Genomic DNA, 115343 nt, shown 5'->3' with positions numbered 1-115343 from the left:
CTCCTCTTCCAGGGCGACGCCCATGCTGCCGCCGCCAATGACGATTATCAGCTCTGGCGCCAGCGCATGACCGACAAGGGCTGGGGCGTTCCCACCTGGGCGCCGCGCTATGGCGGCGCCGGCCTCACCGAAGCGCATGGCAAGATCATCGGCGAAGAACTGGCGGCGATCGGCGGTTTCAACCCGATCCGCAGCTATGGCACGATGATGCTTGGCCCGACCCTGCTGGAATATGGCGACGAAGCACAGAAGCTGGAACATCTGCCCTTCATCGCCAGCCATGAACGGCGCTGGTGCCAGGGCTTTTCCGAACCCGGCGCGGGGTCTGACCTGGCCGCGCTCCAGACCAAATGCATCGACATGGGCGACCACTGGCTGGTCAGCGGCCAGAAGATCTGGACATCGGGCGCCGACCAGGCCGACTGGTGCTTCGTCCTCGTCCGCACCGACACCGAGCGCAAGCAGGGCGGCATCAGCTTCCTGCTGGTCGACATGCAATCCGAAGGGATCGAGGCCCGGCCTATCGTCCTCATCAGCGGATCGACCCATTTCTGCGAGGTCTTCTTCAACGATGTGAAGGTGCCCAAGGGCAATCTGGTGGGCGAGGTCAACCAGGGCTGGACCATCGCCAAGCGGCTGCTGCAATTCGAACGCAACAGCCTGTCGGAGGTAAAGGCCGACATCACCCCCCTCGCCCCGCTCGCCCATGACTATCTGGGCACGGACGCGCTGGGGCGGGTCGACAGTCCGGACCTGCGCGCCCGGATGGTGCGCAATGCGATGCGGCATGAAGCCTATATGGCGACCGTGCGCCGGCTCGCCGCCGAGGGGAAGAATGGCGGCCCCAGCCATGGCGTGTCCGCGCTCAAGAATTTGTGGTCCGGCATCATCCAGGAACGGGCCGAACTGCTGGTCGAGATCATGGGCGCCTATGGTCTGGGCTGGGCCGGCGATCCCTACAGCGCGGCCGAGAAGGAAGCGACGCGCGCCTGGCTGCACAGCAAGGCCTTCTCCATCTACGGCGGCAGCTACGAGGTGCAGAACAATATCACCGCCAAGCGCACGCTCGGCCTGCCGGGCTGAGCATGGGCGAGGACGAGAGAAAAGACAGGATGCGGGAGGACGCGCCGTGGCGGTGCTGAACGAAGAACAGACGATGCTGAAGGACATGGCGTCACAATGGGTGCGCGACCGCCTGCCCGTGACCGCGCTGCGCGGACTCTACGATCATGGCGGCGGTGGTCTCAGCGGATCGGATGGCTATGATGCCGAAGCCTGGGCCGAAATGGCACAGATGGGCTGGTGCGGCATCATCGTGCCAGAAGCCCATGGCGGCGCCGATTTCGGCTATCTCAGCCTTGGCCTGGTGATCGAGGAACTGGGACGCACCCTGGCCGCCTCGCCGCTCATCAGCTCCGCGCTGGTCGCTGCTTCGGCGCTGCGCCTCGCGGGAACGCAGGATCAGCAGGCGCGCTGGCTGCCCGGTATCGCCGACGGATCGCTGATCGGTACGCTCGCACTCGACGAAGGCCCGCATCATGCGCCCGAGCGCACCGCACTCGCCGCCACAGCTTCGGGCGATGGCTGGACATTGTCGGGCACCAAGCGCCCGGTGCAGGACGGCATGATCGCCAATCTCGCTATCGTCGCCGCACGCACCAGCGGCGCGCCGGGCGATCGCGACGGTCTGACCCTGTTCCTGGTGCCGACCGACAGCGCCGGACTGGAACGGCAGCCGCTCGACCAGATCGATGCCCGTCGCCCGGCCCTCTACCGCTTCGAGAGTGTCAACATCGCTGTCAACGACGTGCTGGGCGAAATCGGCAAGGCCGCCGACCTGATCGACGCGATCCGCGACCGGGCCGCGATCGGCATGGCGACCGAAATGCTGGGCAGCGCGACCCAGGCGTTCGACATCACGCTCGATTATCTCAAGACCCGCGTCCAGTTCGGCGCAATCATCGGCTCCTTCCAGGCGCTCCAGCATCGCGCCGCCGAACTGTTCGGAGAATTGCAGCTGACGCGATCGGCGGTCGAAACCGCGCTCGCGGCGATCGATGCCGACGATCCTGCGCTCCCCGCCCTCGCCTCGCTCGCCAAGGCGATCGCCGGCGAGACGCTGCATCGGATTTCGTCGCAGATGGTCCAGTTGCATGGCGGCATCGGCATGACCCATGAACATGATGCCGGCCTCTACCTGAAGCGCGCCCGCGTCGCCGAGCAATGCCATGGCAGCACCGCCTGGCATCGCGAGCGCTGGGCGCGGCTCAATGGCTATTGAGGGGCCGATGACCATGCAATCGCGCGAAATACAGTTGAAGCGCCGGCCGGTCGGCGCCCCCGTGGCGGAGGATTTCGCCACCGTCGAACAGGCCGTGCCACCGCCCGGCCCCGGCGAGGTACAGGTTCGCAACCTCTGGATGGCGGTCGACCCGGCGATGCGCGGCCGGATGAGCGACGCCAAAAGCTATGTCCCGCCCTTCGCCCTTGATACGGCGATGGAGGGGCCGGCGATCGGCGAGGTGATCGTTTCCAACGATCCGGCCTTCGCGCCCGGCGACCTGGTCTTTTCCCGGCTTGGCTGGCGACAGGCGTTCAATGCCCCCGGCACCGCGCTCCAGCATCGCGACCGCCAGGCCTTGCCGCCCCAGGCCTATCTCTGCTTCGCCGGCATGACCGGCCTCACCGCCTATGCCGGCCTTATCCGTATTGCCGAATTGCAGCCGGGCGACACCGTCTTCGTGTCGGCCGCGTCCGGCGCGGTCGGGTCGATCGCCTGCCAGATCGCGCGCAACATGGGGTGCAAGGTGATCGGATCGGCCGGCGGCCCGGACAAGACCGCCTTCCTGCACGATGTGCTCAAGGTCGACGCCGCGATCGATTACAAGGCGGAGCCGAACCTGACCAAGGCCCTCGCCCGCGAAGTCAAGGCGATCGGCGCCAGCGGCATCGACGTCTATTTCGACAATGTCGGCGGCGATCATCTGCAGGCCGCCCTGTCGCTCGCCAATGATTTCGCACGCTTCGCCATCTGCGGCATGATCTCGCAATATAATGTCACCGATGCGCCGACCGTGCCGCGCAACCTCACCATGCTGATGACCAAGCGCATCCGCATGCAGGGCTATATCGCGCTCGACCATATGGATCTGGAGGCGGAGATGCTGGAACGCATGACCGCCTGGAACCAGGCCGGCCAGATGGCCTCGGCCGAAACCGTCTATGACGGCATCGACAAGGCGCTGGACGCCTTCTGGGGCCTGTTCTCAGGCGCCAATATCGGCCGCACCATGGTCAGGCTGGGCTAGGGGGAAATTCCATGTACGACATGCTCAAGGGCCTGCGTGTGGTAGAGGGCGCCGCCTTCATCGCCGGCCCGTCCTGCGGTCTGCATCTGGCGCAGATGGGAGCGGAGGTGATCCGTTTCGACGCGATCGGTGGCGGCCCCGACTATCGTCGCTGGCCGGTCGCGCCATCCGGGGCCAGCCTCTATTGGGAGGGCCTCAACAAGGGCAAGAAATCGATCGCGATCGACCTTGGCCGTCCCGAAGGACGCGAACTGGCGGTCGCCATCGCCACTGCGCCGGGCGACAATGCCGGCCTGTTCCTCACCAATTATCCGGTGAAGGGCTTCCTCAGCCATGACGCGCTGGCCGCGCGCCGTGCCGACATCATCAGCGTCCGGGTGATGGGCTGGGCCGACGGATCGCCGGCCGTCGATTACACCATCAACGCCGCCGCCGGCGTGCCCATGATGACCGGCCCGGCCGACGATGACCGACCGGTCAACCATGTCCTGCCGGCCTGGGATCTGCTCGGCGGTGCCTATGCCGCCTTTGCCATGACGTCCGCCCTGCTGCGCCGGCGCGCGACCGGCCAGGGCGCGGAAATCCGCGTGCCTCTGTCGGACCTCGCGGCCTCCACCCTGTCGCATCTGGGCTCCGTGGCGGAAGTCCTGTCGGCAGGCGACCGCCCGCGCATGGGCAACGACCTGTTCGGCGCCTTCGGCCGGGATTTCCTGACCGCCGACGGCAAGCGACTAATCGTCGTCGCCATCACCCCGCGCCAATGGACCGGCCTGCTCAAGACGCTGGACCTTGGCGAAGCCATTGCCGCGCTGGAAAGCGAAACGGGTGCCAACTTCGCCAAGGATGAAGGCGCGCGCTTCACCCACCGCGCCCGGCTCTTCCCCTTGTTCGAAGCCGCCTTCTCCGCGCGCAGCAGCGATGCCTTGAAACCCGCCTTCGACGCGGGCGGCGTCACCTGGGGCGAATATCAGTCGCTGCATCAGGCCGTGACGCAGGACGAGCGGCTGTTCACCGCCAATCCCCTGTTCGAGACGATCGCCCATCCCAGCGGCCTCACCTACCCGACGTCCGGCCCGGCCGGCACGCTGGCCGGCGAGGCGCGCGGCGGCGTCGGCACGGCCCCGCGCCTTGGCGAGCATAGCGACCAGATATTGAGTGGGCTGCTCGGCCTCGACAGCGGCGCGATCGGCCGCCTCCACGACGAAGGACTGGTCGCATGACCCTTTCCCCATCCGATATCGCCCATTGGCAAACATGGGTCGGCAGGACCGAGAGCCGGACCGAGATGCTCGACCGGGAAGCGCTGCGCCGCTTCGCCGCCGCCATCGGCGAGCCGCTCGATGTCGAGACAGTCCAGCCCTCGCTGGCCCATTGGGCCTTCTTCCTGCCGGTGGCCGCCGCCGACCAGATCGGTCCGGACGGTCATCCCAAACGCGGCGGCTTCCTGCCGCAGATAAGCCTGCCCCGCCGCATGTTCGCTGCCGCCGAGATGCAGTTCCACGCGCCTCTGATGCTCGACTGGGAAGCGACCCGTACCTCGACCGTGCTGGATATCGCCCACAAGAGCGGCCGCAGCGGCGAGCTTGTCCTCGTGAAGGTCGGCCACAGTATCGTCCAGGCCGATCGCGAACGGGTGAGCGAGGTGCAGACCATCGTCTATCGCGACACCGGCGCGCCGACGCCCGCAATCGTCCCCACGACCGTTGATGCCGGCTCCGACGATGTGAACTGGGCGCCAAACAGCGTCGACCTGTTCCGCTTCTCGGCCGTCACCTTCAACAGCCATCGCATCCATTATGACCTGCCCTATGCGACAGGCGAGGAGGGCTATCCCGGCCTGGTGATCCACGGCCCCCTCACTGCCGCCAGAGTGTTCGGCCATGCCCGGCGCGGCGGCCGCAGCCCGACCCGCTTCGCCTTCCGCGCTGTCGCGCCGGCGTTTGCCGGCCAGCCGGTGCTGCTGCGCGAGGATGAAGCCGGCCGCTGCCGCGCGATCCGCTGCGACGGCAGCGACGCGATGGTCGCCGACATCGGATATTGAGAGGAGATTTTTCATGGACGCCGAGACGTTCGACCTGTTCCGCACCACCGTCCGCCGCTTCGTCAGCGAAAAGCTGATCCCGGCCGAGGACGCCGTCGAGGAAGCAGATGCCGTGCCCGAAACCATCATCCAGCAGATGCGCGACATGGGCCTGTTCGGCCTGTCCGTGCCGGAGGAATTTGGCGGCATCGGCTGCACCATGGCGGAGGAAGCGGCGATCATCCGCGAGATCACCCGCGCGTCGGTCGTCTTCCGCTCCGTCATCGGCACCACCGTCGGCATCGGTAGCCAGGGCATCGTCATGGACGGGACCGATGAGCAGAAGCGCGAATGGCTACCCAAATTCGCCACCGGTGAAGCGATCGCCAGCTTCGGCCTGACCGAGCCGGAGGCTGGGTCCGACGCCGGTTCGCTGCGCACCGTCGCTATCCGCGACGGCGACACTTACCGCATCACCGGCACCAAGCGCTATATCACCAACGCCCCGCGTGCCAGCGTCTTCACTTTGATGGCCCGGACCGAACCGGATGTGAAGGGCGCGGCCGGCATCTCCGCCTTCATCCTGCCCGCCGGCACGCCCGGTATCAGCTTCGGCAAGCCCGACAAGAAAATGGGGCAGAAGGGGTCGATCACCACCGACGTGATCCTGGACGATGTCGTCGTGCCGGCCGCCAACATCATCGGCGGCGTGCCCGGCCGTGGCTTCAAGACCGCGATGAAGGTGCTGGATCGCGGCCGCATCCATATCGCGGCGGTCGCGCTCGGCATGTGCCAGCGGCTGATCGACATGGCCCTGCAATATGCGATGGAGCGCAAGCAGTTCGGCCAGCGCATCGCCGATTTCCAGCTGGTCCAGGCGATGCTTGCCGACATGAAGGTCGACATGCTGACGACCGAGGCACTGATGCAGTCGGTCGCTGCCAAGTTCGACGCCGGCGAGCCGGTCAGCCTGGAATGCGCCGCGCTCAAATATTACGCCTCCGAAGCCGTCGGCCGGATCGCCGACCGCGCCGTCCAGATCTATGGCGGCGCCGGCTATATGGCCGAGTATAAGGTCGAGCGCTTCTATCGCGATGTCCGGCTGCTGCGCATCTATGAAGGCACCAGCCAGATCCAGCAGACCATCATCGCCAAGCAGATGATCCGCCAGGCCGAAGCGGCCGCCTGATCCTCCCCATTCCCGCAAAGGACATCGCATGCGCAGAGCCGCCATCGTCGCCCCCATCCGCACCGCCGTCGGCAAATATGGCGGTTCGCTCAAATCCTTCAGCGCCGGCGATCTGGGCGCGGTCATCATCAAGGCGCTGATGGAGCGCACCAGGATCGATCCCGAACGGATCGACGACGTCGTCTTCTCCCAGGGCTATGGCAATGGCGAGGCGCCCTGCATCGGCCGCTGGTCGGCGCTGGCCGCCGGCCTGCCCGAAAGCATTCCCGGTGTTCAGCTCGACCGGCGCTGCGGTTCGGGGCTTCAGGCGGTGATCGACGCGGCCATGCGCATCCAGACAGGCGCCGCCGACATCGTCGTCGCCGGCGGGGTCGAGAGCATGTCCAATGTCGAATATTATTCGATGGACCATCGCTGGGGTGCCCGCTCCGGATCGACCCAGTTCCATGACCGCCTGACCCGCGGCCGCGTCATGTCGCAACCGATCGCCCGCTATGGCATCATCAGCGGCATGATCGAGACGGCGAACAATCTCGCCAAGGATTATGACATCAGCCGCGAGGCGTGCGACGAATATGCCGCGATGAGCCATCAGCGTGCCGCAGCCGCCTGGACCGCCGGCAAGTTCGACGACGAACTGGTCCCGGTCGCCGTGCCGCAGCGCAAGGGCGATCCGCTGATCTTCGCCATGGATGAGGGCATTCGTGCCGACGCCACGCCGGAATCGCTCGCCCTGCTGAAGCCGATCGAGAAGGACGGCGTGGTCACCGCCGGCAATGCCAGCCAGCAGAATGACGCCGCCGCCGCCTGCCTGGTGGTCGCGGAGGACAAGCTGGAAGAACTGGGCCTTGAACCCATGGCCTGGCTGCACAGCTGGGCGGCGGCGGGCTGCGATCCCTCGCGCATGGGCATCGGTCCGGTGCCGGCGGTCGAAAAGCTGTTCGCCCGCAATGGCCTTGGCTGGAACGACATCGATCTGGTCGAACTCAACGAAGCCTTTGCGCCGCAGGTGCTGGCCTGCCTCAAGGGCTGGAACTGGGATGATCGCGACAAGCTCAACGTCAATGGATCGGGCATTTCGCTCGGCCATCCGATCGGCGCGACCGGCGGGCGCATCCTCGCCAATCTGCTGCGCGAGTTGCAGCGGCGCGACGGCCGCTATGGCCTGGAAACCATGTGTATCGGTGGCGGTCAGGGCCTGGCCGCCATCTTCGAACGGGCGGTCTGACCACCGCCCTTCGGTAGCCCCCTGGGCCGGCGTCGAGGCATGCGACGCCGGCCCATTTTTTGATTGTCAGTCGACCGGCCTGCGGTCGGGCGAGAAGGCGATGATCGTCACGCCCAGCAGCGCAACGGTCCCGCCGGAAATCATGCCGGCCGTGATCGGCGTGCAAAAATAGAGCGAGGCAAAGACCGTCGACATCACGGGCGATGCCAGCATCAGCGGCATGATGGTCGAGATCGGATAGCGTTGCAGCAGCCAGGCGAGCGTTCCCTGCCCCAGCACCGTCGCGCCCAGGCAGGAAAAGGCGAACCAGCCGGTCGGCACCCAGCCGACATGGGCCAGCCCCGCGATCGCCGGCCGCTCGAAAATCAGGGCAAAGGGCGCCAGCACCGCCGCGCCCATCAGCCCGTTCCAGGCCTGGCCGTTCATCACGCTCACCCCGGTCAGCTTGCGCTGCACCAGGGTCGCGCCGCCCCACAGCATCGCCGCGCAGGCCATCACCAGCACCGCAGGCACCTCCGCCAATATATGCGGGTCGAACACCAGCGCCACGACCCCCGCAAAGGCCAACAGCACGCCGACAATCTTGCGCCGGTTGAGCCGCTCGCCCAGCAGCAGCGCGCCCAGCAACAGCGAGAAGGGTACGCTCAGTTGCCCGGCGATCGCCAGCGCCCCGACATTGGTGGCCATGAACAAAGCCAGGTTCAGCAGCAGCAGGAACAACCCGCCATTGAGGAAGCCATAGAGCATCAACCAGCCCGTCCGCCCCGGCAGCGGGCGCAGCGCCGGCGCACAGATCAAAAAGACCGTCCCCATGCGCAGCGCCACCGACAGCAGCGGCGCGGTCGCATCCACCACCACCTTCATCGCGATCACATTGAGCGCGAACATGATGTTCACCAGCAAGGCCAGCGCCATGCCGCCCGGCCCGAACCGATGGTTCGCCGTGGGTCCGCCATCGGCCATTTCCGCATCCTTCCCGCTTCAACCGCCGTTCAGACTCAGACGGCTATTGGTTTATTTATGCACACTGGTATAGATTTTAACCAGAGAAGAAGGGAAGAGGAATCAGGATGTCGATGAAGCATGTTTCGCGGGTGATGATGTTCGCTATGGCCGTCGCGACCACCGGCCCGGCGCTGGCCCAGGCGGGCGACGCGACCAAGGGCAAGGCGGTTTTCGCCCGCTGCGCCGTCTGCCATTCGGTCGATCCGGGCGTGAAGAAGCTCGGCCCTTCGCTCTCGGGCGTGTTCGGGCGCACGTCGGGCACGGTGCCGGGCTTTACCTATTCCCCGGCGATGCAGAAGGCCAAGATCCGTTGGGATGCCAAGTCGCTCGACGGCTTCCTCGCCAAGCCCAGCGCCGCCGTCCCCGGCAACCGCATGGTCTTTGCCGGCCTGCCCAACCCGGCCGATCGCGCCAACCTGCTCGCCTATCTCGCCGGCGCCACCAAGAAATAGCACCAAAAGTATCCCATAGTGCAATAATTCTTGCCCTCCATTCCTGCACCCGCTATCAGAATCATCAACCGATGCAGCAGATAGGCGGGGACAGGAGCGGATGGCGATGACACGGGTCATGACGAACAAGGCCGGCAGGCGATGAGCGGCCGCGCGCTTGAAGGGATCAAGGTTCTCGACCTGTCGCGCGTGCTCGCGGGGCCATGGTCGACCCAGATACTCGCCGACTTCGGCGCCGACGTCATCAAGATCGAACTGCCCGGCCATGGCGACGATACCCGCGCCTGGGGGCCGCCCTTCCTGACCGGCGCCGACGGTCAGCCGGAAATCGGCACCAGCGCCTATTACCTGTCCTGCAACCGCAACAAGCGGTCCGCTGCGATCAACCTGGCGACGCCACAGGGCGCCGCGCTGATCCGCCGGCTGGCAGCGGAAGCCGACATATTGGTGGAGAATTTCAAGGTCGGGGGCCTGCGCAAATATGGCCTCGACTATGCCAGCCTGAAGGCGATCAACCCGCGCCTCGTCTATTGCTCGATCACCGGCTTCGGCCAGACCGGCCCCTATGCCGATCGGGGTGGCTATGATTTCGTCGCCCAGGGCATGGGCGGCTTCATGAGCATCACCGGCGAAGAGGATGGCGGCCCGCTGCGCGCTGGCGTCGCCATGGCCGACCTGTCGACCGGCATGTTCGCCACCGTCTCCATCCTCGCCGCCCTGCGCCATGCCGAACGCACGGGCGAGGGCCAGCAGATCGACGTGTCGCTGCTCGATACCCAGATCGCGATGCTCGCCAATCAGGGAATGAACTGGCTGGTCGGCGGCATCGTGCCGGGACGCCTGGGCAATCGCCATCCCACCGTCGTCCCCTACAAGACGTTCGAGGTTGCCGACGGCATGATGATCATCGCGATCGGCAATGACCGCCAGTTCCGCGCCTTCTGCACGGAAATGGGCCATGGCGAACTGGGCACCGATCCGCTCTACGCCACCAGCGCCCAGCGCCTCATCAACCGCGACGCGATCGAGGCGAAGGTGCAGGAGATCGTCCGCCCCTTCGCCCGCGACGATCTGATGGCGCGCTTCGTCGCCGCCGGCGTCCCCGCCGGCCCGGTCAACAGCATCCAGGATGTGTTCGAAGATCCCTTCATCGACGCCCGCCAGACCGTCCATCGCTATCGCCGGGAAGAGGATGGGGTCGATATCCCGACCGTCGCCTATCCCGGCAAGCTGTCGGCGACGCCGGCCGATTATCGTCACTGCCCGCCGCGCGTGGGCGAACATAGCCGCGAAATATTGGGGGAATGGCTCGGCCTCGACGACGGCGCGCTCGACGCGCTGACGAACGACGGCGCGATCGCCCAGCGCCCCGTGAAGGAGAGGACACAGGCATGAAGATCGATCAGGGGGTAGCCGCCATCGTCACCGGCGGGGCATCGGGTCTGGGTGAGGCGACGGCCCGCGCCATCGCGGCGCAGGGCGCCAAGGTGGCGCTGTTCGATTTCAACGAGGAAACCGGGATGAAGGTCGCGGCGGACATCGGCGGCACCTTCTGCAAGGTCGACGTCACCGACGAAGCCTCGGTCGATGCCGGCTTTGCCAGGGCGCGCGCCGCCCATGGCCAGGAGCGTATCCTGGTCAACTGCGCGGGCACCGGCAATGTCATCAAGACCGCCAGCCGCGACCGCGAGACCGGCGAGATCAGGGCCTTCCCGACCGACCAGTTCGAACGGATCATCCAGATCAACCTGATCGGCACCTTCCGCTGCTGCGCCAAGTCGGCCGCCGGCATGCTGAGCCTCGATCCGCTGGACGACAAGGCGCGCGGCGTCATCATCAACACGTCCAGCGCAGCGGCGGTCGACGGCCAGATTGGCCAGGCCGCCTATGCCGCGTCGAAGGGCGGCATCGTCAGCCTGACCCTGCCGATGGCGCGCGACCTGATGGGCGAAGGCATCCGCGTCAACGCGATCCTGCCCGGTATCTTCGACACGCCGCTGATGGCGCGGGCCAGCGACAAGGTGCGCGATGCGCTGTCGGCCACCGTTCCCTTCCCCAAGCGTTTCGGCAAGCCCGAAGAGTTTGCCGCGATGGCGCTGGCGATGATCGAGAATGACTATTGGAACGGCGAATATGTGCGGCTCGACGGTGGCCTGCGCATGCCGCCGCGCTGAGGGAGAGGGACGATGTCCGAAGAAGCGCAGCCCGAATTCGTAACCTATAATGTGGTGGACGGCGTCGCCTGGGTGATGCTGAACCGCCCCCAATATGGCAATGCCCAGAATTACCGGCTGCTCGGCCAGCTCGACGATGCCTTCAAGCGCGCGGTCGAGGATGACGGGGTCAAGGTGATCGTGCTCGGTGGCGAGGGCAAGCATTTCTCCGCCGGCCATGACATCGGCACGCCGGACAAGGACAGCCACATGCCGCGCACCCGCACCAGCATGTGGTGGGACCATCTGAACAAGGGCGGCGCCGAACGCCAATATGTGCTGGAACAGGACGGCTATCTGGGCCTGTGCCGCCGCTGGGCCGACATTCCCAAGCCGATGATCGCCATGGTGCAGGGCGCCTGCATCGCCGGCGGACTGATGCTCGCCTGGGTCTGCGATCTCATCATCGCATCGGAAGACGCCTTCTTCCAGGATCCGGTGCAGCGCATGGCCCAGCCGGGCGTCGAATATTTCGCCCATGCCTTCGAACTGCCGACCCGCGTCGCGCGCGAACTGCTGCTGCTCGGCCGCCGCATGCCGGCCCAGCGCGCCTATAATTTCGGCATGGTGAACGAAATTTTCCCGCGCGAGACGCTGCGCGAGGAAGTGGCCAAGATCGCCGCCGAAATCGCCCAGCATGAACGGTTCGGCCTGGCCCTGACCAAGCAGGCGTTCAACTTCGTCGAGGATGCGCGCGGCAAGCGGCAGGTGATGGATAGCGTGTTCCACATGCACCATCTCGCCCATGCCCATAATCAGCTGATGACCGGCAATCTGGTCGGCGGGCTGGATGCCAAGGCGATGGCATCGGCCAACAAGAAGCAGGCGGGGGAAGGATGAGCGCGACGATGGAGATGGACAAGAATATCCTGGTCCTGCCCGATCTGCCGGCGCTGCTATCTGGCGCGGCCGATGCCGCGCACGCCTTCGTCGCGGCCGCCCGGCCGCATGTGAAGGCGCGGATCAGCAATGACGGCGGCAAGGTCGATCGCGTCCTCGCCGATGTCGAGCAACATATCGTCCATGGTTTTGGCTGGTTCGCCGCCTATGCCGAAATGCTGCGCGAAGTCGCGAGCTGGGCCGCCAGTCTCGACGCCCAGGGCAGCTTTGGCGAGATCGAAGCGCTGCTCGCCCAGTTGCTCTTCGCCGAATATGGCGCGCAGATGCTGGGCGGCATACCGATGAACCAGGGCGAGGTGATCCGCCCCACCGACCTTAGCGACGATCTGTCCGCGCTCGACGCACCGGCCCTGCGCACCCTCATCCGCAGTGGTGGTGGCCAAGCGGTGAAAAGTGCGATTGCCGGCCATCTGGTCGATGCACGCGGCCGGGCGACGCTGGAAAATTGCGGCCTCGACGAGATGTTCGACATGGTGCGCGATCAGTTCTTCGCTTTGTCGAACGAGAAGGTCGCGCCCTTCGCCCATCAATGGCATCTCAAGGATGAACTCATCCCGCTGCCGCTGGTCCAGGAACTGGGCGAGATGGGCGTGTTCGGCATGACCATTCCGGAGGAATTTGGCGGCCTTGGCATGGGCAAGACCGCGATGTGCGTCGTATCCGAGGAGCTTTCGCGCGGCTGGATCGGCGTCGGCAGTCTCGCCACCCGGTCGGAAATCGCGGCAGAACTGATCCTGACCGGCGGCACCCCCGAGCAGAAGGCCCATTGGCTGCCGCAGATCGCCAATGCCGCGATCCTGCCGACTGCCGTCTTCACCGAGCCCGACACCGGCTCCGACCTTGGCGCGCTACGCACCCGCGCGACGCTTGCCGATGGCGAATATCGGGTCAGCGGCAACAAGAGCTGGATCACCCATGCGGCCCGCGCCGACGTGATGACCCTGCTGGTCCGCACCGATCCCGACACCCGCAACTATAGCGGCCTGTCGATGCTGATCGCGCCCAAGCAGCGCGGCACCGTCGACGCCCCCTTCCCCACGCCCGGCATGAGCGGCGGCGAGATCGAGGTGATCGGCTATCGCGGCATGAAGGAATATGAGATCGGCTTCGACGATTTCCGCGTGCCGGCCGCCAATCTGCTCGGCGGGGTCGAGGGCCAGGGCTTCAAGCAGTTGATGGCGACCTTCGAAAGCGCCCGTATCCAGACCGCCGCCCGCGCCATCGGCGTCGCCCAGGCAGCGCTCGACATCGGCCTTTCCTATGCGCTCGATCGCAAGCAGTTCGGCCGGCCGATCTTCGACTTCCCGCGCGTCGCCAACAAGCTGGCGATGATGGCGGCGGAGATCATGGGTGCGCGCCAGCTCACCTATTTCGCCGCCCGGCGCAAGGATGAGGACAAGCGCTGCGATCTGGAAGCCGGCATGGCCAAGCTGATCGGCGCACGGGTCGCCTGGGCGGCCGCCGACAATGCGCTGCAGATCCATGGCGGCAATGGCTTTGCCACCGAATATCAGGTCAGCCGCCTGCTGGCCGACGCGCGCATTCTCAACATCTTTGAGGGTGCCGGCGAAATCCAGGCCCAGGTCATCGCCCGCCGCCTGCTCGACGAAGCCAATTGAGGGATCGGCCCTTCCCCGCCACCGGGGAAGGGCCGATCCATTCCCCTCAGAGCCGTTCCACGATCGTCACATTGGCCATGCCGCCGGCCTCGCACATGGTCTGGAGGCCATAGCGCGCGCCGCGATCATGCAGCGCGCTGACCAGCGTCGCCATCAGCTTGGCGCCCGATCCGCCCAGCGGATGGCCCAGAGAAATCGCCCCGCCATGCACGTTGAGCCGCGCCGGATCGGCGCCCAAGGCCTTCGCCCAGGCCAGCGGCACCGGCGCGAACGCCTCATTCACTTCATACAGGTCGATCTCGCCCAGCGTCATGCCCGCCCGCGTCAGCGCCCGCTCGGTCGCCGGGATCGGCGCTTCCAACATGATGACCGGATCATGGCCCAGCACGGTCATCTCATGCACCCGCGCCAGCGGCGTCAGGCCATGGGTCTTGAGGCCCCGCTCATTGACGATCAGCAACGCCGCGGCGCCATCGCAGATCTGGCTGGCATTGGCGGCGGAAATCACCCCGCCCTCGGTCAACAGCTTGACGCTGGCAATCTTCTCCAGGCTGGCGTCGAAGCGGATGCCCTCATCCACCTTGTGAACCAGCTTTTCGCCCTCGGCAGTCTCGACCTCCAGCGGCACTATCTCCGCGTCGAACTTGCCGGCCTGCGTCGCCGCCGCCGCGCGATGATGGCTCTCCAGCGCATAGGCGTCGAGCGCCGCACGGTCGAAGCCATATTTGCGGGCCATCATCTCGGCCCCGCCAAACTGGCTGAACGGCGTATCGGGATAGCGCGCCTCGATCCCCGGACTGCGATAGGTGCCAAACCCATGCTTGGCCGCCAGCGTCCAGGGCAGGCCCATCGGCACGCGGGTCATGCTCTCGACACCGGCGGCGATCACCACATCCTGCACGCCCGCCATCACCGTCGCGGCGGCGAAATGCAGCGCCTGTTGCGACGAACCGCACTGGCGGTCGACATGGGTGCCGGGCACGGATTGCGGCAAGCCGCTGGCCAGCACGGCGTTGCGGGCGATGTTCGCCCCCTGCTCGCCGCCGGGACAGGCACAGCCCATGATGACATCCTCGATCGCGGCCGGATCGATCCCACTGCGGCCCACCAGTCCCGCCAGCACGCGCCCGGCCAGATCGGCAGGATGCACCCCCGCCAGCCTGCCGCCCCGCTTGCCACCGGCGCTGCGCGCCACGGCCGCAATATATGCCTCCGCCATCCGACTCCTCCAATTATATACCTAGATGCAATTTTATGCCTTACCCCGCCCGTTCGGCAGGACCAAGGCAATTATGCACCAACGGAAAATATTTGGAGATGTTCGGGCAGGTCGACATCGTTCGCCAGGCCGGGCCGCCGGACGATCGACACGCGATATCCGGCCCGTTCCGCTTCCCCGACATGGGCGGCACAGCTGCCCGGCCCGAAACGCAGCGGGATAAGGCCGGGCCGCTTCAGCAACAGCGCGTTGGTCCCCTGCTCCTCACGATCGGTGGCGATCACCACATCGGCAGGTTCCTGCACCATCGCGTGCAGGTCCGCAGCCGCCAGCATCGGCAGGTCCGCACTCAGGATCAGCACCGGCTGATCGATCGGCAACGCCTGCATCGCCGCCGTCAGTGCCGGCACATGGCCCGGCTCGCGCTCGGCCAGAACCCTCGCGCCCCGCTCGGTCGCGAAACCGCGCACCTCCGGGCAGGCGCTGACGACATGCACGGCCGCATCCGGGGTTACATCGCGTGCGACCGCCAGCACATGCCCCAATAATTGCCGGCACAGTGCCGCCCGATCCCGTGGCCCCAGAACCTGCGCCAACCGGCTCTTGCCCTGCGCGAAGCTTCTGGCCGGGATCAGGATCGACAGGGTCACGGGGCCGCGCGCCGCAAGGCTGCTGCAAAATCGATCATCTGAGCGGCCAGTGCCCGCTGCTGATCGACATTGCGCATCAATATGTCGGCACTGCGCACCACCAGTCCATCGTCGGTCCAGCCCTGCGCATCGGCCACGTCCACCATCAGCCCGTCGATCAGCCCGTCATAATGGCGGGCGATCGTCGCCGGCGTCGTCGGCAAACCCAGTTCGGTCATGATCTTGGCGGCCGGCCCCTTGACCGCCTGCCCCGCGATGAAGGGCGACAGCGCCACGCACGGCACGCGCCGCGCCACCAGCCTATCGCGCACACCCGGCACCGCCAAAATCGGGTCGATCGACAGGATCGGGTTGGACGGGCAGAGGATGATCGCCTCCAGCGCCGGATCATCCAGTGCCTCCACCAGACCGGCGCTCGGCCGCGCCGCTGCGGCCCCGTCGAACCGGATAGATTGGAAGCGCGGCCCGCATTGATGGCGCACGAAATAATCCTGGAAGGCCATCTCGCCCTGGTCGGTATCGATCATCGACCGCACCGGATCGTCGCTCATCGGCACGATCGGCTGCCCGATGCCCAGCCGCGCGGCGATGTCGGCCGTTGCCGAAGACAGCGTGCCCTCGCGCAGCAAGGCGGTGCGCAGCACATGGGTCGCCAGGTCACGATCGCCCAGGTTGAACCAGCTTTCGCCGCCCAGCCGCCTTGTGGCATCCATGAAGGCCCAGCTTTCATCGGCCACGCCCCAGCCACGCACGCTATCGTTCATGCCCGCCAGCGCATAGGTGACGCTGTCGATGTCAGGCGAGATGTGCAGACCCATATGGACGAAATCGTCGCCGGTGTTGACGGCGATGGTCAGTGCGCCGGGCGGCACGACGCCGGCCAGGCCATTGGCCAGCTTGGCGCCACCGACGCCCCCGGCAAGGGCAAGCACGCTCATGGGAACAGGTCCAGCGCCGGTTCGCGGATCAGTTCGGCCGCGCTGCCCTCATAGCGGCCCCGCGCAATGCCGCGCGCCACGACGATCGGCCTGCCTTCGCCGGCCTGCCCCATGATCAGCGAGGCGGCCGCTGCTACCTCGTCGGCCAGCCCCAGTTCGCTGGTCTGCAACGGCCGACCATGCAGGTCCGGCTCGCCGCGCAGGTCAAGCAGGCCGCTCATGCCGGCCACACCGATCGCCACGCCGCAGGTGCCCTTGCGCCAGGCCCGGCCCAGACTGTCGATGATGACCACCGCAATGTCGATGCCCAGCGCATCACGCACCGCCTGCCGCAGCGCCGCAGCGCTGCGATCGGGGTCGAGCGGCAGCAGCAGCGCGACGCCATCCCCATCCTGCGCGATGTTGGACTGGTCGATCCCGGCATTGGCCAGCACCAGCCCCAGCCGATGGCGCACGATCAGCACACCCGGCCGGACCCGCATCAGCTTCTCGCTCTCCGACAGGATCAGTTCGACCAGCCGGGGATCCTTGTGGCATTGCGCTGCCAGATCGATCGCCTCGGCCGAGGGCGACACGCCGGCCAGCGGCACCGCGCGTCCCTCCGCCTTGGATATGATCTTCTGCGCCAGCACGACGATATCGCCATCCCGCAGCGACAGGCCATTGGCATGGCAAGCCGACAGCAGCATGGCCGACAGATCGTCGCCCGGCGCAACCATGGGAACCCCGTTCAGGGCCGATAATGTGACGGCGGCCGGTGCGACAGTCATGGATGCAGCTTACACTCCGGTGATGCGAATACCCGATCCGGGCACCTTGTACCGCCGATTGAGCGCAATCAAGACCGACGTAAGTCCTTCTGCGACAACCGAATTGCACAATGGCCCGGCATTCCAGGCGCGCAGGCCGATTTCCTGCGCCAGTGCGACCACCTGCTCCGCCGCGTCGCTGTCGTCGGCGCAGACCAGCACGTCGCACTCGATCTCCTCGTCCAGCTTGGTCAGGTGATGCGCGCTGATATTCTGGAAGGCGGACACGACCCGGACGCCATCGCCCAGCATCTTCTGCACCGCCTCGACCGCCGATCCGCCATCGGGCAACTGCACCCGGCTGACCTTGGGCGGCACCAGCGGCACGGTCACGTCGATCAATATCTTGCCCGCCAGCGCGTCGGCGACATCCTTCACCGTCGATTGCTGCGCAGCATAGGGCACGGCCAGCACAATGATGTCGGCCTGCGCCGCCGCATCGGGATTGGCCGCGCCGACGACCGAACTGCCGCCCAGCGTCGCGTTCATCGCATCGGCCGCTTCCTGCGCCCGCTCGGCGGTGCGGCTGCCGATGATGACCTTGTGCCCCTTGTGCGCCCAGCGCAGCGCCAGGCCGCCACCTTCCTTGCCGGTCCCGCCAAGCACGGCGATCGTCGCCAAAGCCTCATTCTGCATATTCAAACCTCTCCTGGTTCGTATCGGCCTCGCGCCGCCGCTTGCGCGGGGGCGTCAGGACCATGGGTGTCAGTTCCGCCGCGGTCATTCCGCGTGCATGGATATCCTCGCTCACCCCGCCATAGGCGGTGCTGCGCTGCCGGGGCGTGCGGTCGATCGACCGGATCAGCGCCTCCATCGCGGCAGGCGGCATTTCCTGGCCATGCTGGGTGCCGGCCGCGCGCGAGATGCTCTCGTTCATCAGCGTGCCGCCCAGATCATTGGCGCCACCCTCCAGGCAGGCCTTCACCCCTTCCGGCCCCAGCTTGACCCAGCTGGTCTGAATCGACCGGATATGGGGATGCAGCGCCAGCCGCGCGACCGCATGCATCAGCCGCACTTCGCGGAAAGTCGGGCCATGGCGCGACTGGCCGCGCACGCCCATCGGCGCCTCCATATGGACGAAGGGCAAGGGCACGAATTCGGTAAAGCCACCGGTCCGCCGCTGCAGGTCGCGGATGCGGATCAGATGCCTTGCCCAATGGCGCGGCGTGTCGACATGGCCGAACATGATCGTCGCGGTAGTGGTGAAGCCGACGCGATGCGCAGTCTCGATCACCTCCAGCCATTGCGCCGTGTCCAGCTTGTCGGGGCAGATGATCGCGCGCACCTCGTCATCCAGTATCTCGGCCGCCGTGCCGGGCAGCGTGTCGAGGCCCACGGCCTTGAGCCGGCGCAGGAAGTCCTCGACCGGCAGGCCCAGCGTCGCCGCCCCCTGCCACACTTCCAGCGGGGAAAAGGCGTGGATGTGCATCTCGGGCACCGCCGCCTTCACCGCGCGCGCCAGGTTCAGATAGGTGTCGCCGGTATAATGGGGGTGGATGCCACCCTGCAGGCAGACTTCGGTGCCGCCTCGCTCCCATGCCTCGCGGGTGCGGCGGACGACTTCCTCCAGATCCAGGTCATAGGGTTTGCCGCGCAGCGCCTCCGCCTTGTCACCCTTGGAAAAGGCGCAGAAGCTGCACTTATAGGCGCAGATATTGGTGTAGTTGATGTTGCGGTTGACGACATAGCTGATCGTGTCGCCCATCTCCTGCATCCGCAGCGCGTCCGCGCTGGCGCAGACATGCTCCAGGTCGGTCTCGCGCGCGGTGAACAGCGTCTCGATCTCGGCTTCTTCCAGCAGCGCCCCGGCCATCGCCCGGTCGACGATCGCCGCGATCGCGGTATCGACCGGCAGCGCCGACGGGCGCGTGATACGCGACTCCAGCGCGATGCCCGGCGACCAGCTATCCTCCCGGGCAAAGCCCGTGGCATCGGCATGGGCCAGCACATGGCGGACCATCGCCTGATCCTGCCAGCGGTCATTATCCTGCGCATAGGCGGGGTAGACCGGCAGCCGCGCCACCAGCATCCGTCCTTCGCCCTCGGTCGCCGCGCGCAGCCGCTCGACCGCCGGCCAGGGGGCTTCCGGGTTCACATGGTCGGGCGTCACCGGCGACACCCCGCCCCAGTCGTTGATCCCCGCCGCCATCAGCCGAGGGAAGTCCGCCGCCGACAGGTTGGGCGGCGCCTGGATATTCATCTCCGGCCCCAGGATCAGCCGCGCCACCGCGATCGTCCACAGCAGATCGTCCATGTCCGGCTCGGGCGCATCGGCCATCACCGTGCGCGGCTTCGCCCGGAAATTCTGGACGATCACTTCCTGGATATGGCCATAGCCGTCCTGCAGGTCGCGGATCGCCTCCAGCGCCTCGATCCGTTCCTCGCGCGTCTCGCCGATGCCGATCAGGATGCCGGTGGTGAAGGGGATGGCCAGTTCGCCCGCCAGCCGGATCGTCTCCAGCCGTGCCGCCGGCTCCTTGTCGGGCGATCGATAATGGGCGCCGCCCTTGCGGCACAGCCGGTCGGACACCGACTCCAGCATCAGCCCCTGCGACACTGACACCCGGCGCAGCCTGGCCATTTCCTCGCGGCTCATCACCCCGGCATTGATGTGCGGCAGCAGTCCGGTCTCGTCGCGCACCAGCGCCGCCATCTCGGCCAGATAGGACAGGGTGCTGTCATGGCCCAGCCGCGCCAGTTCCTCGCGCGCGGCGGCAAAGCGCAGTTCCGGCTTGTCGCCCAGCGTGAACAGCGCTTCGGTGCAGCCGGCAGCCTTGCCGGCGCGTGCCACCGCCAGCACGTCCTCGCGCGTCATATAGGCATTCTCGCCCGGCCGGGGCGGCTGCGAGAAGGTGCAATAATGGCAGAGATTGCGGCATAGCTGGGTCAGCGGAATGAAGATCTTGCGCGACCAGCTCTGCACCCGGCCATGGCCTTCGTCGCGCAGCGCCGCCGCCTGCGCCATCAGCTCGGCCAGCGGCATCGCCAGCAGCTCTGCCGTGCGCATCCGCTCCGCTTCGCCGATCCCGTCCAATCCTGCCATCATCCCGCTCCGCTTGTTTCGTCTTCTATGTTCTGATTGTGATTGCGCCCCGGTTCAACCGACAGGGCCGGGTCGATCCGCAATAGCGCCGTCGCGTTGCCCCAGCCCCTTGAGCATCGCCGCCGGCAGATCCGCCGGCGCCTCCAGCAACGCCACCAGCGTCTGCAGGAAATGCTCGACACTCGCCTCGCTGCCCCACATCGGATGCGCGCGACTCGCGTCCGCTAAAGCCCGCTGCCGCGCCGACAGCACGGCGCTGAGGTAAGCGCCCATGAATACGAAGCGCTGGTTCTGCAACGCCACCGGCAAGTCCGCCATCATGCCCCGCAAATGGTCCAGGCACCGGCCATAGGCGCTGTTCCAGGCCGGATCGATCGCATCCAGCATCATGTCTCGATGGGTCATGGCAAAGATGACGATGAACTGGACATAATGGCTGTCGGGCAGCGCCAGCACCGGCCGCACCAATATCTCCACCACCTCGCGGATCGTGCGCGGCCCACCCTGCGCCTCCAGCCCGTCGAGCGCCGCATTGCGCTCCCGGTCCAGCGCCATCGCGCCGTCCATCACCAGCGCCCGGACCAGTGCCTCCTTCGATCCGAAATAATAACTGACGGCGCCGTGATTCTTCTGCCCCGCCGCCGCCGCAATCTCGCGCACGGTCACGCCATCGACGCCCTTTTCGGCGAACAGGCGCAACGCCACCTGCTTGATCTGCTCGGCAGCGGATCCGCGGGCGGCATCTTCGGCCTTGGCAAGTTGAAGTCTGACCATGAGTGCAATTTCTCATTGCAATGCTGGTTCGTCAAGTGCATTATCCAATTGACCTAATCGACGGCTAACAGTCGATAAAAGTGAGGGATGCCTAAGTGGAATCAGCGGTCGACATCGAGTCGCTGGCGACGTGGATGACGGATCAGGGGCTTGGCGCCGGTCCGATCGACAACGTGACGCCGCTTGCCGGGGGGACGCAGAATATCCTGCTGCGCCTGACCCGCGACGGCCGCGACTATATCTTCCGTCGCCCGCCGGCGCACCCCCGCCCCAACAGCAATGAAACGATGCGGCGCGAGGCGCGGCTGCTGCGCGCTATCGCCGGAACCAATGTGCCCCATCCCGCACTGATCGCCGATTGCGGCGACGAAAGCGTGCTCGGCGTCGCCTTCTACCTGATGGAGCCGGTCGACGGCTTCAATCCGGTCGGCCAGTTGCCCATGCCCCATGCCGGATCGCCCGCGATGCGCCATGCCATGGGCCTGGCCCTGGTCGACGGCATCGCCGCATTGGGCGCGCTCGATCATCAGGCGCTCGGCCTCGCCGATTTCGGCCGGCCCGACAATTTCCTCGGCCGCCAGGTCGATCGCTGGCGCAGCCAGCTTGCCGGCTATGGCGAATTTGCCGACTGGACCGGACCGCAGGCGCTGCCCAGCGTCGAAGCCATCGCCGCCTGGCTGGAACGGCACCGCCCGGCCGATTTCACCCCCGGCATCATGCATGGCGACTATCATCTCGCCAATGTCATGTACCGCCCCGACAGCGGCGATCTTGCCGCGATCATCGACTGGGAACTGGCAACGATCGGTGATCCGCTGCTGGACCTGGGCTGGGTGCTGGCCACCTGGCCCGACGGCAGCGGCGCCAGCACCGTGTCGGTCACCCCGTGGGAGGGTTTCCCGACGCCCGCCGAGCTGGTCGCGCGCTATGGCGCCGGCTCCGCGCGCGATCTGTCGGCGGTCGACTGGTATCATGTCCTCGCCTGCTACAAGCTCGGCATCCTGCTGGAGGGTACCCATGCCCGCGCCTGCGCCGGCAAGGCGCCACGCGACACCGGCGATCGGCTCCACAGCCGCGCCATCCACCTTTTCGACCGCGCCCAGGCGCTGATCCGCTGACATGCAGGAAGGATGTTCCCCCTTGGGCAATGAACTGGACTTCACCGGAAAGACGGTGCTGGTGGTCGGCGGATCGAGCGGCATCGGCAATGGCATGGCCCAGGCCTTTCTGAAGCGCGGCGCCCGCGTCCATGTCTGGGGCACCCGCGCCAGCGCCGCCGACTATGCCGGCGAGGAGGGATCGGAGCTGGACGGCATCGGCTATACCCAGGTCGATGTCAGCGATCCCGCCGCGATCGCCGCCGCACCCGCCCCCTTCGATGCACTCGATATCCTCATCCATTCGCAGGGCGCCGTCCTCTACCGCCGGCAGGAGTTCGAGGTCGACGGCTGGAACAAGGTGATGGCGGTCAATCTCGACTCCATCCTCCACATCTCCAACCGCTTCAAGGATGCGCTGGCCGCCACAAAGGGCGCCGTCATCGTCGTCAGCTCGATCGGCGGGTTCAAGGCGACCTTCGGCAACCCCGCCTATGCCGCGTCCAAGGCCGGCGCCGTCAATCTGGTCCGCGCGCTCGCGATCGCCTGGGCGGGCGACGGCATCCGCGTCAACGGCATCGCCCCCAGCCTGGTCGATACCAAGATGACCAAGGTGACGATGGACAATGACGAGCGGCGCGACCGCGCGCTGTCGCGCATCCCGCTCGGCCGCTTCGGCTCGGTGGAGGAGATGGCCGGCGTCGCTCTGTTCCTCGCCTCCCCCCTCTCCACTTACATCTGCGGGCAGACGCTGATCGTGGACGGCGGCCTTACGCTGACCTGATCCCCTGCCCGCCTTAGCCCCATTTCCCAAAAGGACCGATCGCATGGATTTCGAATATTCCGACAAGGTGCAGGCGCTGCGGGCGCAACTCACCGATTTCATGGACGCCCATGTCTATCCGATCGAGAAGGAACGGGATCATTTCCACCATGATCCCGCCCATCTGTGGCAGCGCTGGCCGGGCACCGAGACGATCAAGGCGAAGGCGAAGGAAGCGGGCCTGTGGAACCTGTTCCTGCCCCATGAATATGGGGCATGGAGCCCCGGCCTCACCAACCTCGAATATGCGCCGCTGGCCGAACTGATGGGCCGGGTGATCGGATCGTCGGAATATTATAACTGCTCCGCCCCCGACACCGGCAATATGGAAGTGCTCGCCCGCTACGGCACGCCCGAGCAGCAGGAAAAATGGCTCAAGCCCCTGCTCGCCGGCGATATCCGCTCCTGCTATGTCATGACCGAACCGGGCGTCGCCTCGTCCGACGCCACCAATGTCGAAACGACGATCGTCGCCGATGGCGACGACTATGTCATCAACGGCCGCAAATGGTGGATTTCGGGCGCGCTCGATCCGAATACGAAAATCTACATCCTGCTCGGCCGCACCCCCAATGCCGACCGGCCGCGCCACCAGCAGCATTCGCAGATCCTGATCCCGGCCGACACGCCGGGGATAGAGATCGTCCGCCCGCTGGACGTGATGAACGCGGTCCACTCCCCCGGCGGCCATGCCGAAATGGTCTTCAAGGATGTGCGCGTGCCCAGGGAAAATCTGATCCTGGGCGAAGGACGCGGTTTCGAAATCGCGCAGGGTCGGCTCGGGCCGGGCCGCATCCACCACTGCATGCGCCTCATCGGCCAGGCCCAGCGCGCGCTCGAATATATGGCCCGCCGCGTCGACAGCCGCGTCGCCTTCGGCCGCAAGCTCGCCGACCAGGGCAGCATTCGCCAGGATATCGCCCTGTCCTTCTGCGAGATCGAACAGGCCCGGCTGCTGACGCTCAAGGCCGCCGACGCGATGGACCGCCACGGCAACAAGGTCGCCAAGGATCTGATCGCCGCGATCAAGATCGTCGCCCCGCGCATGACCCAGACGGTCGCCGACCGGGCGATGCAGGTGTTCGGCGGCATTGGCATGGCCAGCGATTTTCCGCCTGCCGCCGCCTTCATGAACGCGCGCTATCTGCGTCTCGCCGACGGGCCGGACGAAGTCCACATGGCCCAGCTCGGCAAGCTCAAGATCGCCGAACTCAACGCATTGCCGCAACGCTGAGAGACGCGAAAGGGCGAAGGGAAGGATCATGCTGATGACCAGCCAGGAAACAGGCCGGGACGGCCGCGATACCCGGCATCTGGGCACCGCCTGGTGGATGGTGGCCGTATTGTTCGGCCTCTATGTCCTGTCCTGGGTCGACCGGCTGATCGTGTCGATGCTGGTCACGCCGATCAAGGCACATCTGCTGCTCAGCGATGTCCAGATCAGCATGATAACCTCGACCTCCTTCGCCATCTTCTACGCCATTTTCGGCCTGCCGCTCGGCTGGGCGGCAGACCGCTTCTCGCGCCGCTGGATCATCTTCGGCGGGGTCGCGCTATGGGCCGTCGCCACGACCGCCTGCGGCTTCGCGCAAAGCTATGAGGCGCTGCTGGTCGGCCGCATCTTCGTCGGCGTGGGGGAGGCTGCGCTGCTGCCCGCTGCCTATTCGCTGATCGCCGACGCCTTTCCGCAACGCCTGCTGACCCGTGCCACCTCCACCTTCCAGATGGCGGGCAAGGTCGGCTCGGCGACAGCATTTGCCCTAGGCGGCGTTGCCATCGCCTTCGCCGCCGCGCACAGCGGCATCCATATTCCCTTCCATGGCCCGGCCCAGCCCTGGCAACTGGTGATGATGATGGTCGGCATTCCCGGCCTGCTCATCGCCTTCCTCGTCTTCACCTTTCCCGAGCCTGGCCGTCGCGACGCAAAAACGGGCAACCGCCCGGTCGCGGAAAAGGGCGCGATCGCCGGCTTCGTGCGCCAGAACTGGCGGCTGCTGGCGCTGATGCTCGTCGGCACCTCCTGCCTTGCCATGTGCGGCTATTCGATGACCAACTGGGTGCCCGCCTATATCGAGCGGCATTTCGGCTGGAAGCCGGTGCAATATGGCGTGGCTTTGAGCCTCATGAACATCGTTTCGGCCGTGTCGCTGGTGATCAACGGCTGGATCGTCGACCGCCTGTTCACGCGCGGCATGAAGGACGCGCATCTGCGCTTCTACAGCTGGCTGATCCTCGGCTTCCTGCCGGTGGTCGCCTATATGTTCTTTGCCACCAACGTCTATGTCTTCCTGGTCTGCTACTGCGTGGCGCAGTTCATCACCGTGCCCTTCATGGTCTATGTCTCCTCGATCATGGGGCTGATCGCGCCGGCGACGATCCGTGCGCGGATGCTGGCCTTCTTCCTGTTCGTCTTCACCATATTGGGCCTGGGCGCCGGCCCGGCGATCGTCGCCGCACTCACCCAATATGTCTTCCGGTCGGAAGCCGCGCTGGGCCAGTCGCTGGCGGTGGTCGTCACCGTCTGCTCGGTCATTGCCCTCCTCTCCTTCCGCATGGCCCTGCGCTACCTCGCCCCCACCATCGCCGCGCGTGCCGTCCACGCGCCGGCCGCCTGAAAGGACGCCCGATGTCTCTCACCCTCCAGGCTGTCGCGCCCGACCGGCGCACCGACATGGCGCTGACCGACGAGCGCGTCTCCCTCGACTGGCTGCAACTGGACGATCGGCTCAACCGCGCCGCCAATGCGCTAAACGGCCTCGACCTGCACGAACGCCGGGTCGCCGTCTTCGCGCCCAACAGCGCCGAAACCGTGATCGCCTATGTCGCCTGTCTGGAGGCCGGCATTTCCAGCGTCCCGGTCAGTTTCCATCTCACCCCGTCGGAGGCCGCCTATATCCTGAAGGACAGCGGCGCCGTCGCCCTGCTGGTCGGCCCGGAAACGATGGAGGCGGGCCTCGCCGCCGCGGCCGAGGCGGGCGTCGCCACCGTCATCGGCTGGCGCTGCCCCGACCACGAAGGCGTGATCCATTGGGAAGAGTGGCTCGCCGCCGCCTCCACCGCCGAGCCTGACCCGAATGTCGCTCCGCTGCCCCATCTCCATTACACCTCCGGCACCACCGGCCGGCCCAAGGCGACCGAGACCCCGCCGCAATATTTCCCGCGCGTCGCCACCGTGCAGGCGCTTGCGGAAACGGTGCGCGCCCGCATCACCCCCTCGCCCGGCATCGCCGTCGGCCCGCTCTACCATACCGGCCCGCTCGGCATGGCCCGCAACGTCTTCGGCGGCATGAGCCTCATCACGGTCGAGCATTTCGACGCGGAAAAGGCGCTGGCGCTGATCGAGCAATATCGGGTCGCCGGATCGGTCATGGTCCCCACCCATTTCCAGCGCATGCTCGCTCTGCCGGAGGAGGTGCGCGCGAAATATGACATCTCCAGCATCCAGCGCCTCGCCCATACCGGCGCGGCCTGTCCCCGCGCCGTCAAGCAGGCGATGATCGACTGGTTCGGCCCGGTCCTGGTGGAGGCCTATGGCGGCACCGAAGCCGGCTCCACCACCTTCATCACCTCGCCCGAATGGCTGGAGCGGCCCGGATCGGTCGGCCGCGCCTTGGCCCCGTTCGAAACCGTCATCTATGGCGATGATGGCGCGGTGCTGGGCGCCAACGAGGTTGGCCAGGTCTATTTCCGCGACACCAGCGGCCATGGCATCGTCTATCGCGGCGATCCGGAAAAGACCGCCGCCGCCCATATCGCGCCGGGCATCTTCACCCTGGGCGAAATGGGCTATGTCGATGATGCGGGCTATCTCTTCATCACCGATCGCGTGTCCGACATGATCGTGTCGGGCGGCGTCAACATCTATCCGGCGGAATCCGAACATGTGCTGCTGCGCCATCCCAAGGTGGCCGACATTGCCGTGGTCGCCGCCCCCAATGCGGAAATGGGCGAGGAAGCCCGCGCGCTGGTCATCCCGCGCGATCCGGCCGATCCGCCGAGCGCCGACGAACTCAACGCCTTCTGCCGCGCCAGCCTCGCCGGCTATAAATGCCCGCGCGGTTACGAGATGGTCGACGATATCGGCCGCACCATCATGGGCAAGGTCAACAAGAAGGCACTGCGCCAGCGTTTCTGGCCGTCCGACCGGACGATCGGGGGCTGATCTTCATGCGCGTTGCGTCCCTCACTCTGCCGCTTCTGGCCCTGCTCGCGGCCTGCGCGCCCTCCGGCCAGGCCCGGCGCGACGGCACCGACTGGCCCGGCTATGGCGGCATCGACGAAAATCACTACAGCCCGCTGAAGGACATCAACGACCATAATGTCGGCCGGCTCGGCCTCGCCTGGTATCAGGATATCGACGGCGGCGGCTCCAGCCTGACCGCGCCGATCGCGGTCGACGGCATTCTCTATTATGCTTCGGGCTACAGCGTCGTCCACGCGGTCGACGCCACTACCGGCCATGAATTGTGGACCTATGATCCGCAAAGCTGGAAGGTCGCCGACCAGAAGATGCGCGGCGCCTGGGGCAGTCGCGGCATCGCCTATGACAATGGCGCCGTCTATGTCGGCACGATCGACGGCCGGCTGATCGCCATCAACGCCCGCACCGGGCACAAGCTCTGGTCCACCCAGACCATCGGCAAGGATGACGAACGCTATATCAGCGGCGCGCCCTGGGTGTTCAACGGCAAGGTCTTGATCGGCCATGGCGGCGCCGATTTCGCGCCGATCCGCGGCTATGTCACCGCCTATGACCAGAAGACGGGGAAGCAGCTCTGGCGCTTCCACACCGTGCCCGGCGACCCCAAGCTCGGCTTCGAGAACAAGGCGATGGCGATGGCCGCCAGGACCTGGACCGGCGAGTGGTGGAAATATGGCGGCGGCGGCACCGCCTGGAACGCCATGGCCTATGACCCCAAATATAACCGCATCTATATCGGCGTCGGCAATGGCTCCCCCTGGAACCAGAAGATCCGCAGTCCGGGCGGGGGCGACAATCTCTTCCTCTGCTCGATCGTCGCGCTCGATGCCGACACCGGCGAATATGTCTGGCACTATCAGACCAATCCGGGTGAAACCTGGGACTTCAACTCGGCGATGGACATGGAACTCGCCCGGCTGAAGATCGACGGACAGGACCGCGACGTGCTGATGCACGCGCCCAAGAACGGCTTCTTCTACGTCATCGACCGCGCCACCGGAAAGCTGATCTCCGCCCGCAACATCGTGCCGGTCAGCTGGGCCAGCGGCATCGACGTGAAGAGCGGCCGGCCGATCGAGAACCCCTCTGCCCGCTATCCCGGCGGCAAGGCGGCGATCGTCTACCCCTCGCCCTTCGGCGCCCATAATATCGAGGCGATGTCCTTCAATCCGGGCAGCGGCCTTGTCTATATCCCGACGATGGATCAGGGCCGCGTCTATATCGACCCGGCCGAACCGCTGCAGGGCTGGAAGCATCTCGATGGCCAGCGCATCAGCGTCGGCACCGGTGCGCCGCCGCCCGGCGTCACGCCCGATCGTCCCGCCACCAGCTTCCTGCTCGCCTGGAACCCGGTGACGCAGAGCGAGGCCTGGCGCATCCCGATGCCCGGCCTGCGCGGCGGCGGCGGCACCGCGACCACCGCCGGCAACCTGCTGTTCCAGGGCAATGCCGGCGGCAAGTTCGTCGCCTATACCGCCACCAGCGGCAAGCCGCTCTGGTCGTTCGACGCCCAGACCGCCGTGATGGCCCAGCCGATCAGCTATCGCGCCCGCGGCAAGCAATATGTGACGGTGATCGCCGGCTCCCGTTTCCCCAGCGCGATCGGCCTGCCGCGCGAATGGAATTACCGCACCCAGCAATGGCGCGTCCTGACCTTCGCCCTCGATGGCAAGGCGGCGCTGCCGAAAGTCGATCCCGTCGACATGCCGGTGATCGACGATCCCGCCTTCGCCATCGATCCGGCCAAGGCCGCCATCGGCGCCACCGTCTTTGGCCAGCGCTGCTCCATCTGCCATGGCGCCAACGCCGTGTCGGGCGGCGCCGCGCCGGACCTGCTCCAGTCGGGCGTCCCGCTCGACACCGCCAGCATGAAGGATGTGCTGCACAACGGCATCCTGCGCGAACGGGGCATGCCGCGCTTCCAGGAACTCACCGACGAAGAGATCGCCGGGCTCCAGCATTATTTCCGCCAACGCGCCCGTCAGGTGCTGGCCGCGCAATCCGCCGGCCAGCCGGGCGCCCAAACGCACAGAGGCTTGAATGAAGGTCAATGACGTCGTCACCTATGCGGTGGAAGGCTCCATCGCGGTCATCACGGTCAATTCGCCGCCGGTGAACGCCCTCTCCAACGCCGTGCGCCAGGGCGTCGCCAGCGCGGTCGAAACCGCCATCGGCGATCCGGCGGTCGGCGCGATGGTGCTGATCTGCGAAGGCCGCACCTTCTTCGCCGGCGCCGACATCACCGAATTCGGCAAGCCGCCGGTCGAACCCACGCTGCGCAACCTGCAACTGGTGGTGGAGAATGCCACCAAGCCGGTGATCGCCGCCATCCATGGCACGGCGCTGGGTGGGGGGCTGGAACTCGCGCTGGTCGCCCATTATCGCATCGCCGTCCCCTCGGCCAAATGCGGCCTGCCCGAAGTCAATCTGGGCCTGCTCCCCGGCGCCGGCGGCACCCAGCGCCTGCCCCGCATCGTCGGCGTCGCAAAGGCGCTCGACCTCATGACCGCCGGCAGCCCGGTCTCGGCCAAAGCCGCGAAGGAAATGGGCCTGATCGACGAACTCGCCGCCGAAGGCCAGTTGCGCGCCGACGCCATCGCCCTTGCCCAGCGCGTGCTCGACGAAGACCGCCCGCTGCTCAAGGTCCGCGACCGCACCGAGAAGCTGGACGCGGCACGCGGCAAGCCCGAAATCTTCGACGATTTCCGCAAGGCCAATGCCCGCAAATTCCGTGGTTTCAACGCCCCCGAAGCGATCATCCGCTGCGTCGAGGCGACCCTGGACCTGCCCTTTGACGAGGGCATGACCTTCGAGCGCCAATTGTTCAACGAGCTTCAGGCCGACAGCCAGTCCGCCGCCCAGCGCCATGTGTTCTTCTCCGAGCGGCAGGCCGCCAAGGTCGACAGCCTGCCCGCCGATATCCCGATCCTGCCGATCGCCAAGGTGGGCGTCATCGGCGCCGGCACCATGGGCGGCGGCATCGCGATGAACTTCGCCAATGCCGGCATTCCCGTCACCCTGGTCGAAACCAACGAAGACGCGCTGTTCCGCGGCCTGCGCATCATCCGCGGCAATTATGAGACGACCGCCAGGAAGGGCAAGATGAAGCCCGAGGATGTCGACACGCGCATGGGTCTGCTCACCGGATCGATCGCGATGGAGGATCTGGCCGATTGCGACCTCATCATCGAAGCGGTGTTCGAGCAGATCGACGTCAAGCGCGAGGTCTTCGCCAAGCTCGACAGGATCGCCAAGCCCGGCGCGATCCTCGCCACCAACACCTCCTATCTCGACATTGACGACATCGCCGCCGCCACCAGCCGGCCCGACAGCGTCGTCGGCCTCCATTTCTTCTCGCCGGCCAATGTCATGAAACTGCTGGAGGTGGTCCGCACGAAGGACACGAAACCGGAAATCATCGCCACCGCCATGAAGCTCGCCAAGACGATCGGCAAGATCGGCGTGCTGGTCGGCAATGGCTATGGTTTCGTCGGCAACCGCATCCTCGCCGCCCGCAATGGGCAGGCGGACCAGTTGATCCTCGAAGGGGCCACGCCCTGGGCGGTGGACAAGGTGCTTTACGACTTCGGCTTTGCCATGGGCCATTTCCAGATGCGCGATCTGGTCGGGCTCGATGTCGGCTGGAACCCCAAGACGACCAGCTCCGCCAATGTCCGCGAGATCCTCAACGAAATGGGCCGGCACGGACAGAAGACGAAGGGCGGCTTCTACGATTATGACGAGAACCGCAAGCAGACCCCCTCACCAGTCGCGATGCAGGTGATCGAGGATTTCGCCGCGAAGCAGGGCATCGTTCGCCGCGATGTCAGCGACGCGGAAATCCAGGACCGCATCCTCTTCGCCATGGTGAATGAGGGTGCCCGCATCCTCGACGAAGGCATCGCCTCGCGCGCGTCCGACGTCGATATCGTCTGGATCACCGGCTATGGCTGGCCGAAATATCGCGGCGGCCCGATGTTCTGGGCCGATCTCCAGGGGCTGCCCACCGTGCTCGATCGGCTGAAGGCCTTGGAGGCCGCGCACGGCGCCGCCTTCGCCCCCTCGCCGCTGATCGAACGACTGGTGGCACAGGGCAAGGGGTTCAAGGACGCATGATGAAGGGCAACAAGATCGCCATCACCGGCATTGGCGAAACCGCTTTCCTGCGCAAGGGCGAGGAAACGGTGATGCAGATGATGACGCGCGCCAGCCTGGCCGCGATCGCCGATGCGGGCCTTACCCCCGCCGATATCGACGGCCATGTCAGCAACAAATATGTCGGCCACCCGTCGGAGGAGGTCGCCCATGCGATCGGCGCCGCCACCCGGCGCTTCACCGCCGTCGCCGACACGGCGGGCGGCACCGCCACCACCGGCGACGCGCTGCGGCTGGCGCAGTTGGCGATCGAGGCCGGGCTCGCCCGCCATGTCCTCGTCCCCTACGCCATCCGCTCGACCAAGCCGGGCGGCGTCTATGGCTTCCACGCGCGCGAGCCGCAGAAGGCCGGGCTGGAAATGCCCGCCGGCTTCTTCGGCCAACCCACCTATTTCGCCACCATGGCCAATCGCTACGCCCATGAATTCGGCATGACCGAGGAGGAACTCGCGTCCGTGTCGATGACATACCGCGCCTGGGCAGCGCTGACGCCGAGCGCGCAGAAGCGTGACCCGATGGACCTCGAAACCTATCGCCAGACGCCGATGATCGCGACCCCGCTGCGCGTCGCCGACTGCTGCCTCACCACCGATGGCGGCGGCGCCTATGTGGTGAGCGCGGTGGAAGCCGCCCGCGACCTGCCCCATCCGGTGATATCGGTGCAGGGCGTCGGCATAGGCTACAACAACTATCCCCATGGTGTGCTGTTCACGCAGAAACCCTGCACCTTCGACTATCCCGGCTGGGACTCGGCGGCGCAGGCCTATGCCATGGCCGGCGTCGATCCCAAGGATCTGAACCTTGCCCAGGTCTATGATGGCTTCTCCATCTCGGCGATCGTCCAGACCGAGATGCTCGGCCTGTGCGATCGCGGCGAAGGCGCGCGCTTCTACGCCGCCGGCCATGCCAAACCGGGCGGGCGGATGCCGATCAACACCAGCGGCGGCCATATGTCGGGCGGCTATGTCCCCGGCATCAACCTGCTGATCGAGGCGGTGCGCCAGTTGCGCGGGCAGGAGGGCGACCGCCAGGTGCCCGACGCCCGCCTCTGCGCGGTCGCGGGCCTGGGCGGCAATAATCATTCCACCACCATCCTTGCGAGGGACTGACCATGGGCATTCCCATCTATCCCGTCCATCTGGAAGACCCGTTGTTCCAGGGCTTCTATGACGGTCTCGATGCCGGCGAACTGCGCATCACCGCCGACGCCGAAACCGGCGAATGGGTCTGGTATCCGCCCGAAGTCGTCCCCGGAAGGCCCGATGCCGTGCTGGAATGGCGCCCGGTCTCGGCCGAGGGCAAGGCCTATAGCTTCACCACCGTGATCCGCAGCCTACTGCCTGGCGACCACAAGGCTGAAGTCCCTTACACCGTCATCCTGTTCGAGCCGGACGATGCGCCGGGCGTGCGGATCGCTGGCATATTGGTCGATGACGACGGCGTGGAGCCGGCCTGCGACATGCGCCTGCACTTCCGCCCGGTCGAGGCGGGCGATCACCGCATCGCCGGCTTCGCGCCGGTCCGCAGATGATGGCCGCTAACAGGGCGGTCGACCGGCGCACGGCCATGCTGGGCGGCGCGGCGCTGGCGCTCGCCGGCTGCACCCGCGCCGGTACGCCGCGTGCCTCCACGGTCCCGGCACCCCTGACCCCGGCCGATTTCAGCCTGGTCATCGACGGTCTCGACCATGCCGAGGGTGTCGCCAGCGCCCCCGACGGCCGCCTGTTCCTGTCCAACAGCGGCGGCGCGATCGGCGTGCTGGCGCCCGGCCAGCCGCTGCGGCAGGTCGGCGCGCCGCTCGCCGCCAATGGCGTCGCCGTCGATGCGCGGGGCCGCGTCATCGTCGCGAATATGGGCCTGCTCCAGCAGCAGCCCGGCCCGCTACAGCGCATCAGCCTCGAAACCGGCACGGTCGAAACGCTCGTCTCGGAACTGGAGGGGCGCCAACTTGTCGCCTCCAACGGCCCCACCACCGCGCGTGATGGCTGCATCTATTGCACCCACAGCAGTTGGGGTCCGGTCGCCAATATCGGCACCACCACGCCGGCCGGTTTCATCTACATGGTCCGGCCCGACGGCAGCGCCGCGATCGTCGCGCGCGACCTGCGCGGGGTCAACGGCCTCTGCCTCGACCGGGACGAACGCCATCTCTATGCCTCGCTGACCGCCGAAGGCCGCATCCGCCGCTGGCGCCGCAACGCCGACGGCACCCTTGCCGACCCGCAGGATTTCGGCCCGCAACTGGGCAGCGTTTTCCCCGACCAGACGGTCAAGGCGATCCTCGCTCTGCCCCCGCAGGAAAAGGCAGCACTCGGCTATTGCGACGGCATCGCCTTCGACATGGCCGGCAATCTCTGGATCACCCTGCCCTTTTCCAACCGGCTGGTCGCGCTGACGCCACAAGGTCGCCAGATCGACATCCTGCATGATCCCGCCGGCGAAAAGATCGCGATGCCGACCAATCTCTGCTGGGGCGGACCGGATCGTCGCACCCTCTATGTCGTCTCGCGCGGCAAGGGCATGATCGTCCAGGCCCGCACCGCCATCGCCGGCGCCCCGCTCGCCAACTGGCCGACCGACTGACGCACCGCTTTCCTACTGCGCACTTTTCTGCTCCATATTCTGCGATGGACCAGCCGATCTGCTTCAATACATGCGTGACCCAACAGGCGCGTTCGTGTCGCGTCACAGGCGCGCGGGCGTGACCCCAATGTCGCGTGACTGTCGCGTCGGCGTGACTTTGGCGGCGCGTTTGCGCTTCAAACCGCCCAAATTTTCGATAATCAACGGTGTGAACTTCGCGGCCATGACCTGAGCCTGACCCTGTAATGACCCAATCAGGCCATCTCGATCACCACCTTGCCCTGCGCCTTGCGGTCCATGATCCAGCGGATCGCTTCCCGGCTCTCGTCAAAGCCGAAGCGCGCGCCGATCGCCGGCCGCAATCCGCCCTGTTCATACCAGTCATAAAGCTGCGCCATATTGGCGGCATGGATGTCCGGCTCGCGCCGGCTATGCATCCCCCATGTCACGCCGACGATCGACGCCGTCTTCACCAGTGGCAGGTTCAATGGGATCGCCGGAATTGTCCCGGCGGCAAAGCCGACCACCAGATAGCGCCCGTCCCAGCCCATGGTGCGGAAGGCCGGCTCGGCCAGATCGCCACCGACCGGATCGAAGATCACATCGACGCCGCGCTCCCCGGCCAGCGCCTTCACCGCCTGTTTGATGTCGACCTCCGCATAATTCACTGTCTCGTCCGCGCCATGCGCCCGCGCCAGATCCAGCTTCTCCGCGCTGGACGCCGCCGCGATCACCCGCGCACCCATGCGCTTGCCGATCTCCACCGCCGCCAGTCCCACGCCGCCCGCAGCGCCCAGCACCAGCAGCGTCTCGCCCGCCTGCAACCGCCCGCGCTGGCGCAGCCCGTGCAGCGCCGTCGCATAGACCATGGTGAAACCGGCCGCGACGTCGAAGCCCATCGCGTCGGGAATGATGCTGGTGCGGAAGGCCGGCGCCACCGCCTGCTCGGCAAAGGCGCCCTGGAACGGGATCGCCGCCACCCGGTCGCCGATGCGAAAGCCGCTGACGCCTTCGCCGATCGCATCGACCACGCCTGCCGCCTCGCCGCCGGGGATGAAGGGCAAGGGCGGCTTGGTCTGGTAGAGATTCCGGATCATCAGCGCGTCGGGGAAATTGACGCTCGCCGCCCGCACCGCCAGCCTGATCTCGCCCGGCCCCGGCTGGGGCACGGGCACATCACGGAACGCCAGTTGCTCGGGCGCGCCATGCGCCTCGCACATCAGCGCCCGCACGGATTAGCTGCCCTGAAACTGCTGGCGCATCTTGTAATAATCGTCGCTCGGATATTTCTCGCTATGCTGCCCCGCCGGCCAGTCGGCATAGGGCGTCTGCGCCGGTTCGGGCGGCGAGGTATAGTCGGACAGGCCCCGGCGACGGATGATCTTCCACACCCCGTTTCGCCGCTCCAGATCGTCGAGATAGCGGCCCTGGAAGAAGACATCCTCCTCGCCCCCGCCGTCCTTGCGGTCGCGCCGATGCTGCGCGAAATAATAGCATTCGGAAAAGGCCTTGTCCCCCTTCACATCGACCGAGACATTGGTGATGTGGTGGCAGGCATATTTCAGCGTCGACACGATCTTGAAGGCGAAGCCGACGAAATCGGAAGACTTGCCCTCGAACTTGCCATGCTTGTGCGTCGATTCCGGCCAGAACAGCGATCGCAGCAGCGCCTCGTCCGCCCGGTCATTGGCCCGCGCATAGGCATAGAGGAGTTCGGTGATCGCCTGCTTGGACTCGATGATGTCAAGCCGCTGGGCCATGTCCATGCCGCTCCCCTTTCCCTTGGGCGCGGCCGACGCTTCGGCAGCCGCAGCCATGCCGATCGGCAGCGCCAGCATGGCGACCAGCGTACCGCGACGATTGTGTTCTTCCATGCTCATTCTCCCGGATTTTCCAGCAGGCCCGGCTCGGCGCGCAGGCGCGGCAGCACTTCCTTCTCGAACAGGCGCAGGCTGCGCCACGACACTTCCGGGTCCAGCCCGCCCAGCAGCGCGTGGAAGGTGACGGCCGTGCCCCGGCCCAGCCCCTTGAGATATTCGAAACATTCGTCGGGCGTCAGCACCTTGATGTTCGGCATCGCCTTCAGCCCCTCGATCGTTTCGGCGGGCTGGTAGCGTGTCTGGCCGGTGCCGCGCTCCTTGGCCCATTCGGCATAGGCGTTGGTCGCATAGGCGACATGCGGCGCCACCAGCGGCCAGTCGCGGTCCGGATCGTCGGAGACATAGAGGAAGCTCGCCGCCGGCTTGCGCAGTTCCTCCGGCGGCGGGAAGCCGGCCTTTTCCCGCTCCTCCTTGTAGAGGGTGAACAGGTCGGGATGGCCGGGGAAATATTGATAGCCGCCCTTGGCTGCGCGGATCGCCGACTTGTCGGTCGACCCGCCCATGTAGATTTTGGGGCCACCCGGGCTCGCCGGCGCCGGCGTCACCCGCACGGTGCGTTCGCGAAACTCGAACGGTTCGCCGATCCAGGCCTGCTTCAGCGTGGCCATCGCCTCGTTCATGATCGCCAGCCGCTTGGCGATGTCCTTGCCGAACATCTCGAACTCATGCGGGCGATAGCCCATGCCGGCGGTCAGCCACACGCGGCCGGGCGCGATATTGTCCAGCACCGCCAGATCTTCGGCCAGCCGCAGCGGATCATGCATGGTCACGACCAGCGCCGACAGATGCGTAACGATATTCTCCGTCGCGCCCAGAATAGACGCCGCCTGCACCATGGAGGACGGGCAATAGCCGCCCTCCGCGCCATGATGCTCGGCCAGGAACACCTGGGTAAAGCCCAGCTTGTCGGCCCATTGTGCCTGCTCGATCGCAGTGCGGTAGAGCACGGGATGCGGCGCGCCGAAATCCGGCCGGTTCATGTCGTAACGAAGGTTCAACTGCACCCTTTGGGTTCCTCTTCCCGATTATCTGTTGTTGGTTCAGGCCGCCGAGACGCGCGACTGGATACGGCCGGTCACGTCCGCCGCCTGCATCGCCTTGCCGCTGTCGATCAGCGCGTCGATCGCGTCCGGCGCATAGCCGATCTCGGCCAATATCTGCCGCGTATGCTCGCCCAGCCGCGGCGCGGACTTGCGCGCATGGCCCGGCGTGTCGCTCAGATGGATGAAGCTGCCGAACTGGCGGACATGGCCATACATGGAATCGAAATTCTCGATCACCCGGTTGCTGGCCACTGCCCAGTCCTGCCACAGCGCCTCGCGCACCCAGCTTTTCGCCGCCGGTATCTCGCACGGCACGCCTGCCGCATCGAGCAGCGCGAAGGCCTCCACGCTCGTCTTGTCGGCAAACCAGGGCTCCAGCGCCGCCAGCAGCGCCGCGTCATGCAGCGACCGTTCCTTTGGCGAGGCAAAGCGCGGATCGTCGATCAGCCCGGCCTGTCCCACCGCCCGCGCCAGCGCCGCGAAGCGCCCGTCCTGCCTACAGGCAATGCAGATCCAGCCGTCGCTGGTGCGATAGAGCCGGTCGAGCGCATTATAGCCCGCCTGATCCTTGTCGAGGCGAAAGCCGTAGACGACCTGCTTGTCGGCATCCAGGAAATGCTCGGACGTGGTCCACAGGCTCGAATGAAGCTGGGGTATCTCCATATAGTCGCCGACGCCGCTGATCGCGCGCCGCTCCAGCCCCATCAATATGCCCGCCGCGCCCAGGAAGCCGTTATTATAATCCTCATTGCCGAACACCGACCGGGTCGGCGGATTGCCCGCGCCGCCCCCTTCATAGAGCAGGCCGGTCCAGCCCGATACCAAGGGCGCAAAGCTCTTGAGCAGCGACTTCGGCCCCTTGGAGCCATAGCCAGGCAGATAGACATAGAGCAGGCGCGGATTGATCTTCGACAGCGCCCCATAGCCGATGCCCAGCTTGTCGGCCTTGCCGGGGCGCAGATTATGGGTGACGACATCGGCCTGCGCCACCAGCTTCAGCGCCGCCTCCAGCGCCTCGGGCTGCTTCAGGTTCAGCACGATGTCGCGCTTGCCGCGCTGCGCCGCGTCGAAACAGTCGGGCAGCGGCCGCATCTGGTCGCCGTCGGGCGTCTCCACCTTGATGACATCGGCGCCCAGGTCCGACAGCAGCCGCCCGCCAAAGCCCACCGCGAAGAAGGAGGAGAAGTCCACCACCTTGATGCCTTCGAGCGGCCGGTCGAGCGGCTTGCCCGCCGCCGCCAGTTCGCCCCGCTTGCGTGCAATCAGGTCGGCCAGCGCGCCATTGTCGGCGCCGATCGCCGGTGCCGGCTGCGGCGCGGCGCAGGGCGTGCGATCGAACCGCACCGCCGGCGCCGCTTGATAGATGGTGCCGAACTCCGCGTCTGGCAGCGCGATCCGCTGGCCAACAAATTCCACCTGCTCGTCCAGCAGCACTTCGGCCGGTTCCAGCACTGGCAGCGCCGCCACATCGGCGGTCTGGAACAGCGCGATCCATTCGGCGCGCGGGCGCGCCTTGAACGCATCGAAAATCTCGACCCGGGCGATATGATATTCGTCGTCGCTCAATGGCACGGACATTTCCGCCGCGCCCTTCACCACCGACACCCGGTCGCCAAAGCCCAGTTGGTCCATCGCCGCCTTGAAGCCGCCCTGGCCGCCGGTATGGATCTGCAGGAACAGGCCGTCACCGCATTCGAACATGCCGGTCACCAGTCGGGTCCGGCCGAACCGGTCGACCGCCCCGGAATCCCCCGCCTTGATGTAGGAAATGCCGTCTTCCTGCCACCAGTTGTTCATCGGCGACTGGGCCAGCATCGCGTCGAGCAGCGAGGATTCGACCTTCTGTCCCTTGCCGCTCGATCGCCGCGCGCGGATCGCTGTCAGCGCGCCGATCACGCCCAGAAACGCCTGGCCATAATGGAGCGCAGGATGGCCGAGATAGACCGGCCCTTCGCGGAACGGACTGGACTTGTCGATCATCGTGCCAAGCAGCGCCGCCGCCAGCCCCTCGCCGCGCGGCCGATCGGCAAAGGGCGTGTCCGCACCATAAGCGGTCAGCGCCGACACGATCAGTTGCGGATAGTCGCGCGCCAGGCTCTCGCCGTCCAGACCGAGCGCCTTAGCTTCCCTCTCCTCCAGCGCATGGATGAAGATGTCCGCCCCGCTCAGCAGCCCGCGCAGCGCCGCCCGGTCGTCCGCATCGGCCACGTCCAGTTCGACGCTGCGCTTGGACCGGTCCCAGCTCTTGCGGGTCAGTTCATGGGCGAAATAGGCGCCGCCCCATGGCTCGACCTTCAGCACGTCGGCGCCATGGTCGGCGAGCAGCATGCCCGCGATCGCGACCGGCATTTCGGTCGACAGTTCGATAACGACAAGATGGTCCAGAGGGCCGGGCATCACGCACTCCTGTTTGGCGGTCTGCGCCGCCTCTTGTTCGGATCTGGCCGGTAGTGCGCGGAATCGCGCCTCCGACCTTTCCCTTGAAACAGACACGCTTTTTCCCGGCAGTGCAAGTAATATTGCACTATAGGTTCAAATTCACTCCTTGCCCGTCAGCCGTGCCGGATCATAACCCGGCCGGTCCATCTGGAAACTGTCGCCATTGCGCACATACCAGCCGCTACCATGGGTGCGGCCAATCAATTTCATCGCCGGCGTGTCGAAATAGACCCGCTCGCGATCGGTGATAAACTCGTCGCGGATATGCGCCATCACGATCTCGCCGATGATCACCGTCTGCATCGTGCCGATGTCCATCGCCGCGACCTTCCGGCATTCGAAGCTGACCGGGCTGCTGGCGATCAGCGGGGGCGCGATCAGCACCGACGGCGCGGTCTCGATCCCGGCATAGTCGATCTCGCTGACATCGGCCGGCGCATCAACGCTGCAATGGTTCATCTTCTCGGCATCATCCTCGCACACCAGGTTCACGACGAACTCGCCGGTCGCGATGATGTTGCTGGCGGTGTTCTTCAGCCCACGCGATACCGGCTCCTTGAGCAGGCCCAGCGCCACCAGCGGCGGCTCGGTGCCGACGCAGTTGAAGAAGCTGTAGGGCGCGGCATTGACCACGCCCGCTTCGGATTTGGTGGTGATCCACGCGATCGGGCGCGGGGTGATGGTCGAATTGACGATCTTGTAGCGGGTCGCCATCGGCAGGCTGCGCATGTCGAACTGCATGACTTATTCCTTCGCCCCAGTTGCGACCTTCGCGGCAGCCTTCGCCGCTGCGCGTGCCTTGAATGCCGCGCGGGCGCGAGGCACTTCCTCCCCCGCCTGGCAGGTATGGCAATAGACCAGTTCCAGCGCATGATTGGCCGACAGGTCGCCGCTCTCCGCCTGGTCGAGCAGCCGCTTGGTCAGTTCGACCGCATGGGCGTTGCCGCCACCGATCGTCGCGCCCAGCGCCAGCGCCTGCGCGACCGTCTCGCCCGGCGGCACCAGCCGGCTGACCAGCCCCAGGCTCAATGCCTCGGCCGCCTCCAATGTCCGTCCCGAAAAGATGATCTCGGCCGCGCGTGCCCGCCCCAATTGCCGGGTCAGGAACCAGGCTGCCCCGCCATCGGGCACCAGCCCGAAATCCAGGAACGGCGCACCGAACCGCGCATTGTCGCCAGCGAAGATCATGTCGCAGGCCATCGCCAGGCTCCAGGAAACGCCGAATGCCCCGCCTTCCACCGCCGCCACGGTCGGGATCGGCAGCGCGCGCAGCCGGCGGATGATCCGCTGCCCCATCTCCAGCCGAGCGGCAAGCCGCAACGCCCCCTCGCCCCGCGCCGGCGGCAGCTTCACGTCGCCGCCATTGCTGAAATAGCCGTTCGCGCCACACAGGATCAGCATCCGTGCCGGCGTCGCATTTTCCAGCCGGTCGAGCGCAGCGGAAAACTGCTCCCACATGGTGAAGGAAACGGTGTTCTTCGCGTGCGGCCGGTTGAGGGTGATGATGGCCACGCCATCCGCGCGTAGCTCGAACAACAGTTCGGGGTCTTCGCTCGGCGCGCTCATCTCACTCTCCCATGCTGATGCCCATGTCGGGCCTGGGGCATGCCTAGACGAGGCGCGCACCATGATGCAAGAAAATTTGCATCATGGTGCAGATTCAAGCCGCTTTCGTCTTGGTCTTGGGCGACATCGGCAGCGCGTCCATGCCGCGCTCGGCAATATCCTTGATCAGCGCTTCGACTTCCTTGCGCGCCGCGCCCTTCAGCGAACCGAGCAGGCAGGACAGATAACTGCTGACCAGCCGGACGATCACCTCATCATCGGGGATTCGGCCCTGCGCCCAGTCGTTGATGGTCGCATATTCGAAGCGCACCAGATCATCGACCAGCTTGTCGACCTGCACCCAAGGCTGCAACTGCTTCGTGGCGTCGAGCGCCTCGATCCACTGTTTGTTATGATGGATGGCCGGCGAGTGCATCGCGGTCCAGATGTCGCGGTCGACATCCGAACTGAAATAGAGCGCCATGATCGCCTTGATATAGTTGCGGATTTTCCGGTTGCGCTGGACGACCGAGATCATCCGCTCCAGATTATGCTGCATCGTGCCGGGCGGGCTGGAATAGACGATGCGGCTGACATATTCGTCGAAATATTCCTGGATCGCGGTGGCGATCATGCGCTCACGGGTCTGGAAGGCGTTGTAGAGCGTGCGCTTGGCGACGCCAGCGCGCTGGCCGATCTCGTTCATGCTCAGCGCCGCGATCCCCTGCTCGGCGATCACCTTGCGCGTTTCCTCCAATATCCGGCGACGGCGTTCGATGATCGCCGGACTGGAATAGGTCTGCGGCCGATCGCCATTTTCCTTGAGGTCAGCCATGTCCTTGTCCGTCGTCAAATTCGCTCATCCTCCCCGAGGCGCGCCCGGCGGGGGCACGTAACCGACGATCATAACGCAATTGCATGAACGTGCAAATTTGATGCCGCACGGCTGGGCTTTGTGCAAGCCCCCGCTCGGTGCAGACAAGACGCCCCGCCTCCTCATCAAAGGAAGCGGGGCGAAGCGACATCCGCCGCAAGGGGGCGGATGCCATGGGAGGTCAGTTGGCCTTGGGCGCGGTTTCCCGCGCGCGCTGGCGAATATAGTGGCGCAGCCCTTCCAGATCGGCGTCGCTCAACTGCTCGAAGGCGCCCATGCCGCGTGCCATCAGCGCCCCGTCATGCACCACCGCCTTGAACGTCTCCGCGTCCAGCGGCACCGCCGACTTGCGCAGATCGGGCGCGGCGCCGCCCGCCATCATGCCCGCGCCATGACAGATGATACAGCTGCTATTGTAGATGGCGCCACCGACCTTGGCCTTGGCGGCGTCGACGGTAAAGGCCGGATCATCCTGGATCGGCTCGTCCACCAACTCGAACTTGGGCAGCGCCTTGGTGCCGCCGATCGCAAAGGTCAGCACCCGTCGCTGCTGCTGGCGATAATCCCAGTTGGGGACGTTGGGAAAGCTGCTGCGGAAACCGGTAATGACCGACACATATTGCTTGCCGCCGACCGTGTAGCTGATCGGCGCGGACAGGATGCCGTTCTGCGCCGGGAAGGACCAGAGCTTGCGCCCGTCGGTCGCCGAATAGGCGTTGAAATTGCCGTCGTTCGTGCCCTGGAACAGCAACCCGCCACCCGTGGCCATGATGCCGCCATTGAACACGCCGGGCTGCGGCACGGACCAGGCAATCTTGTTGTTGGGCACGTCAAAGGCGACCAGCTTGCTGACGGCCGGTGGCGCCACCATGTCGGACGGCGGCGCGCCCAGACCGGTATTGACCATCATCCCCGGCTTGTAGGTCCAGTCCTTCACATTGGCCGGATCGACGAACACGCGGCCGCCCTCCATCACCGGAATGTAGCTGAGGTTCGTCTTGGGACTGAACGCCATCGCCTGGACGCCATGCGCGCCATTGGGGAAGGGATACATCATGAACGGCTTGCCGTTCGGATATTGCGCCTCGGGATTGATCTCGGGCCGGCCAGTGACCGGATCAATCCGCTTGGCCCAATTCTGCTTGGCGAACTCGCCGGCCGAGATGAACTTCCCGGTTTCGCGGTCCAGCGCGTAGAAGAAGCCATTCTTGGGCGCGTGCATCAGCACCGACCGCATCTTGCCGCCAATCTCGATATCGGCCAGTTCGATATCCATCGCATCGTTGAAATCGTGGCTGTTTTCCGGATTCACCTGATAGTGCCAGGCATATTCGCCGGTCTTCACGTCGATCGCCACGATCGAGGCGAGATAGAGATTGTCGCCACCACCCGGCGAACGGATCTTCTGGTTCCACGGCCAGCCATTGCCGGTGCCAAGGTAGATGCGGTCATATTTGGCGTCATAGGCCATGGCGTGCCACACCGTGCCGCCGCCGCCGAACTTCCACCATTCGCCGGTCCAGGTCTTGGCCGCGGCCTCCATCGCCTTGTTCTCGAAACCCTTGGCCGGATCGCCCGGCACCACGAACCAGCGCCACGCCTTCTTGCCGGTCTTGGCATCATAGGCGGTCACATAGCCACGGGTCGGGCTGTAATCCGCGCCGCCAAAGCCGACCACCACCTTGTCGCCGGCGACCCATGGCGGGCCGGTGATATAGCCATTTTCAGCCTCGTCCAGCGTCTGGACCGACCAGCGCGGCTTGCCGGTCTTGGCGTCGACCGCGATCAGCCGGCCTTCGCGCGTCGCGGTATAGATCAGCCCGTCCTTATAGGCGATGCCGCGCGTGCCCCAGCCAGCGCGCATCCGCCACTTGGACTCCGGCTGGCTCGCCACATCGGGATCATATTGCCACAGCAGCTTGCCGGTCTTGGCGTCGAGCGCATGAACGACCGACAGGCCGACCGCGAAATAGAGGACGCCATCTATCGCCAGCGGCTGGGTATAGCTGTCATAGGTGTCGATGTCATAGGACCAGGCAAGGCCGAGCTTGCCGACATTGTCGGCGCTGATCTGGTCGAGCGCGCTATAATGCTGCTCCTTGTCGTCGCCGCCAAAGCTGGACCAGTTGGCGGTCGTTCCGCCCGGCGCTGCGCTGTCCGCGCCGCAGGCGACCAGCCCGCTCGCCAGGGCCAGGATCGCCACGGCCGTCGACACTCTTCCCTTCATGTTCTCATCCTTCTCCGTGCGCCCCTGTTCGCGCCTCTTTATATTGCACCTTGGTGCAGATTCATAACCCTGTCAACGCGCCTGCGCGCTTGACAGCGATAAACGTCTCCAACATTATTATGCACCATAGAGCAAAATTGATGAGGGGATGATGGAGATGGTGCAGCGTCCTGTCGCCTGCGCGGCCGCAGCCGTCGCTTTATGGGCAAGCCTTGGAAATGCCGCCCCTTCTTCGGCACCACCCCGATTGTCCACCGCGTCCGGCCCGATCCGCGGCGTGGTCCGCGACGATGTCCGCTTCTTCGGCGGCATCCCCTATGCCGCGCCCCCGGTCGGCGCCAATCGCTGGCGCGCACCGCAACCGGTCCGTCCCTGGAAAACCGAGCGTGACGCTACAGGCTTTGCTGCGGATTGCCCCCAGCCACGGCGCAAAGAGGACGCCGCCTTCCCCCAGGATGAAAATTGCCTGACCCTCAACGTCGCCTCGCCCGACCTTGGTGCCCGCAAATTGCCGGTGCTGTTCGTCGTCCATGGCGGCGCCTATTTCGTCGGCTCGGGCCGGGAGCCCTTCCGCAACGGCATGCCGCCGCTGGTCAAGCAGGGTGTCGTCCTTGTCGCCCCCAACTACCGCATCGGGCGGCTCGGCTTCTTCGCCCATCCCGCCCTGACAACCGAAGCGCCCAAGGGGACCGCCAATTTCTGGCTGATGGATCAGGTCGCAGCGCTGCGCTGGGTCAGGCAGAACATCGCCCGCTTCGGCGGCGATCCCGACAATGTGACCATCATCGGCTGTTCGGCGGGCGGCTCCAGCATCAATGCGCTGATGGCGACGCCGATGGCCAGGGGCCTGTTCGCCCGCGCCAGCGCCCATTCGGCCGGCGGCCTGTTCAACGCCAATCGCCCCCTGCCACAGGCGCAGGAGCAAGGGCTGGCCTTTGCCCAGCGCACCGGCGTGACCGGCGATGGCGCGCCATCGCTCGCTGCCCTGCGCAGGCTCAGCGTCGCGCAGGTGCTGGCCGGCGACAGCGGCGCGCCGGACTTTGGCGCAACCGTCGATGGCAGCTGGCTGCCCGCTCCCCTTTCCACCCTGTTCGCAAAAGGCCAGATCGCGCATGTCCCGCTGATCAGCGGATCGACCAGCAACGAAGCCAGCGTCTTTGGCCTGATGGGCTTTGGCCGGGCCGAAATGGCGCGCCGCTTCGGTATCGATCTGTCGGCCGTGTCCGCCAGCTACGGCCTGTCCGATGAGGCCGAATTGCTGCGCCGGGTGCAGACCGACTTCCTGTTCACCTCAGCGGCGCTGGGCATGACCCAACTGGCGGCCCGCGCCGGCCTGCCGACGCGCGCCTATCAGTTCGATTTCGTTGCGCCGAACGAGCGCAGCGCGAAACCCGGCGCGGACCATTGCGCCGACCGCCTGTTCTGGCTCGGCCAGTCCCCCTCGGCCGATGCGGAAAGCCGGGCGCTCGCCAAGACCATGTCGGGCTGGATGCTGAATTATGTGCGGAGCGGCGACCCCAATGGCCCCGGCCTGCCGCCATGGCCCGCCACCCAGGACGGCCGCACCAACCCGCTGGTCATCGGCCAGCATATCGCCGCCACCCCGGACTTCCGCGCCCGCCAGATCGCCCCCTGGTTCGACAAATGGCAGCGGGAAAGCGGTCAGTCCTTCGGCTGGAAGCCCACGCCATGAGCCTGCGACTGGAGCATGACGGCGCGGTCGCGATCGTGACGCTCGATCGCCCCGATCGGCGCAATGCCTTCACCATGGCGATGCGCGGCGAGATCGCCACGCTGTTCGACGATCTGGCGCAGGATGACGGGGTTCGGGCGGTCGTCCTGACCGGCGCAGGCGGTCATTTCTGCTCCGGCGCCGATACCGGCGAAATGGGCGCCGCCGACAGTGCCGCTTTCCTCAAGCGGATGCGCGCGCTCCACCGCATGATCCGCGCCATCATGGCCATGCCCAAGCCGGTCATCGCAGCCGTCGACGGCGTCTGCGTCGGCGCAGGCTGGAGCCTGGCACTCGCCTGCGACCTGATCGTCGCCAGCCCGAACGCCAGCTTTGCCCAACTCTTCGGCAGGATCGGCTATGCGCCCGACGCCGGCGCCATCTGGCAATTGACCCGGTTGGTCGGCCCGATGCGCGCCAAGGAAATCGTCTATAGCGGCCGGACGCTGACCGCCGATGAAGCCTGGCAGCTCGGCCTCATCCTCTCGATCGAGGCGGACCGCCCGGTCCGCGACGCGGCGATCGAACTGGCCACCCGTCTTGCGAAGGGGCCGCCCGTCGCGCAGGCGATGAGCAAGCAGTTGTTCGAGGCGACCACCCTATCCTTCGACCAGTTTCTCGACCGCGAGTTCATGGTCCAGCCCTTGCTCGCCACGACCGCCGATCATCGCGAGGGGCTGGCCGCCGCGCGGGACAAGCGCACCCCGAACTTCACCGGTCAATAATCACCTCATCAGCCTTGCCATCATGATCCCCATGGGGAACGGTGCAGCACGCCCCTGTCAATTTTGCTGTCCATCAGGTTCTTCATGGTCTTCACCGACATCGCCACCCGCACCTACAACCATAATTGGCGGCTCGACCCGATCGTCCGCAGCCTCCTCGACACCGATTTCTACAAGCTGCTGATGCTGCAGATGATCCGGCAGCTTCACCCTGATGTCCGCACGACTTTCAAGCTGATCAACCGCACCCGTCGAGTAAGACTGGCCGACATCATCGATGAAGGCGAACTGCGCGCACAGCTCGATCATGCGCGCTCACTGCGCTTCGGCAAGAAGGAACTGATCTGGCTGGCGGGCAACAGCTTCTATGGCCGGACTCAGATGTTCAGCCCGGATTTCATCGCCTGGCTCGCTGACTTTCGCCTGCCGGACTATGAATTGCGTCAGGTCGACGGCCAATATGAGCTGCGCTTCCATGGGCTCTGGATCGAGACGATGATGTGGGAGATCCCCGCGCTCGCCATCATCAACGAATTGCGATCACGCGCGGCGATGAAGAGCCGTGGCCGCTTCGCACTCGATGTGCTCTACGCCCGTGCCAAGGCGAAACTGTGGGACAAGGTCGAGCGGCTGAGCGTGCTGCCCGATCTCGTCATCTCCGACTTCGGCACGCGCCGTCGCCATGGCTTCCTGTGGCAGCGCTGGTGCGTCGAGGCGCTGAAGGAAGGGCTGGGTGATCGCTTAATCGGCTCGTCCAACGTGCTGCTGGCGATGGATGCCGATCTGGAGGCGATCGGCACCAACGCCCATGAACTGCCCATGGTGCAGGCCGCGCTGGCCCCCGATGACGCAGCACTGGCGCGCGCGCCCTATGCGGTTCTCGAACAATGGCAGGCGCATTATGGCGGCAATCTGCGCATCGCCCTGCCCGATGCGTTCGGCACGGCGGCGTTCCTAAAGGACGCGCCCGACTGGGTCGCCGACTGGACCGGCTTCCGCCCCGACAGCGCGCCACCGATCGAAGCCGGCGAACAGATCATCCGCTGGTGGCAGGAAAAGGGTCGCGACCCGCGCAGCAAGCTGCTGATCTTTTCCGATGGCATGGACGTCGACAGTATCGAGGCGACCTATCGCCATTTCCATGGTCGCGTGCGCATGAGCTTTGGCTGGGGCACCAACCTTACCAATGATTTTCGCGGCTGCGCCCCGTTCGAAACCGATGGACTCGATCCGATTTCACTGGTGTGCAAGGTGGTCGAGGCCAATGGCCACCCGGCGGTCAAACTGTCCGACAATCCCGAAAAGGCGACCGGCGATCCAGCTGAGATCGAACGTTACCTGCGCGTCTTCGGCGGCGACGGACGACAGGCAGTCGCCGTTCAGGTGTAATCGCCTTTCAACGCCGCATGAACCCCATCCAGCGCAGCAGGAAATAGCTGACACCCGCCGCCCCGGCCGCGACCAGCGTCGCCGTCAGCGTGCCGTGCGACGCACCGGCAAAGGGCATGCCCCCGGTGTTCATGCCGAACAGCCCCGTGACCAGGGTCGCCGGCAGCATCAGCGCAGTGATGATCGACAGGATATAGAGATTCTGGTTGGTGCGCTGCGCCGCCTGTATGTCCAGCTCATCACGCAGCAGGCGGAGTTGCGCTTGGCCCTCCAATATGTCGGCGTCCAGCGCCTGCAACCGTTGGGTCAGTTTCTCGACCGTGGGCAGCAGCGCATCGGGCAGTTCTTCGTCCCGCTCCAGCCGCTGGAAGACGCCCCGAGCGCCCGATAGCAGCCGGTGTAGTTGCGCCAGTCGGCGACGAATGCCGACCAGGTCACGCGGCTGGGGCGGACGATGCCCCTCCAGAAACGCATCCTCGGCACGCTGGATATCGGCCAACAGGGTACGGCTGATATCGGCGATATTCTCGGCGATGGCACCGACCAGCAGGTCCAGCGCCTGCGGGCCGCCAATCACCCCTTTCGTCCGTTCCAGCCGGTGGCGCGCGATATCGGCGCAGCGCAGCGGATGCAGCCGGGTTGTCAGCATCATCGTAGGTGTCAGCGCCATGCGCAGTGCCCCTACCCGCGCCGTGTCAGCGACGTCGAAGTCGCGTTCGAAATCATGCAGCACACAGCCGACCGTCTCGCCGTCGACCAGCGCGCGCTGATGCGTATCGGGCGACAGGATCAGTTCGCGCACAGCTTCCGGCAGGAACTGCGCGCCATCGATCCATTGCCGCGTGCCGTGATCGGCAAGGTTGAGGTGCAGCCAGCGAAAGCTGCCAGCCGTGCCCCCGTCGCAATGATCGACCGGCCGGATCGCGTCGGGCGCGAAGTCCAGTCCCCAGATCAGCCCCGGACCTATGCCCGGCACCGGCAGCGTGAAAGGGGTCAGTGGGGCGCCCGGGTCGCCGATATGCCGCTCCTGTCGATCAGAAAATCTGCGCGAAAACCATATATAGCAATCCGGCCAGCAGGATCGAGCAGGGCAAGGTCAGCACCCAGGCCATCAGCAAATTGCGCACGGTCGTCATCTGCAGGCCCGAACCGTTCCCGGCCATGGTGCCGGCGACGCCCGAGGAGAGGACATGAGTGGTCGATACCGGCAGGCCCATATGGTCAGCGCCGAATATGGTCGCCATCGCCACCAGTTCGGCCGATGCGCCCTGCGCGTAGGTGAGATGGGTCTTGCCGATCTTCTCCCCCACGGTGACCACGATCCGTTTCCAGCCGACCATCGTGCCCAGGCCCAGCGCAAAGGCAACGGCAATCTTCACCCAGGTCGGAATGAAGCGAGTGCCGGCATCGAGCGATCCCTTGTAAGTCGTCAGCGCCTTCATCTTCGTCTCGGAAAGACCTGCGTCCTTCTCCTTGCCCAGACGCTTGATCGTCTCCGACGCCAGATACATGTCGTTGCGGATATTGGAGACGGCAGCCGCCGGCACCTGCGCCAGCGAGCCGTAACTCATCACCTGCCGATCGACATCGGCGATCAGCACCGACAACGCCGGCAGCGTCGTGTCTACGAAACGCTTGTCGGCGATATAGCGCGTCACCTGCGCCCGTGCCTCCACCGGCTGCATCAAGGCCGGCGTGCGCTGGCCAAGCGCAGCCGTGGCGGCGATCGAATTGGCATGGAATTCGGTCGTGTAGCGGGCCGGCACGGCGCGGTTGAGCGCATAGGCGGTCGGCACCGTGCCGATCAGGATCAGCATGATAAGGCCCATGCCCTTCTGCCCGTCATTGGAGCCATGGGCAAAACTGACGCCGGTGCAGGTGAAGATCAGCAGCGCGCGGATCCACAGCGGCGGCGGCATGCCGTTCTGTGGCTCGCGATAGAGCGCCTTGTTGCGGACAAGGACTTTCATCGCCACGAACAGCAGCGCCGCCAGACCAAAGCCGATGAGCGGCGACAAGAGCAGCGCCTGGCCGATTTCGGTCGCCTTGCTCCAGTCGACGCCCGACGTGCCGCTCTTGCCGTGCAGCAGCGCATTGGCGACGCCGACGCCGATGATCGATCCGATCAGCGTGTGCGAACTGGACGACGGGATACCCAGCCACCAGGTGGCAAGGTTCCACATGATCGCCGCGATCAGCAGCGCGAACACCATGGCGAAACCGGCGCTGGACCCGACCTGCAGGATCAGTTCGACCGGCAGCAGCGACACGATGCCGAACGCGACTGCACCGGTCGACAGCAGCACACCCAGGAAATTGAAGAAGCCCGACCAGACCACCGCGATATTGGCCGGCATCGCATTGGTGTAGATCACCGTCGCGACTGCATTGGCGGTGTCATGAAAGCCGTTCACAAATTCGAAGCCAAGCGCGATCAGAAGCGCCAGGAACAACAGCAGGAAGGGCAGATAGGCGGTCGGCGCCACGCCCACGGCCGTCGCGTCGCTATACACGCTGTAGACGACATAGATGAGCGCGGCGATGATGGCGGCGCCAAAGCCGATCGAGCCGGCCATGCCCAACCCCTTGTCCATCTCGGGTCGGCGCGCCCCGCCAATCGCCACACTTGCATTCATCGAATCGTCCCCGAACGGCAAATAATGTTAACCCTCTAGGTCCGCTGCATGACAGCCGCGTTGCGGTGCTGAAATTGAAGGAAAATTCGCCCGCAGCGCTTGCCCATCGGCAATCCGTCCGCCTAGGGTCGCCCGACACATAAGTTGGAGCGAAGATTTGGACGTCATTTCGGTCGTATTATTCCTGTTGCTGGCTGTCGTCGTCAGTGGCGCCTTGTCGCGCATGATGCCGATCTCAATCCCGACACCCTTGGTCCAGATCGCCCTTGGCGCGATCATTGGCCTGTCGACCTCGCACAGGGTCGCGCTCGATCCCGAAATATTCCTGCTCTTGTTCCTGCCGCCTTTGCTGTTCCTCGACGGCTGGCGCATTCCCAAGGATGAACTGCTCAAGGACGCCTCGACCGTGGTCGAACTGGCGCTGGGGCTGGTGCTGACCACCGTCATCGGCATGGGCTTCTTCATCCACTGGATGATCCCGGCGATGCCGCTCGCCGTCGCCTTCGCGCTCGCCGCCGTGGTCTCGCCGACCGATCCGATCGCCGTGTCCGCCATCGCCGCGCGCGTCCCCATTCCCAAGCGCATGATGCACATCCTGGAAGGGGAGTCGCTGCTCAACGACGCATCGGGTCTTGTCTGCCTGCGCTTCGCCATTGCGGCCGCGCTGACCGGCAGTTTTTCCGCTGGCGACGCCGCGCTCAATTTCCTCTGGCTCGCCTTCGCCGGCATTGCCATCGGCGTCGGCCTCACCCTGATCGTATCGCGCGCCAAGGCCTGGGTCACGCGCCGCTGGGGCGAGGAAATCGGGTCGCAGATCCTGGTCAGCCTGCTCATCCCCTTCGGCTCCTATATCCTGGCCGAACATGTCCATGCCTCCGGCATCCTCGCCGCCGTCGCGGCCGGCGTGACCATGACCTTCGCCGAAATCTCGCGCGAAGCGATGGCCGAGACCCGGATGCGCCGCAATTCGGTGTGGGACACCATCCAGTTCACCCTGAACGGCATCATCTTCGTGCTGCTGGGCGAACAATTGCCCGGCATCCTCGCAGAAGCGAAGCGCACGGTGGCGCTGACCGGCCATAGCGAGCCCGGCTGGCTGGCGCTCTACACGGTTGCGATCGTCGCCGGCCTGGCCGCGCTGCGCTTCCTGTGGGTGTGGCTGTCGCTGCGCTTCACCATCCTGCGCAACCAGTATCGCGGTGTCGATGGCCCGCGCCGGCCCAATTGGCGACTGGTGGCGGCGACATCCTTCGCCGGCGTGCGCGGCGCGATCACGCTTGCCGGTGTGCTCACCCTGCCGCTCGCGCTCAACGACGGCACGCCCTTCCCGGCGCGCGATCTCGCCATTTTCCTGGCAGCCGGGGTCATCATCCTGTCGCTGATCCTGGCCAGCGTCGCGCTGCCGCTGCTGCTCAAAAATCTCGACATGCCGGCCGAAGCCAACAAGGCCGCGGAGGAGGACGCCGCCCGCATCGTCACGGCCGAGGCAGCGATCCAGGCGATCGAGCGGCATCAGCATGAACTGGCGCAAACCCATGGCCATGCCGAACGCTATGCCGAGGCTGGCGCGCGCGTGATGGACCTGTATCGCGAGCGGATCGAAGCTCTGGGCGCAGCCGAAGCCGACAGCCTGCGCGCGCAGGGCGCCCTGTTCCGCGATTTCCGCATGGTCGGCGTCGCGGCGGAACGCGCCGCCTTGCTCACCCTATTGCGCAGCCGCAAGATCGGCAGCGAGGTCGGGCGCAAGCTCACCCGTGAGCTTGACCTGTCCGAAGCGCGCCTGCGCGCATGAGCGGGAGCGGCCCAGACCAAGCCATCAACAAGCCGGCCCGGCGGCCGCGCCGATCCTCGGCGGAGGTCGCCAGCCGGCTGATCCAGGCGGCGCAGGAGGAATTTCGCCGCCATGGCTATGCCGGGGCGACCACCGCCGCCATCGCCCGCGCCGCCGACACGACCGAGGCGCAATTGTTCCGCAGCTTCGCGTCCAAGGCCGCACTGTTTCAGGAAGCCGTGTTTCGCCCGCTCAGCCAGCATCTCGAACGCTTCAATGCCGATCATCCCGTGCCGCAGGACGATGTCAGCCGCGCGGACACCGCGCGCCTCTACATCGCCGAACTGCAACGCTTCGTCACCGAGCATGAGGCACTGCTGCGGGCGATGATGCTGGCCGGCGGCCCGGCGGGAGAGAATGGCAATCCGATCGAGAGCCTTGCCGCCTATTTCGAGCAGGGGGCGGCCGTCCAGTCGGCCCGGATCGAAGGCAGGCCCCGTGTCGATCCGCGCCTGATGGTCCGCGCCGCCTTTGCCGCCGTGCTCGCCAACCGGCTGTTTCGCGACTGGCTCTATCCGGCGGGTCTGGCGGACGATGCCAGCATCGACGCCGCGATCGCCGATTTCGTGCTGGACGGGATCAACGCCAATCGCGGCTGAGCGGCCCGCCCGCATTTCCCCCTATGTGTCAGCGCCGACAAAATCCCCGGCCCATCCCGTGATAGCAGGCCCTTCTGTCTGCAACGGGAAGGACCGGCGTGCTGGAATATCTGGGAAAGGGCGAGCATCTTCTCTCGCTATGGCTTGGCCTGTTTGTCGCGACCGGGATCGGCGCCGGCATCGTCAGCGGCTATTTCAAGGCGCGCAAGATCCAGCCGCGCGGCTTCAAGTGGAAGATTTTCCGGAACGAGGCTGGCTTTGCCGTCATCAACCTCGCCATTACCGGGCTGCTGCTCGGCACGATCAAGACCAAGCTGGTCGACATCGGCGCGATCAGCTTCAATCCGGCGCCCGCCGCCTGGTGGATGATCGCGCTCGAATATGCGCTCTATTTCTTCCTGTTCGACACCTATTTCTACTGGCTGCACCGCTGGATGCACAAGGAACCGGTCTATAGCTGGGTCCACAAGCTGCATCACAAGTCGACCTCCCCCAACCTGCTCACCACCCTGTCGGTCAGCCCGCTGGAATCGCTGATCAATGGCGGCTTCGTGCCGCTGTTCCTGACCGTCTTCACCGTCCATGACGCGACCGTCGCGCTGATCGTGCCGACCAACATCATCATGGGCCTCTACGTCCATTCCGGCTATGAGCTCCTGCCACGCTGGTGGAACCGCAGCTGGGCGACCAAATGGTTCATCTCCGCCACCTTCCACGATCAGCATCATCGCTATTTCACCGGCAATTTCGGTGGATATACGACGATCTGGGACCGGCTGTGCGGCACCATGCGCCCGAAGTTCGAGGCCGATTTCGACAAGATCAAGCAGCGCCGGAAGACGGACGACGCACCAGTCACCACCGCCAGCGAAAGTGCCTGAACCATGCGCGACATCGCCCTTCTGCTCGCCCTGCTGCCCGTTGGCGCGGCGCCGCTCCGCGCCCAGACGCCACCGCCGGTCGGCGCGACCCTGATGGCGCCCGGCCTGCCGGTGGCCGATCTCGACAAGGCACTGCGCTTCTATCAGGTCGTGCTCGGCCTCGTCCCCGCCACCACGCTGCAACATGGGCCAGTGACCGAAGTGATGCTCTGTGCCGACGGCAAGGGCGGCCGGCTGGCCCTGATCCTGCTGCACGACACGGCTAAGAAGGCCCCGCCCACCGACTCCGGCATCGCCAAGATCGTGCTGCGCGTGCCCGACCTGTCGGGCGTCGCAGCGCGCATGCAGGCGGCGGGCTATCCGGTCGGCGCGATCCGCGCGTCGGGCAAGGGGCCGGCCATATTGATGATCCACGATCCCGACGGCCATGAACTGGAACTGGTCGGCAATCCACCTGCCCCGGCCTAACGCCAAAGCGATATCTCCACCCCCTGCATGGTCAGGCGCGAGCGGCCTGGGCTAGCCCGGTGCCCCAAGGAGAGAATGGATGAGCCAGACACCCAAGGTTGCGGTCGTCACCGGCGCCAGTCGCGGCGCTGGCCAGGGCATAGCGACCGCGCTCGGCCAGCATGGCTGCATCGTCTATGTCACCGGCCGATCGGAAAAGGCCGGCGACGCGCCGCTCCCCGGCACCATCTACGAAACCGCCGCCGCCGTGACGGCCGCTGGCGGCCAGGGCATTGCCGTGCGCGTCGACCATGGCGATGACGACCAGACCCGCGCCCTGTTCGATCGGGTCCGCGCCGAACAGGGCCATATCGACATATTGGTCAATAATGTCGCCGCCATCCATGACGAACTCACTTTGCCCGGCCGCTTCTGGGAAAAGCCGCTGAAGCTGGCCGACATCATCACCGTCGGCATCCGCAGTTCCTATGTCGCCAGCTATCATGCCGCGCCGATGATGGTCGATCGGGGCCAGGGGCTGATCGTCTTCACATCGGGGTCGGGCGCCTCCCATTATGTCTATGGTCCCGGCTATGGCGCGCACAAGGTCAGCCAGGACAAGATGGCGGCCGACATGGCCGTCGACCTGCGCGACACCGGCGTCACCGCCCTGTCGATCTGGATGGGCGCGCTGCGCACCGGCCGCCTGCTGCAACTGATCGCATCAGACCCGGCCAAATATGCCTATCTGGAAAAGATGGTCGAAACGCCCGAGTTCACCGGCCATGTCATCTGGGCGCTGTCGCAGGATCCGGCATTGGCGGACCATGCCGGCCAGACGCTGATCGGCGCGGAACTGGCCGAACATTATGGGCTGCGTGATGTGGGCGATCGCCAGCCGCCTTCCTATCGGCGAAGCTATGGCGTCGCGCCGCTGCCCCAATATGACCGGATCATCCGCTAAACCGATCGGCCAAGCATCGCCATGGCGACGCCCTTTTCAGGTCCGTCCGGCGCCGGTCTGGTTTACACCGAAGTTGACAGAGAGGAGGCCGTCATGAGCGACGACAGTTCCGCCGCCATCCGCGACACGCGCAAGGACTGGATCAGCGAGCATCGCGACATGTATCTGCGATCGGGCGGGGCGCAGGGCCATATCATGGACATCAGCGCCGTCGGCGGTCATGGCTTCACCACCCATTGCATGATCCGCTACACCGGCCGCAAGAGCGGCAAGACCTTCATCACCACGCTTATCTATGGCGATATCGGCGGCGAAGTGGTGATCGTCGCGTCCAAGGGCGGCGCCGACCATCATCCCGCCTGGTATCTCAATATCCGCGACAGCGAGACGATCGACTTCCAGGTCGCGACCCAAGCCTTCCGCGCGACCTGGCGCGAGCCGGAGGGTGAGGAACGCGAGCGGGTCTGGGCCTTCATGTGTCAGGTCTTCCCGGCCTATGCCGGCTATCAGCAGTCGACCGACCGCCTGATCCCGTTGGTGATGATGAAGGCGATCGAACCGATCGACGGCTTCAAGGCGTCGGACGCCACCGGCGAACGGCAATATTGAGCGCGGGAGGAGAGCCATGATCAAGCAGATCGTCTTCCTCAGGAAGCGTGACGACCTCTCCATGGACCAGTTCATGGACTATTATGAGAACCAGCATTCGCGCCTGTCGCAGAAGATGGGCGCCAAACCCGCCTTGCCCAATGCCCAGCGCTATGTCCGCCGCTATGTCACGCCCCAGCCCAACCCGCTGACCGGCGAGGTCATCCATCCCGGCTATGACTGCATCATGGAGATATGGTGGAACAGCCTGGCCGATTATCAGGCGGCGATGAAGGGGCTGTCCGACCCGGCGATGCTCGACGTCCGCAAGGCCGACGAACTGCAACTCTTCGCCAGCAACAACAACCCCGTCTGCCTGGTCGAGGAACATGACAGCCCGATGGGGCCGAATGGCGAGATGATGCAGGTGCAACTGGTGCCGCAGGACTGAAAGGGAAAGCTGGAGATGGACCTCGAACAGGAAGTCGCAGCACTACGCGCCACCGTGCGCGACCTGCAGGACCGGCAGGCGATCCGCGATTGCATCCTGCGCGAATGCCGCGGGCGCGACCGGCAGGATGTCGACATCATCAACAGTTGCTGGTGGGAAGATGGCGTGGACGAACATGGCCCCATCATCACCCGCGCGCCCGACTATGCGGCGCGGGCCAATATGGGCCATGGCAAATTCTTCCTGTCGACCAGCCACAATATCACTAATCATCTGTGCGAGATCGACGGCGATACCGCCTATTGCGAGAGCTACACGGTCGGCGGCCTGTTCTGGCAGGATGGCAAGACCACGACGATCGCGTTCGGCCGCTATATCGACCAGTTGGAACGGCGCGGCGGCGAATGGCGGCTGCTTACCCGTCGCTGCACGATCGAGATGACCGCCGACACCGATGCGAGCTGGGTCTATTCCGCCAATGTGAAGGGCTTCCTCAAGCCCCACTGGAGCAGGGAAGACGCCTCCTACCAGCGCCCCGTCATCGCCTCGACCCAGGGCGAACGCTGGTAGCCCGACATGCCGATTATCGGCGCAAAACCACCGTCGCAGAAAATTTCTGCTTGCTTCACATAAGGTTCATGGACCGAACCTATAGATGTGCCTGTCACTTCTTCCCCCCTTGGAGTGACACCTCCCTGAACCTCGGCCCCGTCGCATCCCTTGTGCGACGGGGTCTCTTTCTGTTCATGCCATGGCACGGGCGACGCCCAGCAGCCCCGCCAGCGTCGCGCCATCATCGTCTCGCCGCCAGGCAAGGCCGGTCTCCAGGATCGGCGCATCCTGCAGGTCGAGATAGCGCACCCCTGTCCGCGCCAGGTTGCGCAGCGATGCGGGCACCAGCGCGATGCCCATGCCCGCCGACACCAGGCTGATGATCGTCTGCATCTGGATCGCTTCCTGCCGGATCAGCAGGGGCTGCCCCCGCCCGGCCAGATAGCCGCTCACCAGATCATGGAAGGCCGGTGCCACCCGGCGCGGGAACAGGATCAGCGGCCGGTCTAGCCAGGGATCGCCCTGCGCCTGGTCGTCCGCTACCCAGCCCTCCGGCACCGCCACCACCAGCGGCTCGCGCAGCAAGGGCATATAGGCGAGCGCGTCAGGAAGCGCGCCATCGGGGGCGATCAATATGCCCGCATCATTCACGCCGTCGATCAGGTCGGCGATCTGCACGTCGCTGGTCGCTTCGGTCAGCGCGATCTCGACCTCCGGGAAGCGGGCGGCATAATCGCGCACCAGCGCCGGCAACAGGCTGTAATCGGCGGTGCTGACGAAGCTGAGGCCGATCTGGCCCGCGCTGCCATCGCGCAGGCGGCGGGCGATGTCCGGCAGCGCGCTCACCGCCTCCACCGCCGGACGAACATGCTCCAGCCATTGCCGACCAAAGGCCGTCAGCGCGACATTGCGCTTCGACCGGATGAAGAGCGGCGCCCCCAATTCCCGCTCCAGCGCCAGGATCGACTGGCTGAGCGGCGGCTGGGTCATGCCCAGGCGCTGCGCCGCCTGGCCGAAATGCAGCGTGTCGGCGACGGCGATGAAATGGCGCAGCGGGCGAAGGTCCATGGCAACAAAGTCTCCTTGCAACCTTATACGGCATCAATAATATATTTCACAACCTTTGCGCAAAGGCGTAGGGGGCTCCCATTGCAGGGAAACAAGATTACAGGAACGGCGCAAAATGCCTCATTATCGTTCACGCACCAGCACCCACGGCCGCAACATGGCGGGCGCGCGCGGCCTCTGGCGCGCCACCGGCATGAAGGACGAGGATTTCGGCAAGCCGATCATCGCCATTTCCAACAGCTTCACCCAGTTCGTGCCCGGCCATGTCCATTTGAAGGATCTGGGCCAGCTGGTCGCGCGCGAGATTGAGGCCGCCGGCGGCGTCGCCAAGGAATTCAACACCATCGCGGTCGATGACGGCATCGCCATGGGCCATGACGGCATGCTCTATTCGCTGCCCAGCCGCGATCTGATCGCCGACAGCGTCGAATATATGGTCAATGCCCATTGCGCCGACGCGCTGCTGTGCATTTCCAACTGCGACAAGATCACGCCGGGCATGCTGATGGCCGCCATGCGCCTCAACATCCCCGTCATCTTCGTGTCGGGCGGGCCGATGGAGGCCGGCAAGGCCGACATTCGCGGCAAGACCGTGGCGCTCGATCTGGTCGATGCGATGGTCGTCGCCGCCGACGAAAATTACACCGACGAGGAAGTCGCCGCGATCGAAAAGGCCGCCTGCCCCACCTGTGGCAGCTGCTCGGGCATGTTCACCGCCAATTCGATGAACTGCCTGACCGAAGCGCTGGGGCTGTCGCTGCCGGGCAATGGCTCGATCCTGGCGACCCATGCCGATCGCGAGAAGCTGTTCCGCGAGGCCGGCCACACCATCGTCGACCTCGCCCGCCGCTGGTATGAGCAGGACGACGCGTCCGCCCTGCCGCGCAACATCGCCTGCCATGCCGCCTTCGAAAATGCGATGAGCCTGGACATCGCGATGGGCGGCTCGACCAATACGGTGCTGCATCTGCTCGCCGCCGCGCATGAAGGCGGCATCGATTTCTCTATGGCCGATATCGACCGGCTGTCGCGCCGCGTGCCTTGCCTGTGCAAGGTCGCGCCGGCCAAGCAGGACGTGCATATGGAGGATGTCCACCGCGCCGGCGGCATCATGGCGATCCTGGGCCAGCTCGAACGCGCCGGCCTGATCGACACCAGTCTGCCGACCGTCCACGCCACCACCATGGGCGAGGCGATCAACCGCTGGGACATCAGCCGCACCAACAGCGAGGCCGTGCAGGATTTCTTCAAGGCAGCGCCCGGCGGCGTGCGCACCACCCAGGCCTTCAGCCAGAATAACCGCTGGAAGGAACTGGACATGGATCGCCAGACCGGCGTCATCCGCAGCGCCGAACATCCCTTCTCGAAGGATGGAGGCCTGGCCGTGCTGTTCGGCAATCTGGCGCCCGAAGGCTGCATCGTGAAGACCGCCGGCGTCGACGACAGCATCCTGACCTTCCACGGCACGGCCCGCGTCTATGAAAGCCAGGACGCGGCGGTCGCGGGCATCCTGGGCAATGAGGTGAAGGCCAACGACGTCGTCGTCATCCGCTATGAAGGGCCAAAGGGTGGCCCCGGCATGCAGGAAATGCTCTATCCGACCAGCTATCTGAAGTCGAAGGGGCTGGGCAAGGCCTGCGCGCTCATCACCGACGGCCGCTTCTCCGGCGGCACATCGGGCCTGTCGATCGGCCATGTCTCGCCCGAGGCAGCCGAGGGCGGCCTGATCGCGCTCGTCGCGACCGGCGACCCGATCCTGATCGACATCCCCAATCGCGGCATCCAGTTGCTGGTCGACGATGCCGAACTGGCCAGGCGCCATGAGGAGATGGTCGCGCGCGGCAAGAAGGCGTGGAAACCCTTCGGTCGCAAGCGCAATGTCTCGCCCGCCCTGCGCGCCTATGCGGCGCTGACCACCAACGCCGCCCGCGGCGCGGTGCGCGACGTCAGCCAGGTCGAAAAGGACTGATCTGAACGCGGTCGGCGGGAGAAGATTGCCTTTCCTCCCGCCGACCTACCGCCCTCCTCATTCCCGTGCTGGATGATGGTATCGTCTGGCCGAAAATGGGCGGATCATCTGGCTCCGGCCGATATTCGCCATGACCGGGTAATCCCGTGCGCGGCACGCGCAGCCGATGCGTCTATCGACCGGGCAATTCCGAAAATTGACCATTTCAATCAATACCTTTGCGACACCCGTGTAATGTCGCGTCGCCATTGAGCGACATCCGGGTTTTGCCCGATACAGATGAAAGAAAATCCATAATATAGCTGCAATACAACGGGTTTTGAAATCTGCATGGATTGAAGGAGTCTGGTTAATGACGATTTTTCGGCATTTCCATATTCTGCTTACCGCAGGCGGGGCCATATTCATATCAGTGCCCGGCCAAGCAGATACTGTTACGGATACGTTCCAGGTTCTGGTGACGATCGAGGCATCCTGCGATGTGACGGCTGGCAGCCCGTCCGATGTCGATCTGGGCACGCATCCATCGACTGATACCAATGTTCAGGGCAACAACAGCCTTACGGTGAACTGCTCCCCGAACACCCCCTATTATATCGGCCTCTTGCCATCGAATAACGACACCAGCGGGGCGGGCGTGATGATTGGCTCGACCACTGATGAAGTCCCCTACCAACTCTATCAGGATGCCGGGACGACGATCTGGGGCAACACCGCCACCGATACCGATGCGGGCAATGGTTATGCGGGAACCGGAACGGGTGCGGATCAATCCATACCTGTCTACGCCATCGCACCCAGTCTCAATTTCACGCCGGGCGACTATGCCGATACCGTAACTGTCAGCGTCAATTTCTGACGGCTTCGTGCGTATGTTCCTATCTCGCCGGACCATGTTGTGCGGCCTGGTGCTTGGCCTGTCCTGCACATGGCCGGCTGCAGGATCAGGGCTTCAGGTATCGCCAGTCCTCCTCAAGATCGTGGAACGCTCGGGTGTGATCTGGCTGATCAATTCGACCAGCCAGCCGATCCGGGCGCAGATACGGGTCTATCGCTGGAGCCAGGCCGAGGCAGCCGACAAGTTGATCGCGACGGAGGATGTGCTGGCAAGCCCGCCCTTCGTGGAAATCGGCGGGCAGCAGCGGCAGGTCGTCCGGCTGGTCCGAAGATCGATGGCGCCAGCAGCCGCAAGCGATTGCGAACAGGCATTCCGACTGAAGATAGACGAACTGCCCGATCCCCGGCAGCCTGCTGACGCGAACGGCTTACGCTATCGGTTGAGCTATTCCGTTCCCGTGTTCCTGACGACCAGGTCCTGCGGACGGACAGCCCCGAACCTGAACTGGAATCTCGCGTCGCGCGACAGGATCACGGTCGAAAATAGCGGCGGGACGCATGCGCAATTATCCGGCGCGGTGGTGGTGCAGCCCGATGGCCGCAGGGATCCGATCGCGCCGGGCCTCATAGGCTATGTCCTACCGGGATCAAGAATGTCCTTCGCCTTGCGCGCTTTTCCGGGGGCGACGCTCAGGGGCGGGAATTTCGAGGTGATGGTGAATGGCAGGAAGGTCACGCGGCCGCTTCCGCGGGCTTCTTCTGGTCAATGAAATAGCTTTTTTCATTGCGATCGGATCAACCGGGAGAGCCATTGCAGGAGATGCGGTCGATACCGGCTTATCTGGCGCACCGGCCAGCGACGATGATCAGGTCTTCGCGCCGGGCGCGATGATGAGCACATATGCGGCAACCGGCTCTACCGTTCAGGGCACGCCACTGATCCTCGCCGTGACCGTCAATGGCGAAGAGCGTGGACTGCACGAATTTGCACTGATAGCGGGCGAAATCTGGACCAGGCGCGAAACATTTGCCCGCCTGGGCCTGGCCGTGACCGATGGCACGGATGATCTACTGTGCCTGAACCGGCTTGCGGGCATCGCCACCACCTATAATGCCGGCGAGCAGCGGCTGAGCATCATGGCGCAGCCGCAGTTGCTGACGCTCCCGGCGGCGACGCGCAACATCTATATTCATGCGTCGGCCCAGGCCGCGCCCGGCGAGGGCCTGATCCTGAACTATGACGCGACCGCCGTCATCGCCCAGAGCCGATCAAGCGCGACCGGCTTTACCGAACTGCGTTATTTCAACCACAATATGGTCCTCAATAACACCGGGATCATAAGAACCTCGAATATCGCGCAAAATCGGGGCTTTACGCGACTCGACTCATCCTTGTCCTGGTCCTGGCCCGACCGGCGCCTGACGCTGCGCCTGGGCGATACACTGACGGTCCCGTCCCGCTGGACCAGGACGATCCGGATGGGCGGCATACAGATCGGCACCAACAACCGCCTTCAGCCCTATCTGGTGACTGCACCGCTTCCCTCCTTCCTTGGCAGCGCCACTCTGCCTTCCAAGGTCGATCTCTTCATCAACGGCGCCCGCCAATATAGCGGCGAATTGCCGGCCGGCCCGTTCGAACTGGGTTCAGGCCATTCCCGCGTCAATGGGGCGGGGAACGCCCAACTCGTCCTGACCGATGTCACCGGGCGGGTGACATCGCTGGATTTCCCGATCTACGATACCCCATTGCTGATCCGTGAGGGGTTGGCCGAATGGTCGGCCGAGGCGGGCGCGATACGACGCGGCTGGGGCCTGACATCATTCGATTATGCCGGCAATCCATTTGGCTCGGCCAATGGGCGATATGGCCTCACCAACTGGCTGACGATCGAAGGCCATGCGGAGGTCGCGAGCCATTATGCCAATGGCGGCACGGGCGCCGTCATCCGCATGGGCATGGCCGGCATCCTGTCGGGATCGCTGGGCGCAAGTCGAATGGATGGCCGCTTTGGTCAGGTAGTGACCCTTGGCTATGGCTGGACCAATCGCCGGTTCCGTATCGGCCTTGAAATGATGCGGGCGTCGCATGATTATGCCGATCTCGCCCGTCGCGGCGGCGCGCCCTATCCCCGTGATCGCGACATCGCCTATGCCGGCTTCAACAGCCGCTCGCTTGGCGCCTTCGGATTGAATTATGTAAGCCAGCGCTATCCTGCCATCGAACGCTATCGTTATGCCGAATTGAGTTGGAACAAGGCCGTATCCCGTCAATGGTGGCTAGGCGTAAGAACCCAGAAGCAACTTTCGGGCGCGCGTAATCACAGCCTGTTTCTGACGCTGACCTGGTCGCCTGACCGCCGCGACGATGTCAGCATGAGCGTCCAGACCCAAAAGGACAGCAGCAGCGCCAATCTCAACGTCCGGCGGGCTGCCCCGCTGGACGGTGGCATCGGCTGGAACCTCAACCTGTGGCGTTCCGACTGGGACGATGATGTCGACCTGGCAGGTTCCGGACGTATCGATTATCGCGGCCGCCATGGCGAGGCATCTGCCGGCCTCGACATCCGCAACCGGACGACCACCGGATTTGTTGGCTACCGCGGATCATTGGTCTTGATGGATGGTAGCCTGTTTGCCGCGCGGACGATCTACGACTCCTTTGCCCTGGTCTCGACCAACGGCATCCCGGACATACCCGTCTCCGTCTATCATCGCCGTTTTGGTGCCACCAATGAGCAAGGCAAGCTGCTGGTCACCGGTCTCAATGCCTATCAGCGCAACCTTGTGAGCATAGATCCGTCCGACCTGCCCGCCACCTTCGACCTTGCAACTCTTGATCGGGAAGCCATTCCCGCCGATCGAGCCGGCGTGCTGGTCAATTTTCCGGTCGCGCCGACCCGTTCCATGCTGATGACCCTGATCGATGACTCCGGACAGATTGTGCCCGAAGGGACAAGGATCAGCTATGCCGATGGCACAGGGCCGGCGATGGCCGTCGGCTTCGACGGTCAGCTTTATGTCGAAGAGGCACGCCCGGGCGCGATGTTGATCGCCGACCGGCCGGCGGGCCGCTGCCATGTCATACTGCCGCCACGTCCTGCTTTCGAGAAGGCGGGACGTGTGGGAAATCAGACATGTTTCGACCGATGAAAGGAATGCCTCCCATGATCCGCCTGACGCTGTGGAGCGGTTTCATCATGTTGGTCGCCACCATGTTCCCAGGCCTTATGGCCCCTGAAAAAGCCGAGGCGAACCTGTTGTGCGGTCCCTCAGGTGCGATGGATCTGAATTTCGGAACGGCCACTACGACCGCCGGCATGGCCGCGTGGACCTGTCAGAACTACAGTGACAGTCCCGTGACCTTCACCTTGTGCGGCGGCATCGGCACGCCCAGCTATCCCGGCGTACCAGGGGCGCCGGTGATGCTGGACAGCACCGGGACGCAGACGCTCGACTTCAACATTTATGAAGATGCAGCGATGACCGAGATATGGACCGAAGCCAACCCTGTCAGCGTGCAGGTCACTGCACCAGCCGGCACCCCAGGGATCGTCAGCGGCAGTTTACCCTATTACGCCAGGATCGAAGGGAATTCGAGCGGCGTATCCGGCACTTTCACAGGCTATTTCTACAATACCATTGTCGGGTTCATCGATACCGGCAATCCCCTCTGCCAAAACTCCCTGCCGCCGGATTTTTCCGGCGCCCAAGGGACGCTGACCGTCACCGCAGAGCGCTCGGCCGCCTGCACGGTGCAGGCCGGCATTCCTGTCGATCTTGGTACGGTTTCGCCCACCGCCACCGCCATCGTCGGATCGACGACCATCAGCATTACCTGTCCGACCGGCATTCCCTATTATATCGGTCTGATGCCATCCAACGGCGATAATGACGGCGCAGGAATATTGTCGGGCAGCAGCGGCAATCCCGATCACCCCCCTATCAACTACGCTCGATCAGCGCCAGCGGCCCGATCTGGGGAAACAGCGCGACGGAGACCAGCGTGGGCAACGGCGTCGGCGGCGCAGGCAGCGGAAATCCCGACAGCCATAGTGTCTTCGTCGTCCTGCCTGACGCCGATTTCCGACCGGACAGTTATGCCGACACGGTCACCGTCAACGTCCATTATTGAAGCCGGCTGCGCCCGGGGATCAACGGGGCGCAGCCGATAGGATCAGTCCTGCTTGGCGCTGATGCCCGGCGCAGCCAACGGACCGCCCTTCACTTCTGGCGCCCCTTTCAGATAATGGGCCAGCCAGCCCTGCACCTCGCGGTAGAATTGGCGGCTGTCCTCCGGCTTGGTGATCCAGTGCCAGGCATCGGGGAAGATCAGCAGGCGGCTGGGCACCTGCATGCGCTGCAAGGTCGACCATGTTTCCAGCGTGTTCGCCAGCGGCACGCGGAAATCGCGCTCGCCCGCCGTCAGCAGCATCGGCGTCTTCCAGTCCTTGCCATAAGTGATCGGGCTCTGGTCGCGCCAGACCGGGCTGTCGCCCCAGGGCGGACCGCCGCTCGCCACTTCGCGGCCATAGTTGAAATCGCTGGTGCCCCACTGGGTCAGCAGGTCGACTTCGCCGGCATGGCTGACGATGCACTTGTAGCGGGTGGTGGTCGCCTCCATCCAGTTGGCGAGATGGCCGCCATAGCTGGCGCCGCCGATGCAGGCATTGGCGGTGTCGATGAAGGCATAGCGCTTGCCCGCCTCATCCACCGCCTGGTTGATCTCGTTCGCCGGGCCACGCAGCGGATCGAGCTTGATCGCCCGCGAGAAAGCCTCCCCATAGCCGGTCGAGCCGGTATAGTCGGTCATCAGCACGACATAACCGGCGCTGGCGAGCAGGTGATAATTCCAGCGCAGGCCGATCTGGTCCATGTTGGACGATGCCGGGCCACCATGCATCAGCACCATCAGCGGATATTTCTTCGCCGGGTCGAACGCCGGGGGCGTGACGATCATGTTGTGGATGCGCCGCCCCTTGTCGGTGGTGAACCAGAAATGGTCCGGGCTGGCCCAATCGATCGTCGCGGCGAGCGCGGTGTTGACGTTGGTCAGGTTCTTGTGCCGCTTGGCCGCCGGGTCGATCCGCACGATTTCCGCAGGGTTTACCGAGCTGCCATAGCTGGCGATGATCTGCGTCGACTTGGTATCCGACGGAATGTCGATCCCGGCATAGCCACCGACCTTGGGCGCGATCACCAGTTCGGGCGTGCCGCCGCTCACCGCGACGCGATAGAGATTTTCCATGCCCGCATCGGGCACGGTCAGATAGAGGGTGCGGCTGTCGGGCGTCACGGCATAGCCGTCCACTTCGCGATCGAACGCCCCGGTCAACGGCATCGCCGCGCCACCCGCAGGCCAGGCGACACGCTGCAGGCGGGCCAGATCATACACCTCCTCGCCCTGGCTATTATATTTGAAGATCAGGCTCTTGCCGTCCGGCGTGAACTTCATGTCGCCATATTCGCCCGGTGTCGGCGTCACCAGCACTGGCTCGCCGCCGTCGGCCGGCATGCGATAGAGGCCGAAATTGACGCGGGCATGGGCGGCATTCCAGCGCTCAGTGGTGGCGGTGAAGATGATCTCCTTGCCGTCCGGGCTCCAGACCGGGGCCAGCGTCATGCCGCCGTCGCTCTGGGCGTTGCCGCCAAAGCCATCGGCCTGCGCCAGCTTGGTCGCGGAAAGGATATCGCGGGCCGGCGCCCCTTCCGCCAGCGGCTGGAGCCACAGGCTCGGCCGCTTGTCGTCCAGCCAGTCATTCCAGTAGCGGATCGGGAAATGCTCATAGACGCGCATATTATACTTGCGCGCCTTGCGCTCCTCGGCCGCCTTCTTGTTGGCGGCGGCATCCATCGCACCGGGATAGACCGCGCTTTCGAACAGGATCGCCTGGCCATCGGGCCGCCAGATCGGCTTGCCCGCCCCGGTCGGGATGCTGGTCACGCGGCGGGCTTCACCACCGGCCAGGTCCAGCACATAGATTTGCGCGACATCGTCACCCTCGCGCTTGGCGGAAAAGGCGATGCGGCGACTGTCAGATGCCCAGGCCGGATCGCCCTCGCCCGCCTTGGTCGCGGTCAGGCGGCGCGGCGCCGCCGATCCGTCGGTCGGCACGATCCACAGGTCGCTGACCGCACCATCCTTCTCATAGGAAGGTTCGCTCAGGGAATAGACCACCCACTTGCCGTCCGGGCTCGCCACCGGCGCGCCGACGCGCTTCATCATCCACAAGCTTTCGTGGGTCAGCACCTGCTTGGGCTGCGCGATTGCCGGCGCGGCACAGGCGCCGGCCACCATTGCCGCCGACAGCAGCAAACGGGATATCATTGTCACGGTATCAAACCCCTGTTCTGACATTGGGCCGAACGGCCAGGCCGCATGGTCAGCACGGGTAACGTGGAATTTCAAGCGCGGGTCATATTTTTACGTGATTTCGCCTCAGCTTGCCGGCGCTTCATTCTCCGCGATGATCGACAGGGCAAAGTCGCGCGACCGTTGCACCAGTGTGCGGACCGTGTCCGGCCCGTCATAGCCTTCATAGGCGGCGACCAGGATCGCCTTGCCCGCCGCCGCCGTCAGGCAACCGCCAACGCCGATCGCCACCTGCGCCTGCTGGGTCTGCATCGTCATCGATCCACCGATGATCGCACAGCTATCGTCCATCCCCATCGGCACCACCTTGCCGCTGGTCTGGGTCTTGGCGCCGAACAGAGTCTCCATCCCCTTGTCGATGGTCCCGTTCACATCACCCTTTTCCAGGAAAGCCTTGAACGCCGGTGTGTCGAACTCCGCTTCCATCAGCGTGAGGAACTGATCCCGCTCCAGCGTTGCCATCAGCGCCGCGACCGGCGCCTTGACGAGGATATAGCGATCCAGCTTCGTCAGCGTCGCATCGCAGGCATAGAGGGTCAGGACCGTGACATTCTGCGTGTCCATGGTCGCCATCATCTGTGCCAGCGACGCCATCGGCCCCTTGGGCGGGCAATAGCCCTCCGGCACGGTCCAGTGCAGTTCCTTGTCGCCGACCTGAAAGCGCACGACCTCTGGTTCGGCGGCCAGCGCGGGGCTGGCCGCCGACAGCAGCAGGGCGACGATCGCGCAGGCACGCCCCGCCATGGCGCCGATCATGCCTTGGCGGTCTCCGCCTTCTTCTTGGCCGGGGCTTTCTTGGCAGCGGGCTTCTTCTCGCCCGCTTCCTTCTTTGCCGCCGGCTTCTTGGCGGCAGGCTTCTTCGCCGGTGCCTTCTTGCCCTTCTTGGCCGGGGCCGCCGCCGCGCGGGCGTCGATCAGCTGGGCCGCCTCCTCCAGCGTCAGCGCATCCTGCTCGATCGTCTTGGGCAGGGTCGCGTTGGTCGTGCCGTCGGTGACATAGGGGCCATAACGGCCCGCCATCAGCTTGATCTCCGCCTCGGTGCGCGGATGCTTGCCCAGCACCTTCAACGGCTCGCGCGACGATCCGCCACGACCACCCTTGTTCGCCGCATCGGCGAGCTTGGCGACGGCCATGTTCATGCCCACCTCGAAAATCTCGGCGGTGGAGGACAGGCGGCCATATTTGCCGTCATGCAGCAGATAGGGACCGAAACGGCCGATATTGGCGACGATCGGCAGGCCCGTTTCCGGGTGCAGGCCGACTTCGCGCGGCAGGCTCAGCAGCTTGATCGCCCAGTCCAGCGTCATCTCGCCATCGGGCAGATCCTTGGGGATCGACCCCCGCTTGGCCTCCTTGCCTTCGCCCATCTCGATATAGGGACCGAAACGGCCGGACTTCTTGACGATGTCCTGTCCGGTTTCGGGATGCTGGCCCAGCACCTCCGGCCCGGTATCAGCGCCATCGCTGCCACCCGGCTGGCCGAACTTGCGGGTATATTTGCACTCGGGATAGTTGGAGCAGGCGATGAACGCGCCAAAGCGGCCGCCGCGCAGCGAAAGCTGGCCGTCAGCACAGAGCGGGCAGGCGCGCGGATTGCTGCCGTCCGCCTTGGGCGGGAACAGCATCGGCTCCAGGAACTTGTCCAGCTCGGCCGTGATGTCGGACGGCTTCTGCTCCATGATCTCGGCGGTCTTGGGCTTGAAGTCCTTCCAGAAGGCTTCGAGCACTTCCTGCCACTGGGCACGGCCGCCACTGATCTCGTCCAGCTCGTCCTCAAGACCCGCAGTGAAGTCATAGGAGACATAGCGCTCGAAGAAGCGCTCCAGGAAAGCCGTGACGAGACGCCCGCTTTCCTCGGCGAAGAAGCGGTTCTTCTCGATCCTCACATAGTCGCGGTCCTTCAGAACCTGCAGCGTCGAGGCATAGGTCGACGGGCGACCGATCCCCAATTCTTCCAGCTTCTTGACCAGCGAGGCTTCGGAGTAACGCGGCGGCGGCTGGGTGAAATGCTGCTCGGCCGTGACCTTCTTCTTGGCCGGCGCATCGCCTTCGCTCAGGCGCGGCAGCAGCTTGCTATCGTCATCCTCGGCATCGTCGCGGCCTTCCTCATAAAGGGCCAGGAAGCCGGGGAAGATCACCACCTGGCCGGTGGCGCGCAGCGTGTGGCTGCCGCTGCCGTCGACCATGTCGATGGTGGTGCGCTCCAGCCGGGCCGAGGCCATCTGGCTCGCCAGCGCCCGCTTGAAGATCAGGTCGTAGAGGCGCGCATGATCGCCGCCGCCAACCTTGTCACGATGGAACTCGGTCGGGCGGATGGCTTCGTGCGCTTCCTGCGCATTCTTCGCCTTGGTCTGATATTGGCGCGGCTTTTCGGGCAGATATCCGCCGTCATAGCGCTCCGCGATCGCCTTGCGCGCGGCCGAGATGGCGCTTCCGTCCATCTGCACGCCGTCGGTACGCATATAGGTGATCGCGCCGTCCTCGTAGAGCTGCTGCGCGATCCGCATCGTGTGGCTGGCGGAAAAGCCCAGCTTTCGCGCAGCTTCCTGCTGCAGGGTCGAGGTGGTGAAGGGCGGCGGCGGATTGCGGGTGAGCGGCTTGGTCTCGACCTTGTCGACGGTGAAGCGCCCGGCCTCCACGTCCGCCTTGGCGGCCATGGCATCGCCTTCCTTGCCGATGGTCAGGCGGTCGATCTTCTCGCCCTTCCAGCGGACGAGGCGCGCGGTAAAGCCCTGCCCGCCCTGCTCCATCTCGGCCGCGACCGACCAATATTCCTGCGGGGTAAAGCTCTCGATCTCGCGCTCGCGCTCCACCACCAGCCGCAACGCGACCGACTGCACGCGGCCGGCCGACTTGGCGCCGGGCAGCTTGCGCCACAGCACCGGCGACAGGGTGAAGCCCACCAGATAGTCGAGCGCGCGGCGCGCCCGATAGGCGTCGATCAGATCCTCGTCCAGCGCGCGCGGCTTGGCCATCGCGTCCAGCACCGCCGCCTTGGTGATCGCGTTGAACGTCACCCGGTCCACGACGGAGGGCAGCGCCTTCTTGGCGCGCAACACTTCCTGCACATGCCAGCTGATCGCTTCCCCTTCGCGATCAGGGTCAGTCGCGAGGATCAGGCGCGTCGCCTTCTTGGCCTCGTCGGCGATGGCTTTCAGCTGCTTGCCCTTGTCGCCATAATTTTCCCAGGACATGGCAAAGCCGTCGTCCGGGTCCACCGACCCGTCCTTGGCGGGCAGATCGCGAATATGGCCGTAGCTGGCGAGGACGTGAAAATCCCCACCCAGATATTTCTCGATGGTCTTCGCCTTGGCCGGCGATTCGACAATGACAAGTTGCATGTGGGTCCAGTAGCTGCTTACGCGTGTGTGTGTAAGGTGGGGAGCAAACACGTAGCGCGTCAAGCCAATCTGACAAATGGCATCAATGACGAATCGCTTACCCCCGACCAACTCGTTCCTAGCGGAGCAGCGAATGATGCGGCGGAATTTTTTGGCCATGTTGATGGCAGCGGCAACGACCTTCCTGAATGGAAGCAGGCAAAATGCACGCGCTGCTTTGAATGATGGCAATGTCAGTCCTGTTGATGCTGCATCCGCTATGCAGCAGAGTATCCGCGCAGCCCTGCCCTATCGATATGTTACAGTGGCTGGAGCGAATGCGCTCACGGAGTGGACACGCCTTCGGAATTCAGGTGAAGGCTGGCCCGTGGTCATCGGCGACGATGAAGCGCTCGACCGTATCGCCGAACAGTTTAGTCTCGAAGTTAATGCGGTCTTCCCGCAACCTGCCAACGCTTCAGCAAGCTCACCGACTACACCTGCTGAAATAATCGCAGCTTCAAACGCCGTCAGAACACCTGAAATATTCGAGCAGCTTTGGCGTGATGAATATGGTAGCGATCCTGAAGACGATGCGATGCCAGACGAAGGGGCATGGCCAACTTCGACGACCGATGCTCAACCGGGCTTCACCATCGCCAGCGATATACTGACCGGCAAGCCGTTAACGCACGTTCACATCCTGATCATACCCACACCCAATTCCTATGAAGTGCCAGCCTATCTGCGATGGGGCAACTGGAACGCCTGCCCTTCTCCCGAAATCCATGTGGCTGCCATGCGATACTGGCATGATCGTTATGGCGCAGAACTGATCGGCATCAACGGCGATACGATCAACATGCGAGTTGCCAGACGTCCGAAGACGCGGGCGGAAGCGCTAACCCTTGCTCGCCACCAGTTTTTCTACTGCGCGGACATCGTCTATCAAGGCACGGACACCTTGGCTCCGTTGGCGGCCGGACTCATGGAGTCAGATTGGTGGTTCTTTTGGTGGGATTGATCACATCCGGGGAGTAATCGTCTACCGCAAGCTGACCCGTCCGCCGGCCTGCCGTTCCAGCCCGCCCGCCAGTTCCAGTTCCAGCAGCACCGTCTGCACCACGGCGGGCGACAGGCCGGACAGGCGGATGATCTCGTCCACCGCCACCGCGACCGGCCCCAGCAGCACGATCACCGCAGCGCGGTCGGCATCGGCGACATCGCTCGACACCGGCTGGCCGATGAAGTCGAAACTGCCCTGCCGCACCATGCGGGGATCAAGCCCGCCGATCGCCTCCAAGATATCGTCGGCATTCTGCACCAATGTCGCGCCCTCCCGGATCAGCAGGTTGCAGCCCTGCGCCCGCGGGTCGAGCGGCGATCCCGGCACCGCCATTACCTCGCGCCCCGCCTCCGTCGCGAGCCTTGCGGTAATCAGCGACCCGGACTTGGGCGCCGCCTCCACCACCACCGTGCCCAGCGCCAGGCCCGCGATGATCCGGTTGCGCGCAGGGAAGTGCCGGGCAAGCGGCTGGGTGCCGGGCGGATGCTCGGTCACCAGCAGGCCGCGCTCCGCCACATCCTCCTGCAAGGCGGCATTTTCGGGCGGGAAAGCGATGTCGATGCCGCTGGCGATCACGCCGATCGTGCCGCTGTCGATCGACCCGCGATGCGCCTCGGTATCGATACCGCGCGCCAGGCCGGATACGACCACCGCGCCCCGATCGCCCAGTTGCTGCGCCAATATGCGGGCAAAGCGGCAGGCCGCAGCCGACGCATTGCGCGCGCCGACCATGGCGATGCAGGGCCGCGCCGTGATCGCCGCGTCGCCCCGCACGATCAGCGCAGGCGGCGCGCCCTCCATCTCGGCCAGCAGGGCAGGATAGTCGGCATCGCCCATCAGCAGATAGCGGGCGCCGGTCGCACGGGTGGCGGCGATCTCGCGCTCGATCGCGGCGGCATCGGCCACCCGCGCCTCGCCCCCACCCCGCGCGGCGAGCATGGGAATGGCACGCAACGCCTCGTCCGCGCTACCGAAGCGAGCGAGCAACTGGCGGTAGCTGACGGGGCCGATCCGGGGGGATCGGATCAGGCGGAGACGGTCGAACCGCTCCTGCCCGCTCACTCGGCGGCGGCTTTCTGCTTGGAACTGCCGACCTTGGGCTCCTCGCCCTTCATCAGCCGGGTGATATTGGCGCGGTGCCGCCACAGCACGATCAGCGCCAGCGCAAGACTGACCGGCAGCAGTTCGATCCGGCCGAACGCAACCATGGCGATCGGCGCGCTGACAGCGGCCGCCATGCCGCCGACCGACGACCATTTGGTGCCGAACAGCGCGCCCAGCCACACGACGGCAAAAACGATGCCGGCCGGCCAATACATGGCCGTCACCACGCCCATCATCGTCGCCACGCCCTTGCCGCCGGCAAAGCGCAGCCAGACCGGGTAGCAATGGCCGATGAACGCCATGGCGCCCGCCATCGGCCCGCCACCATCCACCAGCGCCGCGCCGATCAGCACCGCCGCCGCCCCCTTGAGCAGGTCGAGCAGCAGGGTCGCCGCAGCCAGCCCCTTGCGTCCGGTGCGCAGCACATTGGTCGCGCCGATATTGCCCGACCCGATCTGGCGCAGGTCGCCCGCGCCGGTAAAGCGCGTCAGCAGCAGGCCAAAGGGGATCGAACCGAGCAGATAGCCCAGCACCAGGACGAAAGCGGGAAGCAGCCAGGGAGGTGTCATGAAATTCGCCGATAAAGCGTTTTCGAAGCAGGTGGAACAGCTGCTGACTCGGAAAACGCGGTAAATCAAAAGACCAGAACAGGACAGCCGATGCAATCGGCCGGCCTGTTCTGATTGTTGCGCGCGACCATAGCGTGACAGGCGCACGGGGCAATGGGCAGTATCGGTTTACCGCACCCGCGCCGGATTGCCGACCACGGTCGCGCCGGCCGGCACGTCGCGCGTCACCACGCTGCCCGCGCCGATCAGCGCATCGTCGCCGATCGTGACACCCGGCAGGATGATCGCCCCGCCGCCGATCCACACATTGCGGCCGATGGTGATCGGCACGCCCCATTCGATGCCGGTGGCGCGCTCGGCCGGATCGCGCGGATGGTCGGCGGTCAATATCTGCACCCCGGTGCCGATCTGCGTGCCGTCGCCGATCGTCACCGGCACGACGTCCAGGATGACGCAGTTGAAGTTCAGGAACACGCCCGCGCCCAGGAAGATGTTGAAGCCATAGTCGCAGTGGAAGGGCGGCCGGATCGTCGATCCCGCCCCAAGCGCGCCAAGCCTTTCGCGCAGCAGTTCCTCGCGCTCGGGTGGCAGGGTCGCGTTGAAACGCCGCATCCATTCCGCTGCGGCCAACTGGTCCGCGATGATTTCCGGGTCGCTCGCATGATAGGGTTCGCCCGCGATCATCTTCTGCTTCATGCTGGGCTGCGTCATTCATGCTCTCCTTGGGTCGGCCCGCGAGTTGGCAGCGCGCGGCCCGCTTTGCAAGCGCGGCCCGTTGACACTCCCGCCCCATGCCGCGACACAGGCGCGCATGACGGTCGCACCAGACGCTCCCATCCTTTTCTTCGATTCCGGCGTGGGGGGCCTGTCCATCCTCGCCCCGGCCCGCGCTGCCTTGCCGACCGCGCCAGTCGTCTATGCCGCCGACAGCGCCGGCTTCCCCTATGGCACCAAGAGCGAGGCAGAGATCGCCGCGCGCGTGCCCGCCCTGCTCGGCCGGCTGGTGGAGCGCTACCGCCCGCGCCTCGCGGTCATCGCCTGCAACACCGCCTCGACCATCGCCCTGCCGCATGTGCGCGCAGCGCTCGACATTCCGGTGGTCGGCACCGTCCCCGCGATCAAGCCGGCCGCCCTGCTGTCCAAAAGCCGGGTGTTCGGCGTGCTGGGCACCGATGCGACCGTGCGCCAGCCCTATGTCGACCGGCTCGCCGCCGAACATGGCGCCGACTGCACCGTGCTGCGCCATGGCAGTGCCGCGTTGGTGCAACTGGCCGAAGCGAAACTGCGCGGCGAAACCCTCGACCCCGCTGTCGCGCGCGATGCGCTGGCGGGCCTGCTCGACCAGCCGGGCGGCGACCGGATGGACATGGTCGTGCTTGCCTGCACCCATTTTCCGCTGGTGGAACGGGAGCTTGCCGCCGCCGCGCCGCACCCCATGGGCTTCGTCCATGGCGGCGAAGGGATCGCCCGGCGCATCGCCTTCCTGACGCAGGGCCAGCCCTGGCCGGACGCCCCTTCGCCCGGCATCGCCGTCTTCACCCGCGTCGATGACAAGGTCGATGCGCTACGCGATGCGCTCGCCGGCTATGGCCTTGATCGGATCGACGCGCTCTGAAACAAGGGTAGGCCATTTGTCCAATGGCGAATTCTGTCTTTCACAGTGATAGGGAAATTCGCGTATCGTTGCGAGCGGTTATCGCTGGTAATGGCACGCCCGCGCAGGTAAATGCCAGCCTCAGGAAGAGGATGGCGCGACCATGAAAACCGGCGCGCGAGCAACGGGAAGAACGGCGTAGTGAACTACAAACACATCTTTTCGCAGGCGATCGACCGGCTCCACAGCGAGGGCCGTTATCGCGTGTTCATCGACATCCTGCGCAACAAGGGGGCGTTCCCAAACGCCCGCTGCTTCCATGGTCATAACGGCCCGAAGCCGATCACTGTCTGGTGCTCGAACGACTATCTCGCCATGGGCCAGCATCCCAAGGTGGTCGCCGCCATGGAGGAAGCCCTGCATGATGTCGGCGCCGGATCGGGCGGCACCCGCAATATCGGCGGCAACACCCATTATCATGTCGATCTGGAAGGCGAACTGGCCGATCTGCACGGCAAGGAAGCGGCGCTGCTCTTCACCTCGGGCTATGTCTCGAACGAAGCGACCCTCTCGACCCTCGCCAAGATCCTGCCGGGCTGCATCATCTTTTCGGACGAGCTGAACCACGCCTCGATGATCGCGGGCATCCGCAATTCGGGCTGCGAAAAGCGCGTCTTCCGTCACAATGATCTCGATCATCTGCGCGAACTTCTGGCCGCCGAAGATCCCGAGGCGCCCAAGCTGATCGCCTTCGAAAGTGTCTATTCGATGGACGGCGACGTCGCGCCGATCGCGGAAATCTGCGACCTCGCCGACGAGTATAACGCCCTCACCTATCTCGACGAAGTCCATGCCGTGGGCATGTATGGCGCGCGCGGCGGCGGCATTTCGGAGCGCGACGATGTCGCCGATCGCCTGACCATCATCGAAGGCACGCTGGGCAAGGCGTTCGGCGTGATGGGCGGCTATATTGCGGCCGACCAGATGATCGTCGACGTGATCCGCAGCTACGCGCCCGGCTTCATCTTCACCACCTCGCTCTCGCCCGTGCTGGTCGCCGGCGTGCTGGCGAGCGTTCGGCACTTGAAGGCATCCAGCGCCGAGCGCGAAGGCCAGCAGGCGTCGGCCGCCAAGCTCAAGCAATTGATGCGCGACGCGGGCCTGCCGGTGATGAACTCGGTCACCCATATCGTGCCACTGATGGTGGGCGATCCGGTCAAGGCCAAGCGGATCAGCGATATCTTGCTCGCCGAATATGGCGCCTATGTGCAGCCGATCAACTATCCCACCGTGCCGCGCGGCACGGAGCGGCTGCGCTTCACCCCAGGCCCGGCCCATAATGAAGAGATGATGCGCGACCTGGTGTCGGCACTGGTCGAGATCTGGGACCGGCTGGAACTGGAACTGGCCGAACGTCAGGCCGCCTGATCGGACGGGGACGGGGCGAGCCGATTGCGGCGGCGCCCTGTCCTACCTCCTGAAATGGCGCTATGACGGCCAGGTCAGGACAAACTGACCCGCCACGCATTTGGCAACAAGATTTCCTACATTGGATATCAAATGTCACAATGTGCGGGAAATGTGCGAAGTTAAGCGCGCCCTTTCCTACAAATCCAACATCAGACCCGGATCAGTCCGCCCCTGACCGCATAGCCGCGATAGAGCGTCCGGACATGGGGAAAGCCGCCCATATCCTGCGCCAGTCGGTTGATCGCGCCGTTGAGTTCGCGCCGGGGCGAAACATGAAAACGCGCCAGCCAGCCGAACAGCGCCCGTTTCCACAAAGCCGGCAATTCCTCCTGCTGGCCGAAATCGACGATCTCCAGCTTGCCGCCGGGCGCCACGCAGCGCGCCGCCTGGACCAGTGCCATTTCCCATTCGGGGATCATCGACAGCGCATAGCTGATGAACACCCGCTCGAAGCTTGCCCGGCCAAACAGCGCCTGCGGATCAAAGCCACAGGCATCGCCCTGCGCCAGCGTCACCCGATCCGCCAAGCCCGCCTTCGCGAACGAAGCGCGCGCCGTGTCCAGCATCGCGTCGCTGATGTCGACGCCATAGAGCCGCGCTTTCGGCCACGCCTTGCCGACCGCGATCAGGTTGCGACCGGTGCCGCAACCGATCTCCAGCACTGCCCCGCCGGCGGGCGGATCGAGATCGGCGATCAGCCCATCCCGACCCAGCAGATAATATTTACGGGTCAGGTCATAAATGTGCCGCTGATAGCGATAGACCCCGTCCATCAACTGCCCATGGCCGCTCATGCGTCGGCGCCCTTCAGCACGTAGAGATGCACGCCGCCGTAGATGGCCGACCGGTCCCGAGCGGTATAGTCGCGCGAGGCATCGGCCCGATAGTCCCAATGCTGCAACACATCATCGGCGACCCGACCGGGTAGGATGCTCGGTTCCCCGGCGGTGCGGAACAGCACGCGGGCGCCGGGCCTGGCCGTCCGAGTGATCTGCGCCCAGAGCGCGTTCAGCTGCTCGTCGTCCATCCAGTCCTGCGCATCGAGCAGGATGTAGCGGTCGCACGATGCGGCCGACTGGCTGGCGAGGAAGTCGGTGAAGTTGACGTGGCGCACATCGACCCGCTCGGCCCGGTCGCGCACCGCGCGATGGTTGGCCGCCTGCAGATAGGGCGGCAGCGGCCCTTCGCCGCCCGCATAGCCGCGCCCGAAGGCTTGCACGGCAAAATAATTATCCTTGAGGTCGAAGTCGCAGGCCAGCTTCTTCAGGCGCGCCTTCAGCACGCTATCCATACGGTCATCGCCGGCCAGCGCCTCGAACTGAGCAGGCGGAATGCCGAGGCCGAACAGCGAGGCAGGCTGGCTGGTCAGCCAGCGGACGAAGCCCTTGTCGAAGATCGGCGCCAGTTCCCGCTCGAAGATCGCCAGTTGCTCGTCGCGGCTCCGCGCGTCCAGCATCCGCCTGGGGTTCACGCCATGCAGCCGGGCCAGAAGATGCGCGGCGCCGATGAAGCGGCCGAGCAGGCCATGCTTGTATATGCCCCGCGCGAAACCGCCGATGCGGCGGCGGCCGGTCATGTCGCGCCCCTCCCAATAGCGGCGCGTCGCCTCATCCAGATGCGGCGCCACGATCTCGCGATAGGCAGCGATGTTCGCCCGGTCGTCGGCCCGTGCGAAAAAGCGGTGGAAGGCGGCATGATCGGGCAGCGTCTGCGCCGCCATCAGCTTCAGCCGGTTAAGCGCGATATGGGCGGTGTTGAGGTCGACCGCCGTGATCTTCGCCGGATCGGCGGTCAGGTAAGAGAGGACATTGCAGCCGCCCGACGCGATCGTCACCACATGGCTGTCGGGCGTGATCGCCAGCGCTTCCATGTCGACCGCCGGGTCTTCCCAAATCTGGGCATAGACCAGGCCACGGAAGGCGAAGGTGAAGGCGCGTTCCAGCAGCCCCTGCTTCGACAGATGGCGGTGACGATGCACCGCGTTGGTGACTTTCTTGTGGGCCGACATGGCCATGGGCGCACTCCTCGCTGCCGGGTCGTTCGGTCGGCCGATAGGGCAGGCGCGTGTCGTGCGCATGACCGCCCGATGACGCGACGATGACGCCCCTTGCGGAACCGGGACCGCTCTTCCCATCTTCTGCATCTGATGGCGCACTGGATCGAACCCCACCCCACCGGCATCTATGTCCGCCCCGCCGATGCGTGGATCGACCCGTCGCAGCCGCAGGAACGGGCGCTCGTCACCCACGGCCATGCCGACCATGCGCGCGGCGGCCACGGCCATGTCTGGGCTACGCGGGAAACGCTGGCGATCATGGCGCTGCGCTATGGCACGGCCAGCGGCACGGCGGTCGGCTATGGCGAGGAGATCAGGCTGGGCGGCGTCACCATCCGCTATGTGCCCGCCGGCCATGTGCTGGGATCAGCGCAGATCATCCTCGACCATGCCGGCGAGCGGGTGGTGGTGACCGGCGACTACAAGCGCCGCCCCGACCCGACCTGCCTGCCGTTCGAGCCGGTCCCTTGCGACATCTTCGTGACCGAGGCGACCTTCGGCCTGCCGGTCTTCCACCATCCCGACACCGGCAGCGAGATGGACCGGCTGCTCCATGCCCTCCATGCCAATCCCGATCGCTGCGTGCTGGTCGGCGCCTATGCGCTCGGCAAGGCGCAGCGGGTGATCTGCGAATTGCGCGCGCGCGGCCATCATGACCCCATCTATATCCATGGCGCGCTCGAACGCATGTGTGCGCTCTACGCGGATTTCGGCGTCGACATGGGGAAGTTGCGCGGCGCGACTGGCGTGCCGGCCAAGGAAATGCGCGGCGCCATCGTGCTGGCGCCGCCCTCCGCGCTCAACGATCGCTGGAGCCGCCGCCTGCCCGACCCGATTGCCGCCATGGCGTCAGGCTGGATGCGGGTGCGCCAGCGCGCCCGGCAGCGCAATGTCGAACTGCCACTGGTCATTTCCGACCATGCCGACTGGGACGAGCTGACCGACACGATCCGCGAGGTCGCTCCCAGCGAAACCTGGATCACCCACGGCCGCGAGGAAGCCCTGCTCCACTGGTGCATGACCCACCAATATCGCGCCCGCGCACTCGCCCTGGTGGGCCGCGAGGATGAGGAGGACGGGTGATGCGGGCCTTTTCGCAACTGCTCGACGGCCTCGTCTATACCCGATCGCGCAACGGCAAGCTGGCGCTGATCGCCGCCTATATGCGCGCGGCACCCGATCCCGACCGCGGCTGGGCACTGGCTGCGCTGACCGGCAATCTCGACCTCAAGGCGGTGAAGGCCTCCGTCATCGGCGAGATGATCCGCGCCCGCGTAGATCCCGTGCTGTTCGAGATGAGCCGCGACTATGTCGGCGACCTGGCCGAGACCGTCGCCCTGCTCTGGCCCCGCGCCCATGATGAGCCGGCCGAACTGGACGACGGCTCGCTCAGCCTGTCCGGTGTCATCGACCGCCTCCACAATGTCAGCCGTGCCGCTGCCCCCGATGCGCTGGCGCAAATGATGGATCATCTCGACGCCTCGGGCCGCTTCGCCCTGCTGAAACTCGCCACCGGCGGCCTGCGCGTCGGCATCTCCGCCCGCCTCGCCAAGACCGGCTTCGCCCAGGCCTTCGGGCTCGACGTCGATGATGTCGAACAGGTCTGGCACGCCCTCGCCCCGCCCTATGCCGCGTTGTTCGACTGGGCCGAGGGCCGCAGCCCCCGGCCTGACCCGGAGGGCACACCCTATTTCCGCCCCTTCATGCTCGCCCATCCGCTGGAAGCCGACAGCGTCGACCTCGCCGACTATGCCGCCGAATGGAAATGGGACGGCATCCGCATCCAGATCGTCGGCACCGGCCCAAAACATGGGGGCGAAACCCGCCTCTACAGCCGCGGTGGCGACGACATCACGGGCAGCTTCCCCGAAATCGCGCAGGCCTTCACCGGCCATGCCGTGCTGGACGGCGAATTGCTGGTGAAGGGCGAATTTCAGGGAGGCGAGGCCGCCAGCTTCAACGCCCTGCAACAACGGCTCGGCCGCAAAGCGGTGAGCGCCAAGATGATGGCCGACTATCCCGCCTTCGTCCGCCTTTATGACCTGCTGATCGAGGGCGACGACGATCTGCGCGCCCTGCCTTGGGAACAGCGCCGCACCCGGCTCGAAGCCTATATGGCGCAGCTATCCCCAGACCGCTTCGACCTGTCTGCCGTGATCGACGCGCCCGATTTCGAGGCGCTGGCCGACATCCGCGCCGGCGCCCGCGATGCCGCCATCGAGGGCATCATGCTCAAGCGCCGTGACAGCCCCTATGTTGCCGGGCGCAAGGCGGCACTCTGGTATAAATGGAAGCGCGATCCCCTGACCGCCGACTGCGTCATGATGTATGCCCAGCGCGGCCATGGCAAACGCTCCTCCTTCTATTCGGACTATACATTCGGCTGCTGGACGGCAGATGGCGAATTGCTGCCCGTGGGGAAGGCCTATAGCGGCTTCACCGACGAAGAACTGAAATGGCTCGACCGCTTCGTCCGCCAGAACACGGTCGCCCGCTTCGGCCCGGTGCGCGAAGTCGAAAAGACGCTGGTGCTCGAAGTCGCCTTCGACTCCATCCACGACAGCAAACGCCACAAATCCGGCCTCGCCATGCGCTTCCCCCGCATCGCCCGCATCCGCAAGGACAAGCCGGCAGCGGAGGCGGATAGGATCGAGGGATTGAAGCGCCTGGTCAGTTGACGCATAAGGACCAAAAGGAGAACGAGGATGGCCTATAGCGGAAGCTGCCATTGCGGCGCCGTCAGCTTCACGATCGATGCCGATCCGCCCAGCGAGGCGATAAGCTGCAACTGCTCCCATTGCGGCCGCAAGGGCTTCGTCCTGACCTTCGTGCCGGTCGACCAGTTCCGCCTCGATAGCGGCGCCGAGCAACTCACCGACTATCTCTTCTACAAGCACGCCATCACGCATCAATTCTGCAAGACCTGCGGCACGGAGGCCTTCGCGCGCGGCAAATCGCCCCAGGGCGAAATGCGCGCGATCAACCTGCGCTGCGTGCCCTCGGTCGATATCGATGCGCTCACGATCCAGAAGGTCGACGGGGCGAGCTTCTGATCCGCCGCCACGCCGGCTAATCCATCCGTCGCACCCGGCTGCCGTTACCGCCCTTCTGTCCGCCCGTTTCGATCGATCGGATATAGCTCGCTTCGGTCACCATGCCGGTAAGCGGATCGATATCAGCCTCCAACTCATCATGGATCGCGATGTCGCCCAGCGCCTTGCGCATGTCCGCAATCTTCGTGCCTGACGCCTTGTCGCCGCTCGCCTGGATCATCGTTTCCAGATAGGATGTGATGGCTTCGCTCGCAGCCTTGGGATCGATCTGCGTATGTTGCTCCCAATGATAGGCCGTGCCGGGACGTGTCAATTGCATCTGGCTGGTCGCAGGCAACGGCATCGGAAATATGCCGGTGTCGAGCGAGACGTCGGCTTCATACCATTCGTCCAATTCCCTGGGATGTCGACCCAGGCCCAGGAACGTCGTCCAGGGCTTGAGAAACATAGGCGCAGCCTGTTCGGCCGAAAGCTTCTGGAAGCCTTCGGCCATCTTGCCGACCATCGCCGCAGCCGGCGCACGCTTGGCCTCGTCGGGCTCCAGCAGGGCGACCATATCCTGCATGCCCGCACCGAACTTGCCTTTAAGCTGGTCCCAATTGCGCAACCGCACCACGGCGCCATCCGCATCGACGTCATACTCCATCGGTTCCATGAACGGACGCAAGGATGGCGGCATATTCGGATCGCCGATCTTCAACGGCAGGTCGCCAAGCCCCGGCAAGCTTCCGCTAACCAGTTCGATCCGCAGCACATAGCCCTCCCCCTCCCGCCGAAACCGCAGCACCTGCTCGACAATCGCCTGCCGCTCCTGCCCAACTCGATTGCGCAGGGCCGACACCTCATAGCGCAACGATTGATCGAGCGGTGGCGCGAAGGGCACGCGCACCTCACCCTTTGACGCACTGGTCTTGACCGCGTCATCACCCGCAGTCGCAGGCGGCGTCGCGGACGCCAGAGCCAGCAGGGCGAGCCCCGCCAGCAGCGGCTTTTTACGGCCGAACCAACTCTGACTTTGCGCTGTCATTCGAGGCTCCTATATGGGCGCTTTCGCGCAGTTGGCGCGGCCATAATCATGGAGCAGTTGAATTGAGCAAGGTTCTTGTCATCGGCGCGGGCGGCGTCGGGTCTGTCGCGGTCCACAAGATGGCGATGAACCCTGATATTTTCAGCCACATCACGCTGGCCAGCCGCCGCCTCATCAGCTGCGAGAAGGTAGCCGAATCGGTCAAGAAGCTGGTCGGCGTGGATATCGACGTGGCCCAGGTCGACGCCGACAATGTCGAAGAGACCATCGCCCTCATCCAGAAGGTCCAGCCCAAGCTGGTCGTGAACCTGGCGCTGCCCTATCAGGATCTGGCGATCATGGACGCGTGTCTCGCGACCAAGACCGACTATCTCGACACCGCCAATTACGAACCGCGCGACACCGCCAAGTTCGAATATAGCTGGCAGTGGGCCTATCAGGAGCGCTTCAAGGAAGCCGGCATCATGGCGCTGCTGGGTTCGGGCTTCGACCCGGGCGTGACCAGCGTGTTCGCCAGCTATATCAAGAAGCATCTGCTCGACACCATCGACACGCTCGACATTCTGGACTGCAATGGCGGCGACCATGGCCAGCATTTCGCCACCAACTTCAACCCGGAAATCAACATCCGCGAAGTGACCGCGCCGTCGCGTCACTGGCTGAACGGCGAATGGGTCGAAGGCCCCGCATTGAGCCACAAGCAGGTGTTCGACTTCGATCAGGTCGGCGAAAAGAACATGTACCTCATGTATCATGAGGAACTGGAAAGCCTCGCCACCCACTATCCCGAAATCAAGCGCATCCGTTTCTGGATGACCTTCGGCGACGCCTACCTCAAGCATCTCGAAGTGCTGCAGAATGTCGGCATGACCCGGATCGATCCGGTCATCTATAATGGCCAGGAAATCATCCCGCTCCAGTTCCTGAAAGCCGTGCTGCCCGAACCGTCGAGCCTGGGTTCGACCACCAAGGGCAAGACCAATATCGGCGACATCGCGACCGGCCGGAAGGATGGTCAGGAAAAGACCGTCTACATCTATCAGGTGTGCGACCATGAGGACGCCTATGCCGAAACCGGCAACCAGGCGGTCAGCTACACCACCGGCGTGCCGGCGATGATCGGCGCCGCCATGATGTTGACCGGCGCCTGGAAGGGCGAAGGTGTGTTCAACATCGAGCAGTTCGATCCCGATCCCTTCATGGACATGCTCAACAAGCATGGCCTGCCCTGGCAGGTGAAGGAACTGGACGCGCCGCTGGCCTTCTGACGATCCCATTCTGGATTATGACCCCAGCGAAGGGCGGAGCGAGGCAACAGTTTCGCTTCGCCCTTCGCCGTTGTGACGGAGTATGTAGTTATGGAAACCCGCGCCGGCGATCCCGCCGCTTTCGCCCATTTCGACCTGTATCGCGTCCCCTCGCCCGCCTTCGTGGTGGACGAGGCCGCCGTGCGCCGCAACCTGTCGGTGCTACGCGATATCGGCGACCGCGCCGGTATCAAGGTGCTGGGCGCGCTCAAGGCCTTTTCCATGTGGTCGCTCGGCCCCGTGCTGGGCGAATATCTCGACGGCGTCTGCGCTTCGGGCATCTATGAGGCGCGCCTCGGTCGCGAGGAATATCAGGGCGAGGTCGCGACCTATTGCGCCGCCTACAAGCCGGATGATCTGGCCGAAATCCTCAAGATTTCCGACCATGTAATCTTCAACAGCCCCGGCCAGATCGCCAGGATGAAACCGGTGATCGATGCCGCACGTGCCGAAGGCCGCATCTTCGACATCGGCCTGCGCATCAACCCCCTCCATCCTGAGGGTGAGGTGCCCAAATATGACCCCTCGCAGCCGCACAGCCGGCTTGGATTCCCGATCGACCAGTTGCGCGCCAAACATCTGGAGGGGGTCGATGGTCTCCACGTCCATAACCTATGCGAACAGGATTTCCTGCCGCTTCAGCGCACCTGGGCGGCGATCGAGCCGTTCGTCATGCCCCATGTCGGCGGCCTCAAATGGCTGAACTTCGGCGGTGGTCACCATGTCACCCGCGCCGACTACCAGATCGACGATCTCATCGCCTTCCTTCAGGCGATCAAGGCACAGACCGGGCTTGAACTCTATATCGAGCCGGGCGAGGCGATGGCGCTCGACGCCGGTATCCTGATCGGCGAAATCCTAGACGTGATCGACAATGGCATGGCCGTGGCGATCACGGACATCAGCGCCACATGCCACATGCCCGACGTGATCGAGGCACCTTATCGCCCCGCCATGCTGCATGAGCCGGAAGACGGCCCGATAACGCGTCTCGGCGGCCCATCCTGCCTGGCGGGCGACATCATTGGCGATTATCGGGTGCCCGGCGGTGCCGAGCCGGGCGCCCGTATAGCCTTCCTCGACCAGGCCCATTATTCGATGGTGAAGACCAACACCTTCAACGGCGTGCCGCTACCAGCCATCTGGCTGTGGCATTCCGACACCGATCAGCTCACGGAAATCCGCTCTTTTTCCTACGCAGATTTCAAGGGCCGCCTGTCCTGATTTCATTCCCGATTCTACCCGGCCGGACAGGGATAAACGACGTTAATCTCGCAGAAACCATCTTTCGTCCGGCCGAAATATCATGCCTTTTCAACGCTCCATCCAGCATGGCGCACGTTTCATAGTGGGTTGCGCAACAAAATTTTCATATGCGCTTTACAGGGGGGACCCCGCCGCATATATCGGCCATCCGCTGCCCCATGGGACTTCCACCGCAAGGCAGCTTTTCGCCCTGAACTACACTGGAGGTCCCTTGAGTTGCACAAGCATCATAGCGCGCTGGGGGTAGCGACCACCCTCACACCGGCAGCACCGGTAACGCTGATTCGCCCCGAAGCCGCTGCTCGGGCTGCCCGCTTCTTTACGGAGAAGTTTCCGGGTCGCTCGCTCTATGCGGTCAAGGCTAATCCGTCTCCTGATCTGATCCGCACGCTTTTCGATTCGGGTATCACGCATTTCGACGTGGCCTCGATCGCTGAAGTGCGCCTCGTTGCCGAAACGCTCGAAGGCAAGGCCAAGCTCTGCTTCATGCACCCGGTCAAGGCCGAGGAAGCGATCGCGGAAGCTTACCATGTCCATGGCGTGCGCACCTTCTCGCTCGATACGATCGACGAGCTGGAAAAAATCATGCGCGCCACCGGCGATGCGACCGATCTGGAACTGTGCGTGCGCCTGCGCGTATCGTCCGAACATTCGGAACTCAGCCTGGCGTCGAAGTTCGGCGCGGAGCTGGGCGAGACCCGTGAACTGCTGATGGCAACCCGTCAGGCTGCCGATGCGCTGGGCATCTGCTTCCATGTCGGCAGCCAGGCGATGAGCCCCCAAGCCTATAGCGATGCGATCGAGCGCGTGCGCGCCGCGATCGTGGACGCGGCCGTCACGGTCGACATCATCGATGTCGGTGGCGGTTTCCCGTCCATCTATCCGGGCATGGAGCCGGTCGCGCTCGAAAATTATTTCGAAGCGATCCATCGCGGCTTCGAAAGTCTGCCGGTCAGCTATTCCTCGGAACTGTGGTGCGAACCCGGCCGCGCGCTGTCGGCCGAATATAGCTCGATCATCGTGCGCGTCGAACGCCGCCGGGGCCAGGAACTCTACATCAACGACGGCGCCTATGGTGCGCTGTTCGATGCGGCGCATATCGGCTGGCGCTTCCCCGTCGCCCTGCTGCGCGAAGATGAGAGCGAGGAAGAGCTGGAAGGCTTCTCCTTCTATGGCCCGACCTGCGACGACATGGATCATATGGTCGGCCCGTTCATGCTCCCGGCGGACGTGAAGGTCGGCGACTATATCGAGATCGGCATGCTCGGTGCCTATGGCGCGGCAATGCGCACCGGCTTCAACGGCTTCACCTCGGAATCGACGATCGAAGTGTCGGACGAGCCGATGGCCAGCCTCTATGCCGAAACGGTTCCGGCTCGCCGTCGCGCAACTGTCATTAAGCTCGGTTAAGACGGTCCTCGCTCCCCTTTAGGAGAGGGTGCCCGTCTAACGGCCAGCACAACAGGCCGAAGATCGAACGAAAGACTATATCCCTCGCTGCTCGCCCCCTCGCAGCGAGGGATTTTCTTTTGGGGCATTAAGCCCCCTCACAACGGTGTGAACTTCGTAGGAAATCGCACTCAGGAGCGCCGGAAAATTCCGACCAGTTCGACATGGGTGGACCAGCGAAACTGGCCGACCGGCATGACGCTCTCCAGCACATAGCCACCTGCCACCAGATGTGCCGCATCGCGGGCGAAGCTACCCGGATTGCACGAGACATAAGCGACCAGCGGCACGGTCGACTGTGCCAGTTGCATCGCCTGTTCCCGCGCACCCGCACGCGGAGGATCGATCACCACAGCAGCAAAGCGGTTCAGTTCGTCGGGCGTCAACGGCCGACGGAACAGATCGCGATGATCCGCCACCATGCGCCGCTGCGCGCGATGGCCGGCGAGTTTCAGCGACAGTACCAGATCGCGTGCACCCTCCGCGGCATAGACCGGCCGATTGGCACCGATCGCCAGCGCAAAGGTGCCAAGGCCGCAGAACAGGTCAGCCACAGCACCAGTCGCTGGCAGAACATCCTGCACAGCCTTGACCAGCACCGCCTCGCCATCGGGCGTCGCCTGCAGGAAGGAATAGGGCGGGAAGCCGACCGCGACGCCGCCAAAACTGACGGTGACCGGCTCCGGCTCCCAGCGCGTCTCCGGACCATCGCCCTGATCGATCGTCAATCGCGCCAACTCGTGCCCACGCGCGAAATCGCCGATCGCCTCGTCCGCCGCCAGCCCCTCGACCTTCACCCCTTCCAGCAGCAGGTCGATGCCCTGATCGGTCAGCGACATCCGCACATGCGCAGCGCGCTTGTCGGGCAGGCAGGTCAGCAGCATCGTCCGCAGCGGCGCGATCAGCACGAACAGACGCGGATCCAGAATCTCGCACATCGTCAGATCGACCAGCACATGACTGCCCTGCTCGGCAAAGCCGATGGTGATACGCTTTCCCTGCCGCGCGGCGCGCAGCGAGGCACGGCGCCGGGTGCGTGGTGGCGAGACATGGGCCGGCAGCACCGTTTGCGCAGCCACGCCCTGCCCGGCCAGCGCGCCGGTCACGCGCGCGCTGACGAAATCGGCCAGGCTCGGCTCGTCAATCTGCTGCAGTTCGCAACCACCGCAGCCGGGAAAATGGATGCAGGGCGCGTCAACATGATGGGGGCCAGCGATGATGCTGCCGTCGACGGCGATCCGGTCGCCGGGGGCAACCAGTGCGAAATGCCGCCCATCGGCGGTGACGCCATCGCCCTTGGCGGCGATGCGGAGGATGAGATCATTATCTTGGGTCACAGCCGCGAGCCGATAGCCGCTGGAAGCGCGGCAAGCAAATCATCCGCGACAAAAGCCGGGCCGGCACGGTGCGCGGCTTCCCCATGGAGCCAGACGGCTTCGCATGCTGCGCGGAACGGATCGCCAGTCACGGCCAGCCGCCCGGCGACAAGGCCCGCCAGCACATCGCCGGTCCCCGCCGTCGACAGCCAGGTCGACACGCCACGCGTCACCGCTGCCCGGCCATCCGGCGCGGCGATCACGCTGTCAGCCCCTTTGTAGACCATGACCGAGTTCGTAATGCGCGCCGCCGCCAGAGCGCGGTCGATCTTGCTGCCCGGCAGATCGCCGAATAGCCGGACGAACTCGCCCTCGTGCGGGGTCAGGATCGATCCGGCCGGGACATGGGTAGCCACGTTTCCTGCCAGCAAGGTCAACGCATCGGCGTCCAGCACCAGCGGCCGCCCACATGCCAGCACTGCGCCGAGCCGCGCTTGCGCCCCCTCCTCCCGGCCCAGTCCCGGACCGACCAGCACGGACGCCAGCCGAGGGGCGAAAAGAGCATCGCCCAGGACAGTTGGATCCTCAATCTGCTGATGAACAATGGCATGCAGCCCAGCCTCACAGGGCGAAGCGTCATAGCGCCTCACCATCCCGGCGCCCGAACGAGCCGCAGCCGCAGCCGCGAGCGCAGCCGCGCCCGGCATGCTCCCGCCGACAACGCCAACCAGTCCCCGGCTATATTTATGCGCAACGGCATCAGGCGCACGGAGTTGCGGCGGCGCGAGCACATGCACATCCCGAGGCATGGCGATGCCGATGTCCGCCCGCACCAGCCTCCCCATAAGGTCGGCCGCCGGCTGCAACAGATGCGCGGGCTTGAACGCCCCCAGCGCAATCGTCACGTCGAACCTTGGCGCTACAGACAATAGCACGCCGTCATCCGTTCCCACTCCGCTGGGCAGGTCGATCGCATAGCTGTGATTGGCATGCGCCACCAATGCGCCCAAGCGTTCCGCCACCGCCGCATCAAGGCCCCGCGTCAACCCGGTGCCGAACAGCGCGTCGACCAGTTGCGCCGCCGGCGCGGCGTCCGCCAGCGACTCTACCGGGCCATCCCATAATGCCCTGGCCCGCTGGGCAGACGCGGTGCGGCTGTCACCCAGGGAGGCGACCCGCACCGGCACGCCAAGTTCGCGCAATATTCGCGCAATAACAAAGCCGTCTCCACCATTATTGCCAGGCCCACTGAGGACTAGAACATCGCGCCGATGCCCCGCGCGCCAGATGATCTGCGCCGCCGCCGCACCGGCTCGTTCCATCAGTTCGTAAGGATCGACCCCGGCATCAAAAGCCGCCCGCTCGGCCGCACGCATGGCCTCTGCCGTCAATATCGGGTCGGGCACCATCAGTCCGACTTGGCCGCCACGGTCGCGGGCAACCGATACTGGTCCGCCCCGATCGCCACTTCGACCAGTCCCTTGCCGATAATGGTGAGCTTTGCGTCCTCGGCACCATCGGCCGAAACCAGGCCACGCCCGTCCTGCACGATCCTGAGCCGCCGGAACCCGCCATCGGGATGGCGCAGGGTCAGCATGTCGCCCTCGCGTTCGACGCCGCACGCCCGCGCCCAAGCGCCTTTGCCGATCGCGCAGTCGATCAGGCTGTCGTCATCGGCGATCGCCTCGCTCCCGCCGCCCTTACCGTCACATCCCGCCAGGGCCAGTCCCGCCAGCATCAGTGCGCCAGACAATCGCAGCCCCATCAGAATATCCCCTTTCGACACCCTTTATCGCCCGGCATGTCAGACCGCACCATCACCTCAGCCGGCTTCGGCATTCCAGCACGATCGGCCCCAGCAGATCGGCAAAGCGGCGCTGCCCGGCGGCATCGCCAACCAGATCCTGCCGCATCTCGATCCCCAGATAGGGGATGCCATTGGCCTCGGCATGGCGGTTCATCGTCGCGTTGAGCAATTGCCCCGAATAGGGCAGTTGGTCGCCGACATTGAGGCCCGCCGCCTCCAACATCGGAATGGCGATCCGCGCCGCGCGATCATCCTGATTATAGAGAATGCCGATGTCCCAGGGCCGCTGCTGCGCCGGATCGCTCGCCAGGTGGGGCGTGAAGCTATGCACGGAAAGGATGAAGGGTGACGTCATGCCGTCGAGCATCGCCGCCACCTGATGATGATAGGGATGATGGAAGCGGCGCATCCGTTCGGCCAGATCGGCGTCGCGATTGCCCGGAATGGCATGGCCGTCACTCATCACCGGCAGCAGGCCGGGCGCATCCTCTTCGCGGTTGAGGTCGATGACCAGGCGGGAGATGCCAGCCAGAATCGCGGAGCAGCCCAGCTGCGCCGCGAGCAACTGGCTGACCTCCGCCACGCCGATGTCGATCGCAATATGCTCGCACAGCAACGCCGGATCGATGCCCAGGTCGATATCGTCTGGGACATGGGCCGAGGCATGATCGACGATGATCAGCAGGTCGAGATCGCCCTTCCGCATGGTGGTGAAGGCTTCGCTCATGATTTCCTGATCCTCGTTTCCATCACCCACCAGCCCGGATGATCGCGGCGCAGGGCCGTCGCGGCCTGCGCCATTGCCTTCCCGTCATCGAACAGCGCGAAACAGGTCGCGCCCGACCCGGACATGCGCGCGAGCCGGGGACTTTGCGCCTGCAACGCCTTCAGCACATCACCGATCACCGGCGCCAACAGCAGGGCCGGCGCCTCCAGATCATTGCGGCCGGCGCGCGCAAGCCCGTCAATATCCAGCGCATCGAGCGGGCCGCGGTCGATCCTGTCCCAGCCGGCAAAGACCGATGCCGTCGACACGCCGACCCGCGGGTTGACCAGCAGCATCGGCCGGCTCGACAGATCGTCCAGCGCCTGCGCCTCCAGCAGTTCGCCACGGCCGCGCACCAGTTGCGTGGTGCTGGCCAAGCAGGCCGGCACGTCCGACCCCAGCGACAGGGATAGATCCTGTAATACAGCACCTTCCACGGTGATATTCCAGAGGCGCATCAGCAAGCGCAGCGTCGCGGCCGCATCCGCCGAACCGCCGCCAATGCCGGACGCAACCGGCAGGCGCTTGTCGAGCCGGATATCGGCACCGGCCGTCATCCCGGTGGCCGCCTGAAGGTTCCGCGCCGCCCGTATGACCAGATTGTCGTCGTCGCCGCTCAGACCAGCGCCACAGGGGCCTTCCACGGCAAGCGTGATGACGCCGTCGTCGCGATGCCGGGCGTGGAGAATGTCCCCATCCTCGGCAAAGACGAACAGGCTTTCCAGCGCATGATAGCCATCCGCGCGGCGATCGCGCACATGCAAGGCCAAATTGATCTTTGCGTAAGCAATTTCAGTTAGTTGTTCAGATATATTCACAGGATTTCGATGCAATCTCAGGGCGCGGCATATTCGGGTTTCAGCCCTTCGCGGGCCTTGGCGTCAAGCCGATTGGCGACATCCCCCTCCGCGAACACCGCTGCCGCGCGCCAGGCATAGCGAGCCTCATAGCGCCGACCGGCGGTCCACAGCGCGTCGCCCAGATGTTCGTTGATCGTGGCATCGCCGGGAGCGCCGGCTGCGGCACGTTCCAGCACAGGGACAGCCCCCTTGACGTCGCCCGTGACGAACTTGGCCCAGCCGAGCGAGTCCGTGATCGACGCGTCCTGTGGCTTGAGCGCGCTGGCTTTCTTCAGAAGATCGAGTGCAACATCGACATTCTGCCGCCGTTCTATCTGAGCATAGCCGAGATAGTTGAGGATGACCGGCTCGTTGGGCGCCATGACCGCCGCCTTTTCGAGAACGGCGCGCGCTTCGTCCCAACGCTTGCCCTGTTCCAGCGCGCTGCCTTCAAACAGCAACAACGCCCAGGGCAGGCTATCGGCGGGATAACCCGTCTGCGCCTGACGAAAGGCCGATGCGGCACCGTCGAAATCACCAGAATCTGCCAGCAATCGTCCAAGCCTTACAAGGTGTTCCGGCTCGGCATTCGGAGCCGATACCAGGCTTTGCGCCAGTGCAATCGCGCCGTCACGATCCCCCGATGCCGCCAGTGCCTCGACCAGTTCCGCCTGGGCGAGCGCGCCGTACCAGCCAGTGACAGGCACCTTGCGCGCTTCCGCCGCAGCATAATTGGCGAGATCGCCCGCCACCAGCAGCTTCGCCGCCGCCAGATGCGGCTCGGCAGCGGCCGGATCTGCAAATGTCGCAATCCGCGCCAGGCGAATGCCCAGCGCCGTGCCCGTTTCGTCGGACGCGATGTCGACCGCCAGACGGGCCAGCAATTGGGCAAAGCCCTGCCTGGGCGTGAAGGACATGGCAATCGCCCCCGGCACCTTACCGCGCGCGACGTCCGCGCGGGCCTTGGCAAAGCTCGCTTCATCGGCAGGCAGCAGGGCCAAGGCATCCGCCTTCGCCCGGCGCCCGGCCAATTGCGCGGCGAAGGTCAGGCGCAGCGCTTCGTCGTCCGTCACGCGCAAGGCCAGGGCGCGACGCATCGCGCCGATGGCCTCTTCCTTGTCGCCCCGCGCCATGGCCTGCAACGCCAGATGTTCGTCGAGATAGCGGGCGCCCAGCGCGCCGAACTTGTCCTTGCCATCGATGACCGGCGCCACATAGCGGCGCTGGCCCAGCGATATCCAGCTTTGCACGATCGGCGCGAGGAAAGAGAAATTGCCCTCCTCCACCAGTCGGTCGGTGAAGGCCTGCGCCGCCGTCCAATCCTTTCGGCCCAATGCGTCGCAAATCCGCAGCAAGGTGCCGTCGCGCGGCAGCATGCCGCCCTCATCCAGCAGCGCCGCCGATTGCAGCGCCAGCGGCATGTCGCCGCTTTCCAGCGCCTGGACATAGGAACGGCGGGCAATGGCGAGGCTGGTCGGATCGCCCGCCAGGGCCACACGATAGCTGTCGACCGCAACGCCAAGCGCACCTTCGCCATCCGCAAGGCGCGCACGGGCATAGGCATGCAGGGCCATATCGGGATCGACCGATGCGCCGGCCGCGACCGGCAGCATCAGCAACAGTCCTGGAATCAGGCCCCTACATGTTCGGATAATTCGGTCCTCCACCGCCCTCGGGCACGACCCAGTTGATATTCTGGGTCGGATCCTTGATGTCGCATGTCTTGCAGTGGACGCAATTTTGCGCGTTGATCTGGAAGCGAGGCTCCCCTTCATCCAGACCGACCACTTCATAGACACCGGCAGGACAATAACGCTGTGCCGGCTCGTCATAAAGGGGCAGATTGTAGGAAATCGGAACCGACGGATCCTTCAGCTGCAGATGGACCGGCTGGTCTTCCTCATGATTGGTGTTCGACAGGAATACCGAGGACAGACGATCGAAGCTGATCACGCCATCGGGCTTGGGATAGGCGATCTTCTCGCACTGGTCCTTGCGCCACAATTTCTCGCAGTCGGCCTTGTGCTTCAGGGTGAAGGGCAGGCCAATCTTGAGCGTGCGCATCCACATGTCGATCCCAGCGAGCAGCGTACCGATGGTGTTGCCGAACTTGGCCAGCAGTGGCTCGGCATTCTTCACCAGCTTCAACTCGTCGGCGATCCAGCTGGAGCGCAGACGATCCTCATAGTCGTGCAGCACATCGCGCGCCCGCTCATCCTGGATCGCCTCGAACGCGGCCTCGGCGGCCAGCATGCCCGACTTCATGGCGGTATGGCTACCCTTGATGCGCGGCACGTTGACGAAGCCGGCCGAGCAACCGATCAGCGCGCCACCGGGGAAGACCAGCTTGGGGATCGACTGCCAGCCGCCCTCATTGATCGCGCGCGCGCCATAGGAAACGCGGCGGCCGCCCTCCAGGAACTTGCGGATTTCCGGATGCTGCTTCCAGCGCTGGAATTCCTCGAACGGATAGAGATGCGGGTTGCGATAGCCCAGGCCCACAACGAAGCCGAGCGCGACCTGACCATTGGCCTGATGATAGAGAAAACCACCGCCATATGAGTCGGTTAGCGGCCAACCCTGACTATGAATGACAAGCCCTGGTTGATGCTTGGCGGGGTCAATGTCCCACAATTCCTTCATCCCCAGACCATAGACCTGCGGCTCGCAATCGGCCTCCAGATCAAACTGGCGCTTGAGGATCTTGGTGAGGTGGCCGCGCGCGCCTTCGGCAAAGAAGGTATATTTGGCGTGGAGTTCGAGGCCCGGCTGATAGTCCGCCTTGCGCTCGCCATCGCGGGCGATACCCATGTCGCCGGTCGCGACGCCCTTCACGCTGCCATCCTCATTGTAGAGGATTTCGGCGGCGGCAAAGCCCGGAAAGATTTCGACGCCAAGCCCTTCCGCCTGTTCGGCCAGCCAGCGGCACAGATTGCCCAGCGATCCGGTGTAGGTTCCCTTGTTGTGCATCCAGCCCGGCGTCAGGATGTGCGGCATCGCGATCTTGCCGGTCTTGGTCAGCATCCAGTGCTGATTGTCGGTCACCGGCACATCGGCCAGCGAACAGCCCATATCGCGCCAGTCAGGGAATAGCTCATCCAGCGCCTTGGGATCGACCACTGCGCCCGACAGGATATGGGCGCCGATTTCCGACCCCTTTTCCAGCACGCAGACGGCCAGTTCCTGCCCAGCGGCGTTGGCCAGCTGCTTCAGCCGGATCGCTGCAGACAGGCCAGCCGGTCCCCCACCGACGATGACGATGTCATAGGGCATCGATTCCCGTTCGCTCATAATCCCTCCATAGAGACGCCCGCCGGCACATGCCCGTCCATCCGGTCGCCTTATTACTCCAACGTTTTGACATCTCACGCGATGAAGATTCTTGACCCTCGCGTCAACCTCTGGCCCAAGGGCATCGTGATGCGGGGATTAGAGCGGGACTTTGGAGCCGCAGCGCCTGACGCCTATATGGCGTGGTGGTCGCTGGCGGGGGTGGATGGCGCCGTAGCGGAAGCTCCAGTCAACTGGTTGCGGCCGCAACCGACACGCGCCCAGTTGGCCGAGCAGTCTGCGAAAGCCTTTGCTCCGCCACCGCCCGAAAAACCCAAGACGCTTGACGCCTATCTTGAATGGCTTGCCAGTGATTCGGCCCAGCCCGAACGCAAATGGCCCGGCGCGCCGATCCTGCCGACCGGCCCGACTGAGGCGTCGCTGATGGTCATTACTGACATGCCCGACATGGCAGATGCCGGCGCGGGCCATTTGTTTGCCGATCGCGCTGGCGCCTTGTTCGATGCCATGATGCGGGCCATCGGCCTGCGCCGTGACGATATCTGCCTGGCCTCGCTGTTTACCGTCCGCCCCGCCGGCGGCATGGTGGAGGCAAGCGATCTGGCGCATGTCGCCGATCGCATCAGGCTGCATGTCCATCTCGCCGCGCCGCGCCGCCTGCTCCTGCTGGGCGATCGGACGGCCCGTGCCCTGCTTCCGACCGACGGCGCCGACCGGTCCGCCGGTTTACGCCCCTTTAACCATGATGGCGGCACTGTGCCCGCCATTGCCACATTCCATCCGCGCCTGCTGCTCAGCCAGCCCGCGGCCAAGGCGGAATGCTGGCGCGTCCTGCAAAGCCTGATTGAGGAAGATCGCCCGTGATTCGCGTTGCAACCCGCATTTCCAGCCTTGCCCTGCTGAGCATGAGCGCGGCGCTGGCGATCCCGGCCGGCGCCAAGGCGGCGGAAACCCTCCCCCTCTTGCCGACCAGCTCTACCGCCGGCACGCCGCTCCAGCTGTCCGATGGCGACAAGGCGCGCTACAATGCCATCTTCGCCGCCCTGCGCGACCAGAAATGGTCTGATGCCAAGGCGATGATCCTGGTGCTCGACCCGCAGGATGCGGTCCGCCCGCTCGCCCTGTCGGAACTCTATCTTGCCAAGGGATCGCCGCGCGTCGAGCTGTTCGACCTGCTCGACCTCGTCAACAAGGCCGCCTGGCTGCCCAAGGCGGACCAGCTTTCCCGCCTGGCGCAAAAGCGTGGTGCGACTATCCTGCCCGATCTGCCACAGGTGCAGAAGCTCGTATGGCTCGGCTCGGCGCCCCGCCGCCAATATGTCAGCGGCAGCAAGACGGACGTTCTGGCCCAGAGCGTGTCGGCGCAGATCCTGACCTTCATCAAGAATGACGATCCGGCCGGCGCGGAAGGGCTGCTTACCGCTGGCGAAGCGGGGCTGACGCCCGAAGGTCTGACCGAGGTGCGCCAGCGTGTCGCCTGGGCCTATTATATCGAGAGTGACGATCTCAATGCCCGCCGCATGGCAGCGCGCGCACTCGAAGCCCGCAGCGGCGGCGACTGGACGGTGCAGGCGCACTGGACGACCGGCCTTGCCGCTTGGCGCCAGAATGACTGCCGCGCCGCCGCCCCGGCCTTCGCCAATGTCGCCGCGCTGGCGGGCGACGCGGACATGCGCGCAGCCGGCGCCTATTGGGCATCGCGCGCCTATATGGTCTGCGGCGAGGCCGAGAAGGTCGAGAATATGCTGAAGCTCGCGGCGCGATCCGACGAGACCTTCTACGGCCTGCTCGCCCGCGAGAGCCTGGGCATGCCACTGGGCGGCGCGACCATGAATGCCCGCTTCAGCGACAATGACTGGCGCCAGCTCAAGGACAGCCCCAATGTCCGCAACGCGATCGCGCTGGCCGGAATCGGCGAGAATGGCCGCGCCGACGAAATCCTCCGCTATCAGGCTAAGCTGGGTGGCTCCGCTCAATATGATGCGCTGCTGCGCCTCGCCAGCGCGCTCAACCTGCCGGCAACCCAGCTCTGGCTCGCCCATAATGGTCCGGCCGGCAAGCAGCCCGACAGCTTCGCCCGCTTCCCGGCTCCCGCCTGGCGGCCCGACGGCGGCTGGCGCGTCGATCCGTCGTTGATCTACGCCCATACGCTGCAGGAATCCGGTTTCCGCCCCGACGTCGTGTCCAGCGCCGGCGCCCGCGGCCTGATGCAGGTGCGGCCCGGCACCGCTGGCGATGTCGGCTTGTCGAACGCATCGCAGCTGTTCGTGCCATCCACCAATATGGAATATGGCCAGCGCTATCTGGAATCGCTGCGCGACATGAGCGCGACCGGCGGCCTGCTGCCCAAGGTGATGGCGGCCTATAATGCCGGCCCACTGCCGGTCGAGCGCTGGAACAGCGAAGTGAAGGACAAGGGCGATCCGCTGCTCTTCATCGAATCCCTGCCCTATTATGAAACCCGCGCCTATGTGAACATCGTCATGCGCAACTACTGGATGTATCAGATCCAGGCGAAGGGCGAGGCGGATTGCCTGACCGGCATGGCGCAAGGCATGTGGCCGACATTCCCCAATGCCAAGGGCGTGAAGCTGGTGCGCCTGAGCAAGGCCGACGGCCGGGCGATGATCGCCGGCGGATCGGACTGATGCCGATCGACGAAGGCCGGACATTCCTGCCCGTCCGCATTGCCGTCCTGACCGTTTCCGATACCCGCACGCTGGCCGATGACCGGTCCGGCGATACGCTGGTCGAGCGCCTGACCGGCGCCGGCCATATCCTGGCCGACCGGCTGATCGTCACCGATGATAGCAGCGCCATTGTCGCCCGGCTCCACGCCTGGATCGACGATCCGCAGGTCGATGTGATCCTGACCACCGGTGGCACCGGCGTCACCGGCCGGGACGTCACGCCCGAGGCACTGGCCCAGGTGCAAGACAAGGAAATTCCCGGTTTCGGCGAGCTGTTCCGCTGGCTGAGCTATCAGTCGATCGGCACATCGACCATCCAGTCGCGCGCCACCGCCTGCGTCGCGCGCGGCACCTATATCTTCGCGCTGCCCGGCTCGACCGGCGCGGTGCGCGATGCCTGGGACGGCATTCTCGCCAGTCAGCTCGACAGCCGGTTCCGCCCCTGCAATTTCGTCGAGCTGATGCCGCGCCTTACCGAGCGCTGAGCAGCTATTTGAAAAATCGCGAAAGGGCGATTTTCGTTACGGTTCCAGCCCGCTCCCCCGCCCAACCACCCGATCCAGTGTCATCCTGTCGGGTGGTTGGGCGGGGGAGCGGGCCGGAACCGGCTTTCTCAAACAGTCTCTACGCGCCCTTACTTCTTGAGCGTTGGCGCCGGATTCTCCTTGAAGAATTTGCTGAGTTCGCCGAGCATCACCGCCCACCAGTCGACCACATCGGCGAAATTCTCCTGATTGAGACCGCCGATCGTGCTGACGTCATAGGACACGTCCATCGTCTTGTCGTCGGCGATCGACATCTGGATGAAGCGCTTGGACTGGTTCCACTTGTTCGCGACTTCCGGGGTATTGCCACCGTCATCCGCGAAATTGATACCGAACTGCAGCGAGTTGCAATCCTTCATCTCCTCGCAACCATAGAAATAGATGGTGAAATTATAGCCGGAGGCCGCGCTTTCGATCATCGGATTGCCGGTCGACTTGCTCTTGGTCAGCGCCGCCTTGTAGCCCGCCGCCTGCAGCGCATCGACCACCGACTGGGGCCGGCTGGCGCAGACCATGTTTGCGGCACAATCCACCGTCGGCGTCGCGGCATCAGCCGCGCCAGCGACCATCATCAGAGCCGGAACAAGCCACCAAACACGCATGATATTTCCCCTGCTTTCAAGGACTCAGCCTTGTCGTATCCGAAGCGATCTTGTCAATAAGTTCATGATATGTTCTTATTCAACTATGGCAAATATTCCCGGACGCGGCGCAACGCACAACCAGGCCAGCAGCCGGTTCAACCTGGCCGCGCGCGAGACAGACGGCGACTGGCTCGACGCCGTGGAGGCGATCGACGGCCCGGCGCAGAAACTGCGCACCAGCGTCTCGCTGATCACGCCGCGCACGATCATTTCGCGCAATGCGTCGCCCGACATCGCCTTCTCCCAGTCGATCAACGCTTATGCCGGCTGCGAGCATGGCTGCATCTATTGCTTCGCCCGGCCGACCCATGCCTATCACGACCTGTCGCCGGGTCTGGATTTCGAGACGCGGCTGTTCGCCAAGCCGGATGCGGCGGCATTGCTGCGCAAGGAACTGGCGCGCCGCAGCTACAGCGTCTCGCCGATCGCCATGGGTACGAATACCGACCCCTATCAGCCGATCGAGAAGGATTGGGGCATTACCCGCCAATTGCTGGAGGTGATGGTGGAATGCCGCCATCCGGTCTTCATTACCACCAAGTCCGACCGCATCCTGCACGACATCGACCTGCTGGCCGATCTGGCGCGCGACAATCTGGTCGCGGTGATGATTTCGGTCACCTCGCTCGACCCCAAGGTTGCGCGCACGCTGGAGCCGCGCGCCCCCCATCCCGAGCGACGGATCGCCGCGATCACGCGCCTGGCCGAAGCCGGCGTGCCGGTATCGGCGAACATGTCGCCGATCATCCCGGCGATCAACGATCATGAGATCGAACAGGTGGTGGCGCGGCTTGCCATGGCTGGCGCGCAGGACGTCAATTACATCCTCGTCCGCCTGCCGCATGAGGTCGCGCCGTTGTTCCGCGCCTGGCTGGAGACCCATTATCCCGATCGCGCAGCCAAGGTGATGGCAATGATCCGGGACATTCGCGGCGGCCGCGACAATGATCCCGATTTCGGCAGCCGAATGCGCGGCCAGGGCGTCTGGGCCGACCTGACCCGCACCCGCTTCATCAAGGCCCGCCGCAAGACCAATCTGGGGCAGGCGCGGATCAGCGTGCGCACCGACCTGTTCCGGCCGCCCGAGGGCGCGCAGATGCGGCTCTTCTAGGCGCCCCTAAATCTCGACCTGGCTGCCCAGTTCGACAACCCGGTTGGTTGGCAGGCGGAAAAATTCCATCGCACTTTCGGCGTTACGGAGCATCCAGGCGAAGATCTTTTCGCGCCATAATGGCATGCCGGGATTGGCCGAAGGCAGCAGCGTCTGGCGCGCCAGGAAGAAGCTGGTGTCCATCATCTTGAACGCCTGACCACAACCGGTGACATTCTTGAGCGCAGCCGGAACATCGGGCTCCTGCATGAAGCCATATTGCAGCACCAGGCGGAAGAAGCCGCGGCCCAGATCCTCCAGCTTGCACCGGCCGTCATCCTCGACCACCGGCACATCCTTGATCTTCACGGTCAGCAGGATCACCCGCTCGTGCAGCACCTTGTTATGCTTAAGATTGTGCAACAACGCATGCGGCACGCCGTCGGGCGTCGAGGTCATGAAGACGGCCGTACCGGGCACGCGCACAGCGCTGTTGGCGGCTGAGGCCACAAATACCGGGATCGGCATTGCTGCCTCGCGCAGCCGCTCCTGCACCAGCCGCCGACCGCGCGACCAGGTGGTCAGCAGGGTGAAGATAACGAAGCCGATCAGCAACGGGAACCAGCCGCCGTCCGGCACCTTGGTCAGGTTGGCCGCGAGATAGGCGCCGTCGACCAGATAGAAGACGGCGAGCAGTGGCGCGGCATAATACCATTTCCAATGCCACAAGCGGTAGAGCACCACGGTCAGCAGCACATTGTCGATGAACATCGCGCCGGTGACGGCGATGCCATAAGCGGCGGTCAGGTTGGACGAGGTCTTGAAGACCAGCACCAGCAGGATCACCATGACCATCAGCCCCCAGTTGATCAGGGGGATATAGATCTGGCCGGCCGTCGAAGCGCTGGTATGTTCGATCCGCAGGCGGGGCATGAAGCCGAGCTGAATCGCCTGCTGGGTAACGGAGAAAGCGCCGGATATCACCGCCTGCGACGCGATGATCGCCGCCAGCGTGGCAAGGGCTATCAGCGGCAACTGCATCCATTGCGGCGCGAGATTGTAGAAGGGGCTGTGCAGCGCTGCGGCACCTTCACGGAACAGAAGTGCGCCCTGCCCCATATAGTTGAGCATCAGCGCCGGCAGCACGAAGATCAGCCAGGACACGCGGATAGGGCTGCGGCCGAAATGGCCCATATCGGCATAGAGCGCCTCCGCGCCCGTCACCGCCAGCACGACCGAACCCAACGCCAGGAAGGCGGGAAGCGGATCGGTCGCGAAGAACATCACCGCCCAATAAGGATTGAAGGCGTAGAGGATACCCGGCGTCTTGACGATGCTGAGTACGCCCAGCGCCGCGATCGTCACGAAATAGATCAACATGATCGGGCCGAACAGGGTCGCGACCTTGTTGGTCCCAAGGCCCTGGATCCAGAACAGGCCGAGCAGGATTATCACCGCGACCGGCAAGATCGCCGGGGCCAGATTGGCGTTGTAGACGGCCAGACCTTCCACCGCCGACAGCACCGAAACGGCCGGGGTGATCATCGAATCGCCGTAGAAGAGTGCGGTCGCAAATACACCCAGCAGCACGATGCCGCGCGACCAGCGCTGCGTCTTGGTCTGGCCGTTGATCAGTGCCAGCAGCGCCAGGCTGCCACCTTCGCCCTTGTTGTCGGCACGCATGATGATGCTGACATATTTGAGCGTCACGACCAGCATCATCGACCAGAACATCAGGCTGATGACGCCTAATATGCTGATGACGCCTAATATATGGTCGGGATCGAGGTCGAGATGATGATGGCCGGCGAAGGTTTCGCGGAAGGCGTAGAGCGGGCTGGTGCCGATATCACCGAAAACGATGCCGATCGCGCCGACGACCAGCTTGGCCGTGGCTTTCTGGCGGGCATGACCATGCCCTTCCTGCTCGCCGTCTTCGAGGACGGCGACCGCGCTGTCATCAGCCATGAAGGAAATGCTCGATCATCAATATCATGTCGCAACCCTTGCCAGGGCAATTCTCTGTCCAAGGCCGGAGCCCCGCAAACCGCCGGCCCCTACCATGGGCACAAGGTTCACGCAATGATAGCACCGTAGTGCATCATCGCGCCGCAGGATCCATCGCCAACATGGCGTCGATACGGGCGATATTGGCCTGCAGTTCCGCCTTGATCTTGCTGCCTTCGGGCGCCGATTGCGCCAGCGGCAACCATTGCTTGCGCGCAGCGTCCAACTGGCCGGCCTGCGCCAGAGCGAGACCATAGAAATAGCGCGGTGCCGGCCCCTCCGGGTCGAGCCGGAGCGCCTGGCGATAGGCATAGTCCGCCGCCGGCGCGACCACGCCGTCAGCATGCGCGATCAGCGCGTTCCCCATGCCAAGCCACAGATTTGCGTCTTCCGGCGTCTGCTTGAGGCCGGAGAGCAGGATATTGGTCGCTTCCTTGGTCAGGCCGCGCCGCCCATAGGAATCCGACATGATGAGCCATTGGCCCGCCGGGCCATAGCGCTCCGCCAAACTCCGGCGTCGCTCCGCCAGCTTCTCGTCGAACTGCGCGTCCTTCTCGGACGCCACCTTACGGGGCGCGCCGGCGAGACCCGGATGCCCCTGCCAGGCATAGCCGGCGAGGCCGACCAGCAACGCGGCGGCGACGATCTCCCGCGTGACCCGCGGGATGCGCCCGATGAAGCAGAGCGCCACCATGGCCAGGATGGCGATGCCGAAAGCGATGATCCAGCCCGTCATGCCCGCGGCCTCCGCTTTATCCGTCCACGCATCAGCAGCAGCCCCAATGCAAGCAGCACGATCGGCGCTGCCCAGAGCGGCCAGAGGATCGGGGCGGCCGTCGGTTCATAGCTGACCCAGTCGCCATAACGCTCGATCAGCCAGCGCCTGATATGCTCCGGCTCCTCCCCCGCCCTGATCCGCTCGCGTATCTCTGAACGCATGTCGCCCGCCATGCTGGCGTTCGAATCGGCGATCGACTGGCTCTGGCAGGTGAGGCAGCGGATGGTTTCCATCAGTGCCTTCGCCTTGCGCTCCAGCGCCGCATCGTCGAGCTGCCGGTCGGCAAAGGGCGCGGGCGGCAAGGCGGTCTGCGCATGAACCGGCGCTGCCAGCATCAGCAGAAGAAGAGAAATCAACGCCCTCATTGCGCGTCCTTCAGCCGTTGCAGCAGCATCGGCACGTCATCGGCGCGGATATCGCCAATATGCTGATAGGCAATCCTGCCCTTGCCATCGATCACGAAGGTTTCCGGCACGCCGGACGAACCCAGCGCGATCTGCACGCCACTGCGCGCATCCAGACCGATCCGGCTATAGGGATTGCCGTTGCGCGCCAGGAAAGCATCGACATCGAGCCGGGCATCGCGGATCGCGATCGCATCGATCTCGACTCCAGCCAGCTTGAGCGCCATCAGTTGCGGCGCCTCCGCCGCGCAGGGAATGCACCAGCTGGCAAAGATGTTGAGCAGGCGCGGCTTGCCATCCGCCAATTGCGTGCTGGCAAGCGCCGGCCGATCGCTGGCCGCAGCCGGCAGGGTGAAGGCCGGCAAAGCCTGGCCGATCAGCTTGGAGGTGATGACGCGGTCATCCGGCTTGAACAGGCCGCTTGCGAACAGCGCGAAGAAACCGAGGAACAAGGCCAGCGGCAGCCAGATCAGCAGCCTCCTCATGCCATTGCCCTCCGCGCCCGCCATTTCATCAGCCAGCCACGCCGCTCCCGCCCGATCAGCGCCAGCAGGCCGCCCAGCGCGATCATGATGCCGCCCAGCCAGATCAGCGTCACGAACGGTTTCCACCAGATCCGCATCTGCCAGCGCCCGGCATCCGCTTCCTGCCCCAGCACGACGTAGAGTTGGCCATTCCACCGGGTCAACAAGGCAGCCTCGGTCGTTGTCGTCGGCGGCGAGGCGAAGAAGCGCGATTGCGGATGGATCACCACCGCCCGGCCATTCCGCTCGGCGATGACGTCCGCCTGCAGAGCCGTCCAATTATCGCCGGCAAGCGGCAGTATCCGTTGGAAGCGCAGCGTCCAGCCGGCCGTCTCGATCGTATCCCCCGGCCGGGCCGCCACCAGCTTCTCGATCGTGAACGCCGAATCGCAGGCCATGCCGGCCAGGCTGACGGCGCAGCCCAGATGCGCGATCACCATGCCATAGGTGAAGAGCGGCGTGCGGCGCAGATTCCGCTTCCACAACGGCGCCAGCGATCCCACGCCGACGGCCAGCGCCACCACCAGCCCGCAATAGGGCAGCAGCCCGATCCGGCCCCAGGCCAGCGCACCGACCAGCACCACGGCCGCCAGAGCGACCCCCGCCGGAATGAGCATGCGCCCGGCCACGGCGCGCGCCTGATCCCGGCGCCAGCGGGTAAGCGGCCCCGCCGCCATGACGATCAGCAGTATGAGCGCGATCGGCCCCGCGATGCGATCGAAATAGGGCGCACCGACCGACACCTTGTGCCCGAACGCTTCCGTCATCAGCGGATAAAGCGTGCCGATCAGCACCAGCCCGAGGATCACCGAGAGCAGCAGATTATTGACCACCAGGAAGGTTTCTCGGCTGACCAGTTCGAAGGGCGCGCCCTCACGCACCGTGCCGATCCGCCAGCCGAACAAGGCCAGAGCGCCGCCGATATAGAGCGCCAGCAACGCCAGGATGAAGCTGCCCCGCTCCGGATCGACGGCGAAGGCATGGACGCTGGTCAATATGCCCGACCGGACTAGGAAGGTGCCGACCATCGACATGGAGAAGGCAACCACCGCCAGCATCACCGTCCAGGCGCGCAGCGCGTCGCGCGTCGCCAGTACGGTCACGCTGTGCAGCAGTGCGGTCGCCGCCAGCCAGGGCATCAGCGACGCATTTTCGACCGGATCCCAGAACCACCAGCCGCCCCAGCCCAGTTCATAATAGGCCCAATAGCTGCCCGCCGTGATGCCGAGCGTCAGCATGATCCAGGCGGCCAGCACCCAGGGGCGCATGGCACGGGCGAAGGCGGCATCCACCTGCCGCGTCAGCAACGACCCGACCGCAAAGGAGAAGGCGACCGACAGGCCGACATAGCCGAGATAGAGCGTCGGCGGATGGAAGGCGAGGCCGGGATCCTGCAGCAGCGGGTTGAGCCCCTGCCCGTCCGCCGGTGCCGGGGAAATGCGGGCGAAGGGATTGGAGGAGAAGAGCAGGAAGGCATAGAAACCCAGGCTGATCGCCGCCTGCGCACCGAGCGTCGCCATATGCGCGTCGCGCTTCAAGGCACGCTCGAACAGGGCAACTGCCGCGCCGGCGACACCCATCACCGTCACCCAGAGCAGCATCGACCCTTCATGATTGCCCCAGGTTCCGGCGAACTTGTAGAGCCAGGGCTTGGCCGAATGGCTGTTGGTCGCCACCAACAGCACCGACATGTCGGATCGCAGGAACAGGCTGATCAGCGCGACAAAGGCACCGGCCGTCAGCACGCCCTGCAAAATAGCGACAGGACGGACGGCGCCCAGCACCTCGCCCTTGCCGCCGGCCAGCCCCATGCCCACCAGAAACAACTGGAGCAGCGCCAGAACGGCGGCAAACCACAGGGCGGCGAGACCGGCTTCGGCGATCATGGCGCAGCCTTCATCTCATGCGTGGTTTCATTATAGGTCATGCCGTCCAGTTCGCGCGGCATGTAGCGCTCGTCATGCTTGGCCAGCAAATTGGTGGCGACGAACCGCCCCTGCCGGTCGAAAGCACCTTCTGCCACGACGCCGCTGCCTTCCTTGAACAGGTCGGGCGCGATCCCGCTGAAGGTCGCCGGCACGGTCGCCTTGCCGTCGGTCACGTTGAAATCGATCGTTACCCCATCGGCCGCGCGCTTGAGGCTACCCTTCACCACCATCCCACCCAGACGGATCGCCTTGCCGGGCTTCACCCCCTTGGTCTTTACGTCGTTGGGCGCATAGAAATAGGCCGCTTCGTCCTTCAGCGCCGAGACGGCGAGCAACCCGGCACCGATGATCGCCACCAGCGCCGCGAGCGCCAGGATTAGCCGTTGATGCTTGGCCTTCATGTCCGGTCAGACAGTCGTTCGGCCTGACGTTCCGCCGATCGCATCGCGCGCCAGCTGGCGATGGTGACGATCGCCGTGCCCACGGCCGTCACGGCATAGGCGGCGACCACGAAAGCCCATTGGTTCATCTCTACCCTCTCGTCAGGCGCTGCATCCGCGCCTCGACCTTATTTTGCGCCAAGATTGCCCGCATCCGCATCAATACGATCGCGGCGAACAACAAGGTGAAACCGAATAATGTCAGACCCAGCGGCCAGAGCAGCGATCCGTCGATGCTCGATCCCCGCATCGTGATGCTCGGCCCCTGGTGCAGACTGTTCCACCAAACAACCGAACGGTTGATGATCGGGATGTTGATGGCACCGACCAGACCGAAGATCGCGGTCACCGGGCTGACACCGCCCTGCCCCTGCCGCGCCGACCCGTTGGCCAGGGCAATATAGCCCAGGTAGAGAAAGAGCAGGACCAGCATGGATGTCATGCGTCCATCCCATTCCCACCAGGTGCCCCAGGTCGGCCGCCCCCAGATCGAACCGGTCATCAGGCAGATGGCCGTGAACAGCGCGCCCGGCGCCGCGATCGCGCGCCCGGCCACAGCAGCCAGCGGATGGCGCCAGACCAGTTGCATCAGCCCGGATACAGCGATACCGGTCCAGCCCGCCATGCCGAGCCACGCGGCCGGCACATGTATATAGAGTATGCGCACCGTATTGCCCTGCAGATAATCCGCCGGCGTCAGGAACAGGCCCGAAGCGCAGCCGGCCAACAGCAGCAGGATGCCAGGCCACAACAGCCAGCCCGTCAACGGACGGGCGATCTTCAGGAAGCGAGCGGGATTGGCAAAACGGTGCATGAGTACAGGTTTCTTAGCGGCACCGGGACGCCAACGCCAGTAGCCGTTTAGCCCATGGAAAAGCCGGCAAAACGCAGCGTTGCCACGATTGGACACGCTTTTTTGTTACAGGCAGGCGACAAATCGGGCGGGAGGGACTATATGCGCGCGAAAGGTCGCCCCAGAGGGGTGGTCAGGAACGGCAATGGACCCGCTCACACCCATGATTACGACAAACCCTTTCGACGACGACAAGTTGCGCGAAGAATGTGGCATTTTCGGCGTCTCCGGCGCCGAGACCGCATCCGCCATGGTGGCTCTTGGCCTTCACGCGCTGCAGCATCGCGGCCAGGAAGCCGCGGGCATCACCAGCTGGGACGGGCATGATTTCCACACGCATCGCGCCATGGGTCATGTTGCCGGCAATTTTGACCGGGACGAGGTGATTCGAGCGCTCCCTGGCGACACCGCCTGCGGTCATGTCCGTTACTCGACGACAGGCGAAACCTCGCTGCGCAATGTTCAACCGCTTTACGCCGAACTCAATTCCGGCGGCTTCGCGATTGCGCATAACGGCAATATCTCCAACGCGATGAAGGTTCGCCGCGAACTGATCCGCCGCGGCTCCATCTTCCAGTCGACCTCGGATACCGAAGTCATCATCCATCTGGTCGCGACGTCCAATTATCGCACCCTGCTCGACAAGTTCATCGATGCGCTCAAGCAGATCGAGGGCGCCTATTCGCTGATCGTCATGACTCCCGAAGGCATGATCGCCTGCCGCGATCCGCTGGGCATCCGTCCGCTGGTCATGGGCAAGCTCGGCGATTCGATCATCTTCGCCTCCGAAACCGTTGCGCTCGATGTGGTCGGCGCCGACTATGTCCGCTCGATCGAGCCGGGCGAACTGGTGATCGTCACCAATGACGGCGAACTGCGCTCGCTCCGCCCGTTCGGCGAGGTGCATCCGCGCCCCTGCATCTTCGAGCATGTCTATTTCAGCCGCCCCGATTCGATCATCGACAATTCCAGCGTCTATTCGGTCCGCAAGGCGATCGGCGCGCAGTTGGCGATCGAAAATCCGGTCGATGCCGACTATGTCATTCCGGTGCCTGACAGCGGCGTGCCGGCCGCCATCGGCTATGCCCAGCAATCGGGCATTCCGTTCGAACTGGGCATCATCCGTTCCCATTATATCGGCCGCACCTTCATCCAGCCGGGCGACAAGGTCCGCCATCTGGGCGTCAAGCTGAAGCATAATGCCAACCGCGCTCTCATCCAGGGCAAGCGCATCGTATTGATCGACGATTCGATCGTGCGCGGCACCACATCCTTGAAGATCGTGCAGATGATGCGCGAAGCGGGGGCCGCCGAAGTGCACATGCGCATCGCATCACCGCCGACCAAGCATAGCTGCTTCTATGGCGTCGACACGCCCGAGCGCACCAAGCTGCTGGCGCACAAGCTGGACATTGGCGGCATGCAGGACTTCATCCATGCCGACAGCCTCGCCTTCATCTCGATCGACGGCCTGTACAAGGCGCTGGGCGAAGCGAAGCGCGCCGACATCCGTCCGCAATATTGCGACGCCTGCTTCACCGGCGACTATCCGACCAAGCTCACCGATCAGGATGAAGCCGTGGTCGAAAACCAGTTCGAACTGCTGGCAGAACGGGTCTCCTGATCCACGGGCAAGGCCCGACCGGGCGGGGTCGCACGACCCCGCCCTTTCCTTTTCCCACGACGACACCCGGCATCGGTCGGGGCGAACGGAGAGCCGATGTCTGATACAATGCCGCTGTTCGGAAAACTCGCGCTCGTCACCGGCGCCAGCCGGGGCATCGGCGCCGCGACGGCGGAAGCGCTGGCCGCGGCCGGTGCCCATGTGATCCTGACCGCGCGCACCAGCGGCGGTTTGGAAGAGGTGGAAGATCGCATTCATCAGGCTGGCGGCAGCGCGACCATCGCGCCGCTCGACCTTATCGACGGCGAAAGCATCGGCCGCCTGGCCCAGGCCATTTCGGGCCGCTGGCAGGCGCTCGACATCCTCGTCTTCAACGCCGCAACGCTCGGATCGCTGGCATCGGTTCCCGCGATCGATGCCAAGGAATTTGCCCGACTGCTGATGCTCAACATCGCTGCGCCCCAGGCGCTGATCGCGGCCTTCGATCCGATGCTGCGTGCCAGCGCCGATGCGCGGGTGATCGCGCTGACATCCTCGGTCGGTGCCGTGCCGCGCGCCTATTGGGGTGCCTATGGCGCGTCCAAGGCCGCCCTTGAAACGCTGGTCGGCGCCTATGGCGAGGAGGTGAAGAACATCTCCGCCATCCGCACCCACATCGTCGATCCCGGCGCCACCCGCACAGCGATGCGCGCGCGCGCCTTCCCGGGTGAGGATCCTGCAACGCTCAAGGGACCGGAAACGGTCGCCAAGGCCATTTACGACTTGGTGCTGAGCGATGCGCCGAACGGCCACCGCCTGCGCGTCGAGGGTTAAGCGGCCAGCTTGGCCAATGTGACCTGGGCGACATCGATGGTGCCGCCCCGGAAACCACCTTCGCAATACGTCAGATAATAGCGCCACAAGTCCACGAAACGCTGGTCGAAACTGGCCGGCAGCCGCCCTTCGTCGATCGCCCGGTCGAACCGCTCGCGCCAGCGGCGCAGCGTTTCGGCATAATGGTCGCCGAAGCGGACGACATCGCGCCATTCCAGCCCGCGCTCCTGCGCCAATGTCCGAAAGCGGCTTTCCGACATCAACATGCCGCCAGGGAAGATATAGGTCTGGATGAAATCGGCGCCGCGCGCATAGTGATCGAAGATCGCATCGTCGATCAGAATATATTGGATCGCGGCCCGGCCACCCGGCTTCAGCAGGCGCGCGACCGCATCGAGATAGTCTGGCCAATATGGCTGGCCGACCGCCTCCACCATTTCCACGCTGGCGATGGCCTCATATTGGCCCTGCGCATCCCGGTAATCGGTCAGATGGATCTGCGCGCCCGATCCCAGCCGATCGCGCGCATAATCAGCCTGCTCGATTGACAGGGTCAGTCCGTCATAACGGATTGCGCAGCGTTCCATCGCCTGTTCGGCGAGGCCGCCCCAGCCGCATCCGATTTCCAGCAGCGCCTGCCCTTCCTGCAAGTCCAGCCGATCAAGCAGGGCGTCGACCTTGCGCAGCTGCGCCCGCTCCAGGCTTTCGATTCGATCCTCAGGATTGAGGAACAAGGCACTGGAATAATGCATATTCTTGTCCAGCCACAGGCCGTAGAAATCATTGCCCAGATCATAATGGAAGGCGATGTTCCGGCGCGAGCCGTTGCGATTGTTCCGTCGCGCCCAATGCAGCAGACGCCCGGCCCAGCGCGCTGGCCCATGAGGCCGCGCGACTCGCCCCAGCGACACGGCGTTGGCCATGAACAGTGCGAACAGCGGCACCGAATCGGAACTGCGCCACTCGCCCGCCGCCCAGGCGCGATACCAGCCAGCCGAGCCGCCCATCGCCAGCCGCACCAGAGCGCGCCAATCGACCAGGTCCACGACGCAGTCGAATCCCGGCGCCCGTCCACCCAGCAGCCTGCGCGTCCCGTCCGGCAGACGCGCGTCGAGTGAACCCTGCTCCAGTCCCTGGTCGATGCGATCGAGCATGCGATGGAAGAGCGGCGCGAACAGGCGCGCGCGCCATCCCGGCGTCCGGTCTGCCGGCGGTCGCCGGATCGACAATGCGGCCTTGCCGCGACGGGGATCGACTGCATTCATCGGGCCTCTTTCTGCCCCATGCCGCGCGTCGCTGCAATCACCCCTTCATCTGGCGATAGGCCGTCAGTGCGCGCTCGCGCCCCTCGCGATGGCCGATCCGCTTTTCGGGATAGGATGCTGGCCTAACCCCATGAAAATCCGGATCATGGATGACGCGATCATCCAGATGCGCCAGTTCCGGCACCCATTGGCGGATATAGTCGGCGGCACCAAACTTGTCCGACTGGGTCAGCGGCGCCATTATCCGGGTGAAGAGATTGGCATCGACGCCGCTGCCCGCCACCCACTGCCAGTTGACGCTGTTATTGGCATAATCCGCGTCGACCAGCGTGTCCCAGAACCAGCGCGCGCCATGGCGCCAGTCGATCAGCAGATGCTTGATGAGGAAACTCGCCGCGATCATCCGCACCCGATTGTGCATCCAGCCCGTCTGCCAGAGCTGGCGCATGCCGGCATCGACGATCGGATAGCCGGTCCGCCCCTGTTTCCACGCCGCCCAGTCGCCCCGCGCCTCGCGCAGATCGCGCCAATGCATGGCGTCGAAGGCCGGCTGGGCATTTTCCGATCCATAGGTCGGCAAGGCCCAGACCTGATTATGCGCATAGTCGCGCCAGATCAGTTCCTTCAGATAAACCGTCGCGTCCCCCGGCGCCTGCGCGACCCGATGCCAGACCTTGGCCGGCGAAATCTCCCCGAAATGGAGATGGGGCGACAGGCGCGACGTTCCCTCCTGCGACGGCAGATCGCGCGCGACCGCATAGTCGCCGACTTCTCCTAGAAAACTGTCGAGATAGCGCTTTGCTCCGTCTTCGCCCGGCGACCAGTCGGCAGAAAAGCCGCTGGCCCAGTCCGGGTCGCGCGGCAGCAGCTTCCAATCCTCCAGCCTGTCGCTAACCGGCCAGTGCAATGGTGCATCGATCCGCTGCGGCGCGGGCTGTGGTGGTGCGGGTGGCATGTGCAACATCACCGCCCGGGAAAAGGGCGTGTAGATGCGATAGGGCGTTCCGCCACCCGTCCGCACCGCCTCCACCGGCAATAGCAGCCCCCCGTCATGAAGCCGCAGGTCGATCTGTCTTGCCACCGCCTTCTCAGCGTTGCGCCACCAAGGCTCATGATGGCGGATGGCATGAACGACCTGCGCGCCACTGTCCTTGGCCACCTGCGCCAGCACATCGACGCAGCGCCCGCGCCGCAGGATCAATCGCGATCCCTTCGCCCTCAGTTGCTCATCCAGGCTGGCAAGGCTGTGATGCAGCCACCAGCGCGACGCGCCACCCATCGCCCATTGGCGCGGGCTTTCATCGTCAAGGATATAGAGCGGAATGACCGGGCCGGCCTGCGCGGCGGCGGCGAGCGCCGCCTGATCCGAGAGGCGCAGATCCTGTCGGAACCAGATTATGGTGGGGGAAGGCATGACCGCCCAATGCCTGCGCGGCATCCGGGTTCCAAATGAATTTTCCGCGCTGTTCCGGGAGATGCCTGGCAAATCCGATGAATGTCGATTCGACCGATGGACGCGCGCATCGCCGCCGCCTATTCTGGAACCCAATACACTAGCCATGGGTCGTAGACCGGCCATGGCTGCAGCGATGCAGGGGAAGACATGGCGTCGATGCCAGATAATGCAGAACTGAATTACCGGCCGTGCGTCGGGATCATGCTGGTCAACATGGCGGGCAAGGTCTTCGTCGGCCAGCGCCTCGATAATGTGGTGGAAGCCTGGCAGATGCCGCAGGGCGGGATCGACGAAGGCGAAGACGCCAAGACGGCAGCGTTGCGCGAACTGGGCGAAGAGACCGGGATCACGCCGGAGCATGTCGAGATCATCGCGAAGAGCCGCGACGAGCATTTCTATGACCTGCCGCCCGAACTGATCGGCAAGCTGTGGGGAGGCAAATATCGCGGCCAGCGGCAGATCTGGTTCCTCGCCCGCTTCCTGGGCAAGGACAGCCATATCGACATCCAGACCAAGCATCCCGAATTCCGGGAATGGAAATGGGCCGCGCCCGAAACGCTGCCGGAACTGATCGTGCCGTTCAAGCGCAAGCTCTACCGCGACATATTGCAGGAATTCCACGACTTGATCTGATGGGGGCTTAAAATCCCCGGTCGGTTCGCTATGACAGCGGCATGCGTCACTGTCTGGCTATCCTGCCCTTCCTCTTTGCCACCCAGGCCTGGGCCAATGCGCCTGCGCTGCTGCCGCCGTCCGTCCGCGAAATGCTGGAGGCGGCGATTGCCAATGGCAATGAGACGGAAATCGCGACCGTCGCCAAGATCGCCAAGCAGACCAATCCGCAATCGGCCGACCAGATCCAGCAGATGGTCAACAGCTGGAAGGAACGGACCAAGGCGACCCATGACACGGTGATTCGCGAAGCGCGCTTCACCGAATTATGGACCGGCAAGCTGGAGGCCGGCGGCTTCCGCTCGACCGGTTCGACCAGCGAAATTGGCATCAGCGCCGCGGCGCAGGTCAAGCGCGAAGGGCTGGAGTGGAGCCATAAGCTCAGCGCAACGGTCGATTATCGCCGCGCCAATGGCGTTACCTCGCGCGAGCGCTACACTGCCAGCTACGAGCCGCGCTACCAGTTCGATCCGCGCGGCTTTGCCTATGGCCTGACCCAGTTCGAACGCGATCCCTCGATCGGTTATGACGAACGCTACACCGCCTCGGCCGGCATCGGTTACAAGGTGATCATGAGCAAACCGATCGACCTGTCGCTCGATGTTGGCCCGTCCGTCCGCCATGCCAAATATGTGATCGGGCCGCGCGAAACCAAGCTCGGCGCGCGCGCATCGATGGACCTGGCCTGGCGCCTGGCGCCCAATGTCACCTTCAAGCAGACTGCCGCAGGATACGCGGAAACTGACGTGTTTTCAGTCAATTCCCTGACACAGTTGCAAACCAAGGTGAGCACCCGCCTGTCCGCTGGCCTGTCCTACACGGTCCAATATGAGTCGGAGACCCTGCTGTCTGCGCGCGACTTCGACACGCTCAGCCGCCTGACCCTCAGCTACGATTTCTGATCGGGGTGGAGCACGCGCCCGCGCTCTGATAGACCTCCGGGATGAACGGCATCCACCCGCGCGTCACAGTCCCTGAAACTGCCCTGCTGGAACAGGCCGCCGCCGCGCCGATGCTCGCGCAGGTCGAGGCATGGGCCAGCATCAACAGCGGATCGCGCAACCTCGCCGGGCTTGCTATCATGGCGGCTACCCTCGCCGACGCCTTGTCGGGGCTGCCGGGCGAGGTAGACTTGATCGACCCCGATCCGGTCGAAACCGTGGCACCCGATGGCCGCATATCGGTGATCCGCCATGGCCAGCATCTGCGCCTGACCGTCCGCCCCGAGGCACCGGTCCAGCTTCTGCTGACGGGGCATATGGATACGGTCTTCCCGGTCGATCATCCGTTTCAGACGCTCCGCTGGCTGGAACCCGGCGTCCTCAACGGCCCCGGCGTCGCCGACATGAAGGGCGGCATTGCCGTCATGCTCGCCGCCCTCGCGGCAATAGAGCATAGCCAAGCGGCCCGGTCTCTGGGCTATCAAGTGTTGATCAACAGTGACGAGGAAGTCGGCAGCCCCTCCTCTGCAGCCCTGCTCCGTCAGGCCGCAGCCGGCAAGCGCGCCGCCTTCACCTATGAACCCGCCCTGCCCGATGGGACGCTGGCCGGCGCGCGGGCGGGTAGCGGCAATTTCTCGATCATCGTCACCGGCCTGAGCGCCCATGCCGGTCGCAATCCCGACGATGGCCGGAATGCCCTGCTCGCAGCAGCCGATCTCGCCCTGCGGCTGAAGGCCGGCAGCGGCGCCGGTTTCTCCTGCAACCCCGCCAAGATCGACGGCGGCAGCCCCAACAATGTCGTGCCCGACCATGCGGTGCTGCGGGTCAATTTCCGCCCGCGGACGCCGGACGATGAAATCGCGGCCCGCGCCCTGCTTGATCGGGCCATGGCCGATGTCGCCCGCGACCATGGCGTCAGTCTGCATCTCCATGGCGGCTTCGGTCGCCCGCCAAAGCCCATGGATGCCAAGGCCGAGCGCCTGTTCGGCCTGGTCAGGCGCTGCGGCGCGGAACTGGGCCTCGACATCGGCTGGCGGGACACGGGCGGCGTATGCGATGGCAACAATATCGCGGCCTGCGGCGTCCCGGTGGTCGACACGATGGGCGTGCGCGGCGGCAGCATCCACAGCGATGCCGAATTTCTGATCGCCGACAGCCTGGCCGAGCGCGCGCAATTGTCCGCGCTGGCGCTGCTGCGGATCGCCCAAGGACAATATTGAGAGAGAGGACCGCCTTTTGAGTTTCTACATGCGCACCGCGCGAGCGGACGACCTGCAGACCCTGTATGAAATGGCGAAGCTGACCGGCGGTGGTTTCACCAACCTGCCGCCCGATCGCGCCGCCCTGACCGCCAAGCTGGAACGCACCGAACAGGCGCTCGGCCGGCAGGATGGCGGGATCAAGGATGATCTGATCGTCCTGGTGCTGGTCAATACGCAGACCGGCCAGGTGCGCGGGACCTGCCAGATCTTCAGCACGGTGGGGCAGAACTGGCCCTTCTATTCCTATCGTCTTGGCGTTCTGACTCAGCATAGCCGTGAACTGGCCCGCACCTTCCGCGCGCAGATGCTCTCGCTCACGACCGATCTGGAAGGATCGACCGAGGTCGGCGGCCTCTTCCTCCACCCGCGCGAACGGGCCGAGGGACTTGGCCTGCTGCTCGCGCGCAGCCGCTATCTCTATATCCGCAACCATCGCGACCGCTTCGGCGACCGGGTGATTGCCGAACTGCGCGGCGTGATCGACGAGGCCGGCGGCTCGCCCTTCTGGGACGGCCTTGCCGGTCGCTTCTTCGGCATGAATTTCCAGGAGGCCGACGAGTTCAACGCGGTCAACGGCAACCAGTTCATCGCCGACCTGATGCCCAAGACACCGATCTACACCGCGATGCTGACCGACAGCGCCCGCGCCGTCATCGGCCTGCCCCACCCCAATGGCCGCGCGGCGATGCGGATGCTGGAGACCGAGGGCTTCACCAATGCCGGCTATGTCGACATTTTCGACGGCGGCCCCACCATGGTGGGCCAGATCGACCAGCTCCGCACCGTGGCCCAGGCGCGCGACGTGACGCTGGCAGCCATCCATGACAAGGG

Annotated in this window: 104 protein-coding genes (2 of these 104 only partly in view); 57 read left to right on the top strand and 47 right to left on the bottom strand. The window is 65.0% G+C overall.

Annotated elements, in window-relative coordinates; translation table 11 throughout:
- The 7 genes in view from GGQ90_RS04965 to GGQ90_RS04935 are tightly spaced (at most 46 nt apart) and all read left to right on the top strand, a layout consistent with a single transcriptional unit that may run on beyond the window.
- Positions 1-1083, top strand: partial view of an acyl-CoA dehydrogenase family protein gene (locus GGQ90_RS04965; RefSeq protein WP_188081105.1) — the 3' portion only. It extends 99 nt beyond the left edge of the window; the window shows 1083 of its 1182 coding nt (coding positions 100-1182); its start codon lies beyond the left edge, outside the window; its stop codon occupies positions 1081-1083.
- 46 nt (positions 1084-1129) lie between these two features.
- Entirely contained in the window at positions 1130-2281 is a 1152-nt protein-coding gene (locus tag GGQ90_RS04960; protein ID WP_188081104.1) for an acyl-CoA dehydrogenase family protein, read from the top strand.
- Positions 2282-2288: 7 nt separating this feature from the next.
- Positions 2289-3308 (top strand): NADP-dependent oxidoreductase, encoded by a 1020-nt coding sequence (locus GGQ90_RS04955; RefSeq protein ID WP_188081103.1) that lies wholly within the window; start codon positions 2289-2291, stop codon positions 3306-3308.
- An 11-nt stretch (positions 3309-3319) separates the two neighbouring features.
- Positions 3320-4528, top strand: a complete 1209-nt coding sequence (locus GGQ90_RS04950; RefSeq protein WP_188081102.1) for a CoA transferase — start codon at positions 3320-3322, stop codon at positions 4526-4528.
- On the top strand, positions 4525-5349 hold the full coding sequence (locus GGQ90_RS04945; RefSeq protein WP_188081101.1) for an HTD2 family dehydratase: 825 nt from the start codon (positions 4525-4527) through the stop codon (positions 5347-5349). Before GGQ90_RS04950 ends, GGQ90_RS04945 begins: the two co-directional genes overlap by 4 nt.
- 13 nt (positions 5350-5362) lie before the next feature.
- Entirely contained in the window at positions 5363-6517 is a 1155-nt protein-coding gene (locus GGQ90_RS04940) for an acyl-CoA dehydrogenase family protein (protein ID WP_188081100.1), read from the top strand.
- Positions 6518-6545: 28 nt separating this feature from the next.
- Positions 6546-7745: an acetyl-CoA C-acetyltransferase gene (locus GGQ90_RS04935; RefSeq protein WP_188081099.1), complete on the top strand. Its 1200-nt coding sequence runs from the start codon at positions 6546-6548 to the stop codon at positions 7743-7745.
- Positions 7746-7811: 66 nt separating this feature from the next.
- Here GGQ90_RS04935 and GGQ90_RS04930 read toward each other — a convergent pair whose 3' ends face one another.
- Complete coding sequence (locus tag GGQ90_RS04930) at positions 7812-8708, bottom strand: DMT family transporter (RefSeq protein WP_188081098.1); 897 nt, start codon at positions 8706-8708, stop codon at positions 7812-7814.
- 107 nt (positions 8709-8815) lie between these two features.
- Between GGQ90_RS04930 and GGQ90_RS04925 the strand changes: the two genes are divergently transcribed.
- The 5 genes from GGQ90_RS04925 to GGQ90_RS04905 all read left to right on the top strand — a co-directional run bounded on the left by GGQ90_RS04925 (position 8816) and on the right by GGQ90_RS04905 (position 13934).
- Positions 8816-9202, top strand: coding sequence for a c-type cytochrome (locus GGQ90_RS04925; RefSeq protein WP_188081097.1), 387 nt, complete (start codon positions 8816-8818; stop codon positions 9200-9202).
- 141 nt (positions 9203-9343) lie between these two features.
- Positions 9344-10597, top strand: a complete 1254-nt coding sequence (locus GGQ90_RS04920) for a CaiB/BaiF CoA transferase family protein (protein WP_188081096.1) — start codon at positions 9344-9346, stop codon at positions 10595-10597.
- Positions 10594-11376, top strand: a complete 783-nt coding sequence (locus tag GGQ90_RS04915; RefSeq protein WP_188081095.1) for an SDR family NAD(P)-dependent oxidoreductase — start codon at positions 10594-10596, stop codon at positions 11374-11376. The genes GGQ90_RS04920 and GGQ90_RS04915 overlap by 4 nt, the downstream gene beginning before the upstream one ends.
- A gap of 12 nt (positions 11377-11388) precedes the next feature.
- Positions 11389-12255 carry an enoyl-CoA hydratase gene (locus GGQ90_RS04910; protein ID WP_007707227.1) on the top strand — a complete coding sequence of 289 codons (867 nt, stop codon included), beginning with the start codon at positions 11389-11391 and terminating at the stop codon, positions 12253-12255.
- Positions 12252-13934, top strand: coding sequence for an acyl-CoA dehydrogenase family protein (locus tag GGQ90_RS04905; protein WP_188081094.1), 1683 nt, complete (start codon positions 12252-12254; stop codon positions 13932-13934). Before GGQ90_RS04910 ends, GGQ90_RS04905 begins: the two co-directional genes overlap by 4 nt.
- 46 nt (positions 13935-13980) lie before the next feature.
- Here the strand turns inward: GGQ90_RS04905 and GGQ90_RS04900 are convergent, their stop codons facing one another.
- The 7 genes from GGQ90_RS04900 to GGQ90_RS04870 form a co-directional block, all read right to left on the bottom strand.
- Complete coding sequence (locus GGQ90_RS04900) at positions 13981-15153, bottom strand: acetyl-CoA C-acetyltransferase (RefSeq protein ID WP_188081093.1); 1173 nt, start codon at positions 15151-15153, stop codon at positions 13981-13983.
- 71 nt (positions 15154-15224) lie between these two features.
- Entirely contained in the window at positions 15225-15803 is a 579-nt protein-coding gene (gene cofC / locus GGQ90_RS04895; RefSeq protein ID WP_188081092.1) for a 2-phospho-L-lactate guanylyltransferase, read from the bottom strand.
- A complete protein-coding gene (gene cofD / locus GGQ90_RS04890; protein WP_188081091.1) occupies positions 15800-16741 on the bottom strand; it encodes a 2-phospho-L-lactate transferase in 942 nt (313 codons plus the stop codon). Before cofD ends, cofC begins: the two co-directional genes overlap by 4 nt.
- Entirely contained in the window at positions 16738-17511 is a 774-nt protein-coding gene (gene cofE / locus GGQ90_RS04885; protein WP_188081090.1) for a coenzyme F420-0:L-glutamate ligase, read from the bottom strand. The genes cofD and cofE overlap by 4 nt, the downstream gene beginning before the upstream one ends.
- A gap of 9 nt (positions 17512-17520) precedes the next feature.
- Positions 17521-18186, bottom strand: a complete 666-nt coding sequence (npdG, locus tag GGQ90_RS04880; protein ID WP_188081089.1) for an NADPH-dependent F420 reductase — start codon at positions 18184-18186, stop codon at positions 17521-17523.
- Positions 18176-20596, bottom strand: coding sequence for a 5-amino-6-(D-ribitylamino)uracil--L-tyrosine 4-hydroxyphenyl transferase CofH (cofH, locus tag GGQ90_RS04875; RefSeq protein ID WP_188081088.1), 2421 nt, complete (start codon positions 20594-20596; stop codon positions 18176-18178). The genes npdG and cofH overlap by 11 nt, the downstream gene beginning before the upstream one ends.
- Positions 20597-20647: 51 nt before the next feature.
- Positions 20648-21367 carry a TetR/AcrR family transcriptional regulator gene (locus tag GGQ90_RS04870; RefSeq protein ID WP_188081087.1) on the bottom strand — a complete coding sequence of 240 codons (720 nt, stop codon included), beginning with the start codon at positions 21365-21367 and terminating at the stop codon, positions 20648-20650.
- Between the two features lie 95 nt (positions 21368-21462).
- On the opposite strand from GGQ90_RS04870, the gene GGQ90_RS04865 reads away from it, so the two are divergent.
- Genes GGQ90_RS04865 through GGQ90_RS04820 form a run of 10 tightly spaced genes read left to right on the top strand, consistent with a single transcriptional unit; the run spans position 21463 to position 34226 of the window.
- A complete protein-coding gene (locus GGQ90_RS04865; RefSeq protein WP_188081086.1) occupies positions 21463-22485 on the top strand; it encodes a phosphotransferase in 1023 nt (340 codons plus the stop codon).
- Positions 22486-22507: 22 nt separating this feature from the next.
- The gene (locus GGQ90_RS04860; protein WP_188081085.1) at positions 22508-23248 is read left to right on the top strand and encodes an SDR family NAD(P)-dependent oxidoreductase; all 741 of its coding nucleotides are present in this window, start codon (positions 22508-22510) and stop codon (positions 23246-23248) included.
- Positions 23249-23291: 43 nt separating this feature from the next.
- Complete coding sequence (locus GGQ90_RS04855) at positions 23292-24521, top strand: acyl-CoA dehydrogenase family protein (protein ID WP_188081084.1); 1230 nt, start codon at positions 23292-23294, stop codon at positions 24519-24521.
- 34 nt (positions 24522-24555) lie between these two features.
- Entirely contained in the window at positions 24556-25902 is a 1347-nt protein-coding gene (locus GGQ90_RS04850; RefSeq protein ID WP_246428126.1) for an MFS transporter, read from the top strand.
- A gap of 11 nt (positions 25903-25913) precedes the next feature.
- Positions 25914-27449, top strand: a complete 1536-nt coding sequence (locus GGQ90_RS04845; RefSeq protein ID WP_188081082.1) for an AMP-binding protein — start codon at positions 25914-25916, stop codon at positions 27447-27449.
- Between the two features lie 5 nt (positions 27450-27454).
- Positions 27455-29542: a PQQ-dependent dehydrogenase, methanol/ethanol family gene (locus GGQ90_RS04840; protein ID WP_188081081.1), complete on the top strand. Its 2088-nt coding sequence runs from the start codon at positions 27455-27457 to the stop codon at positions 29540-29542.
- Entirely contained in the window at positions 29529-31604 is a 2076-nt protein-coding gene (locus GGQ90_RS04835) for a 3-hydroxyacyl-CoA dehydrogenase NAD-binding domain-containing protein (RefSeq protein WP_188081080.1), read from the top strand. Before GGQ90_RS04840 ends, GGQ90_RS04835 begins: the two co-directional genes overlap by 14 nt.
- On the top strand, positions 31601-32752 hold the full coding sequence (locus tag GGQ90_RS04830; protein ID WP_246428125.1) for a thiolase family protein: 1152 nt from the start codon (positions 31601-31603) through the stop codon (positions 32750-32752). The genes GGQ90_RS04835 and GGQ90_RS04830 overlap by 4 nt, the downstream gene beginning before the upstream one ends.
- A 2-nt stretch (positions 32753-32754) precedes the next feature.
- A complete protein-coding gene (locus GGQ90_RS04825; RefSeq protein WP_188081079.1) occupies positions 32755-33174 on the top strand; it encodes a Zn-ribbon domain-containing OB-fold protein in 420 nt (139 codons plus the stop codon).
- Complete coding sequence (locus tag GGQ90_RS04820) at positions 33171-34226, top strand: SMP-30/gluconolactonase/LRE family protein (RefSeq protein WP_246428124.1); 1056 nt, start codon at positions 33171-33173, stop codon at positions 34224-34226. Before GGQ90_RS04825 ends, GGQ90_RS04820 begins: the two co-directional genes overlap by 4 nt.
- 102 nt (positions 34227-34328) lie before the next feature.
- Here GGQ90_RS04820 and GGQ90_RS29635 read toward each other — a convergent pair whose 3' ends face one another.
- The 9 genes from GGQ90_RS29635 to GGQ90_RS04780 form a co-directional block, all read right to left on the bottom strand.
- On the bottom strand, positions 34329-34451 hold the full coding sequence (locus tag GGQ90_RS29635) for a hypothetical protein (protein ID WP_281391416.1): 123 nt from the start codon (positions 34449-34451) through the stop codon (positions 34329-34331).
- A gap of 29 nt (positions 34452-34480) precedes the next feature.
- Complete coding sequence (locus GGQ90_RS04815) at positions 34481-35458, bottom strand: NADPH:quinone oxidoreductase family protein (RefSeq protein WP_343053534.1); 978 nt, start codon at positions 35456-35458, stop codon at positions 34481-34483.
- 3 nt (positions 35459-35461) lie between these two features.
- On the bottom strand, positions 35462-36100 hold the full coding sequence (locus tag GGQ90_RS04810; protein ID WP_188081078.1) for a nuclear transport factor 2 family protein: 639 nt from the start codon (positions 36098-36100) through the stop codon (positions 35462-35464).
- A gap of 2 nt (positions 36101-36102) precedes the next feature.
- Positions 36103-37110 carry an LLM class flavin-dependent oxidoreductase gene (locus GGQ90_RS04805; RefSeq protein WP_343053533.1) on the bottom strand — a complete coding sequence of 336 codons (1008 nt, stop codon included), beginning with the start codon at positions 37108-37110 and terminating at the stop codon, positions 36103-36105.
- Between the two features lie 36 nt (positions 37111-37146).
- Positions 37147-39546, bottom strand: coding sequence for a CaiB/BaiF CoA-transferase family protein (locus tag GGQ90_RS04800; RefSeq protein ID WP_188081077.1), 2400 nt, complete (start codon positions 39544-39546; stop codon positions 37147-37149).
- Positions 39547-39687: 141 nt separating this feature from the next.
- Positions 39688-40329, bottom strand: coding sequence for a flavin reductase family protein (locus GGQ90_RS04795; RefSeq protein WP_188081076.1), 642 nt, complete (start codon positions 40327-40329; stop codon positions 39688-39690).
- A 3-nt stretch (positions 40330-40332) separates the two neighbouring features.
- Positions 40333-41154, bottom strand: a complete 822-nt coding sequence (locus tag GGQ90_RS04790) for an enoyl-CoA hydratase/isomerase family protein (protein WP_188081075.1) — start codon at positions 41152-41154, stop codon at positions 40333-40335.
- Between the two features lie 94 nt (positions 41155-41248).
- A complete protein-coding gene (locus GGQ90_RS04785) occupies positions 41249-41986 on the bottom strand; it encodes a TetR/AcrR family transcriptional regulator (RefSeq protein ID WP_010338988.1) in 738 nt (245 codons plus the stop codon).
- 202 nt (positions 41987-42188) lie between these two features.
- Positions 42189-44234 (bottom strand): PQQ-dependent dehydrogenase, methanol/ethanol family, encoded by a 2046-nt coding sequence (locus tag GGQ90_RS04780; RefSeq protein WP_188081074.1) that lies wholly within the window; start codon positions 44232-44234, stop codon positions 42189-42191.
- 247 nt (positions 44235-44481) lie between these two features.
- Between GGQ90_RS04780 and GGQ90_RS04775 the strand changes: the two genes are divergently transcribed.
- The 3 genes from GGQ90_RS04775 (at position 44482) to pncB (ending at position 48080) form a co-directional block, all read left to right on the top strand.
- Positions 44482-45927 carry a carboxylesterase/lipase family protein gene (locus GGQ90_RS04775; RefSeq protein ID WP_188081158.1) on the top strand — a complete coding sequence of 482 codons (1446 nt, stop codon included), beginning with the start codon at positions 44482-44484 and terminating at the stop codon, positions 45925-45927.
- Positions 45924-46691 (top strand): enoyl-CoA hydratase/isomerase family protein, encoded by a 768-nt coding sequence (locus tag GGQ90_RS04770; RefSeq protein WP_188081073.1) that lies wholly within the window; start codon positions 45924-45926, stop codon positions 46689-46691. Before GGQ90_RS04775 ends, GGQ90_RS04770 begins: the two co-directional genes overlap by 4 nt.
- 84 nt (positions 46692-46775) lie before the next feature.
- Positions 46776-48080, top strand: a complete 1305-nt coding sequence (gene pncB, locus GGQ90_RS04765; RefSeq protein WP_188081072.1) for a nicotinate phosphoribosyltransferase — start codon at positions 46776-46778, stop codon at positions 48078-48080.
- Positions 48081-48087: 7 nt separating this feature from the next.
- Here the strand turns inward: pncB and GGQ90_RS04760 are convergent, their stop codons facing one another.
- Together GGQ90_RS04760 and GGQ90_RS04755 are read right to left on the bottom strand one after the other, a co-directional pair.
- A complete protein-coding gene (locus tag GGQ90_RS04760) occupies positions 48088-49056 on the bottom strand; it encodes a transporter (RefSeq protein ID WP_343053531.1) in 969 nt (322 codons plus the stop codon).
- A gap of 58 nt (positions 49057-49114) precedes the next feature.
- Positions 49115-50674 carry an inorganic phosphate transporter gene (locus GGQ90_RS04755; protein WP_188081156.1) on the bottom strand — a complete coding sequence of 520 codons (1560 nt, stop codon included), beginning with the start codon at positions 50672-50674 and terminating at the stop codon, positions 49115-49117.
- Between the two features lie 199 nt (positions 50675-50873).
- Between GGQ90_RS04755 and GGQ90_RS04750 the strand changes: the two genes are divergently transcribed.
- From GGQ90_RS04750 to GGQ90_RS04715, 8 genes are all read left to right on the top strand, one after another.
- Positions 50874-52508, top strand: coding sequence for a Na+/H+ antiporter (locus GGQ90_RS04750; RefSeq protein ID WP_188081071.1), 1635 nt, complete (start codon positions 50874-50876; stop codon positions 52506-52508).
- Positions 52505-53146, top strand: coding sequence for a TetR/AcrR family transcriptional regulator (locus GGQ90_RS04745; protein ID WP_188081070.1), 642 nt, complete (start codon positions 52505-52507; stop codon positions 53144-53146). Before GGQ90_RS04750 ends, GGQ90_RS04745 begins: the two co-directional genes overlap by 4 nt.
- Positions 53147-53244: 98 nt before the next feature.
- Positions 53245-54027 (top strand): sterol desaturase family protein, encoded by a 783-nt coding sequence (locus tag GGQ90_RS04740; protein ID WP_188081069.1) that lies wholly within the window; start codon positions 53245-53247, stop codon positions 54025-54027.
- A 3-nt stretch (positions 54028-54030) separates the two neighbouring features.
- On the top strand, positions 54031-54495 hold the full coding sequence (locus tag GGQ90_RS04735; RefSeq protein ID WP_188081068.1) for a VOC family protein: 465 nt from the start codon (positions 54031-54033) through the stop codon (positions 54493-54495).
- A 79-nt stretch (positions 54496-54574) separates the two neighbouring features.
- Entirely contained in the window at positions 54575-55438 is an 864-nt protein-coding gene (locus tag GGQ90_RS04730; protein ID WP_188081067.1) for an SDR family NAD(P)-dependent oxidoreductase, read from the top strand.
- A 93-nt stretch (positions 55439-55531) separates the two neighbouring features.
- The gene (locus tag GGQ90_RS04725; protein WP_188081066.1) at positions 55532-56047 is read left to right on the top strand and encodes a nitroreductase/quinone reductase family protein; all 516 of its coding nucleotides are present in this window, start codon (positions 55532-55534) and stop codon (positions 56045-56047) included.
- Between the two features lie 16 nt (positions 56048-56063).
- Entirely contained in the window at positions 56064-56477 is a 414-nt protein-coding gene (locus GGQ90_RS04720) for an EthD domain-containing protein (protein ID WP_188081065.1), read from the top strand.
- Positions 56478-56492: 15 nt separating this feature from the next.
- The gene (locus GGQ90_RS04715) at positions 56493-57047 is read left to right on the top strand and encodes a nuclear transport factor 2 family protein (protein ID WP_037507124.1); all 555 of its coding nucleotides are present in this window, start codon (positions 56493-56495) and stop codon (positions 57045-57047) included.
- 174 nt (positions 57048-57221) lie between these two features.
- Here GGQ90_RS04715 and GGQ90_RS04710 read toward each other — a convergent pair whose 3' ends face one another.
- Positions 57222-58097, bottom strand: coding sequence for a LysR family transcriptional regulator (locus GGQ90_RS04710; protein ID WP_188081064.1), 876 nt, complete (start codon positions 58095-58097; stop codon positions 57222-57224).
- 115 nt (positions 58098-58212) lie between these two features.
- Between GGQ90_RS04710 and ilvD the strand changes: the two genes are divergently transcribed.
- The 5 genes from ilvD (at position 58213) to GGQ90_RS04685 (ending at position 65078) form a co-directional block, all read left to right on the top strand.
- On the top strand, positions 58213-60066 hold the full coding sequence (gene ilvD, locus GGQ90_RS04705; protein WP_188081063.1) for a dihydroxy-acid dehydratase: 1854 nt from the start codon (positions 58213-58215) through the stop codon (positions 60064-60066).
- Positions 60067-60418: 352 nt separating this feature from the next.
- Positions 60419-60925, top strand: a complete 507-nt coding sequence (locus GGQ90_RS04700; RefSeq protein WP_188081062.1) for a Csu type fimbrial protein — start codon at positions 60419-60421, stop codon at positions 60923-60925.
- Between the two features lie 13 nt (positions 60926-60938).
- Complete coding sequence (locus GGQ90_RS04695; protein ID WP_188081061.1) at positions 60939-61673, top strand: fimbrial biogenesis chaperone; 735 nt, start codon at positions 60939-60941, stop codon at positions 61671-61673.
- Between the two features lie 118 nt (positions 61674-61791).
- The gene (locus GGQ90_RS04690) at positions 61792-64056 is read left to right on the top strand and encodes a fimbria/pilus outer membrane usher protein (RefSeq protein ID WP_188081060.1); all 2265 of its coding nucleotides are present in this window, start codon (positions 61792-61794) and stop codon (positions 64054-64056) included.
- 14 nt (positions 64057-64070) lie between these two features.
- The gene (locus GGQ90_RS04685) at positions 64071-65078 is read left to right on the top strand and encodes a spore coat protein U domain-containing protein (protein ID WP_188081059.1); all 1008 of its coding nucleotides are present in this window, start codon (positions 64071-64073) and stop codon (positions 65076-65078) included.
- A 2-nt stretch (positions 65079-65080) separates the two neighbouring features.
- Here the strand turns inward: GGQ90_RS04685 and GGQ90_RS04680 are convergent, their stop codons facing one another.
- The 3 genes from GGQ90_RS04680 to topA form a co-directional block, all read right to left on the bottom strand.
- Positions 65081-67231, bottom strand: a complete 2151-nt coding sequence (locus GGQ90_RS04680; RefSeq protein ID WP_246428135.1) for a S9 family peptidase — start codon at positions 67229-67231, stop codon at positions 65081-65083.
- Between the two features lie 111 nt (positions 67232-67342).
- A complete protein-coding gene (locus tag GGQ90_RS04675) occupies positions 67343-68032 on the bottom strand; it encodes a hypothetical protein (RefSeq protein ID WP_188081058.1) in 690 nt (229 codons plus the stop codon).
- Entirely contained in the window at positions 68029-70617 is a 2589-nt protein-coding gene (gene topA / locus GGQ90_RS04670; RefSeq protein ID WP_188081057.1) for a type I DNA topoisomerase, read from the bottom strand. The genes GGQ90_RS04675 and topA overlap by 4 nt, the downstream gene beginning before the upstream one ends.
- 133 nt (positions 70618-70750) lie before the next feature.
- Between topA and GGQ90_RS04665 the strand changes: the two genes are divergently transcribed.
- The gene (locus GGQ90_RS04665) at positions 70751-71620 is read left to right on the top strand and encodes a DUF4253 domain-containing protein (RefSeq protein WP_188081056.1); all 870 of its coding nucleotides are present in this window, start codon (positions 70751-70753) and stop codon (positions 71618-71620) included.
- A gap of 21 nt (positions 71621-71641) precedes the next feature.
- Here GGQ90_RS04665 and dprA read toward each other — a convergent pair whose 3' ends face one another.
- From dprA to GGQ90_RS04650, 3 genes are all read right to left on the bottom strand, one after another.
- Entirely contained in the window at positions 71642-72724 is a 1083-nt protein-coding gene (dprA, locus tag GGQ90_RS04660; protein ID WP_188081055.1) for a DNA-processing protein DprA, read from the bottom strand.
- Positions 72721-73335 (bottom strand): glycerol-3-phosphate 1-O-acyltransferase PlsY, encoded by a 615-nt coding sequence (gene plsY, locus GGQ90_RS04655; protein ID WP_188081054.1) that lies wholly within the window; start codon positions 73333-73335, stop codon positions 72721-72723. Before plsY ends, dprA begins: the two co-directional genes overlap by 4 nt.
- A 168-nt stretch (positions 73336-73503) precedes the next feature.
- Positions 73504-74046: a sugar O-acetyltransferase gene (locus GGQ90_RS04650; protein WP_188081053.1), complete on the bottom strand. Its 543-nt coding sequence runs from the start codon at positions 74044-74046 to the stop codon at positions 73504-73506.
- Positions 74047-74146: 100 nt separating this feature from the next.
- Here GGQ90_RS04650 and murI point away from each other — a divergent pair, with 100 nt between their 5' ends.
- On the top strand, positions 74147-74950 hold the full coding sequence (murI, locus tag GGQ90_RS04645) for a glutamate racemase (protein WP_188081154.1): 804 nt from the start codon (positions 74147-74149) through the stop codon (positions 74948-74950).
- Between the two features lie 180 nt (positions 74951-75130).
- A complete protein-coding gene (gene hemA / locus GGQ90_RS04640) occupies positions 75131-76357 on the top strand; it encodes a 5-aminolevulinate synthase (protein WP_188081052.1) in 1227 nt (408 codons plus the stop codon).
- Positions 76358-76548: 191 nt separating this feature from the next.
- Here hemA and GGQ90_RS04635 read toward each other — a convergent pair whose 3' ends face one another.
- On the bottom strand, positions 76549-77193 hold the full coding sequence (locus tag GGQ90_RS04635; RefSeq protein ID WP_188081051.1) for a class I SAM-dependent methyltransferase: 645 nt from the start codon (positions 77191-77193) through the stop codon (positions 76549-76551).
- On the bottom strand, positions 77190-78413 hold the full coding sequence (locus GGQ90_RS04630) for a BtaA family protein (protein ID WP_188081050.1): 1224 nt from the start codon (positions 78411-78413) through the stop codon (positions 77190-77192). Before GGQ90_RS04630 ends, GGQ90_RS04635 begins: the two co-directional genes overlap by 4 nt.
- Before the next feature lie 132 nt (positions 78414-78545).
- Between GGQ90_RS04630 and GGQ90_RS04625 the strand changes: the two genes are divergently transcribed.
- From GGQ90_RS04625 to GGQ90_RS04615, 3 genes are read left to right on the top strand one after another with little or no spacing between them, the layout of a single operon-like run.
- Complete coding sequence (locus tag GGQ90_RS04625; RefSeq protein ID WP_188081049.1) at positions 78546-79538, top strand: ligase-associated DNA damage response exonuclease; 993 nt, start codon at positions 78546-78548, stop codon at positions 79536-79538.
- Positions 79538-81133 (top strand): cisplatin damage response ATP-dependent DNA ligase, encoded by a 1596-nt coding sequence (locus tag GGQ90_RS04620; protein ID WP_188081048.1) that lies wholly within the window; start codon positions 79538-79540, stop codon positions 81131-81133. Before GGQ90_RS04625 ends, GGQ90_RS04620 begins: the two co-directional genes overlap by 1 nt.
- Before the next feature lie 27 nt (positions 81134-81160).
- The gene (locus tag GGQ90_RS04615; protein ID WP_188081047.1) at positions 81161-81508 is read left to right on the top strand and encodes a GFA family protein; all 348 of its coding nucleotides are present in this window, start codon (positions 81161-81163) and stop codon (positions 81506-81508) included.
- 16 nt (positions 81509-81524) lie between these two features.
- On the opposite strand, the gene GGQ90_RS04610 is transcribed toward GGQ90_RS04615, so the two are convergent.
- Positions 81525-82535, bottom strand: coding sequence for a hypothetical protein (locus GGQ90_RS04610; RefSeq protein WP_188081046.1), 1011 nt, complete (start codon positions 82533-82535; stop codon positions 81525-81527).
- Positions 82536-82597: 62 nt separating this feature from the next.
- Here GGQ90_RS04610 and GGQ90_RS04605 point away from each other — a divergent pair, with 62 nt between their 5' ends.
- From GGQ90_RS04605 to GGQ90_RS04595, 3 genes are all read left to right on the top strand, one after another.
- Positions 82598-83803 (top strand): saccharopine dehydrogenase family protein, encoded by a 1206-nt coding sequence (locus GGQ90_RS04605; RefSeq protein WP_188081045.1) that lies wholly within the window; start codon positions 82598-82600, stop codon positions 83801-83803.
- Positions 83804-83893: 90 nt separating this feature from the next.
- Complete coding sequence (locus GGQ90_RS04600; protein ID WP_188081044.1) at positions 83894-85066, top strand: carboxynorspermidine decarboxylase; 1173 nt, start codon at positions 83894-83896, stop codon at positions 85064-85066.
- 258 nt (positions 85067-85324) lie between these two features.
- The gene (locus GGQ90_RS04595) at positions 85325-86518 is read left to right on the top strand and encodes a type III PLP-dependent enzyme (RefSeq protein WP_188081043.1); all 1194 of its coding nucleotides are present in this window, start codon (positions 85325-85327) and stop codon (positions 86516-86518) included.
- Between the two features lie 170 nt (positions 86519-86688).
- Here the strand turns inward: GGQ90_RS04595 and GGQ90_RS04590 are convergent, their stop codons facing one another.
- Genes GGQ90_RS04590 through GGQ90_RS04560 form a run of 7 tightly spaced genes read right to left on the bottom strand, consistent with a single transcriptional unit; the run spans position 86689 to position 94576 of the window.
- Entirely contained in the window at positions 86689-87894 is a 1206-nt protein-coding gene (locus GGQ90_RS04590; protein WP_188081042.1) for a class I SAM-dependent RNA methyltransferase, read from the bottom strand.
- Entirely contained in the window at positions 87891-89282 is a 1392-nt protein-coding gene (locus tag GGQ90_RS04585) for an NAD(P)H-hydrate dehydratase (RefSeq protein WP_188081041.1), read from the bottom strand. Before GGQ90_RS04585 ends, GGQ90_RS04590 begins: the two co-directional genes overlap by 4 nt.
- A complete protein-coding gene (locus GGQ90_RS04580) occupies positions 89282-89638 on the bottom strand; it encodes a hypothetical protein (RefSeq protein WP_188081040.1) in 357 nt (118 codons plus the stop codon). Before GGQ90_RS04580 ends, GGQ90_RS04585 begins: the two co-directional genes overlap by 1 nt.
- A gap of 52 nt (positions 89639-89690) precedes the next feature.
- Positions 89691-90407: an N-formylglutamate amidohydrolase gene (locus GGQ90_RS04575; RefSeq protein ID WP_188081039.1), complete on the bottom strand. Its 717-nt coding sequence runs from the start codon at positions 90405-90407 to the stop codon at positions 89691-89693.
- Positions 90404-91279 (bottom strand): 4-(cytidine 5'-diphospho)-2-C-methyl-D-erythritol kinase, encoded by an 876-nt coding sequence (locus GGQ90_RS04570; protein WP_223178087.1) that lies wholly within the window; start codon positions 91277-91279, stop codon positions 90404-90406. Before GGQ90_RS04570 ends, GGQ90_RS04575 begins: the two co-directional genes overlap by 4 nt.
- A gap of 2 nt (positions 91280-91281) precedes the next feature.
- Positions 91282-92898, bottom strand: coding sequence for a tetratricopeptide repeat protein (locus tag GGQ90_RS04565; protein ID WP_188081038.1), 1617 nt, complete (start codon positions 92896-92898; stop codon positions 91282-91284).
- A gap of 25 nt (positions 92899-92923) precedes the next feature.
- On the bottom strand, positions 92924-94576 hold the full coding sequence (locus tag GGQ90_RS04560; protein WP_188081037.1) for an electron transfer flavoprotein-ubiquinone oxidoreductase: 1653 nt from the start codon (positions 94574-94576) through the stop codon (positions 92924-92926).
- Between the two features lie 81 nt (positions 94577-94657).
- Here GGQ90_RS04560 and GGQ90_RS04555 point away from each other — a divergent pair, with 81 nt between their 5' ends.
- Genes GGQ90_RS04555 through moaB form a run of 3 tightly spaced genes read left to right on the top strand, consistent with a single transcriptional unit; the run spans position 94658 to position 97751 of the window.
- Complete coding sequence (locus GGQ90_RS04555; RefSeq protein WP_188081036.1) at positions 94658-95440, top strand: uracil-DNA glycosylase family protein; 783 nt, start codon at positions 94658-94660, stop codon at positions 95438-95440.
- Positions 95437-97224 (top strand): transglycosylase SLT domain-containing protein, encoded by a 1788-nt coding sequence (locus GGQ90_RS04550; RefSeq protein ID WP_188081035.1) that lies wholly within the window; start codon positions 95437-95439, stop codon positions 97222-97224. The genes GGQ90_RS04555 and GGQ90_RS04550 overlap by 4 nt, the downstream gene beginning before the upstream one ends.
- Positions 97224-97751 carry a molybdenum cofactor biosynthesis protein B gene (gene moaB, locus GGQ90_RS04545; RefSeq protein ID WP_188081034.1) on the top strand — a complete coding sequence of 176 codons (528 nt, stop codon included), beginning with the start codon at positions 97224-97226 and terminating at the stop codon, positions 97749-97751. Before GGQ90_RS04550 ends, moaB begins: the two co-directional genes overlap by 1 nt.
- Positions 97752-97900: 149 nt before the next feature.
- Here moaB and GGQ90_RS04540 read toward each other — a convergent pair whose 3' ends face one another.
- A complete protein-coding gene (locus GGQ90_RS04540; RefSeq protein WP_188081033.1) occupies positions 97901-98413 on the bottom strand; it encodes a YbjN domain-containing protein in 513 nt (170 codons plus the stop codon).
- Positions 98414-98498: 85 nt separating this feature from the next.
- Here GGQ90_RS04540 and GGQ90_RS04535 point away from each other — a divergent pair, with 85 nt between their 5' ends.
- The gene (locus tag GGQ90_RS04535) at positions 98499-99566 is read left to right on the top strand and encodes a PA0069 family radical SAM protein (RefSeq protein WP_188081032.1); all 1068 of its coding nucleotides are present in this window, start codon (positions 98499-98501) and stop codon (positions 99564-99566) included.
- Positions 99567-99572: 6 nt separating this feature from the next.
- Here GGQ90_RS04535 and GGQ90_RS04530 read toward each other — a convergent pair whose 3' ends face one another.
- From GGQ90_RS04530 to ccmC, 8 genes are all read right to left on the bottom strand, one after another.
- Positions 99573-101513, bottom strand: a complete 1941-nt coding sequence (locus GGQ90_RS04530) for a potassium transporter Kup (RefSeq protein ID WP_188081031.1) — start codon at positions 101511-101513, stop codon at positions 99573-99575.
- Between the two features lie 133 nt (positions 101514-101646).
- Positions 101647-102288 (bottom strand): tetratricopeptide repeat protein, encoded by a 642-nt coding sequence (locus GGQ90_RS04525; RefSeq protein ID WP_188081030.1) that lies wholly within the window; start codon positions 102286-102288, stop codon positions 101647-101649.
- On the bottom strand, positions 102285-102695 hold the full coding sequence (locus GGQ90_RS04520) for a cytochrome c-type biogenesis protein (protein WP_188081029.1): 411 nt from the start codon (positions 102693-102695) through the stop codon (positions 102285-102287). The genes GGQ90_RS04525 and GGQ90_RS04520 overlap by 4 nt, the downstream gene beginning before the upstream one ends.
- Entirely contained in the window at positions 102692-103219 is a 528-nt protein-coding gene (locus GGQ90_RS04515) for a redoxin family protein (protein WP_246428123.1), read from the bottom strand. The genes GGQ90_RS04520 and GGQ90_RS04515 overlap by 4 nt, the downstream gene beginning before the upstream one ends.
- Positions 103216-105144: a heme lyase CcmF/NrfE family subunit gene (locus GGQ90_RS04510; protein WP_188081027.1), complete on the bottom strand. Its 1929-nt coding sequence runs from the start codon at positions 105142-105144 to the stop codon at positions 103216-103218. Before GGQ90_RS04510 ends, GGQ90_RS04515 begins: the two co-directional genes overlap by 4 nt.
- Complete coding sequence (ccmE, locus tag GGQ90_RS04505) at positions 105141-105587, bottom strand: cytochrome c maturation protein CcmE (RefSeq protein ID WP_188081026.1); 447 nt, start codon at positions 105585-105587, stop codon at positions 105141-105143. Before ccmE ends, GGQ90_RS04510 begins: the two co-directional genes overlap by 4 nt.
- Positions 105584-105715, bottom strand: coding sequence for a heme exporter protein CcmD (locus GGQ90_RS04500; protein WP_188081025.1), 132 nt, complete (start codon positions 105713-105715; stop codon positions 105584-105586). Before GGQ90_RS04500 ends, ccmE begins: the two co-directional genes overlap by 4 nt.
- Before the next feature lie 2 nt (positions 105716-105717).
- Entirely contained in the window at positions 105718-106440 is a 723-nt protein-coding gene (gene ccmC, locus GGQ90_RS04495) for a heme ABC transporter permease CcmC (protein WP_188081024.1), read from the bottom strand.
- A gap of 202 nt (positions 106441-106642) precedes the next feature.
- Between ccmC and purF the strand changes: the two genes are divergently transcribed.
- Together purF and GGQ90_RS04485 are read left to right on the top strand one after the other, a co-directional pair.
- A complete protein-coding gene (purF, locus tag GGQ90_RS04490; protein ID WP_246428122.1) occupies positions 106643-108103 on the top strand; it encodes an amidophosphoribosyltransferase in 1461 nt (486 codons plus the stop codon).
- 96 nt (positions 108104-108199) lie between these two features.
- The gene (locus GGQ90_RS04485; protein WP_188081022.1) at positions 108200-108916 is read left to right on the top strand and encodes an SDR family NAD(P)-dependent oxidoreductase; all 717 of its coding nucleotides are present in this window, start codon (positions 108200-108202) and stop codon (positions 108914-108916) included.
- Here GGQ90_RS04485 and GGQ90_RS04480 read toward each other — a convergent pair.
- Positions 108913-110181, bottom strand: coding sequence for an SAM-dependent methyltransferase (locus GGQ90_RS04480; RefSeq protein WP_188081021.1), 1269 nt, complete (start codon positions 110179-110181; stop codon positions 108913-108915). The genes GGQ90_RS04485 and GGQ90_RS04480 overlap by 4 nt on opposite strands.
- Positions 110182-110218: 37 nt before the next feature.
- Positions 110219-111595 carry a cryptochrome/photolyase family protein gene (locus GGQ90_RS04475; RefSeq protein WP_188081020.1) on the bottom strand — a complete coding sequence of 459 codons (1377 nt, stop codon included), beginning with the start codon at positions 111593-111595 and terminating at the stop codon, positions 110219-110221.
- 189 nt (positions 111596-111784) lie between these two features.
- Between GGQ90_RS04475 and GGQ90_RS04470 the strand changes: the two genes are divergently transcribed.
- The 4 genes in view from GGQ90_RS04470 to GGQ90_RS04455 are tightly spaced (at most 41 nt apart) and all read left to right on the top strand, a layout consistent with a single transcriptional unit that may run on beyond the window.
- Entirely contained in the window at positions 111785-112270 is a 486-nt protein-coding gene (locus GGQ90_RS04470; RefSeq protein ID WP_069337025.1) for an RNA pyrophosphohydrolase, read from the top strand.
- Positions 112271-112311: 41 nt separating this feature from the next.
- Positions 112312-113211: a DUF481 domain-containing protein gene (locus GGQ90_RS04465; protein WP_188081019.1), complete on the top strand. Its 900-nt coding sequence runs from the start codon at positions 112312-112314 to the stop codon at positions 113209-113211.
- A 41-nt stretch (positions 113212-113252) separates the two neighbouring features.
- Positions 113253-114470 (top strand): hydrolase, encoded by a 1218-nt coding sequence (locus tag GGQ90_RS04460; protein WP_188081018.1) that lies wholly within the window; start codon positions 113253-113255, stop codon positions 114468-114470.
- Positions 114471-114486: 16 nt separating this feature from the next.
- Positions 114487-115343 carry the 5' portion of an arginine N-succinyltransferase gene (locus GGQ90_RS04455; RefSeq protein ID WP_188081017.1) on the top strand. It continues 163 nt past the right edge of the window, so 857 of the gene's 1020 nt are visible here — the first part of the coding sequence; its start codon is at positions 114487-114489; its stop codon lies off the right edge, out of view.

This window comes from Sphingobium scionense (assembly GCF_014197035.1).
Taxonomy (GTDB): Bacteria; Pseudomonadota; Alphaproteobacteria; order Sphingomonadales; family Sphingomonadaceae; genus Sphingobium; species Sphingobium scionense.
This window is presented reverse-complemented; position numbering and strand designations above follow the sequence as displayed.

Coding starts and splice junctions, on each gene's coding strand:
- GGQ90_RS04955 (WP_188081103.1), top strand. CDS start 2,289: ATGACCATGCAATCGCGCGAAATACAGTTGAAGCGCCGGCCGGTCGGC.
- GGQ90_RS04950 (WP_188081102.1), top strand. CDS start 3,320: ATGTACGACATGCTCAAGGGCCTGCGTGTGGTAGAGGGCGCCGCCTTC.
- GGQ90_RS04945 (WP_188081101.1), top strand. CDS start 4,525: ATGACCCTTTCCCCATCCGATATCGCCCATTGGCAAACATGGGTCGGC.
- GGQ90_RS04940 (WP_188081100.1), top strand. CDS start 5,363: ATGGACGCCGAGACGTTCGACCTGTTCCGCACCACCGTCCGCCGCTTC.
- GGQ90_RS04935 (WP_188081099.1), top strand. CDS start 6,546: ATGCGCAGAGCCGCCATCGTCGCCCCCATCCGCACCGCCGTCGGCAAA.
- GGQ90_RS04930 (WP_188081098.1), bottom strand. CDS start 8,708: ATGGCCGATGGCGGACCCACGGCGAACCATCGGTTCGGGCCGGGCGGC.
- GGQ90_RS04925 (WP_188081097.1), top strand. CDS start 8,816: ATGTCGATGAAGCATGTTTCGCGGGTGATGATGTTCGCTATGGCCGTC.
- GGQ90_RS04920 (WP_188081096.1), top strand. CDS start 9,344: ATGAGCGGCCGCGCGCTTGAAGGGATCAAGGTTCTCGACCTGTCGCGC.
- GGQ90_RS04915 (WP_188081095.1), top strand. CDS start 10,594: ATGAAGATCGATCAGGGGGTAGCCGCCATCGTCACCGGCGGGGCATCG.
- GGQ90_RS04910 (WP_007707227.1), top strand. CDS start 11,389: ATGTCCGAAGAAGCGCAGCCCGAATTCGTAACCTATAATGTGGTGGAC.
- GGQ90_RS04905 (WP_188081094.1), top strand. CDS start 12,252: ATGAGCGCGACGATGGAGATGGACAAGAATATCCTGGTCCTGCCCGAT.
- GGQ90_RS04900 (WP_188081093.1), bottom strand. CDS start 15,153: ATGGCGGAGGCATATATTGCGGCCGTGGCGCGCAGCGCCGGTGGCAAG.
- cofD (WP_188081091.1), bottom strand. CDS start 16,741: ATGAGCGTGCTTGCCCTTGCCGGGGGCGTCGGTGGCGCCAAGCTGGCC.
- cofE (WP_188081090.1), bottom strand. CDS start 17,511: ATGACTGTCGCACCGGCCGCCGTCACATTATCGGCCCTGAACGGGGTT.
- npdG (WP_188081089.1), bottom strand. CDS start 18,186: ATGCAGAATGAGGCTTTGGCGACGATCGCCGTGCTTGGCGGGACCGGC.
- cofH (WP_188081088.1), bottom strand. CDS start 20,596: ATGATGGCAGGATTGGACGGGATCGGCGAAGCGGAGCGGATGCGCACG.
- GGQ90_RS04870 (WP_188081087.1), bottom strand. CDS start 21,367: ATGGTCAGACTTCAACTTGCCAAGGCCGAAGATGCCGCCCGCGGATCC.
- GGQ90_RS04855 (WP_188081084.1), top strand. CDS start 23,292: ATGGATTTCGAATATTCCGACAAGGTGCAGGCGCTGCGGGCGCAACTC.
- GGQ90_RS04850 (WP_246428126.1), top strand. CDS start 24,556: ATGACCAGCCAGGAAACAGGCCGGGACGGCCGCGATACCCGGCATCTG.
- GGQ90_RS04845 (WP_188081082.1), top strand. CDS start 25,914: ATGTCTCTCACCCTCCAGGCTGTCGCGCCCGACCGGCGCACCGACATG.
- GGQ90_RS04840 (WP_188081081.1), top strand. CDS start 27,455: ATGCGCGTTGCGTCCCTCACTCTGCCGCTTCTGGCCCTGCTCGCGGCC.
- GGQ90_RS04835 (WP_188081080.1), top strand. CDS start 29,529: ATGAAGGTCAATGACGTCGTCACCTATGCGGTGGAAGGCTCCATCGCG.
- GGQ90_RS04830 (WP_246428125.1), top strand. CDS start 31,601: ATGATGAAGGGCAACAAGATCGCCATCACCGGCATTGGCGAAACCGCT.
- GGQ90_RS04825 (WP_188081079.1), top strand. CDS start 32,755: ATGGGCATTCCCATCTATCCCGTCCATCTGGAAGACCCGTTGTTCCAG.
- GGQ90_RS04820 (WP_246428124.1), top strand. CDS start 33,171: ATGATGGCCGCTAACAGGGCGGTCGACCGGCGCACGGCCATGCTGGGC.
- GGQ90_RS29635 (WP_281391416.1), bottom strand. CDS start 34,451: ATGGCCGCGAAGTTCACACCGTTGATTATCGAAAATTTGGGCGGTTTG.
- GGQ90_RS04810 (WP_188081078.1), bottom strand. CDS start 36,100: ATGGAAGAACACAATCGTCGCGGTACGCTGGTCGCCATGCTGGCGCTG.
- GGQ90_RS04800 (WP_188081077.1), bottom strand. CDS start 39,546: ATGCCCGGCCCTCTGGACCATCTTGTCGTTATCGAACTGTCGACCGAA.
- GGQ90_RS04795 (WP_188081076.1), bottom strand. CDS start 40,329: ATGCAGTTCGACATGCGCAGCCTGCCGATGGCGACCCGCTACAAGATC.
- GGQ90_RS04790 (WP_188081075.1), bottom strand. CDS start 41,154: ATGAGCGCGCCGAGCGAAGACCCCGAACTGTTGTTCGAGCTACGCGCG.
- GGQ90_RS04780 (WP_188081074.1), bottom strand. CDS start 44,234: ATGAAGGGAAGAGTGTCGACGGCCGTGGCGATCCTGGCCCTGGCGAGC.
- GGQ90_RS04770 (WP_188081073.1), top strand. CDS start 45,924: ATGAGCCTGCGACTGGAGCATGACGGCGCGGTCGCGATCGTGACGCTC.
- pncB (WP_188081072.1), top strand. CDS start 46,776: ATGGTCTTCACCGACATCGCCACCCGCACCTACAACCATAATTGGCGG.
- GGQ90_RS04755 (WP_188081156.1), bottom strand. CDS start 50,674: ATGGACAAGGGGTTGGGCATGGCCGGCTCGATCGGCTTTGGCGCCGCC.
- GGQ90_RS04745 (WP_188081070.1), top strand. CDS start 52,505: ATGAGCGGGAGCGGCCCAGACCAAGCCATCAACAAGCCGGCCCGGCGG.
- GGQ90_RS04735 (WP_188081068.1), top strand. CDS start 54,031: ATGCGCGACATCGCCCTTCTGCTCGCCCTGCTGCCCGTTGGCGCGGCG.
- GGQ90_RS04730 (WP_188081067.1), top strand. CDS start 54,575: ATGAGCCAGACACCCAAGGTTGCGGTCGTCACCGGCGCCAGTCGCGGC.
- GGQ90_RS04725 (WP_188081066.1), top strand. CDS start 55,532: ATGAGCGACGACAGTTCCGCCGCCATCCGCGACACGCGCAAGGACTGG.
- GGQ90_RS04720 (WP_188081065.1), top strand. CDS start 56,064: ATGATCAAGCAGATCGTCTTCCTCAGGAAGCGTGACGACCTCTCCATG.
- GGQ90_RS04715 (WP_037507124.1), top strand. CDS start 56,493: ATGGACCTCGAACAGGAAGTCGCAGCACTACGCGCCACCGTGCGCGAC.
- GGQ90_RS04710 (WP_188081064.1), bottom strand. CDS start 58,097: ATGGACCTTCGCCCGCTGCGCCATTTCATCGCCGTCGCCGACACGCTG.
- ilvD (WP_188081063.1), top strand. CDS start 58,213: ATGCCTCATTATCGTTCACGCACCAGCACCCACGGCCGCAACATGGCG.
- GGQ90_RS04700 (WP_188081062.1), top strand. CDS start 60,419: ATGACGATTTTTCGGCATTTCCATATTCTGCTTACCGCAGGCGGGGCC.
- GGQ90_RS04695 (WP_188081061.1), top strand. CDS start 60,939: ATGTTCCTATCTCGCCGGACCATGTTGTGCGGCCTGGTGCTTGGCCTG.
- GGQ90_RS04690 (WP_188081060.1), top strand. CDS start 61,792: ATGATGAGCACATATGCGGCAACCGGCTCTACCGTTCAGGGCACGCCA.
- GGQ90_RS04685 (WP_188081059.1), top strand. CDS start 64,071: ATGATCCGCCTGACGCTGTGGAGCGGTTTCATCATGTTGGTCGCCACC.
- GGQ90_RS04680 (WP_246428135.1), bottom strand. CDS start 67,231: ATGATATCCCGTTTGCTGCTGTCGGCGGCAATGGTGGCCGGCGCCTGT.
- GGQ90_RS04675 (WP_188081058.1), bottom strand. CDS start 68,032: ATGATCGGCGCCATGGCGGGGCGTGCCTGCGCGATCGTCGCCCTGCTG.
- topA (WP_188081057.1), bottom strand. CDS start 70,617: ATGCAACTTGTCATTGTCGAATCGCCGGCCAAGGCGAAGACCATCGAG.
- GGQ90_RS04665 (WP_188081056.1), top strand. CDS start 70,751: ATGATGCGGCGGAATTTTTTGGCCATGTTGATGGCAGCGGCAACGACC.
- plsY (WP_188081054.1), bottom strand. CDS start 73,335: ATGACACCTCCCTGGCTGCTTCCCGCTTTCGTCCTGGTGCTGGGCTAT.
- GGQ90_RS04650 (WP_188081053.1), bottom strand. CDS start 74,046: ATGACGCAGCCCAGCATGAAGCAGAAGATGATCGCGGGCGAACCCTAT.
- murI (WP_188081154.1), top strand. CDS start 74,147: ATGACGGTCGCACCAGACGCTCCCATCCTTTTCTTCGATTCCGGCGTG.
- GGQ90_RS04635 (WP_188081051.1), bottom strand. CDS start 77,193: ATGAGCGGCCATGGGCAGTTGATGGACGGGGTCTATCGCTATCAGCGG.
- GGQ90_RS04630 (WP_188081050.1), bottom strand. CDS start 78,413: ATGGCCATGTCGGCCCACAAGAAAGTCACCAACGCGGTGCATCGTCAC.
- GGQ90_RS04625 (WP_188081049.1), top strand. CDS start 78,546: ATGGCGCACTGGATCGAACCCCACCCCACCGGCATCTATGTCCGCCCC.
- GGQ90_RS04620 (WP_188081048.1), top strand. CDS start 79,538: ATGCGGGCCTTTTCGCAACTGCTCGACGGCCTCGTCTATACCCGATCG.
- GGQ90_RS04615 (WP_188081047.1), top strand. CDS start 81,161: ATGGCCTATAGCGGAAGCTGCCATTGCGGCGCCGTCAGCTTCACGATC.
- GGQ90_RS04610 (WP_188081046.1), bottom strand. CDS start 82,535: ATGACAGCGCAAAGTCAGAGTTGGTTCGGCCGTAAAAAGCCGCTGCTG.
- GGQ90_RS04600 (WP_188081044.1), top strand. CDS start 83,894: ATGGAAACCCGCGCCGGCGATCCCGCCGCTTTCGCCCATTTCGACCTG.
- GGQ90_RS04585 (WP_188081041.1), bottom strand. CDS start 89,282: ATGGTGCCCGACCCGATATTGACGGCAGAGGCCATGCGTGCGGCCGAG.
- GGQ90_RS04580 (WP_188081040.1), bottom strand. CDS start 89,638: ATGGGGCTGCGATTGTCTGGCGCACTGATGCTGGCGGGACTGGCCCTG.
- GGQ90_RS04575 (WP_188081039.1), bottom strand. CDS start 90,407: ATGAGCGAAGCCTTCACCACCATGCGGAAGGGCGATCTCGACCTGCTG.
- GGQ90_RS04565 (WP_188081038.1), bottom strand. CDS start 92,898: ATGCTGCCGGTCGCGGCCGGCGCATCGGTCGATCCCGATATGGCCCTG.
- GGQ90_RS04560 (WP_188081037.1), bottom strand. CDS start 94,576: ATGAGCGAACGGGAATCGATGCCCTATGACATCGTCATCGTCGGTGGG.
- GGQ90_RS04555 (WP_188081036.1), top strand. CDS start 94,658: ATGAAGATTCTTGACCCTCGCGTCAACCTCTGGCCCAAGGGCATCGTG.
- moaB (WP_188081034.1), top strand. CDS start 97,224: ATGCCGATCGACGAAGGCCGGACATTCCTGCCCGTCCGCATTGCCGTC.
- GGQ90_RS04540 (WP_188081033.1), bottom strand. CDS start 98,413: ATGCGTGTTTGGTGGCTTGTTCCGGCTCTGATGATGGTCGCTGGCGCG.
- GGQ90_RS04535 (WP_188081032.1), top strand. CDS start 98,499: ATGGCAAATATTCCCGGACGCGGCGCAACGCACAACCAGGCCAGCAGC.
- GGQ90_RS04530 (WP_188081031.1), bottom strand. CDS start 101,513: ATGGCTGATGACAGCGCGGTCGCCGTCCTCGAAGACGGCGAGCAGGAA.
- GGQ90_RS04525 (WP_188081030.1), bottom strand. CDS start 102,288: ATGACGGGCTGGATCATCGCTTTCGGCATCGCCATCCTGGCCATGGTG.
- GGQ90_RS04520 (WP_188081029.1), bottom strand. CDS start 102,695: ATGAGGGCGTTGATTTCTCTTCTTCTGCTGATGCTGGCAGCGCCGGTT.
- GGQ90_RS04515 (WP_246428123.1), bottom strand. CDS start 103,219: ATGAGGAGGCTGCTGATCTGGCTGCCGCTGGCCTTGTTCCTCGGTTTC.
- GGQ90_RS04510 (WP_188081027.1), bottom strand. CDS start 105,144: ATGATCGCCGAAGCCGGTCTCGCCGCCCTGTGGTTTGCCGCCGTTCTG.
- ccmE (WP_188081026.1), bottom strand. CDS start 105,587: ATGAAGGCCAAGCATCAACGGCTAATCCTGGCGCTCGCGGCGCTGGTG.
- GGQ90_RS04500 (WP_188081025.1), bottom strand. CDS start 105,715: ATGAACCAATGGGCTTTCGTGGTCGCCGCCTATGCCGTGACGGCCGTG.
- ccmC (WP_188081024.1), bottom strand. CDS start 106,440: ATGCACCGTTTTGCCAATCCCGCTCGCTTCCTGAAGATCGCCCGTCCG.
- purF (WP_246428122.1), top strand. CDS start 106,643: ATGATTACGACAAACCCTTTCGACGACGACAAGTTGCGCGAAGAATGT.
- GGQ90_RS04485 (WP_188081022.1), top strand. CDS start 108,200: ATGTCTGATACAATGCCGCTGTTCGGAAAACTCGCGCTCGTCACCGGC.
- GGQ90_RS04480 (WP_188081021.1), bottom strand. CDS start 110,181: ATGAATGCAGTCGATCCCCGTCGCGGCAAGGCCGCATTGTCGATCCGG.
- GGQ90_RS04475 (WP_188081020.1), bottom strand. CDS start 111,595: ATGCCTTCCCCCACCATAATCTGGTTCCGACAGGATCTGCGCCTCTCG.
- GGQ90_RS04470 (WP_069337025.1), top strand. CDS start 111,785: ATGGCGTCGATGCCAGATAATGCAGAACTGAATTACCGGCCGTGCGTC.
- GGQ90_RS04465 (WP_188081019.1), top strand. CDS start 112,312: ATGCGTCACTGTCTGGCTATCCTGCCCTTCCTCTTTGCCACCCAGGCC.
- GGQ90_RS04460 (WP_188081018.1), top strand. CDS start 113,253: ATGAACGGCATCCACCCGCGCGTCACAGTCCCTGAAACTGCCCTGCTG.